Origin of the sequence: Lysinibacillus sp. FSL K6-0057 (genome assembly GCF_038630885.1) — a bacterium.
Lineage (GTDB): Bacteria > Bacillota > Bacilli > Bacillales_A > Planococcaceae > Lysinibacillus > Lysinibacillus fusiformis_F.
The window spans coordinates 2,472,946-2,588,288 of the sequence record NZ_CP152047.1 but is presented as its reverse complement, the minus strand read 5'-3'; the positions used below and the strand labels follow the sequence as shown (position 1 = coordinate 2,588,288).

The following is a 115,343-nucleotide window of genomic DNA, read 5'->3' as shown; positions in this document are numbered from 1 at the left end:
GCATCATCTTCATTATTGATTTTATAAACCTCCATGTCCAGTGGGTTAGTTACATCTACTAAATCAGTAAATAACTCGTCACTGACTACAATCGTATTAAAAACAGTTTTGGCGTTTAATACACTATATTTCTTTAAATCAATAAATGAAATTTTCTGCTCATGATCTTTGAGATTAAATGAAACCTCTGTACCTATATATTTCGGTGAATAACCTTCCATATACATTGCATCTAAGACAGCAGCCTGATTACCTTTTAATGAAAGAGAATCCTTTCGATGCTGCTCTTTTGCTAATTTGTTAAAATCGCTTACAGAAATAAGCGTGTAGGGCATATAGCCATAATCATATAGATTTTTAGTATCTACATCAACTTCAATTGTTGGAATCGTTTCGTGGTATAAGATCTGATGATTTTTATCCTTTGAAATTGTATCCTGTACCTCTTTTGAAACGTTGTTATCAGTCACAGTAAACATAAAACTGTTTGGATTGGCCGTCTCTACATTGTGTCTATTGTTGTAATAAGAGCTGTATGATGTTCCAACTGCAGATAATGTGGTAGCACTTAATATGGCGATAATTGTTAAGGTCCGAGCATTACCCTTAATACGATATAGTAGTTGCGATATCCCAATAATGTTAATGCCATTCCAGTAACTTTTTTTATTTTTCTTAGCTAACTTCAACATATAAACGGTTACTGAACTGAATAAGAGGTATGTACCAAGTATGACTGTTGCTAAGATAATAAGAGGGGTAATTGCCATACCAAGTGTTTTCCAAATATTTGATGTAACTAAATTTTGCAAAGCAATCCAATAGCCTATGCCAATAAGAACAATGGATAATAATGCTAAGAAAAACGATGCTTTAGGCTCTGACTCTCCCTGTTTTTCTGCTTGGAATAAATCAATTAGTTTAAAACGGTAAATAACTCGATATCCTTGAAATGATGTGAGTAAGGTAATAATCATAAATACGATGATTGTGTTGACAATCGCTGCAAATGAAATTAAAAAATTCGTCAATGATTCATGTCCCATAACCCTCATTAAAAGTAATACAAAATACTTTGATAGTATTGATCCAAGAGCAATTCCAATAGCAAGTGCAATAACTCCTAAAATAAAGTTTTCGTAGAACAGCATCTTACCAATTTGTTTCTTACGAACACCTAATAACGAATAAAGTGCAACTTCTTTTTTTCGTTTTCGTGTGAAGAAGGAATTCGAATACCAAATAAAAATAGCTACGAAAATCATTAATACTACAGAGGCAGCACTAAATGCAGCACTGATTTTTGGTGAGCCATCAGATGTAGCTAGGATTGTTTTATCATATTTTAAAGAAACGAATGTAAAATAAATCACGATACTAAAAATCATTGATGCGAAATATAGAAAGTAGTTATTGAAATTATTTTTCATGTTTTTACGAGCAATACTAAATAACGTCATGATGGCCACCTCCAAGTGAAGCGAGTGCATCTAATACGTCTTGGAAAAACGCTTTACGTGTTTTTTCTGCTTTATGCAGTTCCATATAAAGTTTTCCATCATTAATAAATATCACACGTTTGCAAAAACTAGCTGCGTATGCATCATGTGTCACCATCAAGATAGTCGCACTATTTTTTTTATTTAAATTACTGAGGCTTTCAAGTAAAATAGTAGCAGATTTTGAATCCAAGGCTCCTGTTGGTTCGTCCGCTAGAATCAAGCTGGGATTTGCTACAATGGCACGTGATGCAGCAACACGTTGCTTTTGTCCACCAGAAATATGATATGGATATTTATTTAAAATTTCACGTATGCCAAACGAATCAGCAATATTCTCGACACGTTTTTCAATCTCTTTTTCTGGCACTTTTGCGAGCGCAAGAGGAAGTAAAATGTTTTCTTTCACCGTTAATGTATCTAATAAATTATAATCTTGGAAAATAAAACCCAATCTGTCACGGCGGAAGTCTGATAATTGTTCATCGTCCATCATCATAATTTCTTTACCGTCAATAATGATATCTCCTGATGTTGGCCTATCAATAGTTGAAAAAATATTTAATAATGTTGATTTTCCAGCACCAGAAGGGCCCATGATTCCTACAAATTCACCTTCATTAATTTCTATATCGATATCTTGTAGAGCCCTATATATATTACCTTTAGATCCAAATTCTTTCTGAACATTTTTGGCTTGTAAGATTTTTTTCATTATGGCATTTTCTCCTTATAGACTACAGTTTAAATAGCTAATTTTTGTCTTCAGAAGTAAGATTACATTTTTAACATTACATAAAATTTATTTAAACCTTAATACAAACTTAATTTAACCTTAAATATGTAAAGTGACTTAGGAGTGGATTTCAATTACTTATTTGGTAAAGAAACAGGAATAAAGAGTTAAGGTTACTATTTTCTATAAATGCAGAATGAAGAGGGGAGTTAATTATATATTGATAAAAATGATGGAGATCGAATAGAAGGTCTACCATATATTAGAGTGGATGGAAATGCTCCTTACTGCAAAAATCAGCTAACTCTGTGGTTAGAAAACTGTGCAATGTGGTGTTCTGGAAGATGGTTAAAGGGAAGTCCCCAATTATCTGAAATTGAGCGTACTTTCTGTTCATTTTTTTAAAATTCAATTGTTCACCAATTATTGGATTATTTTGTTGAAGAGCTAGATATAGTAAAAGAATATGGTAAATTAATTGCATCGGCAAAAAATGGACAACTGAAAGACTTTTAAGTTACCTCTTTATCTCGACAAATAGGATCTAAAAGCCATTTAAATTTATATACCTTGCATAGTTCTAAGAATTTAGAGTTTAAGTATGTCATAGTGTTTGGCTTGGAACATGGAAGGATACCTTGGTTGAATGTTAATGAAGATAAGATAAATGAGTCAAGGAGATTATTTTACGTAGGGCTAACTAGAGCAAAAGATGAAACTCATTTATATATTCAGGATGGTATAATGATTACTATGATAGATATCAAAAACTTTGTTGTAGAACTTAAAGAGATTGTAGAAAATAATTTGTAAATCAAATACCTGCTTTATGGTGTTGCTTAATATTACAATTCGTCATAAAAAAATTATTTTATAAATGAGTATATAACAGGTTATAGATGGGATTGATCGTTTAAAAAGAAGTTCGAAAATTTAAAATAAAAATTGATTTTTTTAATAAAGTTTGATTAAAAATCCTGTATCAAAGCAGGATTTTTTTTATTCCACAAACGGGCCATATTATTGAATAAATAAAATCGCCTATTTCCGTTATAGGGTCATATAAGATCAGTTTAGTGTAAGAAAGATATTTAACTAACATTGTTAAATGCAGACGGTGTTGATTATCGTATAAGTAAACTAAGATATTAGCTGTAGTGCCATCTTCAAGGGTAATTGTCTGAGTTGATGCTTCTTCTGCTGCTTGAACTGTAAATCTACCGCAAAGAAGCAAAGCGCAAAAGATGCTACTAAGGGCGCGATTGTTGCGTAACATAGATAGAAAATCGAATTTTTATAACCTAAAGTGATAGTTGTAGGTGGTATAAAAAAGGATAGTTTTAGCAAATGTATTTTTGCTAAACTATGCTTCATTTTTTATTAAATAAAATGTCTGATATCAAATAGAAATATATTAATACCAAGCATTAGAAGTAATGTTTTGATTTTTAATAAAACACCGCGTATGCTGCTTTTTCTTTTTGAGTCTTTTTAAGATATGTATTTTATAGCTATAGTTATTTGTTACTACATTCTGATAGAATTCATGAAAAGGTTGATCAAATAATTAACAAATCCAACGCCCACCTATTCTCAGCACTTACACTCGCAATTGTTACAAGTCGGTAACGGATATTTCGGTGTTATTTTTAAAAATTGAACCTTTCTTGAATTGATAATCGTCTAATAGAAGAATTTGGGAGCAGGTTGAGAAGGAGGGAAGTAGATTGGATAGAGAAGAAAATGATTTCATACTAGAAAAATTGATGATTGATTATGGTAATGAGTTGGTACGATTGGCGTTTTCATATGTGAAAGATGCAGAGATTGCGAAGGACATGGTTCAAAATACGTTTATCAAATGTTACAAAAGCCTTGATTCATTTCGCTTTGACGCACAAATTAAAACATGGCTTTATCGTATTACCATTAACGAATGTAAGGACTATTTGAAAAGTTGGAATTACAAAATGGTACACGTAAAAAGTTTTATTAATGAAACGGCGAAGTCAATATTACCTTCAACAGAAAAAACAGTACTTGATAAATACAATAATGAAGAAATTAAAGATACGATTTTTTCTCTTCCAAAAGTATATCGGGAAGTGGTTTATCTATACTACTACGATTCATTGACGACTGATGAAATTGCCAATGTTTTAGATGTTTCGGTAAATACAGTGAAAACTCGATTAAGAAGAGCAAAACAACGATTAGAATCGATGATAAAGGAGGCAGAAGTTAATGAATGAGAAACGTTCAAAAACTCACTTTTCTAATAAGTTGAATCAAGAACTACAATTTACGAAAGAAGATCGTCAAAAAGTATTTGAACAAATCAAGAAAATAGACAGGGATTCTCATATGCAAAAAAAGTCACCTATTTTCCTACAAAAATTCGCACCAGTAACAGTTTCTATATTAATAATAGGTTTATGTTTATTTTTATTTTTGCCATCATTACTCCCTGGAAATCTGACTAAAGAATCTAACATACGTACTGCAGGTAACCAAGCGGTTGAAGAAGAGAAGGTTTCAACTACATTAATTACGGTGAAATCAAAGGAGATGGATAATAGAATTTATCTAAATCTATTACTTACTTATAATAAAGATAAAAAGATGATGAAAGTTGTATCATTCCCTGCTGAGACATATGCACCAGTATCGACTAATAATGATGGGACAACTTTGTACGATAAATTATTGTTTGCATATAAATATGGGGGCGCTGATAATGTAAAAACGACTGTTTCAAAATTATTAGCATTACCAATTGATTATTATTCAGTAATTGATGTGGAAACTATTTCAACGCTCATTGATTCTGTAAATGGATTAGAATACGATTTGCCAGAAGATATTCGAGTGAGAGCAATCACACAAGTAGCATTTGAATTTGAAAAAGGATTACAGAGTTTTAGCGGTGAAGAAGTTATCGCATTATTGATGGCAGCCACAGAAGGTGTAAATCTAAATGAAGAAAATCTCGTAAATCTATTGCAAGCTATAATTAATAAAATGGAAGCTGAAATGCCACCAGTACAATTAAAAGAAATGTTTACTCAAATGGAAACGAATACATCACTTGATTCATTGTTAGAAAATCAGCCAGAAATTCATTCAATAAAATTGGTTTCTTTAAGCAACGGAATGCAAACGGATTCAATAACATTAAGTGAGACAGAGGGTAAATTTTATTATAAATTTGAAAAAGATTTTTTAAGTACTATATCAGATAATTTAACGACCTTTAACTAAGTATAATATAACACATACAAAATAACGTTTCCAAATCAAATTTTGGAAACACTTGAAAAAGCCATGAGCGCTGTTAAATCAGTGTTTTGTGGCTTTATGTATGAACATTATCTATACAAATTTTTATGCAAGGTATATGAGGGATTGTTGTCAATAAGTGTTTTGATTATTTAAGAAAATATAAGCAGCAAGCAAGATCAATAGATATTGATATAGCAGACGGTCGTTATCCAGAAAAAATTCTATTATTACGTGAGAAAAATGAGCAGTTAGAACAACTCCTACAGCAGCTAGATGCGCTCGATCTCATTATAGAGCCATTTACTTGAGTAACACATTTAAACAAAATCGTTATGGAGCAAAGAAATTGTGAAGATTTTCACTTAAACTAAAGTTAGTTTTATAAGGTGTTTGTTTTATCATTAAACAATAAAGATAGATGATCAAAGAAAAGAAGTAAGACAATTTAATATTCGTTTCGATGAACCGCAGCGTAAGATAAGAAAAAGTCATTCCCTCCACAAGCGGAGAGAATGACTTTCCTTCATAAATCGCAAAACTGCTGATTATAGTTTTGCCCAACGTTCCTCTAACCAGTTCATAAATTGTTCACCTTTGTCGCCTTCATACGCATCAAAGACATCTAAACGCATACGTTTTAGTTTATCTGCAAAGTCTGCCACTGTATGGTCCTTCGGCAAGCTCTTTTTAACACGCAGGAAAATTTTGTCTGTTCCTTTGATAATATCAAAACGTGCAGGTGATGGCTTCTCTACGTCCTCGCCAAGCGCCACAAGTGCTTCATAGGCTGCTAATTGCACCTTGTTGACAGTATCATGCTGCATACGATTTTTTAATAAATCTATGATTTTGTCATGTTGATAAGCTGATAATTTTTCGACTGCGTCTAAACGTTCTCGCCAGCTAGACGTATAATTGGCCTGTTTTTTTAATGTTTCATACTGCTCAGGTAATGCTGTTTCAAATTGTTTCAAGTAATTGCACCTCTTTTTTTAACTAGAGGAAAAATGAATTCTTCTTCTGTTTCTCTTATTATACGTTGTTTTGGTGAAAATAGCGAAGAATCGATGGTAAGGATATATAATGGAAATTAACTACACTAAGGTGAAACGTATCATAATTATGTACTATTCTTTATTAGTTTTGCCTTTCTTCTTAAACTAACTCCCAATCGGGCGCTTTTCTGTGATAAGGAAAGCGTCTTTCTTCATGAAAGGGCCATTTAATTGAATAACACTTTTAAATTAAAAATAGGATTTTATGTTAATCTTGGTGTGAGTTTGTAAAACAATGTACTTAAGCTAACGGGGCGGTTTAGTTAGTATTTATTTATTTTTACATATACTGTATAATTTAGAATTGGAATATTTAACTTTGAGTATTTTTAAAGAATTACTTTGGGAGGGGAGTATTTGTTATATTTAGCTTTATTTATTGGTATCGTTTCAATTGTAATTACGGATAAGCTTACGCAAGCTTTTAAATTATCAAGCATTTGGGGGGTGCTTGGTCAAATCAGTGCGTCACTTGTAATCATAATGGTCGGAAACCTTGAGGTTAATCATATTAGTCTAGGTAATAACTTTGAATTAGGATATTTGACGGTTCCATTTACTTTATTACTTCTTGTAAGTTTTACAAATGTAATGAATATAGAAAAAGTACAAAATCCTTCTATATTGCTGTTGCCATTCGTTTCTTTAGTTTTTATCTCAATAGCAGCTTTCGTCATAGGTCATCCATTTGTTTTAATAACGGGGATTTGTTCCAGTTTAACGCTTATGTTTATTCTGCTATACGGCTATTTTACTGGTAAAGCATTTATGGGAAGAACGATTACTACGTCAATAGGTTTCATAATAGCCGTGCTTTCAATATCCCTCATTAAATCATCTATTGTAACAATTTATATTCCGTTATTTACTTTAGCACTACCATTCACTTTATATTATTTAATTCAAGATAAAATTACGAATGTACAATCAATTACAGTTAGCTTTTTAACAGCTATTTTATTTGGTGTATTTATGTACATAGTTCCTTTTAATATAATATGGTATCTCGTTGTTGGGTTAACAAGTATTTTGGTTATCACGCAATTTTCACGGAAATATCGCTTTATTTAGAAACTAAACTTTTTGTTCAACAATCGGGCGCTTTCCTGTGATAAGGAAAGCGTCTTTCTTCATGAAAGGGCGATTATTGAGGTAAAGGTGGGCTGAAAAGAATTGAATTTGTCTGAAACAGAGGTTGAAATATAATTGTAGAATATAAATTTCTAAATAAATTGAAATAATAAGATAGCCGGATTAGGTGTTATGTTACATCTAGTATGGCTGCTTTTTTCTAAGATTGTTTGTAAACAGACCGTCAAAGCATTTATGGACTGAAAAGGCATTAGTTTTAAGGTGCTCGTTTAAGTATAGAAAATTGAGACATAAAATAGAATCCAATTACATACTGAAGTTGGATATGGTCCCTAGGGATACAAAATACAAGAGTTTCCTTATTCAAGATGGATATAGATTTCGTATCCCAATAATCAAAATGACGATGTGTTAGAAGAATAGCATCTACATCTTCGAAAATGTGAAGTGAAACAGTCAATGAAGTCAATGGATTTCTGCGATAATTTCTAGTGAAAGGGACAGGTGAAAGTTAACCGGCTTCACTCAACATAGGATCAATCAGTAATCGATTTCCATTTATCGGAATAATAGATGTAACATGTCGAATATGCTGTACTGAAATGGGCATATAAGCATCTCCTCTAAACAATTTAGTGACTACAAAAATAAATTCGTATGTATCTCCCAAAAAAACATGTTTATTTTCTTTTCAAAAATATATGAACCTAGCGTTAAAACACAAGTAAAGAATTGCAAGCTATCCCAAACAGTTTTGGGGTTCAGTCCAACTTCGTTCAAAATGAGATTAATTTTTAGCAGTAAAGTCAATTAAAGTATAGCTTTTTGATCAATTTTTTTATTAAACTAACAAAAATACTTGCAACACCTATTGTAGTACTGTACAGTACTAATTATGACAAAGGTAAAATTAATGAATCAAAAACGTGTGATTGAAGTAGCTGCAACATTATTTTTAGAAAAAGGGTTTGCTTATACAAGTATGGATGAATTAGTTCGTGTAAGCAAAGTTTCAAAGTCTAATGTGTATTATCACTTCTCTAATAAGGAAGAATTGTTGGAAGGGGTCGTTGATTATTGGATTGAAATGTATCAATCTGCAATTGATGGCTTACTATCTCAAAACCAATTATTAGTTGAAGATCGTATCCAATTGTTTTTAAAGCAATTATCACAAGGAGTTCAGACGAGAGAATATAAGGGGAGCTGTCCATTTATTACGCTATATATTCAAAGCCCTACAAATGCCACAAAAGTAAAAGAAAAAATAGGTCTTTTCTTTATAGGATTACAAACGAAAGTTTCTCTATTACTCAAACAAGGAGTAGAGAATGGTGAATTTAGAAAGACAATTAATATTGACGAGGTTGCATCTCTTTTTATTACAAATCTTGAAGGAGCGCTATTTATTTCAGAAACACTGAAGGATGCAACTGTAATCATGAAAACAGCAGATCATTTTATTAACTTGCTTCGATAAAAGAAGCATTTTTTTTACATCAAATTAGTACTGAATAGTACTAAAAGGAGGATTTATATGAGAACAGTATTTTTAACCGGCGGAACAGGGTTTATTGGAAAGCAAGTAGTGGAGGAATTAGCGAAAGAAGAGCATGTTACAATTCTTCTATTAGTGAGATCGAAAAGTAAAGCAACACGTATTTTTCAAGAAAGAGGTATCTTAAAAGAGGCAGTTATGCACTTTATTGAAGGTGATTTAACGAAATTAGACTTAGGTCTAAGTGCTGAAGATAAGGAGTTGGTATTGAAAACGGATGTGATTATTCACGCAGGTGGTCCCATGGATATTCAAGCGACAAGTAAAGAGGCAGCTTCCGTATTTTTGAATGGTGCCCAACATATTAGTGAATTCGCTAAAAATATTCATCAATTGAAGGGATTGCAACAATTTATTCATGTTGTAGGCTATATGAGTCCCTTTGATGATAAAAATAGCAAGATTGCGATAGATGTGTTTAAAGAAGGAAACAATTTTTTGAAAATAAAAAATCCATATGAGAGAACAAAGTTTTTAGCAGATCTTTATATCCGTCAGCAAGCATCAACAGTAGGTTATCCGCTTTCAGTAATTAATCCACCAACTGTAGTTGGTAGTAGTAAAACAGGGAGTACGGAGCAAACAGGAGGCTTAGGCTTGCTTGTGATGAGTATGCGAAAAGGGCTCATGCCAGTGATTCCTGGAGGTAAGGAATATAGATTACCACTTATTGCAAACGATGAACTAGCAAAGTTTATTGTGCAGGTTTTCAGATTGGAGCAACCAACTATACAAACATATACACTTGTTGAAGATAAACAAAATGATCAGAATATTTCAGAATTACTAGATGCTATGTCAGAAAGTATGAATATGACTGCACCTAAAATTTCTATCCCATTGCCATTTATGAAAGCACTTATGAATAGTGGGATAAGCAAAATAACCCAAATTCCTGCTGATGGGCTAAACTTTATTACAAATCGAACATTTTCAAATGGTTCAACGAAAAAGATAATGGGAGAAGATTGGCTTAAGGAGACAAATGTAATGAAATTTTTACCAGCCGTAATAGCTGATCTGGATTATCGCATGATGTATCAAAATGGCCAGCACAGTCATTTATTTAAACGAACATTATGTAATAATACGACCATTTACCAATCACAAGGAGAGGGTAAGCCGTTTATTTTATTACATGGTTTATTAAGTGATGGAGAGGATTTATTTCCTTTAGGGAAAGAGCTTCATGAAAAAACGGGTCGACCTGTATGGATCATGGACCTTCCAGGTTTGGGACGTTCTCCTTTTAAACGAGAGAAAAATCTTTTAAATATCTATTTGAATGTATTGAAAAAGTTATTGGAGAAAGCTACTAATGGTGCCCATCTAATTGGCCATTCATTTGGTGCGTATATTCTTTTGGAAGCATTAGTACAAAAGTACATAGATAAGAAGTATACAATTACTTTACTTCAGCCACCTGTTGCTAAAAAAAATACTAAATCGATAAATGTTCCTCAATTTATGAACAAATGGACATTGAAATTAGCAACTACTAATTTGATAGAGCGTTATTTATTAAGTAATGGTTTATTTGAAAGTACAGAGAACATTCCTGAACATTATATTGAAAAAATAAGTAAAAGTTTTACTTCTCCTAGAATTTTAAATACTACGGTTCAGCTTAACAGTTTACTATTGAAAAACGATCAAGGTGATTTCAATGAAGTAACAAAGTATAATCTTCACATTATTTGGGGGGATTATGACAGAGGCTATTCTGCTCCTTCGCATCTTGGTAAGGTTGATTTTATTCCATATGGTCATCATTTTCCTCTTAACCATCCAAGTGAAACGGCTAATTTGGTAATAAAAAATAGTAGTACTAGCAGATGAGCGTGTGGGATAAATAAAAAGTGGGTAGTAAGATCGTTGTGTCTTTGAAATAAAGTCGTACTGTTTGAAAAAAAGATTGGCTACATGAACGCTGGATATATTTGCTTAAGAGTCTAACAGCTAATCAATTACAGCGTACATATCAGTATCCTGAGGTAGTAAAATGCGAATTGAACAAAGTTTTGCTCTTCACGCGTGGCATGTAATCACCTTGTGAAGAAATATACTAAGGAACGTAATAATCTTTCATTTTCTGTGGTGTAGTGTTGATTGTACTCGACCTAGATGGCTAAGGGGGAGAATAGTTCGACAAGGGTTTGGATTATTTTGGTATAATCTAATTAAATGAACTGAGGGGATGGAATAAATTTGTATAGCAAATTTACTTCAAGATGGAATTCCACAGAGAGCCTATCTTTTTCTTTTTCAAATTTCCAAATCAACTTGTTCTCAGGTTAATGATACGAGTTCAGATTGTCTTAGACCTGATGTGGCTCACAATTTAAACATTAGCTCATTTTGCATCGAAAAACGTGATTGGTCACGTTCTAAATAGGCGAGCGCTTAAAATCTTAGAAGGATTAATCAAAAAATATTGTTTAGTAAGGTCGCAAAAAGTTATAGCTTATAAATGTGATGTAATAAAGAGTTTTAACAAGGATTATGTTTGGAATGTTCATTGTGCTGTAAAGAAGTATATGAGAAAGGGTTCCTAATTTAATAATTGTGCTAAAAAATATTCAGTGCGGGAAAGAACTTAGGTTCAAAACGGTGGTTGTGAAGAACAACCTATTTACCAATCTTGTATTCAAACATGTTGTTTCATATTTAAGGCACTTGCCTATTTTTTAGATAATTATTTTATTTTTGGGAATAGTTCCTTAAACTACATCCTGTTGTAATGTATAACATATTGCTTAAAAAAGTGTAAAATACCTCCTGAAGTAACCCGTCCTAGATTAGAACGGGTTAACTTTACTGAGATTATAAAATTAAATAGCTATATTGTCGCTTTATATTACTTCATCTGGTGGTTGTGTCTTTCTCCAGCCATAAAACTGCATGACGTCTTTTGATCATATAAAACATTTCAATTCCCACCTTTCATGTTTTTTAATTAACAGATTAATATTGACGAATACGAATATAATCGTCTATTTTTCTTCGGTTCTCTTCAAAGATTTTTTTCACATATTCATCATGAAGTGCTTTCTCAAGAGAGATCTTACGTTTTGTAATGGTTATCGTGAGCGCAAAAAAGTTTAATATCATTTATTATCACCTCCTTAAATTGCCATGAAAAATGGAAAAAACCGTAGAGAGACTCCTCTACGGTAAAAAAAGGCACAAAAATACCGCAGGGGCACACTTCTCCCTGCGGTATGGGTATGCTTATTTACAAAAAAACCTTAAGCGATCCATTCCGATGTGGTCGAATGTGTGATTTTCATTTTTACTGAAGTTGTAGCTACCAATGACATCAATTTAACGATAACGATCATTTCATTCGACCTCCTTAAGAATTTTTTATTTACTTTGTAAGTATATCTAACTTTAAGTTGTTTGTAAACATCTTTTACTAAGCTTTCCTAATTATTGAAGTGTGAAGCGTTATGGATGCTACGGTACCTGGGGGAATCCAAATCCAGCAATTTCTACAGGGATATGGCTGCAAAATGAAAAAGTATTAGCAAATCACATTGAGTATGGTATCCCAGATATAAATACGAAAGAAAATTGCAGTTATTGGTGGTGGCCATTCGGTTATTAATACCTTGTTAGCACTTGCGGAATTACAAGTAGAGAATTATGCAACAAAGCTAGTGTGGATTATGCGTAAAAAGTCTGTAGAAGAAGCCTATGATGACGAAGAAAAAGATGCTTTGGCAGCACATGGCGCACTCGGTGTTCACATTCACAGGTGATTATGCAATTTTTAAGAGAAGTGATTATGGATCTGGCAGGGATTAGCTGGTGGTGGAGAAGAGGGTGAGACTCCTATTGAATCTGCTCAACGAGAAGCATTTGAAGAAGCTGGCATTACAAGAGGTTTTCCATATATTGAATTAGGTTCTATTTCTTCACTACCAGTAGAAGATGTAGTTGGGAATTTCCTTTGGGGACAAGACGTTTATGTATAAAAAGAATTTTCTTTTGGTGTTAAAGTTCCTACAAAAGATATATCATTATCCAAAGATCACCTTAACAATAAATGGTTATGTTTTGAAGAGGCAGTAACACTTTTGAAATGGGATAGCAATAAAACGGCGTTATGGGAATTGAACAAAAGGTTATTAAATCTGATTAACACCAAACATATGAAAGAAAATATTTAAGCTAAAACGGGTGCTTTGCTTGAAGAACACGGAGTTGCATAGGCAGATCATTTTTAGAGATATTGCTCAAATATAGTACTTGTTGTTATTCGATTATTGGGCAAGTACCGTTATAGAATGCTGAAATTGTGGAGGAAAAAAATGAATAAAACTGAGAGGCAGCTTGCAATCACGCTTGAATTACAGCGAAGCAAAACACTGAGAGCAGAAGATTTAGCTTCTCAATTAAACGCAAAATCGAGGCTACTTTGTCGGAGTCAGTTCGTAACGAGTCAAGGCTTGTTCGGGAAACAATGCGACTGTTTCATATAGGTGAGCAGTCAACTGAAGATCGGGTAAAAACGTATCTTAATATTCTTGTCCAAAATGTATGTAGATTCTTGTCCATATACAAATACAGTACACTTGTACAGGTATTGATGGATTCAAACCCTCCCTCACGTCAAATAATTTTAGTTTACATAATATAAATTATAGGAAGTTGTGTTTCATTGAAAAGTATACTAATAATAGTGAGACGAAATGGATATAAAAGTGTAAAAGGTCAGATAGTTTTGGACACTTGAGACAAATACTTTTGGACACCAAAAATTTACATGAGGCAATATTGTATTTATCATTTAATTTCTAGCTTCAATCTACTCTAAGGATTATTAGTTATGTTTAAATATAATATCTATTCTCAAAGTGAATAAAAAACAACAAGCAAGGCTACAAAAACCCTACTTGTTGGTAAATTACTCCTCATTATTTAAAGAATGTACTAATCCAATCATCGAATGATTTTTCTAAGGCTTCTTCTCTGTTTTCCTGTGAAGAATCCAATTCTAATTTATATAAAAAGCAAACCTCATCTTCTACAGTACCTATTTTTTCTTCCACATCAAAAATTCCATCTTGATAATAAAATTCCCATACAGTATCACTTACTTGGTAAGCTATTGCAGCATGAATAATTTCCATACTATCTGTCCATCTTTCTATATGATAGTGGTTATGGAGAAACATAGTATATTCAGCTAGTTCATATTCAAAATGATTTTGAACTCTAGATGCTAAATCTTCAAACATATTCGTTTCCAAACGAATAAAGTAAATAATTTCGCCTTCTGTCATTTGTTTTGACACATCTTTAATAGAGTTCATATCTACAAACTTTTCAATGAATTCTTGAATACGAGTAATATTTACAGAGGAGAATCTCTCTAACAAATATATATGATAATTTAATTCCATTTTCATCCTCCATTTATTTCCAAGGAAATTTAGGTTGATTTTTTCCAAATTGTATTGTAAATAAGTCATAATGTGTTTTCAGGTTTGGTGGAATATGATAGTGTACCCAACCACTATATCCGTTCCATTTAGTATATTTAACTTGCATATCAATTCGTAATAATTATTTATTTTTGTAAAATAAAGTGAATAATGTATGATTGTAGTTATTTGCTGTACTTTTTTTAGCTAATTCTGTGTCATTTCCTCCAGTTTGCGTTGGAAACTTTTTACGAATTGTTGTATCCACCATTTTTGAGTTTCCTTGGATGCGTACAATTGTTGGATCAATGACGATCAGATATTATCGTTATATGTAAAAAGGTCAATTAGTTTTGGGATGGATCTACGTCAAGATTTTAGATACACTTATAAGTTAATTTTTATATGTTGTGCAACGTCCTAGTTTGGAGTATTAACGTACATTGTTTCTTACTTTCTAGTTCTTCTTACTTCAAATATGGACTTTCTCGCCTTCAAATTTAAACTCCAATCGCCTAACAAATTCATTAAAACCTACCTAAGAATTTTTTTGTCAGTAGGTTCTTGTCCACGTACATAAAAACAACAAGCAAGGTTACCCCAAACCCTGCTTGCAACAGTAAGCAGCATTATTTTATAAAATAATTGACTTATTTATACTGTCCATCTATTTTTTTAATTAATCTGTTTACAATAAATAATGCTATCATTGTTAATATGAATGGAATAACTAGATGGTATATCCAATTATCACCTAAAAAGCCGAGGATTAATTGGAATAAATCAAATAGTAATGCAACACCTGCATAGATCAGTACTACAATGAATGGATATAGACTTCTTTTTATTATGGCAATTATGATTCCTACTATTAATAAGCCTGTACTAAAAAATATCAAAAAGCTTGCCTCATTTCTATAGATTTCCTAATTTGCTAATAGTTTTTTGAGTGCTTGTTTTGCTCCATCATCTAGCTCCAAGGTTACTAGCAAGCTCCCCATCTGGATCAACCTTTATCACTGGATTATTATATGTATAACGATAGCCATTCAGCGATAAAGGTTTCATTGTATCATGATACATTCATGAAGTCTAAAACTAATTGACTTTTTACAGCTATCGCCAATAGCCTTATTAGCAATTGAGTTAGCCATCCAGATAAAATTACTTTAATAAAATAAGTTTCCTTTACAATACAAAAACTCCATTTTGATCATAATTAATCAAAATGGAGTTTATTTATCGGAACTTTTATAGTCCCTAGCTGTTATTCAAACAATGGCATCATATGTTTTCTAATCAATTCAATTCGATCCTTGGCACGTGGCATAAAGCGTGAAGCAATCGAAATGACCATTTTCTTTTTAGGATTTATGAAGATTGCATTTCCGCCATCTCCCAAAGCTGCATAGCAATCATCAACTATCCACCACAAGTAACCATAGGCTAATTTTCCCCATCGACTCTTTTCTGTTGTGCTGTTTTCTATCCATTTGGAAGAAATGATGCGTTGGCTGTTCCATACACCCCCATTTAAATAGAGCTGTCCTATTTTGGCCATCTCCCGGGGCGTTAAGGTAAGCCCCCAACCAGCTGTGTTTACTCCTTTAGGGTCTACAATCCAGCCAGTGACATATTTATCCTTAAGAAAAGCCATATAAGCTTCTTTATTTTGTATAAATGTATTTATGGGAGCTTTGATTTCAAGAGGTTTAAACAAGTTTTCTGTAGCGAAATCAAGGACAGATTGGCCAGTGGCATTTGTAAGAACACCTGATAAAATATGTGTGCCAACGGTAGAATAGTTAAATTCCCCAATACTACCTTTGCCCCCTAACAAATCCAATGCAGCTTTTACCCAGTCATCACTTGTATATACTTTCGTATATGGCTCTGATTTGTATTTATAAGGTGCAGTCATTGACAATAAATTGGCTATAGTGATATTTTGAATGGTTTTTTCGCCACGCTTCACTGTGTAATTCGGAAAAAAATCTAATACATGCTGTTCTATATTTTTCATATATCCTTTATCGATTGCCATACCAATTAGAATTGAAATGATGCTTTTTGTTACAGATGCTATATGCAAAGCATCATCTTCGGTGTACCCATCAAAATATTTTTCGTAAATTAGATGATTATCTTTTCTAATAGCAATGCCTGCTATATTGGAATACTCTTTTTTTATGAAATCTTCAAAGCTATTCATCATTCTGACTGTTTGGAATTGACACATTGACGTCAACTATATCAATCCATTCCTTTCGCTAAAATGATTGATCAATATTGATGAATAAAGAATAATTTATTATAAAAAATTATTCAATTCTTTTCTTTAATCTAGCTAGTGTGATTGCATCGTAACAAAAAACGTTAATCCTTGTTCGATTAACGTTACAGTTTCTTTTTATCTATCTTCATTTTCATAATAGGCTTCATCCGCATATTTCTGATCTGTTCCTTTAAGATAAGCTAGGATCATTTTAGGACGTTTAAGCAAAACCCAGTCGCCATGCTTATCAAATTTTCTGCTTGAAGTGATCATTCCATTTTGAATCGTTCCGTATTTTTTCCCGTTCTTTTTTCCAAAATCTTTTAATCGTCTAGCGAAATCGGCATCTTCTGCCATCAGCATATTTTCATTAAATCCCTTAATCGCTTGAAAATCCTTTTTGTAGCACCAAAAGATTCCCACAGAAATTGCGCCATATTTAAAGAAGAGTGGCCCAATCAATAATAAAGCTGAAACAAAAATTCCTAAGGACATTCTTTCAAACTTCCCTGTAACGCCACCGCCAATATATTTTCCTGTGATTAAGTTCTCCTTTGCCTTTGACAGCACATGCTCGTTCATCTGCGTATCTGCATCGATTGTAACGATGATTTCCCCTCTTGCTATGTCAACGCCAGCGTTCCTAATCTTAGAAAGATTTTTATCGCTATTCTTTAATAGGATACAATTATACGATTTTGCAATTTCCTCCGTTTTGTCTGTACATCGATTTAAGACAACAATAATTTCCATTTGATTTTCAAATGATGTGGAAGCTTTTAAAATAGATTCTAAGCATTTTCCAATGTATTTTTCTTCATTATGGGCTGGTATGACAATTGAAATTTTTATATCCTCTTTCTTTTGCACTTCTAAAGAGTTCTCCATTTCGTACATACAGCTCCTCCCTTTTAAATGGGAAAAATTTTTGACGCTTTTTTAAATCATTAGAATGGCTTGTCTTCTGCGTTTATAAAATAAACTAATTGGTCAGTCCACTTGTCGTCCTCGTATATGAATGCTTTCCTCGTGCATTCATAAAGCATTCCAACACTTTCTGCTAATTTTATAGATGCCGTATTGTCGAGGTTTATATGAGCTTCTATTCGATGATAATTTAATTTTTCAAATGCTAGATCAATCGCTGCTTTTACAGCCTCTTTACCATAACCTTTTCTCCAAAAATGGTTATGAATTGTATACCCGAACCTAGCCCATTGAAATTCTTCCCTCATAATTGTTGAAAAGTCGACGAAACCAATGTGTGTATTATCTGTTTTTCTGAATACGCCAAATACATATACCTTGTCATCCTCAGCCATCTGATGATGTTTCGTAACTAAATCACAAAACCATTCTTTCGTACAGATGCTCATATCTAATTTACCCTCATCGTATTTATGCTGAGAAGGTAAACGGTTTTCATATTGCGTAAGCCAAGAAGAATAATCTCCCACCTCCATTAATCGAATAATTAAGCGTTCTGTCTTCGTCATTATCTTATTCAATCGAACACCTCACATATCAATACTTTATTTCCAAATGATAAACAATTGTTTTCACCCTTGTTTCTATCGATTCGTGGATGTAGGTTACTAGGCTTCCTCGTCTGCAGAGGGGCCGTAGATGCCTGGAACTGGAATATCGAGAAGTCGCAAGTATACCCCAAGCTGCGCTCGATGATGGATCATGTGGCTTAATCCGAAGGTGCGGAACGCAATTGCTCGGTGCTCACGGCGAATGATATGGTCACCATGACGGAGCGTCCATTCTTCGCCTAGCATTTTTTCATCACATTCGGCAAGTATCTTTTCCAACTTGCCGACATTTGCTTCAAACTCTCCCAGAATATCAGCGCATTTTTCTAATGGCTCCCGTCGCAACGGCACAGTCGAAAGATCAAACTCCTGGTATTGTAAAATCGCAATTTGCCAGTTGAGCAGATTGATTAGGTGTGTGGCCAGACCTCCGAGTGTCATCGATTTCTCATGTGGTCTCCATGTCATATGCTCGTCCGGCAAGCGTTCCAGCATACGACGCGTAGAAGCCCATTCTTGTGTTGTGTCACCAATCATTAATTGTTTAACCATAAAATCCCTCTCCTCTCTTTTAATCAGCATACTATAAATTCCAGTCAAGGGGAAAGCTCTCAGATGAATAGACTATGATTTTGGGCTATTTTTATCTAAATACAAAAATCCAATCATTTAGAAACAATGATTGGATGTTGAAAAACAGCAACGAATAGTTCTCTTACTTCTTACTTTGGCTTGAATCAATGACTAAAAAATAATGGCATTCCTCATTCAAAACATTAATAAATCGATGTTCTGTATTGGCTTCAAAAAAGAATGAATCCCCCTCATATAATTCTTCGTTATAAAGACCTTTGCCTAGTTCAACCTTTAAAGTCCCTTTTTCTACATATATGTATTCTTTCACGCCTGATTGATGTGCCGGAAAAATGCCTGATTCTGAAAGAGGTGGCATCACGTTTTTCACAAATTCAATCCCTCTTGACGGAAAAGAAGGTGACAATAAATGTCTTTGAAAACCAGAGTTTTCATCATGGTACACAGGTCTATTTTCTTTTCTTATAACGATGGTTTCTCTCTTCTCTTGCTGATCTAATAGGGCTGATAAAGTAGTATTTAAAGCTTCTGCAATCTGACAAGCTACTGAAATAGTTGGGTTTTTTTCACCACGTTCTATTTGGGATAGCATGGACGTACTTACGTTACTCAACGCAGAAAGCTCCTGCAAACTCAGGTCTTTTTCTTTTCTTATTAAATTTACTTGTTTTCCAAATTCCATTTGTATTTCTCCATTCTTCTATTAGGAATTATAAAAAAATTCAAAAAAAGCTTCCCTTTTAAGGTTTTTAACGTAAAATAATACACTATAGAATAATTGTTTACACTATGGTGTAAAATTTGTTATTCAGTAGGAGTGATTTAATTGTTGAAAGTGTTACTTGCTTTGCTACCTTTAATCAGTATTATGTTTATGATTTTCGTTTTAAAAAAATCTTCCATCTTCACTGGAATAGTTGCCTGTATGTTAACGGCAGCAATTGCTCTATCCCCTATTTTTAATAGTAACATAATGAATTTAACCGAACCTATTATAAAAAGCTTTCTTACTACGTCAATTATTGCTTATATTTTATTTTTCGGTATTTTTTTATTTCATTTAATGGATAAAGCAGGTGCAATTAATGGCATAGCTTCTACTATTACGAAAGCGACTAATGATAAAATTTATCAAATTCTCATTTTAGCATTGGGATTATCGCCTTTAATTGAATCTGTTAGTGGCTTTGGTTTAGCAGTCATTGTCATAGCTCCTTTACTAATTGCATTAGGGTTTAGTCCTATTCAGTCTTCCCTTATTGCGTTAGTTAGTCTATGTATCATCCCCTGGGGAACGCTTGCCATGGGAACAATAATTGGCGCAACCTTAGGTAATGTAGAGCTTGACAAGATGGGAATGGGAAGTGCCTTGATGTGTATTCCCATTTATATTTATTATGCATTAGTAGTGGTTTACATAGGTGTAGGGCTAAGTGCTTTGAAAAAAAGACTATTCACAATCCTATTTGTGGGATTTCTATTAGGGGCTTCAGTTTGGTTATGTAATCGATTTATTAGTGTGGAGCTTGCTGGATTGTTTGGATCTTTAGCAGTCATTTCCGTTCTATTTTTTATAATTAAACAGCAAAATAAAAAAACGTCTAGCACGTCTAAATTAGAAAAAGAATCGAATAGCATTAAAAATATAATGCCGTATCTGCTTTTAATAGTACTTTTATTTATATCAAGAATTGTCATACCTCTTAAAGAGTATTTATCCGATACATGGACATTAACTATTGAAAAATATAATTTCGAATTATCAATTTTATATTCGCCTGGTTTTTTTCTATTTATCGTTTGTATTTTCACGATCTTCTTTTATCGACTACAAGCATTCGAAATAAGAGAAAGTAGTATTTCAACTTTTAGAAAATGTTATCCGGTTATACTGACAACCTTTTTGTATGTAGTTGTTTCAGAAATCATGTCTGAGGCAAAAATGATTCAGTTACTATCTTTACTAGCTGCACAATCCTTTGGGCAATTTTATGTATTTATTTCTCCATTAGTCGGTGCAATTGGTGGCTTTTTAACTGGAAGTAACACGGCTTCCAATACAATGTTTATTAGATTACAAACAGAAACAGCCCTTCATATAGGTATGTCACCTATCCTAGTAGCGTGTGCTCAAAATGTAAGTTCTTCTTTGATGACTATGGTCAATCCATCACGCGTAGCCTTAAGCTGTTCGGTTTGTAAAATAAGGTCACACGAAAATGAAATTCAAAAAAAGATGCTTTTTGTTGGTATAGGTACTCTAGCTATTATTTTAATTGAATTATTACTTCTCTTTATATTCCAATACATTAATGGCTTTGGTGTTTGAAGAAGTGTTCATATGGGAATATGCTAGATTGAATAAAAAGGGGTGAAGATAAAAACAATTTTGTTGTTAATGATTTGTTCTTTAGGGGTAGTTGCTTGTAACGATCAGAAAGAAGCATCAAAGGTTATTGAAATTCAAGAATTAATGAATTTCGATGACGTACAACCCCATACCTTACAACAAATCTCTGATGTGAAGGATATGAAAGTTATAGAGAAAACATTTAAAAAAGCTAGAGAATTTGGTGAATTCGATAACGAAATTGCTCCGCAGGATAAGATTAAACTCTATGATGATGAATACTATTTATGGATAGACAATACAGTCACTGCGACAATAGCAAATGTAAACAGTAGAATATTTTTTACAATATCCTAGCTACCGATGAATTTAAATTATCAAGAACAAAATAAATGATTTCTATTAAATCTTCTTCCTAAAAAACAACAATCTGTTTTTCGTACAGATTGTTGTTTTTTAAGAGCCTTAGGCTACGTAATAAGCGCTAATTTTTAACAACATGAATTAGTAAGATCAAGTCCACATACGCCTGTTTTGGGTAACTCTAATTCCACACGCTTTGAAGCCTCTTCATCCCCTGATAAAAAGGCTATTACTGAACGCACTTGCTCATAGCCAGTTGCCATTAAAAAGGTTGGTGCACGTCCATAGCTTTTTGCACCGACTATATAAAAGTCCTTTTCAGGTTGCCTTAGTATTTCTTCGCCATGCGCTCTAACTGTGCCACAACTATGCACATTCGGATCGATTAGTGGTGCTAATAGATTATCCCTTCTCCTCTTTAAATTAGTATATAATTATTTTCTTATATTAAGTATGTTTTTTTCGCCTAGCAATAAGCTAGACATAATGATTTTTTGGATACTACAGTGAATTTTTCTATACGTTTGCCAATCTGATCACGTACGTTTTGGAAGAGAGTCCACCTTTCTTGATCAGTACCTGTCGCTTTCGCTGGATCTTCAAAGCCCCAATGTTCATGACGAACGTGAGGTGGTGTCGTTGGGCATTTATCAGCTGCATCACCGCATAGCGTGACAACGAATGTTGCGTTGTTTAATAGCTCTACATCAATTAAATCTGATGTGTGGTCCGAAATATCGATCCCTAACTCTGCCATTGCTTGAATGGCATTCGGATTGACGCCATGCGCTTCTATTCCTGCACTTTTAACTATCCAATCAATAGGCAGTAATTTTTTTGCCCAGCCTTCAGCCATCTGACTACGGCATGAGTTCCCCGTACACAAGAAATATAGTGTGTTTTTCATCATACTAGCTCCTTCAGTTAATGGTTTTAAAGTATTTTTTCTGCCAACGTAACGCAACCCATACAAGTCCTATAAGTACAGGTACTTCTACAAGTGGACCAATAACAGCGGCAAATGCCACGCCACTATGCAGGCCAAACACACCAACTGCCACCGCAATGGCTAGCTCAAAGTTGTTACTTGCAGCTGTAAAAGAAAGAGCTGCTGTGACAGGATAAGATGCACCTGCTTTACGTGAAGAGAAGAATGAAACAGCAAACATCACTACAAAATAAATAAATAAAGGAATAGCTATTCGTACTACATCGAGTGGTAATTCAACTATTTGCTCACCTTTTAAGGCAAACATCATCACAATCGTAAATAACAGTGCAATTAAAGTCAGTGGTGAAATCTTCGGCAAGAACTTTTCCTCATACCACTGTTTCCCTTTTGCTTTAATCCCTATCCAACGTGTGAGGAACCCTGCAGCAAAAGGTATACCTAAGAAAATAAGTACGCTTTTAGTAATTTCCCACATGGAAATAGATACTTCGAAATTCTCTAAACCAAACCATCCAGGTAATATATTTAAGAAAAAGTAAGCAAAGATCGAATATGTCACGATTTGAAAGATAGAGTTAAAGGCAACTAAACCAGCTACATATTCACGGTCCCCACGTGCTAAATCATTCCATACAATGACCATCGCAATACAGCGAGCTAAACCAATCATAATAAGTCCAGCCATATATTCTGGATAATCGTGTAGGAAGATGATGGCTAAAAAGAACATTAAGAACGGTCCGAGTAACCAGTTTTGAAAAAGGGATAGCAAAAGTACTTTCCAATCCTTAAAGACTCGCCACATTTCCTCATACTTTACTTTCGCTAATGGTGGGTACATCATGACAATTAATCCGATTGCAATTGGTATAGAAGTTGTACCAACAGACATGGATTCTAATGCTTCACCAATATTGGGTAGTGTGATACTTAATAAAACGCCTATTCCCATCGCAACAAATATCCAAAGGGTGAGGTAACGATCTAGAAAAGAAAGCTGCTTGGTTAAAGAATCATTACTCATGATCAGTTCCCCTTACATCGCAACAATCTGTGCCACAGCTACACCCGTTTAAAGGTTTAATTTGTGCTAAAATGCCCTTCATCAATGGCGTTTGCCCCTCTACTAAACGGTAATGTTTCCAAGTCCCTACTTTTCGTTCCGTAATAATGCCAGCCTCCTTTAATTTTCGTAGATGTTGACTAACTGCTGGTTGTGATATGCCTAACACATCCACAAAATCACATACACATACCTCCCCATTTTTCATGCATGCAAGTAATTTAATGCGATTTAAATCAGCTGCTGCTTTTAATTGTTTTTCAATTAGTGTGTTTTCCATTTATTTGCACTCCTTATATAATTATTTGCTTATATTTTGTTTATAATAAAATCACCTAGATAAAAGGGTAAATTAATCACTATATAACTATATTCTTATATTATGATTTTATGTTCTGAATTACAACACTTTTATCCATTTCAAAAAAATTAGTAAAGCCAGGCAGACGATACAAATACAAAAATTTCAAGCCAGTCAACGGCAAAATACCGTCAACTAGCTACAAATTAATTGTTTCTTGGTGTATCGAATGGGATCAACGGATATAGAGCCCTTCAGTATTAGCTATCTTTTCTAATAAATCAAGATTATGTTGGCTATAGATCAAAAAGGCTAATCCGTTCCCACTAAAGACAATATTCTCCTCAGGTATAATGAAATGTATATAGAGATGGTCCGAAACAGCTAATTTAATGAGCGAAATTAACATAGAGTACTCATCAATGTTTAATAAAATTCCTTCTGTAAGATCTTTAGGTATAATTTTATTCCACTCATTCTCGTAGACTTTATAATACAATTGATCCTTATATAAGGGTTCTGGTAAATAATAAAATGCATAAAATTCAAATGATTTTAACCAGATCAATTCAAAAAATCTTTCAAATTTTTCTAGGCTTTTTTGATATGAATGATAATTCTGCGTTTTTTGTTGGAAATCGATCATCTCTAATTTATCGAAGAATATTTCTACTTGACTATATTTTTCATTACTTTTTATCTGATATGGGTAGATATCAAGTATGTTGGGACTCTCATAATCATACAGTTGTTCTAGTAATTCCTCTAATTTTTTACTGTCTCTATTTGTTACTTCCTTGCAAATACAATCGATTATATTTCCTAATGACATACCTTTTGTCTCCTTCAATTACTACTTCAGCGCGGTAAAAGAAAAACGTAACGAATTAAGTAGTAATCCGTTACGTTTTTCTTCTTATCGTTCAGTATACCATTCATCCAATACTGGTTCTAGCCATTCTGTTTCACCAGGTGTCATGGCTAAATGAACAAACCAGCTTTCTTTTGTCGCACCATGCCAGCGTTTTACATTCGGTGGAATATTCACGACATCTCCCGTTTTTAAAAGCTGTGCCGACTTCCCTTCTTCTTGATACCAGCCCTCCCCACCTGTCACTAATAAAATTTGTCCAACTTTATGGGAGTGCCAAACCGAGTTTTCTTCATAGTTATGCTTCTAGTTTAAATAATTTAAAATAGATAGAATATTTAGATTTTTGTTGATGGAATGGAAATAATTAATTATACTTAAATGATTAACGCTCGTTTAGAAACAGATAATACTAGAGTATTGGGGAGAGCAAAATGGAAGAATTAAGCGTAGAAAAAGCAATTCAAGATATTTATCCGGATGACATCGCTTGGTGTTATGGGTGTGGCCGACTGAATGATGATGGTCATCATCTGCGCACGGGTTGGCTAGAAGAAAAGACAATCACCATCTATACACCTGAATCAAAATATATGGGGATTCCGGGATTTATTTATGGTGGTTTAATTGCTTCATTAATTGATTGCCATGGAACAGGGTCAGCGGCGCTTGCTTTGCATCGTAAAAATGGACATGAAATTGGTGATGGAGCGGAGCCACCTCGATTTGTAACGGCTAACCTTAATGTAGATTTCCTGAAGCCAACACCACAACATGTTCCATTAAAAGCAATTGGGACTGTTGAAGAAATTCATCCGAAAAAATGGAAGGTTGAAACCGAAGTTTACGCTCAGGATACGCTTTGTGCTCGCGGTACAGTAGTTCTTGTCGTAATGCCTAGTACTTTTCTAAATAAGAATGATTAGCCCTTCTCAAAATCAAAACAAGTTAGCCCTTAACAAAGGTTAACTTGTTTTTAAACTTACTACTATCTTTCTTCCTGCACTTAGGTCTCAATAGACAGAACGAATTAATCTTTTCTTCTCCATAACTTACAAATTCAACTGTTTAAGCAAGATTGAATTGGCTTTGTTTCTCATAAACCCAAGCTGCCATTACATTTATATCGTCGAATCCGAATTGACCCATTCCCCAAAAAGGTGTCATGACGGCTAATTGTCTGTGACCATCATCTCGTGTTCTTTGACCTATACTAAAAGGCTTAGGCTTCTGGCTAGGGTCCATTCGTGTAGAAAAACTAGCAGGCACTAAGCCTGTATTATAAGGAGCAAACTGGAACCCTAACACATCTTCAAAATGCTTTTGTAATTTAAATTTTCCCCTTTGTATGCCTACATAAACGAAACTAATATTTAATGGCAACGTATCATACATATTTTTAATAATATTTATTCGAGTTGTGTCTTGAGTATCATAATATTTATAATAGGATTTCAAATCGTCAAACTTTCCAGAAACTATATAGGGAAAATCATTTTTACTTCTTTTTGGTAGAGGGTACCAATCAAACATTGCGGTTGCTCCGTCTTTAGTATGTAAGGGATACGAAGAATAGTCTGTATTACTTTGAAATAAATCCAGAGTAGAGAAATCCATATTTGTTTCCAGTAGCTTAGCTAAACGAATTTGCATTCTCATGGTTGGGTAAATTTTTCTATCAACTTCCCAGCTTATAGGGATACCTCTATTTTCTAAACTACTATTGATGGCTGTCAGGAGCGCAGGTGAAGCTTCATTATCTGTTACATACCATCCGTTTCTATAATCCTGTTCAGCATCGATGTAATGTACATAATGATTGTGCTTCGTTAAAAAATTTAGTCTGCCCTCTAGGTTTTCTTGATAACCAAAACGCCCTAATCCTTCCTCCATCCCAACAAAAACATAATTAGCATTCTTTAAATTCCCATACTGAAAAGAGGTTTCAAATACCTCCAGCTCATCTTCTGTTAAATAGTATTTTTCATTCTTCCTATTCATTTTTTATCCTCACTATCTTAATAGAATAAACTCTTCTCCTTAAATAACAAAATAAAGAAGAGCACATATCATTCGTACTAATATATGTGCTCTTCTATTCATTCATTAAAGCGTTTTTAATGGATTTACAAAATCATGGAACGGTATTACTAATAACTGTCACAAAGCCATTTCTCGCAGCAGTTCCCATTAACGAAAAAATGGCATCACTAGCTGTTTTGTTAAACACATGCCATTGGTCAACCGTTGCATCATAAATCAAAACGTCTGGCTTTCCAGTCAAAGGTTTGTCTGAGGATTGTACCAATGAATAGAGATCAAAATGAGCTATGCTGCTGCCTTCTTGATTGAAGAAATCATATTGGTCCATTTTATAATAACCTCCAATCACGGTGCTGTGGACAGACCATGTGAAGTTTGCCGGCTGTTTGACCTTACTGCCTTTGTTTTTTATAAAAGTATGGTGCATTTCTTCCATATGAACCCTATCATTTCCTTCTGCTATTATAAATGACAACAAAAAAATCCTGCATCTTCGCAGGATTTTTAAGTAAACTTTATGAAATTTCTATTTGTATATAGCCAAGCTATTTCGTACCACTTGCTCCAAATCCAGATGCCCCACGGACCGTTTGAGATAATTCATCTACTTCCACTAATTGAATGGATGGAACAAATTGAATAACCATTTGGGCAATACGCATGGATTTTTCTACGATAAATGGTTCTTGACCATGGTTGATTAAAATAACGCCGATTTCGCCTCGATAGCCTTCATCTATTGTGCCTGGGCTATTGAGTACAGTTACACTATGCTTTAATGCTAGTCCACTTCTAGGTCGAATTTGTGCTTCTGTTCCCTTAGGTAATTCAATCTGAATACCTGTTTTAACGAGTTTGGCTACGCCTGCTGGAATCTCTATGGCTTCGATGGAATAGAGATCCATGCCCGCATCACCAGGGTTGGCTTGTATTGGTAGCATGGCATCATCGTGAATTTTTTTGATTTTTACTTCTAGATTCATTGTGCTTCATCCTTAACGATTAAAATTGAATGTGTCATCTGTGATCGGCGCAACTTTTGCCTTGGCATAGGTAGCACCCTTTTGTGAAAAGAAATCATATGTGGAGCCTTCATTACGAATACCATTCATCACAATCGGATTGACTTCCTCTTCTGGGAACATGGCTTCAAAGCCGACATTCATTAGTGCTTTATTAGCATTATAACGTACATACGCTCTCACTTCAGGCGATAATCCTGTTTCCGCATAAATATCATCGGTATATTTCATTTCATTTTGATATAAATCTAATAATAGCTCATAGCCCCATAAATGTAGCTCTTCTTGTTTTTCCTTTGAAAATTGCTTGAATAGATTTTGAGCAAAAAATCCAACTGCTACACCATGGATAGATTCGTCGCGCAAAATAAGTGAAATGATTTCAGCACTGTTTCGTAGGAAGCCTTGTCCCCCTAAGTACAATGGATAGAAAAAGCCAGAATAGAAAAGGAAGGATTCGAGCATGACGGATGAGAACATTGCTTTCCATAAACTCTCTGGATTGCCTTCTTCAATACTATTATAAATATCTGCAATTTTATTTGCCTTATACTGTAGGAATTCATTTTTCTTGACCCACTCAAATAGCTCGTCTATTTCTTCATTTGTACAAAGCGTTGTGAAAATATAAGAGTAAGATTTGGCATGGATGGCCTCAAATGCATCAAAAACAGTTAGGACAGCCTTCTCCTGTAAATCGTCTGTATAAGCGGCAACACGATTCATCCCTATATTTGTTTGTACAGTATCTAGTAAGGTTAATCCTGCAAATACTTTTTTATATGTGTCTTGATGCTCAAAGCTTTTCCATTGCTTAATATCTTTACTGACCGCAATTTATTGCGATAGGTAAGCCTTTGAAGTTATCTCCAGCTTTTCCCCCGCACCAAACCGTACGTGATAGTTTCCTATCATACGGCTTTCCATCAAAACTTTTTGATGTAGTAATTTATTTATATTTTGTTATTTCCGACTAAAACTCTTAATTCATTTAATTTATCAAGTTGTTTTTTATCTAACTTACTTTTATTCATGTAGTTTGAAATTGTTTCTTCTTTTGTTGAGTGTATAAGTTTATGAATATCCTTACTTACCCAAACAAGATTTTGATATGAATCATCTCCACCAACACTTTTCATAATCTTATGATGTAGTTCCATATTGTTTATTTGTAATGATTCGTTAGCGACAAAACATTTACCCTTTTGGGCTGCCATTAACGATATACAATTGTCATATAGTTCTACACTCATAGTATTAATTTTTACCTTTATCAGATATTCAATTAAACTTGTTTCAGAAAGTTTCTGATGAATCAGGTTTCTTCCTTTTTCAGTGTAATTACATATATCTGGATTAAATCTTAAAGGTATTTTATTCGTGCAACCATATACAGGGAAAATTGTTACTTTTCCAACTGTTATTAGTTTGTGTTTGTATTGACCATATCTTTGAAGATAAAATTTACTTCTACAATCTTCATTAGTTAAATGATGTTTCAATCTATTATACATGACCTTTCTAAGCAAGAAGTCGATTTCTCTCATATCTTTAGTGATATGAGAAGCCACTCTATAGTAATTGTGAATTCCAAGTATCATAGAATTCAATTTTTGAACTTCTTTACCCGTAGGTATTTTTTGTATAACTTTTACTTGATGCACTAAATTTTCATATACATTAGCTTTTGCTTTATTTGACATTCTACTATAACAAACATATTTAGATTTCTTCTTGATAGCTTTCATTTTAATTCCTAAAAACACCGTATAATTCTTTCTAAGATTAGTTATTTTAGATTTCTCAGGACTAATATCTAGTTTGAGTCTTATTTTTAACCATTCTTTAACAGCTATAAATACTTTTTGTGCTGTTTCGTAATCTCTGCAAAATACTTTAAAATCATCTGCATATCTTACGAAGAAGAATTCTTTAAGGTTGGTTTTTTTTTTTAGTGCTTGTTGTTGATTGCCGATTTTAGTATATGGAAACTTTGCTTCGAAAGTTTCCCATTGACTACTTAACCACCAATCTAATTCATTTAGAACTACATTTGATAATAGAGGACTAATTATTCCACCTTGAGGTGTCCCTTTAGTCATTTTACCTTGTCCTTCAACTTCTGAATTTAGTATTTTTTTAATAATACTAAGCACTTTTTTATCTTGAATACCTATAGTCCATAGTTGTTTCATGAGCTTATTGTGATTGACATTATCAAAGAATCCTTTAATATCAATGTCCACCACATAATTCATGTATGCATTGTTTATTAACGCTTGTGCCCGAGCTATAGCATGTTCAGTACCTCTATTGGGTCTAAAACCATAACTATGCTTATGAAATTTTGCTTCACAAATCGGTTCAAGAATTTGTTTAATGCATTGTTGTATGATTCTATCGTGCATACAAGGAATACCTAGTGGTCTTAAACCTCCACCATTCTTAGGAATTTCAACACGTCTAACACTTTTAGGTTGATAGTTTTCAAAACGTTTTCGAATATCATGAACGAATAATTTTTCATCCATTTTGTGAATATCCGATAAAACTAAACCATCAGTTCCTGCTGTATTTGAGCCTTTGTTGTTTTTAATGTTTCTGTAAGCTAACATGATATTTTGTTCACTTATGATTAAATCATAAAAGTTTTTGAAATATCTTCCATCTTTAGATTGTTCGTATAGTAAGTCTAAAGCGTCTTGTATATTGTAATATTCGTTGTTTCTAAGCAACTGTCTTTTCTTCTTTTTAGTCGTCAGGTCTACTAATCCCCCTTCTAATATAAATATTAGAGTGGTTTCGTATCTTCTTGTCTTACTCGAATCCTGTATAAATGAATTTACAAAATATCTACTTCATACTTGTTTTGACTAGAGGCTATCCCTAATATGTCATTACAACATATTTCAAACGGTTCGTGCCTCCGCTTTCACTTGCATTAAGAATAGTTATACAATTTAATGTTTTCCTATTCAACGTTTCATAGAAAGCAAATTCTCAACGTTGCAAGCTTCCCTTGTTCCGTTATCACTATCTTTACATATATCCTTAGGTTGTTGGTATAAGCCTGTAAGCTTGATAGTGCCTGTAACACTATATGGATTTTCATACGGAAGAATCTTACTAATCCACACTTACACCGCAACTTCGGCGGCAAATGCATTTCTACATTCAGTTCCTATAGACTCGTACATTCCCAACTTCGTCAGTTCTTTTGAACATCCTAACCATAGATATTTTATAGACCTCCGACCTATCTGATACAACCTTTACCTCTAAAGGTCTTTCCTTGTCTATTATTTAACCAACATTAGGGTATCATTCAGCCGACTTCACCGAGCTTTTAACAATCAATTATTTGCTTAATATCATGCTAATCGGAGTATTAAGGGAAGCATTTCAAGGCGTTATCCAATCATTCTACTTCTCGTGATAACAGTTATGAATTGATAAATCAATTCACTCTAACCTTGTGAATTTCGGTTAGAAACAAGTCGCACCTTCAGGAAACCAAATTTGCTTCCATTGCTGATCCCAAAATATTTGGGCAAGCTCACTTGTTGCTTTATTCCAATTGACGGCCTCATAGATTATATTTGACATGCTACACACTCCTCTAAGCTTTGTAATCGTTGACGAACATAGTAAACAGACTTAATGCCCTTTACCCATGCATAAATGTATACTTTAGCCAATTGTTCGGTTGTCCAATTGTCTGTTACATAAAGTGTCATGGAAATACCTTGGTCAACGTGTTTTTGAGAAGCTGCGTATAAATCAATTAAATCATACGGATTTACATCATATGCCTCCACATATAAATGGCTGTTGTCATTTGTTAGATGAGGCATTGGATAAATCGTTCTACTATCAGCATAATCACGAACCTCTACGCGCTCTGTACATGGTGCGATTGAAGCCGTACAGCTACGAATATATGAGATACTGCCAGTTGGGGCAATAGCCAAACGATAGGAATGGAATAGACCGTATTGCATTACATCCTGCTTTAACGTTTCCCACATCTTGTTCGTAATGATTGGAATATTGCCAAGTGCTTTCAACACAACAGGTGAAAGTTCTTCTTCAGTCTTAGTTATATATTGGTCAAAATAGCTACCTGATGCATAATCACTGTCCTCAAATCGGTAGAAGGTTGCAGCTTTTTCTTTCGCCATTTCCATCGAAGATTTCAGTGAGTAATAGTTCATCGCTTCCATAAAGTGATCCATGAAATCAATCGAATCTTTTGAGCCGTACAAGATGCCCTCCGTCACGAGATGCCCATGGAGGTTCATACAGCCAAGCCCTACAGAATGCATTAATTGATTGGCTTTTGCAACTGACGGTACATTCTTGATATGTGTCATTTGTGACACATTCGTTAATAAGTGCATGGCTGTATCGACTAATGCGCCGAAATCATTGACTTTACTTGCTGCATGGATATCAATAGACCCTAAGTTACACGATACATCGAGTCCATAGTCATTTGGTTGATCTTGGTCCGTAATAATACTTGTCTCTTGCACTTGCAGAATTTCGGTACAGAGATTGGACATTTTTACGCGACCAATGTTTTTTAAAGGATGTACCTTATTGACATTATCATCAAAGATTTCAAACGGATAGCCCGATTCAAATTGTGCTTTTTTCACCTCTGTGTAAAGCTTACGTGCATTCAAACGTTTAATTTTACGAATTTTAGGGTTATCAAGTAGCTCGTAATACATTTCTGAGATGGAGATCTCAGACATACGTTTGCCATATTCTTTATATATATCATATGGGCTAAACAAAACAATATCTTTATCGCGTTTCATCAGTTCGAAGAAAATACTAGGTATAATAATTCCTGTTGAAAGGGTTGCGAGGCGAATTTTATCATCGGCATTCGGTTTTTTAGATGAAATGAAATTTTCTATATCTGCATGGAAAATATTTAAATAAACAACACCAGAGCCATTTCGTTGCCCTAGCTGATTCGAATAACTGAAAGAATTTTCTAACAGTTTCGCAACTGGGATGACACCACTTGCACGATTCAGTATCTCTTTAATTGGATCCCCTAAAGGGCGTAAATCTGTTAAGTTGACCCCAACCCCACCACCAAGGCGTGATAGCTCTAAACAATAGCCAATGTTTTCGGCAATACTATTCATGGAGTCATCCATTGATAATTTAAAGCAGCTTACTAATTCACCACGTGCTTTCTTGCCACTATTCAATGCAGTTGGTGTGGCAGGTTGATAGGCTTCCATCATCGCTTCGACAGAACGTTCTGCTAAAGCTGTGTTGCCTTGAGCCAAATACAAAGCAATAATAACAATACGATCCTCATATTTTTCTAAAATCTCTTCGCCGTCACGACTTTTCATAGCATAGCTATCATAAAACTTGCTGGCGCTCATAAAGGATGGGAATCGGAAATTATAATCATAGGCTTTTTTATACAACTTCTTAATAAATTCCATTTCGTACATGTCGATAAATGCTTTCTCATAGTAGCCCTCATCAACTAAATAGCGGATTTTTTCCTCAATATCTATAAAATAACGCAAACGTACGTTGACATACTCTAAAAAGTAGCGGCGCGTAGCTTCACGATCTTTTTCTAACTCAAGTAATCCAGTTGTACTATAACGATTCAGTACGTCATTATTAAGCTTTAAATAGGTTTTCATCTCATTACCCTCGTTTCATAAAACGTTTGTATTGCTTCATAATCTGTTTGATTGCCTCGTAAATCTAATTTCCTTACTAAGGGTACATGATAGGTAGTAGCAATTTTCTCACCAGCAGCGCCAAATACATGATGGCCAAAGTTACTATTGCCACTGGCAACTACTCCTTTACAAAAATCTCTGTTTTTTTCTAAAAAGCGTTGCACCTTCGCTGGAATGTCACCTAAACCATCTGTGTAGGTAATTAAAAGATACGGCTTATTCAGTCGCAATTCTTCAGAGAGCTCGATAGCTTCTGCCTTTAATTTGGATACAACATTTCGGACATTGCCTGTACGACTTGCATAAACGATCATAGGGTAATCAACTCAATTTGAGAAACAATTTCCTGAACATCTCCTATAAAGGTTTCATTCATTTCTAAAACAGGCACACTTAAAAAACCTGCATCTATAATGGTTTGCTTAGCTTGTTCATCGTGATCAATGTTAACAATTTCTGCTTCAAGTCCTGCACGTTGTAATTCAGATTTTACCCACAGGCATTTTGGACAAATTGTTTTCGTATAAAGTTTCATAGAAATCCCTCTTTTCATAAAATAAAAAGGCTATCTCTTTAAGAGAGATAGCTAAAATGGAAACGTTAACATACTAAAAATACCGACGTTCCCATCTCTTAATCCCCGAAGAAATGATTAATTTGTTTTAGAAAGGCAGGTCTCCTGGCTTTGCTTCATTCTCTGATTTCCTTCCCATGCGCATGCACAGTGGATGCTATCATCGTCAGCTTAACAGTTGCGGGGACAGCGTCGGAATTGTACCGAACTTCCCTTTTAAACTACATATAGTAGTACCTTAGTAAAACGAACACAATATATTGTTGTTGTTCAATAGTTTTAAGTTTACCATCCTTCAAATGAAAAGTAAATCTAGATTCTAAACTTCTTTATTTTTGGATTATTCAGTATTTTTTATTATGTAGTTCGAAATAGATTATCACTAATTACTTATACCTAAACAAAATATATATTTTAAACGATGTACGAGATTTTCTATTAAAATCTATCTACAGTAAATCTATTCATTTATAGAATGCCTAAAATAATCTTGAATAGCTATGGAAACAGTCTATATTCTGAAGAAAAATAGACTGTTTGACACTAGGAACATCTATTAGTGCTTTTCAATAAACAGGGCCAATTCCTTATAAAATTCCGGCGTTGCTGCAGAATTTGTATGAAATTGAGGATTATATTTGGATAAAAGCTTATATAATTTAGTTGCAGTTAATAGATTCTGTTCTCTATCGTAAGCCCTAAAACGATCATAGACCTCTTTCACTTTCCCATTTACTGAATGAGAAAAGTAATATTGCACTTCTTTATCCTCTAAGTAGTCTAGTTGCCACTTGTAACATATTAAATTTGTGAGGAAAAACATTTCTAATGCTGGCATTTCCCCACCTTTCATTAGCAATGTCATGCCATAATCAAAGGCATTTTCTAACCATTTCACTCCATGACGGTCCCTGTAAAAACGAATTAATTTTTGTAGACCATGCCCTTGTTCTTTCACAAGATACGAGTGAATATTCGTATTTCCAGCATTTCTTTCCCATTCATCAAGAGAAAATTTATATTTTCTTATCAGTTTCATCCAAAGCTTTTGAAGTTTTTCTTCAGAAATAGCGTGTGTTTGTTTATTCCATTTTAACAGTATCTCTAAATATTCTAATACAAAGCATCTCTCTAGCTCAAAATGATCCAAATTTCTAAATAGAGTATCTTGATCAATATCAATGCTATCTTCTAAAATTTTTTCATCTATCAGCATTCTATTGCCCCGACTAACTCACGTTTTATATTTAGATAGGCATAATTAATATTTTTGTAATCATCAGGATTTTCTTGTATTAATATTTTGATATAAACTTGTAGGGAAATCATGTGCTCACTAGAAAGGTTGTTCATTATTTGCTGCTTTAATTGATTTTCATAAAATAAAATTGAATGTGATGTCATCTTGTTCACTCCTATTCGTTCATAAAAAAAACATCTTTCCCCTTAGGTAAGATGCTAGCTATGACTTAAATACTACATAGTTCTTCAACCAATATAAAATAAGTCGTCTATACTGAATAGAGACCCTTTTCTTGGTTGTCGCACTATGAGTATGATGAAGGTAATTCGTCACACTCAACACCCCCTATCCTCGTAGGTTTTTTGGCTGTACTAGACAAAGGCAGGTCTCCTGGCTTATGATCATCACACATTTTCCCTTCCCATTACATGACATAACAGTGGCTTTGAAAATGTACTCCGAATTACAGTTGCGGGACAGCGCCGGATTTTCACCGAACTTCCCTTTTAAACAAACTCATTATGAATTTGTACCTTTATCCTGTTATTCCGTTTTTTATAGTATAACATATCAATCTCTTTGCTAACTTACTTCGCATATCACTACAAACAAGAAACCATCTACCTTTTAAATAGTAGATGGTTTCAACGTTTATCAATAGAAAATCCACTTGTTTTTACTTTTTTACTGTCGCATTACGATCTTGAAAGAAATTTTCTAGGTCTTTATCTGTAAATTCATTGAATGTTTGATAGGTATATTGTGGATTTCGGTCCTTATCAATGACAACAGAGCGTACACCTTCAAAGAAATCCTCATGTCTTAAAAAGTTTTTAGCCAAGATTAAATCTGTCGCAAAGCATTCCTCTAATGTCTTATCTTGAGCATCTATCAGTTGCTTTAACGTAATCTTTAACGATGATGGAGATTTAGATAGAAGGAACTGCTTTGTTTCTTGCGCAAATTTACTTGGATCATTGTCTAAGGATTCAACTATCTCTTCCACAGTATATTTTGAAAAATGCTGATCGATCTTATGTTGGAGGTGAGCAAGATCACTGTTTGTTAAAGGTGTACTTGAATAGTCCTCCATTAATTGGCCTAGAGCTGTGCTGGTCTCCAATGTATGCCAGTCTAATTGTTCAATGCGCGCTAGGAAAGTGTCTAACTGATCGCTTGTCATGTAGCAATCTGCGCCATTGGCAAAGAGAACATCCGCAGCTCGGATGACCGATGCAGTTAAGGCTAAGTAGTATCCTACATAGCCTGGTGCTTGATTTAAGAAATAGCCAGCTCCAACATCCGGAAAGAAGCCAATATTCATTTCTGGCATAGCCCATTTCGTTCGTTCAGTGACGATTCGGTGGCTTGCCCCATAGGTTAATCCGACCCCACCTCCCATGACAATGCCATCAAGGCAGGCAATAATGGGTTTAGGGTAGTGGTAGATCGCCATATCTACTTGATATTCTTCTTCAAAAAAGATTTCAGCATTTTTGAAAGCTTCCTGACTGGAGCGAGCTTTATAAAGTGTTTTAATGTCACCACCTGCGCAAAATCCCTTCTCACCAGCTCCTTTTAGGATGATTAGCTGAATTTGGTCATTTGCTCGCCATTCTTTCAGTTTCTCTCCGATGGGCTTTAGCATTTCAGTAGAAAGTGAATTTAAGGCTTTAGGACGATTCAGTGTAATGGTTGCTGCGCCGCCGTCACTGACAGAAAATAGTACTTCGTTCGTCATATCGATTCCCTCCTTTAAGAATGTTTAAAGTCTGGCTGTCTTTTTTCAATAAATGCCTGAACCCCTTCTTTAGCATCCTCTGTTAAAAACAACTCTGCAAAACGTGTTCGTTCAAGTTCTAGCCCATTTTGGAGATGATCTTTGCCGCCCTGTATGACACATTCAATTGTACGGGACACACTTGTCATACTTTTACCCTCAACAAAGGACTGCGCAATCGCTTTTGCAGTTGACAGAAGCTCCTCTGGTTCTGTCACCAGTTGAATAATGCCTAATCGTAGTGCTTCGTCGGCACTTAGTTGTTTACTTGTTAAAATCAATTGTAGTGCCTTTGCTTGCCCCGTGATTCTGCTCAATCGTTGAGTCCCCCCGAATGTCGGCAATAAGCCAAGCTTTAATTCTGGTAAACCAACAATGGCATTATTTGATGCAATTCTGAAATGACAGCCTAATGCTAACTCTAATCCTCCTCCAAGAGCTGGACCATTAATAGCAGCAATAACAGGCTTTTTCATGGATTCAATTTCATCACATAGTGCTTGACCTCTCTCAGCCATCTGCAATGCTTTTTCCTGTTGCCCAAAGGCAGAAACAAATTCCTTAATATCTGCACCAGCGGCAAAAAATCGTCCAGAGCCTGTCATAATGATAGCATTCGTTTGTTCGTCCACAGCTAACTCTTTGAGAATGAGTCGAAGATTTTCAATCGATGCGGATGATAAAGTATTTGCTGGTGGATGATCTAAATGAATGATCGTGATGGCACCTTCCTTGCTTACATTGGCAAAAGTATCGACCATTATCGTTTCCCTCCTATTTAATAACAATTAACTTATCGATTTTGGATTGTTAATAATACTTCTAGCAATCTCTCGCTTTTTCATAAAGAGATTTTGATGAAGCGGGATGTTTAGTTGTTGAATAGCATCTAGCCAGATTTTTCGCTTTTGTTCATTTGTTTCAGCAGCACAAATAATATCAATTGTACTTTTTTCTATTTTACGGTAGCCCTCCTGACAGATGATATCAGTCATCAAGTGCTTCGTTTTTTCATTTGCGTTTTTTTCAGTTCTTAGTAAAGAAGCTTCCATAACATAAAGATCCTTCGCTATATCAGCCAACAGACGCATGTATTCCTGCTCTTGTTCCAAATGGATCTGTGCGTCTGTAATGACAGTAAGAGCTATTTGCCTTAAATAGTTGGAAAGCTGGATGTATTGCTGATTTATTTCAGCTGGCTTATAGGCTTCAGGCGCATTATACGTAGAAGGTGCGAGTGTATATTTTTTATATAACATTTTCGCAATGGTTAAACGATTGATTTCGTTTGTCCCTTCAAAAATACGGCTAATCCTCGCATCACGATACAATCGTTCTACCTCATAATCTTGCATATAGCCATAGCCACCATGTATTTGTACAGCTTCATCTACAATTTTGCCAAGGGCTTCTGAGCAATTGACTTTATTAAGGGCGCATTCCAAAGCGAAATCGGCTATTTTATGAACCATCGACTCTTTACTAGCTAACTCAATCGCATCATCCATTTCTCCAGCTGTCCGATAGGCAGCACTTTCTGCCCCATATATCGAAATGGCCATGTCCGCAAGCTTTTCCTGTATCATAGTAAAATCAACAATTGGCTTGTGAAATTGCTTCCGTTCCTTCCCGTAACTCACAGCTAATTGTAGAGCCTGTTTGGCAGTGCCGATGTTGGAGAAAGCTAGCTTTAGACGTGCCATATTCAATATATTCATCGCCACTTTATGGCCTTTTCCAACTTCGCCAAGTACATTCTCCCTCGGTACGCTAACATCCTCTAATATAAGGGTAGCCGTCGAAGATCCCTTAATGCCCATCTTCTCTTCTTCCTGTCCCACAGATACCCCTGTAAAGGTACGCTCTACAATGAAAGCAGTCATGCCTTCACTTGTTTTGGCAAAAACAACAAAGATATCTGCTAGCTGCGCATTGGTAATCCATTGCTTTTCACCGTTTAAGATCCATGCAGAGCCATCTCCATTTAAAATCGCATTTGTTTTGGGATGTAATGCATCTGAACCTGCGTCTGGCTCAGTCAATGCGTAGGCTCCAATCCATTCACCTGAGGCCAACTTTGGTAAGTATCTGTGCTTTTGTGACGCATCTCCAAAATAGACATAGGGCAATGTGCCGACTCCTGCATGAATATTGTAAGAGACACTAAATGAGCCGCCATAGCCCATTTTTTCTGCAACGAGCCCTGAAATTTTTTTATTGAGTGCCAGCCCCCCATAGTCTTCGGGTATCTCAATGGCTAGTAAACCAAGGTCACCTGCTTTTTGAAATAACTGACGAGTAACTTCATATTGATGCTTTTCAATAGCTGTAGTATTAGGTGAGACATCCTGTTTAATGAAGAGCTCTGCCGTTTTTGCGATGAGCTCTTCCTCATCTTGAAAGTCCTCTGGTGTAAAGATGGTCATTTTGTCCTCTAGTTTATCCATACTAGCCCTCCTTGAAAGAAAAGGAGAAAAACAACTTTTCTCCTACTTTATTTCCTCTTTCGGTAAGATGGTTTTCGCCAACTCACTATCTAAATCTTCAAATTTGTAATAGGAAATGGTTTCATATAATTCACTTCTCGTTTGCATATCCTCAATAGCATCTTTCTGAGTTCCTGTGTTTTTTATTAAGGTAAACACTTGCTCATAGGCTTTGGCTGCAACTCTCATGGATGTAACGGGATAAATCACCATCGAATAGCCCATTTTTTCAAACTCCTTAGCGGTATAATAAGGCGTTTGTCCAAATTCAGTCATATTAGCTAATAAGGGAGCATCCAGCTCATGGGCAAATTGTTTAAACTCTTTTTCTGTTTGTAACGCCTCTGGAAAAATAGCATCTGCCCCAGCTGCTACATAGGCTTTAGCTCTTAAGATAGCCTGTTCTAAGCCTTCTACAGACCTCGCATCTGTGCGGGCAACAATCACTAAAGTAGGAGCTATTTGCTTAATCATCTTTATTTTTTGTATCATTTCCTCTTGGGAAACAAGCGTTTTTCCATTCAAGTGACCACATTTTTTTGGAAGATTTTGATCTTCTAGCTGTACAGCAGCAACCCCTGCCTCTATCATTTCACGCGCTGTACGGGCAACGTTTAGTACACCGCCGAAGCCAGTATCGATATCCACGAGCATTGGTAAATTCGTAGCACGAATAATATCGTTCGCTCGTTGCGCCACTTCATTGGAATAAATCATTCCTAAATCAGGTAAGCCTCTGCTGGCCGTGTAGGCAGCTCCAGAAAGATACAATGCCTCAAAGCCAACTTTTTTAGCCATTAAACCTGCCATTGCATCATGTGCGCCTGGTATTTGCAAAATCGTTGAACGATTAATGAGCGCTTTAAATTGCTCAGCCAGTTGTTTTTGTGTTATCGCTTCATTTACAATCCACGCCATCTATAAAAACCCCCTAATAATCAATGATGCCTCGCCATAAGTACGTCCAGAATCGCCTAGAAAGTTAAACAAATAAATTAACAAATTCATGGACGGCACTATTCTCAAGAAGCTCTTGATTAGCACAAACCTCATTAATTTTACGTAATTGTTTTTGTGAATAATGGGTACTGATGTTTTGCTGGAATTTATCAATGATTTGAGGGAATGCTTCCTCACGACGGAAACGGTGTCCTAAAGGATATTCACACTCAATAAGCTCAGATGATGTGCCGTCGTTGTAATAAACTTGAACAGCATTGGCAATCGAACGTTTTTCAGGATCTAGGTAATCGATTGTATATTGAGCGTTTTCCACAACCACCATTTTATTTCTTAACTCATCGATACGAGGATCTGCTGCCACATCATCTTCATAGTGATCTGCAATGATATCACCAAAGATAAGACCAATAGCTGTAATATATTGAAGGCAGTGATCGCGATCAGCTGGATTCAGAAGAGGTCCTTCCTTATCAATAATTCGTATTGCTGATTCATGTGTCGTAATTTGAATGCGTTCAATGTCCTGTAAACGATTTTTCACTTCATGGTGTAAATGAACGGCACATTCTGCAGCTGTTTGTGCATGGAATTCAGCTGGATAAGAAACCTTGAATAGTACATTTTCCATCACATAGGATGTCAGTGGTCTAGCAAGCTTTAATTCTTGTTTATTAAATAGAACGTCTTGGAATCCCCAGCCTGGTGCAGATAAGGCCGTTGCGTAGCCCATTTCGCCTTTCACAGCCATCATCGCTAATTGCACTGCTCTACTTGTTGCATCACCAGCAGCCCATGATTTTCTAGAACCTGTATTCGGTGCATGGCGATATGTTCGTAGGCTTGAATTATCAATCCAGGCATTGGACAATGCATTGACAATTTCCTGATGCGTGCCTCCTAATGCCTTTGTCACAACAGCTGTTGTTGCAATTTTGACAAACAGAACATGATCTAGCCCAACACGATTTAAGCTATTTTCGAGTGCTAAAATCCCTTGTATTTCATGTGCTTGAATCATCATTTCTAAAACATCTTTCACTTTAAGAGGCGCCTTACCCTCTGCCACACGCACGCGACTTAAATAATCTGCCACAGCTAATATGCCACCTAAATTATCAGATGGATGCCCCCATTCAGCCGCAAGCCAAGTATCGTTGTAATCTAACCAACGAATCATACACCCGATATTAAAAGCGCCTTTTACTGGATCAAGAACATAGGAAGTTCCAGGAACACGTGTACCATTAGGAACGACTGTGCCTGGTACTACTGGACCAAGAAGCTTCGTGCATTCAGGATATTGTAAGGCCAAAATGCCACAGCCTAAAGTATCCAATAGAACATAGCGTGCCGTTTCGTATGCCTCTTCACTTGTAATCTTTGTATTTAGTACATAATCCGCAATATCTGTAAGTAATTGATCTGTCTTTGTTATGTCATTTGTTTTAATCATCTATATCTTCCTTTCAAGGCTTAAGTTTGATATACTAGTTTGCTGATGGGCATTGGTCAGAATGCCCATTAGCTTTATGGCGAGTTGTTAAAACTTGATTATACCGACAGTTTTTCAAGGTTATGACGCTCGCCAATATAATTGACACGAGGTCTGAATAATCGATTATTGTCATGCTGCTCAATCACATGGGCACATAAGCCAATTGTTCGTGAGCCAAAGAAGATTGGCGTATAGATTTCAATCGGCAAACCAAGCATGTAGTACACGGGTGCTGCATAATAATCTAAATTTGGATACAACCCTTTCTCCTGTACCATCACTTTTTCACCAGCTTCACACATGTGATATAAGCGATCATCCCCTTGCTCTAAACATAATTTGTGCAAGGCTTCTTTCATAATTTGCGCTCTTGGGTCCATCTTTTTCATATAGACACGGTGGCCAAAGCCCATAATCTTTTCTTTATTTTGTAGCTTGTTTTTCAACAATGCTTCAAAGCCTTCTACTGTTTTGGCTTCAAGAAGCATGTACATGACTGCCTCGTTAGCCCCTCCATGTAAATTCCCTTTCAACGATGCGACAGCTCCCGTTAAAGCGCCATACAAATCAGATTGTGTAGAAGCAATGACACGAGCCGCAAATGTTGAATTTGGCATCTCATGCTCACTATATAAAACGAGTGACTGATCAAAAATTTCTTCTTCTAACGCAGTTGGCTTTCTGCCCGTAATCATGTAATAAAAATTGGCACTATAGGAAAGTTGACTATCCGGCTCGACAACCTCTTGTCCATTTAATACACGATAGCTATTTGCTACGATGTTGGGCATACCTCCTAAAAGTCTATATGCTCGCGATAAATTCATTTCAGTCGAACGATCATTGATGTGCTGATCAAAGCCTGCTAAAGCGGAAATTCCTGTTCTAAGCCCATCCATCGCATGTGTTTCATTGGGCAATAGCTTGAAAATTTGAAATAGCTCTTGAGGAACCTGATAATGAGCTTTCAATTTGTCCTGTAGATCAGCCTGTTGCTCGGTAGTTGGTATTTCTCCATGCAGCAATAAGTAAACAATATCTAAATACGAATATCGCTGAGATAATTCAATCAAGTCATAGCCTCGAATAACTATTTGACTTCCTACAGTGTCTAAAAAAGATAGCTTTGTTTCAGCGGCAATGATTCCATCAAGACCTGGTGAATAATTTAACTCCATTTAATGACAGCCCCTTTGTTTAATTATTCTTGTAAGCGTTACCATTCAAACACGACAGAACAACAAAAAAACAACTCCTATCCCTTTCTAGAAGTTGTTAATCTACAAAAGCATGACAGACCAAAAAAACAGTGAATTTACATGAATTCACAATCATGCAGTAGCTAACACCTCCCTATCCTCGTAGGTCAATTGATGCTTTTTTTCGTGGCAGGTCTCCTGACTTATGATCAACGCTCCCATAACACCTTCCCATTTTGACAAACAAAACAGTGGCTTTGTTTTCGAGCTCCTAAATACAGTTGCGGGACAGTGTTGGACTCTCACCAACTTCCCTTTTAATCAAATAGAATCAGCTCCCATTTGAACCACCAAAATTTAGCATATTCAATTTGTCTTTTTACCTTAACATAGAGTTTTCAAAACAATCAATATAGGTAAAATTCAGAAAAGACTGATTATAAAAAGCTATTTTTCATCTTTGATGAACTATTCTGCGTTTTTTAGCAATATTTTGTACAAAAAAAGATTGTGCATCTATCCCAATACATCCAATTTTAAGCATTACAAGGAAAATAGAGGTTTTTAAAGGAAGAAAGGCGAATCGTTTCTTATGATCTATAGGAGGGACCAATATGGGATATATTACAGAGTTAAGGAAATACATCGGTAGTAGACCAATTATCAGTATTGGGGCGACCATTCTTGTGGGTAACGATGACAAGCAAATTCTCTTTCAACATCGATCAGATACGTTGGATTGGGGATTACCTGGCGGTGCATTGGAACTAAAAGAAACGTTAGAGGAAGCTGCTGCTCGTGAGCTTCATGAAGAAACAGGACTTGTAGCGAATGAATTTGACTTGGTGGGTGTTTTTTCAGGGCCAGATTATTATTTCCAATATCCAAATGGGGATGAGGTCTATACAGTTATTCATCTTTATATTGCGAAAAATGTAAGGGGTATATTGGAGATGAAGGATGATGAGAGCTTGAAACTTACCTATTTCAGTAAAAATGAGCTACCAGATCAACTTGAGAAAAGAACGAAACTGCTATTAAACAATCTGGAAGATACATTGTGGGATTTAGGTAGTTCTTTTGCAAAGGATATTCTTTAAATAACAAAGAGCATGCTTTTTATTCAAACATGCTCTAATCATTCTTTCTTGGGTATTATAGTCTAACCTTAACCTCAGTACCGTCCTGAGCTTTGACATCGACTAGCACGAGCCCTTTATAATTTTGTAGCTCCTTGATAATCGGCTTGAGCATTTCTTTGTCGATGAGCGGAAAGGTAAAGTCTATTTTCTTTTGATCGAAGTATGCCTTTGTCCACTTATTAACTTGTTGCTGAATCCATTTGGAAGTTAAAATGGAGAGGACAATGGTTAACACAGCATAGGGAACAGGGACAGTAAAGCGAACGTCTTTTGCTTTCACTTTTACATGCATCATTCGTCGCCTCTATTCAATGAAGACTGCAACGGTATCTCCGTTTGCCGATTTTATATCTACAATTTGTCCATCTAGTTCATTTTCGATCGCTTCAAGAAGAAGATTGATGTCGATATCTTTCACGTATTTTTCCGATTGTGGAATACTCGCTGCGATGCTGTGTCCAGCCATGAGTACGGCTTTGACAAGTTTAATCGGCAAATTCACCGTGACATTATCATTTTCGGTGGATACAACACGGACCTTTAATGTTTTATCTAAATACTTTGTTTTTTCCACAAATTTGTTTCCTGATTCCTCTTTCTGTTGTAACACTTGAATCAGCTCTGAACCTTTATCCGCATCAATTTTCCCCTCTTGAATCATGGTTAACACTTTCGTAATTTCCTCTTTCATGGTCTATTCCTCCCTATTCGTCTTTTAAAAGCTTTATGGCTTCATCCGTTGTGATTTCACCATTTTCCAACATGCTTACAATTTTTTTCTCGTCTACTTCATTTTTCTTCTTTTGAGCATAGCCAAGGGATGAAATAATGTCGTTTAGCTTGCCTCGAACTGTTGGATACGAAACCCCCAGTTCCTTTTCAACCTCTTTAATGTTTCCTCGACAGGTTAAAAATACTTCCACAAAATGAAGCTGATCGTTTGATAAAGATGCGAGCTTAGATAATTCAAATTCATTTTCAATCGTCGTGTGACAATGAGAACACTGTAACTTGGTAATTTTCAAAGTTTTACTGCAGACAGGGCAATTTGTGATTACTTGATAAGCCATAGTGAACTCCTTCCTTTAAGTTAAGTTGATTATATAACAAAGAATTTAAAGAAGTAAATAATAAAAATTAATTATTTTAATTAAAACATAAATAAAGTTAATTTTACAATTGATATTATTAATTTTATTTCTAAATTACTTTAATAATTAAGAAAACCCCATTTTGAATTTTTCAAAATGGAGTTTCTGTTCAATTTGGTCTATCCTTCTTTTTTCTTTCTCGCGGGTGTGATGGCAAAATAGCATTGTATAATTCTTGTGAAGCGGGATGCTGATATACTCCATCCTTCCCAATCTCCTCCACGAGCTGACCATGCTGCATCACTAGGATGCGATCTGACATAAAACGTGTGGCTTGTAAATCATGTGAAATGAATATATAAGCAAGCTGTAGCTCTTTTTGCAGTGATTGTAATAGTTCTATAATCGTCTTTTGCAAAATCATATCAAGACTACTAATGGCCTCATCTAAAACAATCAGTTTCGGCTTTAATGCAAGAGCTCTAGCGATGTTGACTCGTTGCTGCTGTCCCCCACTTAGCTGTGAGGGATAGTTTTGAGCCATTGCCCACTCTAACTCTACACAGTCTAGTAATTCCCTTACCTTCTGTTGTCGCTCTGCTTTGCTAAAATGCTCGAAATTCAAAAACGGTTCTTCGAGTATTTCGAAAATCGTCTGTTTTGGATTAAATGAATGATAGCTATTTTGAAAAACAGCCTGTAAATTTCTTCGTATCATTTTTTTCTCTTTGCTGGGTGCTTCGTATAAATTGATACCTTGAAAGAGCAGCTCTCCGTTTGTTGGTCGTTCAATCCCTAAAATAATGCGTCCTAATGTGCTTTTTCCAGAACCACTTTGACCGACGATTCCGAGACATTCTCCCTCCTGAAGTGAAAATGACATCTTTTGTAATACAGGAATTTTTTGTCCTCGTTGAAATAGGGCTGGTCTTTGAGCATAATGCATGTCTATATTTTTCACGTCTAGCAACGTCATTTTTTTCACCTCTAAAATAGCATTCTTGCTTGTAAAAGCTTCTTTGTATAGGGATGCTGAGGCGCATCAAAAAAATCAAAAACATTCGTTTGCCCAATGATTTCTCCTTGATACATCACAGCCACATCGTCAGCAAGTTCAGCAATGACACCTAAATCATGCGTGACAAGGAGTATGGCAGCATCTGTTTCTGAGCGAATACGATCAAAAAGTGTTAATACTTGTTTTTGATTGATAGTATCAAGAGCAGTCGTAGGTTCATCTGCAATGTAGAGAGAGGCTTGTATCGCCAATGACAGGGCAATCATCACTCGCTGTAGCATGCCTCCACTTAACTGAAAAGGATAGTAGGACAAAAGCTGCTCTGGATGAGGTAAATGGACTTTATTCAAAGCATCAAGGGCAATCTGTCTCATTTCCTTTTTGGTCAGCTTAAAGTGTGCTTTTAATGTTTCTCGAAAATGACTTTCAATCGTTTGAATACGATCGAATACAGTAGATGGGTTTTGCAAAATCATCGAAAGATGCCGGCCACGGTAAGCTCTCAATTTAGCAGCTGAAACGTTCAGTAAATTTTCTTGCTGATAGAGTACTTCACCTTGGGTGACTTGTGCTAAGGACGGTAATGTTTGCATGATGGCATGGCAAAGCATGGTCTTTCCACTGCCACTTTCTCCTATAATTCCTAAGACTCTCCCTTTATAAGCTGTCAGATTGATAGAGGTTAATATATTTTTCTCCCCCATTTTGACTGTGAGGTCTTTCACTTCTAAAACTTTCTCCATAACTTCCCCTTTACTAGTCAAGCTTTTTTAAACGATTTGCTAACTGATTAAACAATAACACAACAAGGATGATGGCAAGTCCAGGATAAAGCATTAATTCAGGATGCTGCCGCATGTATTGCTTTCCTTCATTGATCATCATGCCCCATTCTGGAATCGGTGCCTGCACGCCAAGTCCGATAAAGGAAAAGCCCGCAATTTCTAAAATCACCTTCCCGATATCTAATGCAACAATCGTGACAATAGATGGCAGTATATTGGGTATATAATGGCGTCTAATTAATTGGATACCTGTAGTGCCTGAAATCCTTGCAGCTTGAACAAAGTCTTTCTCATTCATGCCGATACACAAACTTCGGACCATTCTTGCATAATAAATAAGCTGTGTAAAAATGAGTGCTATTATAACATTTTTTAAGCTAGGGCCTAATATACCTAATAGCCCAAATGCAAGTACCAGTGTTGGAAAGGCTAATAAAATATCACATAGTCGAATAAAAAGAAAATCGATTAAGCCCCTTTTCAACGCTACAAAAGCACCTAGTAGGATAGCTAAAACAATGGCAACTAGCTGAATGACGAGCGCTGATCCTAATGAATAACGAATACCTAAAAGGAGGCGTGACAAGATACACCTTCCTAAATGATCTGTACCTAATGGATAGTCCCAAGATGGAACCGAAAATTTCTTAGCTATATCGACAGCTAAAGGATCATGTGGCATTAAAATTGGCGCAAATAGCCCCGACAAGCCAATGATAACAAGGAGCGATAGACTAATGAATCCTGTCAAATTGCTACTTTTTGTTCGTACGAAGTTCATTTTTAATCTCTCCTGCCCTTCATCATTAGATGAGGGTCCAATAAACGATGCAATATATCTGTGCATAAATTGGCAAGCACATAGATAACAGCGATAATTAATACATAGCATTGTACAACTGGGTAATCCCTGTTCATAATGGATTCGATTAAGTACCTGCCGAGTCCTGGCCAGCTAAAAACCTGCTCCACAATGACGGCTCCACCTAGTAGATTCCCGAGGGTCATGCCTAACAGGGATGTCAATGGAATAGCAGCATTTCGCAACACATGACGGATAAGAATCACAGAGCTTTTTAATCCTCTTAACTGTGCATATTGAACATATTGCTGCTGTAATTCTTCTAGGATGGTTGAACGGATAAATTGAACGAACAAGCCAATTGTTGGTAAAGCCAGTGTGAATGCGGGTAAAACTAAATGAGATAGTGTGCCCTTCCCATTTGTCGGAAAGAATCCTAATTTCAAGCTAAATAAATAGAGTAGTAGGAAACCTAGCCAAAAGGTTGGAATCGACACACTCAGGATGGTAAAGAATCGAATGATTTTATCGATGATGGTGTGCTTATACAATGCGCTTATCACCCCGAATGGGATACTTAGCCCTAAAATGAGGACAAACGCAGCAATCGCTAATTCAATGGTTGCGGGTAATTTCGCAAATAGCTCATGTGCCACGGGTAATTTACTAACAAAAGATGTTCCAAAATCCAGCTGTAATACGCCTTTTCCCCATAGTAAATATTGAAGAAGAAACGACTTGTCCGTCCCTAGTTCTTCACGTAATGCCTGAATGGCTTCCTCTGTTGGCGCAACTCTTGCCAAACGTAGTATGACTTCAGCAGGCTCTACTGGAACGAAACGAATAAATACAAAGGTTAGGATGGAAACGCCTAATAAGACAAAGGGCAATGTCAAAATTCTTTTTAAACAAAACATCCATGTCGACTCATACATGCTGTCACTTCCTACTCAATCCTATGATAAAGAGAGAGCTGTCTCTGCTAGACATACTCTCTCTTCCACTTTTATTTTTCTGTAGCCATTTGTGCATAAGGTATATCGTATTCAGATGCACGTGGGGCAAAATCCTTTAGATATGGTTGATAAATCACATTATTTGTTTCGTAAGATATTGGATAGAATAGTGCTTGGTCATGGAACATCGTTAAAATATCCGTATAAAGCTGCACGCGTTCCTCTTCATCCGTGCCTATTAATAATTGGTGGATTTTCGTATCGATTTCTTTGGCGTTTGGTAAGCCTAATTTCGCCTCATACACACCACTAGCATTTGGTGTAGCTGATTCATTTGCAAAGCTATGAGGGTCTGTTGGCGGTCCATTGGTACGCCAGAAATTAATATCTACCTGGTCATCCATCAATTTTTGTAGACCGACCATCACATCTGCACCTTCTAAATTCAACTGTACGCCAATTTTTGCTAATTCACCTTGCATTAATTCTGCCATTGGTTTTTGAATCGCATCGGATGCAATGTAAATTAAATCTAATGATAATGCTTGTCCGTTTTTCGAACGAATTTTTTCTCCATTCTGTAACGTCCACCCTGCCTCATCTAGCAATTGTTGCGCTTTTTCTGGATTGTATAAAATAGGCGCTAAATCTATATTGGCATAAGGAATTGCATCCCAGAACAATGTGTTTGCCACTTTTTCTGTACCATGTGTAATACTGTCTACCATTTGCTCCTTATTAATAGCATATTGAATGGCTTGACGCACCTTTAATTCAGCTAACGGGCCAGATTGTGTATTGAACAGCAGTGCTTTTGTAGACAAAGGCTCAGAGGTAGCTGTTTTATATTTCCCACTGTCTTTTAAATACGTATAGTTATCTAAACTAATAATGCCACGACCATAAATTAAATCTAATTCTTCGTTTTCAAATGCTAATGAAATAGATTCTGAATCAGGGATAATTTTTACTTTTATTTGTTCTACTAGTGGTTTTTCTCCCCAATAGTTTTCATTGCGACTAAATAATGCATATTCGTCCTTTTTGTATTCAGTTAACACCCATGGACCAGTCCCGATCGGTTCCTTGATAGAATCTTGCGTCGTATCGCCTTCTGGGAATCCGTTATCCCCTAAAAAGCGGAAAGGTCTGACAAAGGCAAGTTCGTTTAAGACAGGATAATAGGGTTCATCCAATTGCAGACGAATGGTAAAATCATCTACTTTTACAACCTCTTTCATATGGTTGACCATGCCCATCCAAGAATGCATGTCTCGATTCGCTAATACGGCATCAAAATTACGAATGACATTATCGGCATTAAAAGCAGTTCCATCTGAATACTTCACATCTTTTCTTAAATGGAAAGTATACGAAGTTTTGTCCTCTGAGATGTCCCAGCTTTCTGCTAGCTTTGGCGTAACCGTGCCATCATCATTGTATTCCACCAAGGATTCATAGACCATGGCTTGGGCAGTCATTTGATTCGGTAAATATGTATGAGGATTCAATGGACCGACATCTAATGGCCAGCCAATTGTTATCATTTTTTCATTTGTTTGCGGTGTCGCTGTCTTCCCCTTTTCTTCATCCGTGCTTGTACAGCCAGCAAGTAAACTGAACGTCAGCACAAGCAGTAAAGGAAGTAAATACTTAGTCAATCTCATTTTCTGTCTCCTATCTCTATTCGTAGTGCAAATAAATCTACTTGTTAAAGAAGAGAGGGCATAAAAAAACCTTATTCTAAAAAAGAATAAGGACAGAAAAACTCACGATGAGCAAGTCTCCATCCATCTCCCTATCTTTCGTAGATCATCAATGAATCTTCTTACAAGCAGGCATTCTGGCTCATGAATCATAATTTTGCTTCACCTTCCCAAGTACTTACTCAGTGGTATTTGAAACAAAACTCCTCATTTACAGCTGCGGGACAGCATGGGATTTTCACCCATTTTCCTTTTAATTGAATGAAAGACGAATTCATTCAAACTTGTAATGATTGCTATGAAATTAGTAATAAACATAACATGCTCCCATGTTCACGTCAATTTTATTTTCTGAATATAATAAATTTCTCCAAACAACATAAAAAGACCAGGTAACTTACCCTGGCCTTTGTTATCTTTTGGAGAGTAGATGTAGTAGATTAAATAAATCATTTCATTATCTTGATGTAGATTGTTGTACGGCTTGACGCAATGTTTTAGTAGCAGCAACCATATTGGCTAAAGCTGCAACGGTTTCGGTTTCTTTTCTTGTCTTTAAGCCACAATCTGGATTCACCCAAAATTGTTGGCGATCAAGAACCTGTAAACTATCTTTCATAATAGTGAGCATTTCTTCCTCACTTGGTACACGTGGGCTATGAATATCATAGACACCTAAACCTATTCCTTTTTTATAGGGTTGCACTTGTAGTGACGTGATGAGTTCCCCATGGCTTCGAGATGTTTCAATGGAAATCACATCTGCATCTAGTGCGCTAATCGGTTCGATGAAATCATTAAATTCGCAGTAACACATATGTGTATGGATTTGTGTTTCATCTTTGACACTAGATGTAGCAAGCTTGAAGGAATTGACAGCCCAATCTAAGTAAGCCCCCCACTCTTCTTTTCGAAGCGGTAAGCCTTCTCTTAGTGCTGGTTCATCCACTTGAATAATCGAAATACCTGCGTTTTCTAGTGCTTCCACCTCTTTGCGAAGTGCTAATGCAATTTGATAAGCGACATCTTGACGGGAAAGATCATCGCGTACAAACGACCAATTTAATATCGTCACAGGCCCTGTCAGCATGCCTTTTACAAATCGCTTTGTTAGGCTTTGAGCATAGGCTGATTCTTTTACGGTAATGGGTGAGGCCCACGCAACATCTCCATAAATGATCGGAGGCTTCACACAGCGTGACCCGTATGAAACGACCCATGCTTTTTCTGTAAAGGCAAAGCCAGTCAGTTTTTCACCAAAATATTCTACCATGTCTGTACGCTCAAATTCACCATGAACGAGTACATCGATATCTAGGTCCTCTTGTATAGTGATCCAGCGCTTAGTTTCCTCTTCTATAAATGCCTCGTAGTCTTCATTTGCTAGTTGTTTCTTTCGCCAAGCATTACGATTTCTTTTCACCTCATCAGATTGTGGGAAGCTACCGATTGTAGTCGTTGGAAATAGCGGTAACGCTAAGGCCTGTTGTTGCATATTTTGACGTTGCGTAAAATCACTTTGTCGTTCAAAATCTTGCGTTGTCACAGTTTGAACAGCTTGATGAATCAACTTGTTTTGGCGGATTGGATGATTTTTTAGAGCCTCAATCGCCTTCATACTTTCTGAAAAATTATGTTGTAAGGAACCATCTTTATCTCGTCTAAATTTAGTCAGCCCCGTGATTTCTACGATTTTTTCATCTGCGAAGGCCAAAGCCTGCTTTAAAACAGGGTCAAGTTCATTTTCAAGAGAGGTTGTGATTGGAACGTGCTGTAGGTTACTTGATGGTTGAATCCATAGCTCTTCGGCATGACTTAGCTGTTCAATGGCTTGAATCGTTGCGTTGACCTCTGCAAGGTTTGAACGCCAAATATCACGGCCATTTACAACCCCAATTGCCAATACTTTGTCCTGAGGGAAACCAAATTGACGCAGTGACTCCATATTCCCTTTATAGCCATGAACAAAGTCTAGGCCAAAACCTTGAACAGGCAGCGTAATCAATGTTTCATAGGCACATAATGCTTCAAAATAAGTCTGTAGCATAATCTTAGCCCCTGGAACGGCAACGGCTAACTGGTCGTAAATTTCTTGCACCAGCTTTATCTCTGCTGGATCAAGAGTTGTAACAAGGGATGGCTCTTCTAGCTGAATCCAAGTGGCACCTGCATCCACTAACTCTTTTAATACCTGCGTATAGAGCGGTAATAAGGCTAATAAGTATTCAACCTGTGTTAATTTGTTGTAGCCTTTTGTTAACTTGCAAAATGTATAGGGACCAATCAATGTCGGCTTCGTGATGATCCCGAATGCTTCTTTCGTCTCTAAAAAGTCAGCTAACACTTTATTTTCTGTTAGTTGTAAGGTTTGTCCCTCATACTCAGGAACAATATAGTGATAATTGGTATTAAACCATTTTGTCATTTCACTCGCTACGGCTGTTTTATTCCCTCTTGCTACACTGTAGTAGGTATGTAAATCGACTTTACCACCTTGCCAGTTAAAGCGTTTTGGTACTAGACCAAACATCAAAGCCATATCTAACATTCTATCGTAATACGTAAAATCACCAACTGTCACCATTTCGATACCCAATTGTAGCTGCTTGTCGATTCTAGCTAAACGAATCTTCTTTAATCTTTCCTCAAAGTCCTCTTCAGAAAGTTCATTACGCCAAAATAATTCTAATGCTTTTTTCCATTCGCGATCTTCCCCTATATAAGGGTAACCAATGAGTGTGCTTGTATAGGTCATGTTTTAATCTCCTTTTTAGAAAAAATAAAAAGCCATTCTCCTATTTGGAAAATGGCTGCATGTTAAAATTATGAATGCTAAAACAATACGAAAAAGTATCTACTTTTGCATAAACATTATCGCACAGTGCCTATTTGGTCACTTTTCACCACCTATTTCCACGTAGGTATTTGGTGTGTACTAGAAATTGGCAGGTCTCCTGGCTTTTCATCAACACGCCTCACAGCCTTCCCAGTTTCCCCAGTGGCATTTGTGATTTGCTCCGAATTACAGTTGCGGGACAGCGTCGGATTTGCACCGACTTCCCTTTTAAGCCAAACTTTCATTTGGCACCAAGTCTTACACATTATTCAATTATGCTCCTACTATAGCATACATTTCAGAATAGTAGAAATTATTTTTAAACAATTATATAAATTATTTCTATAAATATTCTAGGAATTATTAAATATCTCCGCTAAGATAAGGCTACATTGTATTCTGTTAAAAAATTTGTTACTATAAATAGACAATTATGAGAGGACTGATGAATGGACGATGATGAACTAAACTATATTTTTATTTGAATTGAATGATTTCAAACCAAAATATAGGGTTAGTCTATCCATTTTTAACAATCAGTTTGCATTTTATTTGTCATGATACGAGTGGCAAATCGACTTTATTCAGTGAAAGACTAATCCTTCCAATGCACGATTGGAGGGATTTTTTTCTTGCTCTCATCGTTGAATCTGTACCTTTCATCTACTCGTAAAGGAGAGAGATAATATGAGCGATTCAGATACTATTGTGACGCATGTAATACTCCGTATAAGTCGTTAATATCCATCTACTTATACGGAGCAATGGAGCATAGATGGGTAGACCGACTTTGTATGAAAAGGAAAACTATTGCAATACAAAGGAGGAATTATCATGTCCATGATACAAGTACAAAACCTAACTTTTTCTTATCCAAGTAGCTTTGACAATATTTTTGAAGGGGTAAACTTCCAAATCGATACCGATTGGAAACTTGGATTTATCGGGAGAAACGGACGAGGTAAAACAACATTCTTTCAGTTGCTATTAGGCAATTATGAGTATAGCGGAAAAATCATCTCTTCCGTAGACTTTACTTATTTCCCCTACCCCGTTTCGGATCCAAATAAATATACACACGAAATTTTTGAAGAAATTTGCCCTCAGGCAGAGGATTGGGAATGTTTACGTGAAATAGCTTATCTACATGTAGATGCGGAGGTTATGTATCGTCCTTTTAAAACATTATCCAACGGTGAGCAAACAAAGGTGTTGCTTGCGGCGTTATTTTTGACAGAGGGTCAATTTTTATTAATTGATGAACCTACCAATCATCTCGATACGGATGCACGAAAGACGGTCTCAGATTATCTTCGTAGGAAAAAAGGATTTATTTTAATTTCGCATGACAGAGGCTTTTTAGATGGCTGCGTTGACCATATTTTATCGATCAATAGAGCCAATATTGATGTTCAAAGTGGTAATTACTCATCTTGGAAGCTCAATTTTGATCGACAGCAGGAACATGAAGAAGCAACCAATCAACGACTGCAAAAAGATATCGACCGATTAAAACAGTCCTCAAAGCGTTCGGTAGGTTGGTCTAATCAAGTGGAAGCCTCCAAAAACGGGACAACCAATTCAGGTTCCAAGCTGGACAAAGGCTTTGTTGGACATAAAGCAGCCAAGATGATGAAACGAGCAAAGAACCTGGAATCCAGACAACAAAGAGCTATTGAGGAAAAATCAAAACTGCTAAAAAATGTTGAAAAAACCGAGTCATTGAAAGTAGAGCCATTGGCATGTCCATCAAAAGAAATGGTTGTTGTCACGGATGTATCGATTCAATACGATGACCATATCGTGAATAAGCCCATTAGCTTTCAAGTGGCACAAGGTGATCGCATTGTTATAGATGGCAAAAATGGAAGCGGAAAAAGTAGTATTCTAAAACTTATTCTAGGCAAGCCCATCCAACATACAGGCGCCATTAAATTAGCTTCAGGTCTGGTCATTTCCTATGTTCAACAGGATACATCCCATTTGAAGGGGTTATTATCGGCATTTATTGAAGAGCATGGTATTGATGAGACGTTATTTAAATCAATCCTGCGCAAGATGGATTTTGAGCGAATTCAATTTGAGAAAGACATCTCTCATTATTCTGGTGGGCAAAAGAAAAAACTGCTGATTGCTAAAAGCTTGTGTGAGAAAGCTCATTTATATATTTGGGATGAACCACTCAATTTTATTGATATCTATTCACGTATGCAGATTGAAGAGCTTATTCAAAGCGCTCATCTCACAATGGTGATAGTTGAGCATGATCAGGCATTTCAACAAGCCGTGGCAACGAAAACGATAGCTTTGTAGTGAAGAGAAGAATCCAATTTATGGATTCTTCTTTTTTAATGATATTGGAACCAAGGGACCCATTTATTATTTGTTTCTTTCACAATATATAGCTCCCCAAGAGATGCACTTTGCGCTGGGAGTAATCTTGGAAACCTTAGTCGAACAAACCAGGAGTGATTCGCCACATTTTCTCCACAGAAGTTCATCGCCATTTTATAGTAATTCTCCTCCATGCCAGTTAATAATGGCATAGGCTTTATCACCTCAATTTGCCACTCCTGATACTCAGGGCTTGAGCCATATACTCTTGGAATGATGTCAGCCAATGATTGAATAAGCTCATCTTTGTCTTTCTCCATGGTTTTCATCAATACATCTGGATTGGGACATACTAAGCCTTCAGGTTCTGACGCCAAAGAAGCTGTTGGAAATAACAAAAGCATACATATAAAGGGCATCATAATTTTCTGCAACGTATCCCCTCCCTTTCGTAAAAATGCTCGATAATTTACTGTGATTGGCGCATCCTATAAAGTATCATCCTACAGAAAGGCTCCTATTCCATGAAAAAAATCACTTATGTTTTAATGGCTATCTTAACTATTTTGATGCTGCCCAGTAAGATGTATGCACAAAGTGAACAAACTGATGAGAAACTGATTGCTGACACATTGATCACAATCCTTAATCCTTATATAGAAAAGGAAATTGATCATTACTACGGCTATCCTAAGCAGTATGGCTTATATGATGTGAAAATTTTAAAGATTGTCAGAGAAAGTCAATTTGGCTTTAAAGTTAACCTTGAAGTCACCACCTTTGAACATGCACATTCCCCACCCAATAGTAAGGAAATCATTACGTTTGAAGTCAGTCCAACGGGTGTCAGCACACTTCGCTATAAACATGAGGCGGATGATGTAGAAAAAGCAATAGATGCATTCTATCGCGCAACACTTTCAGATATACAGCAAAGCTTTAATCTGGACTTGTCATCGTATATTTCCTATAGATACGATCAATTGCAATACCAAGCTGAAATCAATAATGACATGAAACCCCTTGCTGCAATTGCAGAGGAAATAGCCACCAATATTTTATTTCCTGAGCGAAAGATACCCTACAAAAATGTCATAGACCCTGTCACCTTTATCAAAGGTAATACAGGCTATATGCTTTTTAAAAGGGCGGATGGAACAAATGTAAAATATGAACTGCAAAAGAAAGATGGCACATGGATCGTAACAGATAAAGCAAGTAAGCCAGGTAAGAAGATGGAGGATTTGTTGCCTTGGTATATGTAAAGGATTGGGAATTTAATTTTTCCCAATCCTTTTCGCTTGCCTCTTTTATTTCAAATTGTTTGTATAACGGATCTTTCATCCATTATAGATTGAGTAAGTAATCGTTATATGTTCTATTAATCTTTTCTGGCACAGAGAGATCAATTTCAGCTAATTTAGCCTCTATAGTTTTATAGAATTTTAAACATTCCTGTTTCCTATTTTGCTGAATTAAGAATTCCAACAATTGAAACATATAATGTTCATTGTATTCATCAAGCTCTAATAGCTTTTGTAAGCAATTATATTTTAATAGAGCATGGTCAGCGTTTGTACGAGCAGTATACTGTTCAAGCACATGTAAGACAGCTTGCTTTAAGCGAAGCCTGATTTGATTAACCCATAAATACTCTTCATCCACTAAAAAATCCCCTTCATAGCAATTCAATAACTGCTGAATGGATTTCTCATCATGTTGATCCTGCTCTAATAATTGATTGAGCTCGTCATAATCCGTTTTAATGACTGCATTTAATTTATAATGATTATTGACTAATAGGATGGGATCCTGTAAGCCATTGTCCTTTAATATCTTTCTTAAATGATAAATAGTTGTATGTAAGTTACTTGCTGCCTTTTCAAAGTTCAAATCTGGCCACAATTCCTCTAAAAGGACGGCATTTAACATGGGCCTTTTTTGGTGAAATAATAAATATAAAAAAAGTTCACGTACTTTTCTTGTACGCCATTTCATCACATTATGTTGAACATCCAATAAATAAAAACTGCCTAAAGTATGCGCATATAATGAGTTTTCCTGCTCTTTCCTTGGTGCCGCCGTAACGACCATTTTTTTCTGTGCTTTTGTTAACGCTATAATAAGTCGTTTTTCATGTACAGGCTTTAATAAATAATCTGTTGCCTCTACTTCAAAGGCCTCCACTGCAAATTGGGTATGAGCCGTCACAAAAATGATTTGTAAGGATGGTTGCTTGTGTAGTAGTTGCTTCGCAAGTTGCATACCGTGTGTGTCAATCATTTCAATATCTAAAAACACTACATCAATCTTTTCTTTTTCAAGAAAATGGAGGGCTTCAGTTGAATTTGTAAATGTCCCCTTAATGTTAATCTGAAATTGAGTAAGTTGTTTAACCATGATCGTTAAAATATCAATGGCTAATTTTTCATCATCAACGATCATTATATTCATGTGCCACCACCCTCTGGTAATAAAACGACAATTGTTGTTCCCTTTCCTTCTTCGCTGTATATTCGTAAACTAGCATTTATTATTAATTTAAATTTCTTTAATTGATTCATAAAGCCGATTCTTGTACTTTCTTCATTCCCATCCGTCATAGTTGAACGCATCCTTTTACCTGAATCTTTTCATCCACTATGAATAGTATACTTTTTTACCTACTTTTTTTCAAACGGAAGTACTGCTAATTTCATATTCATCAACACTCATCTTTGAATAATTTTCCTGAATATAGTCTTCAACAACTACTAATTTCACCTTTTTGAAAAGAATTTTCATGAAGTAGCTTCTTTTATCCTCCACATCCACCAGCCTCATATTTCAGCTATAAAAAGTTTGAAGATTGAATGAAAACCTTTCACACAATTCGAGGATAGGATAGTGACCTTCTTCAAACAATTGAAGGACTTGTAGTTTTAGTTCGATTGGATACTTGCTTTGCCACATAAAAACGCCCATTAGATAAACAGATTTTATTTCTTAATCTGTCTACCTAATGGGGAGCATAGCACGAATTTTCTGGTAACTTTTAAAACCTCTTTTATGTATGATTTGTGGCTGGTTATTGAATGAAAAACTATCACTAATAGCATGGCTATAATTACAATAATCATATTTTTTCATTACCAAGCTCCCATTCAGATGAATCTTTACATCATATTGTTCACCCTTTGAGATAGTAGCATATTAAGTTTGAACAAAATCTGAACAAAGAATCATAACGCCTTATAGGAGTTTTAGTTTGTTATTATTTTGAAAAATTAATTTCAAGAGGTATCTAGAAATTTTTATTAGTACTAAACAGTCCTTCCACATTATTGAAGGAAAATATTAATCATTAAAATTTTTCTAAAAAAATGTTATTATCAGAAAGGATTTAAGATTGATGGAGGATTTAAATGAATGAAGGTTGATTTTGAAGAGCTATTAAATGGTGTTTTTTCATCTATACAGGCTATTGAAGGAGTAAAATCCGTGGATTCCATTCTTGAAGTATTAAAGGATCGAATTGTTTTCCCTGAGATTACCACCTTAATAGTGAACGCTAGATTTGAATTGGTTTATTTATTTAATGAGCAAAAAGTAGTATTTAAAACATTAAGAGAAGTTTTGATTGATTCAATTTATATAGAAGAAATTAATTTAATCAATCAACATTGTAGTTCAATTGAAAGTATTCTAAATGACTTTGTTAACACAGATACACTGAAGAATTATTCTTTAAGTCTCCTTTCCTTTAAGTATAAAGAGAAAATTCCGAATAGTTAATATGGTGATGGAACTAGCGAACTAAAAATGGAGTGTGGCAAGTGTCCTTTCTCCAAACTCCATTTTTCTCACGCTAAAACCTATTATTTCTGTTGGTATAAAATGGTTTGAGCAATTCCGATAAAATATTCGGATTCTACAATGATATGATTTAATACAACTTTAGCTGTCGGATTGGCGCTTATCGGTTGACTTTCTTCCATTAGAGTTCGACAAAACTGGATAAATTGATCACTCTGTTGTAGACAGAAGGAAGTTAGCTGTAAAATATCCTGAAACAGGGCTGGGGAAACTTGTCCCTGTGAACGATTGACTGTTTCTATATATCTTACAACTTGCTGATGTGTTTGAGCGAAAGCTTTTTCCCATTCCTTTAACGCATCGACATATGGCTGCTCCAAATCTTTTACAAGCTCTCTTATTACTACTGTATGCTCCTCTTCTTGATGCTTCCAAAATTCAGCTTCATCTAATACACGTAATGGCATTTGATTGCCATAATAAAATTGCATGAAAATCCCCCTCCCACCTATCTCTACTATGTATATACAAGAAATGTGGAAATAGAACTTTGAAAGATTCACAACATATGACACCTATCAAACCAAGCATTGTTTAATAGCTTAATGCCCGTGTCAATCTCATCTTCCGCTAGGTTAGCAAATCCAAGTAATACCTTTGCAGGCTGTAAGATCGAGGGGTTTGCATAAAAAATGGATGTTGGGTAGACCTTAACGCCAGCTATTTCTGCTGTATCAATCAATTCCTCTTCAGACATCTTATTATTTGGTTCTAGTAAAATATGTAAGCCACTGCTAGCCCCATATATTTTCACATTTTCCCCAAAAGTTTGATGAATGGCCTTAAGTAAAGCCTCATATCTTCGCTTATAGCTATTGCGTGTTTTATTTAAGTGTCTCTCCCAATGCCCACTCTCCATAAATAGTTGTAACGTATGCTGATGGAGTCTCGACACAGTTTGAACATAGTAATTGTTGTAATGAAATATATTGATTAATTTTCTTGGTAATATCATGTAGCTTAGTTTGATAGAGGGAATCAAAGATTTTGAAAAGGTGCCCATATAGATGACCCGATCATTTGAATCTAATCCTTGTAGAGCAGGTATCGGTTTTCCAGCATATCGAAATTCCCCATCATAATCATCCTCGATGATATAAGCATTTTCTTCCTTTGCCCACTCTAGTAATGCTAATCTTCTTGAGATAGGCATAACCGTTCCAAGGGGAAATTGATGGGAGGGTGTGACATAAACAGCCTTTATTTTGTTTTTCCTTAATTGGTCGATATGAATCCCGTGATTGTCAAGAGAGATTGGTTTCACCTTTATAGCATTATCTTTAAAAAAATGGCGAACGCGATAATAACCTGGATCTTCCATAGCAAAAAGCTCATTTCGCCCAATTAAGTTACATACGATGCCCATAAGAAACTGCAGGCCTGCCCCAATAACAATTTGGTCTGCACTGCATTGCACCCCTCTAGCTTCATAAAGATAAGTTGCCATATAATTCCTTAATTCAAGCTCGCCCTGTGGATCTCCGTATAAAAGCAGCTGAGCCTGTTCTTCATCAAGGCTTTGCATCGTTAATTTACGCCATATTTTAAAGGGAAAATCTTTTAAATTAATATCCCCATAATTAAAATCGTACTTAATAGCTAGTCGTTCTTGTTTGTGCTGAGTTGTTAATTGAGGTTCAAAATGATGGGAGTTTGCTTGGAAATAACCTTTTTCAAGATCGACCACAAATAGTCCCTCTCGTTCTTTACTAACCACATAGCCCTCTGCAAGGAGCTGTTGGTAAGCTGCATCTACCGTGTTGCGACTAATCTGTAAATGTTGAGCTAGACTACGCTGAGACGGCAATTTGCTTTGAGCGGAGATATTGCCATTTTGGATTTCAGCTTTTATATAGTTATATAATTGAAGATAAAGCGGTTCTTCACTATTCAGGTTTGGTGTCATTTCGAGCATGGTTTCTTGGCTCCTTTAGAAATAGCGTTATTGGCACTTTTAAGAGGTGCCAGTAATTGATTATAATAAAATCTACATTGTTGAGTAGAAAATGTAAAGACGTCCACACACAATTATTTGTTTATTCCAAAAACTCGCGATGATTTTATGTATAAGGAGAGATTTCCATGTATGTTCCTAAGTATTACAAAGTAACGGATTTAGAAGAAATCAAAGAATTTATTCAGCATAATGCCTTTGCAACAATTGTTTCAATTAGAAAAGGTAAGCCAATAGCAGCTCATATTCCCGTACTCCTGAAAAAAATCGAGGATGACTATTATCTGACAGGTCACTTAGCCTATGGCAACCCATTATGGAAGACCTTTGAGGAGGTGCATGACATTCTGGTGATATTTAATGGTCCACATGCCTATATCTCTTCCTCTTGGTATGAGCATGAAAATGTGCCAACCTGGAATTATCAAGCTGTCCATGTTTATGGAAAAGCAAGTATCATGGAAGGAAAAGACTTAGAACAAGATTTGTCTAGCTTACTTGAAAAATATGAGTCATTCCGTGAAAATCCTGTCTTGTGGGATAAACTATCTCCGGAACTTCTGCAGCAAGAAATGAAAGGAATAAAAGGGTTTAAAATAAAGGTAGAAGAAGTGCAAGCTGCCTATAAATTAAGTCAAAATCGTAATGCGAGTGATTACGCCAATATTATAAATGAGCTCTATAAAGAGGAAGATCCACATGCTGATGCGGTGGCTGCGGCCATGAAGAAAAATAGAAGCAATTAAAAGAGAAGGCAGAAATGTTGTGAATCAACGTTTCTGCCATAATAATTTTAGGCAAGTATTTTGGTCATGATAAGATCGATTTGTTCCTCGTCACCCATAGAAAAGGAGTGGGCTCCTGTTTGGACAAAACCTATTTTCTGATAAAATCCGATGGCACTGTCATTTTTCTCCCAAACCCCCAGCCAAATGCTCTTTTTGTTTTGAGCCACAGCCTCCTCTATTGCTTTATTCATAAGGTATTTGCCAAGCCCTTTTCCTTGATATTGATGTCGAACATAAATTCTCTCCACCTCAAGTGACTCATCCCCCATTAGTTCGGATTGCGCCTCATGAACATTTACTTTTAAATAGCCAGCTATTTCTTCGTCATAATAGATAAAATAGAACGCCGAATCCATATTGGCCAATTCCTTCTCTAGCTGCTGATCATGAAAGGCACACTCTAAATAAGCCTTCATATTTTCAGGAGAGTTCTGATCTTTAAATGTATCATGGAATGTTTCAATACTTATTGCTTGTAGCTTTTTTAAATCTGCTTGTTCACATTTCTCTAATTTAATAGTCATTGATTCCACTCCTTTGTCGTAAACTCTTTTTAGATTTTATATTGCAAATGCAATAAAAAGAGTATATAGTCAATTTAACGTAATTTTATTGTATTTGCAATAAAATTAATAGGAGGAGGTCTTTTATTTGAAATATGTCTTTTATGTAGTGGGCATTTTAATTTTAACGCTAGGCATTTCGCTCACGATTCAATCTAACCTCGGCACGTCACCTTTTGATGCACTTCTCGTAGGATTATCTAAAAATGTGGGGCTAACTGTAGGAAGTTGGGAAATCATCTTAGCGCTCCTATTAATATGTAGTAATTCCCTGTTAGCTAGACAAAGGCCAGAAATTTTAGGCTTGATCACCGCATTTATCACGGGTATAGGGATCGATATGTGGTTATTTTTATTCCACGATGTTGTAACCCCTGATATTTGGTATAGCCAAGCCGTTTGTTTTGTCATAGGATTGGTTGTAGTTGGTTTAGGAACGGCAACCTATTTACATACAAATTTTGCGCCAATTCCTGTAGATCGACTAACTTTAATTATTAAAGAATTAACGAAAAAAACGATTTTTTTCTCAAGAACAGTTATTTACCTCTTATTCTTAGTGTTGGCGATCATTTGTAAAGGCCCAATCGGTATCGGTACATTATTAACGGTTTGTTTAGGTGGCTTTATCCTGCATTTCTTTATGCCCATTACTGGGAGAATACTAGATAATATATTGAATAAGTCTTAAAATAGAAAACCAGATACTCGCTCAAGAATGAGTTCTGGTTTTGTGATGCCTAATCTTCCTCAAGTTCTACTCCGTATTGATTGAAAATGGACCATCGCTTCAAAAGCTTTGGCATAACTAATCTCTAAAAATACAAAGCGGTCGACGATTACAGGAATTAATCGTGTCATAAAACAATCCAAATAATTGCATAATACACCTCTGTGATACAATTTTAACTAACATCTTGCCAACTTTATTTTCCCATTTTGAAAAAAGGTTTCTATTAACGTAGATGCTTTCACATTATAACTATTAGTAAATATCATTCCACAAATTTTACGGTTCACAGAATTGGATAAAATATAAAAAAAGCACTTACGTCCCTATAAATCCATTAATTTCATATATTTTTAGTAAAATTGCCCATTATTATTGCAAAAGTTTTACACAATTAAAATTAAGGTTTCAAATTTGGTGTTTAGGGGTAATCGGTAATATTATTGAAAAATAACTCTACCCTATTTCATGCTATTCTTACTTTAGTTCAAAGGCGATAGCTTTTTGAAAGGAGTAAGATAGAATTGAAGAAGAAATGGTTACTACCCATTTTCGCATCGTTTATGTTCTTTACAGGTATGGGTATTCATGATGCGAAAGCGGCAACAATAGCAGATATAACTACTACAGCAAAAGCATATATTGGTGCTCCTTATAAATATGGAGGAACAGATATTAAGACAGGTGTGGATTGCTCAGCCTATACGCAATTAGTCTTTTCTAAGCTAGGCATGTCATTAGAGCGCACATCTAAAGCTCAATACCAGCAAGGTACGTCAATCTCAAAAGACAATTTAAAAACGGGTGATCTCGTATTTTTTAATACTTCTGGAAGCGGTGTTTCACACGTTGGCATATACATAGGTGACAATAATTTTATCTCAGCTACTACAAGTTCTGGGGTTAAGGTAGATACAGTGAATGACCCATATTATTGGGGTTCACGTTATGTAGGGGCAAAACGCATTGCGAACTTCTCTGATTATGGAGAAGTAAAAGATACGGAAATTGACTTTAGCATTTATGCATCGCGTGGAGAGGTAGCTCTTCGATTAGCCAATAAATTACATTTAGATACGAGTAATACAAATTCAAGTTTCCCAGATATTAAGCCATCATCTAAATATGCAGGTGCTGCAGAGGCACTTAAAAAAATGGGTGTTTTTACGGGTGATGATAATGGGAAATTCAATCCTGGTTCTCCAATGACACGTGGGCAACTATCTAAAGTTTTAGTGGAAGCATTTCATTTAACACAGCAAGGCACAGCTGAACAATTCATGGATGTTCCAGGCTCACATTGGGCAAATAATTATGTAGCGATCCTCGCTTCGAATAAAGTAACTGTAGGTAAAGGTGACGGCACATTCGGTGTGAACGACAATGTCACATTGGCCCAATTAGAAGCCTTTATCCAACGATTAGCTCAATAACTACTAGAAAAGGTGTTTCATCTTTGGATGAAATGCCTTTTTTATACTTTCTAGACTCCCCATCTCTATATAACATCCCTTAATAAAAAACGGGCGTTGCTTCAGTTGAGCAACACCCGTTTTGCATTTATTCCTCTACTTGCTTTCCGGCAACTTCCCCATCTGTATGATTTTCATAATTAGGCTTAACTCGCTTAATAAAGAAGGCTAGTATGAGTGCGATCGCCGCAATCAATGTAGATAGGAAGAACGTATAATTGATGCCATGTAGCATGGCTTCGTTTAAGATTTGCTGCTTTAATTCGCTGGCAGATTGTGTCGTAGCCTGTGCTGCATTGGCACTCATATTGTTCATTGCACTTGCAGCCAATTCCTCTGCCTTGGCCGTTGTTTTATTGTTCATGATCGTGATCAATACTGCTGAACCAATCGCACCCGAAACCTGCTGTAATGTGTTGTTCATGGCTGTGCCGTGTGGGTTATTGTGCGCTGGTAGCTGATTTAAACCATTTGTCATCACAGGCATCATTACCATAGACATCCCAAACATACGTAATGTATACAGCAGCACCAATGTAGAATAAGCTGTATCCATACTAATTTTGCTGAAGTAATACGACGTTACAATGGTGATGATTAAACCAAATACAGCCAAGCTTCTTGCCCCGTATTTATCAAAGAGCTTCCCTGTAATCGGCGACATAATGCCCATCACAATGGCACCAGGTAGCATGAGTAGACCTGAATCCATTGGTGAAATACCACGAATGGTTTGTACGTAAATAGGCATTAAAATCATAGCCGAGAACATCGCCACCGAAATGACGATGGAGATGGCTGAGGATAAAGCAAACATTGGATATTTGAAAATACGAAACTCAAGCATTGGCTCATCCATTCGTAGCTGACGAAGGGTAAAGGTAATTAAAGCAAGTGTTCCAATAATAATTGTTCCATATACAAGGATATGATCCCATCCTTTTTCACCAGCGGAACTAAAGCCATAAAGCAAGCCGCCAAATCCAATGCTTGAAAGAATAAGAGAAATCACATCGAGCTTAATGGCACGTTGTGGTGTCACATCCTTTAATTTAAAGGCCGCAAAAATTAAAGTTAAAATAGCAATTGGTAGCACAAGATCAAATAACATTCTCCAGCTGTAATGCTCGATTAACCAACCAGAAAGCGTCGGGCCGATTGCTGGAGCCGTAATCATGACAAGACCAAACATCCCCATTGCGGCTCCTCGTTTTTCAACTGGAAATGCAGTCAGCATAACATTCATTAATAAAGGCATCATGATCGCTGAGCCTGCAGCTTGAATCATACGTGCTGCTAATAACACACCAAATGTAGGCGCAATACTAGCTAGAAATGTACCTAAAGTAAACAGAGCCATCGCTGTAATAAATAACTTTTTATCCGTAAAACGTTGAATGAAGAACGCGCTGGCGGGAATTAAAATACCGTTAATTAGCATATAGCCTGTTGAAAGCCATTGTACCGCAGTAGCATTCACATCGAATTCGTCCATAATGGCTGGTAGTGCAATGTTGAGTAAGGTCTCATTTAAAATAGCAACAAAGGCCCCGATAAATAATATGGCAATCATGCCGTATGGCGCTTTTGTCTCAACTGAAATGGTTTTCTCTGACATATAGTATCCGTCCTACTTTCTTTATCTTTTTCAATTTCATTCACATGTTTAGGAAGCCTTTGATTGTCTCAAAGAATTGAGCTGCTTCGTTTATTTTTCCCCCAATCTGCTGTTGTGCCCCTGCTGATTTCATCGCAACCACCCCTCAAAAAAATTAAAATTAAAAGTGTTGACGAAAGAATAGATTGTATTGTATAATTAAGATAGGGGTAATGCGCGATGTATTAATTATACAATGTCTATCTATATAAACTTATCATAAGATTACTCATATTTCAATGCGTTTTACATAAATTCTTTTCACAAAAAGTCGATTCCTGAATTACAGGAATGCGACTTTTTTGTTGTCATTATTTTTTAATTAATCCTTCCCCTGTTAATTCGTAAATGGTCGTGGCGACTTCTTGTAAGTAGCGGCGATCATGCGAAATACTAATGATGGCCCCACCAAATTGTGCTAAAGCATGGCAAAGGACAGGCGTCGTCAAAGGACTAAAATTTCTGGTTGGTTCATCCAAAATTAAAATCTCGCAACGCTCTAACATCATTTTGACTATAAGTAGCTTTGCTTTTTGTCCCCCACTCAATTGCCCAATCGTTTGCTGCATTTCATCAGGTGTAAATTTCATGCTACCTAAAAGGGTAAAAGCCTTTGTCATAGCCTCTTTATCACCATTCGTCACTAGAAATTGAATCGGTGATTGATTTGCGTCCAATACATCCTCATAATTTTGTGGCATATATCCAATTTTTAACGAGGATTGTTTCTTTAATGAAGCCACTATACATTTTAATAAAGTTGATTTTCCTATCCCATTTTCCCCAATAATCGCCACTTTTTCAGCGCCACTGATGGATAACTTTATATTTTGGGCCAATTGTTTATCGGCAATTTGCAGTTTATCTAATGTCAGCTCTAGAATTTTTTTGTGGCGATGCACATGGATCGAGGGGTCAAAATGAAATTCGCTTGCCTCTTCTACATTGGGTATCTCTAGGAAATTTTCTTTTTCTTTATCTAGTCGTTTCTTTTGATTTTTTAATGACTTGACTTTCTTTTGTAGTCTAGGGTCTGACCGTGCGACATTTCGATGCTGATGCTCTGCCTTGTGCCAAACATCATGCCATTTCTTCATTTGCTTTTTATAATCTGCTGCTTGCTTTCTCGCTATTTGCTCCTGCTTATGCAAATTGTTTTCTCGATGGGAAAGATAGGTTTCATATGGCTCTCTCGTCAACGTATAGTTAGGTAGCTGCTTGCGATGGGTTAGTTCAATATGAAGGATCGCGTTAGCTGTATGCTTGATAAAGGTTTCATCATGGGATACAAAAATGACAGGTCTCGTCGTTTTTTGAATAAATTTTTCCAGCCATTCGATTGTCCCAATATCCAAATCATTTGTTGGTTCGTCTAATAAAAGAACATCTGGATTCATGGCGAGTAACTTTAAAATGCGATATTTAAATCGTTCCCCTCCTGAAAAATCAGCTATCTTTTTGTCTGAAACAAAGGATTCAATCCGAAATTCATCCATTGCCTTCAACATTTCTTTAGGCCAATTGTTTTCTGAAAATAATTCAGTAATGGTCAACTTTTTTTCATGTTCCGATAGCTCCTGTGAAAGATAGCCCAGTGAACAATCATTTTTAATTATTTTCCCTTCATAAGTACAATAATCAGCAATTAATTGTTCATTGTAAATACACTTTAGTAAGGTGCTTTTGCCGTTCCCCTCTTCCCCTATGATGACCATCTTGTCTTCTTTTTGAATACTGAGCTGAAGATGATCGATTAACGTCCGACTTTCTTTCATCGCCTTAATGGTGAGGTTTTGAATTTCTATAATGATAGATGCTCCTTTCGTTGTTCTTGATTACTCTTTCATTGTTAGTTGTTCATATGCATCACCCTTAAATTTGATCAAAACAAAAAAGATGCCTCTGTTTATAAACAGAAGCATCTTTACGCAATAAAACTATACACTCTAGTTAGAGAACATCATAGAGTGGTGGATTTACTATATAATAGGTGAAAATTAGCTTCTTGTTTATTTATTATGAGGTTTGCGTTTCTAATAAATAAACAATGGCTCAAATTCTTCACCCTCCGTTTCTAATAAGTAGCTTTAATTTACCATATAATTCTATCAATAGTCAATTTCATTGTAGCCTATTTATTATGAACTAAGGATTGGTACTCAAAAGCTGTGATGCCAAAAGTTCGTTTAAATTGCTTATTGAGATGAGTGAGATCCACATAGCCACATTGTGCAACTGCCGCATAAATATCGGCTGTATGCTCGATAATCGATTTTGCACGTTCTACTTTGCAATTTAAAAAGTATTGGTAAGGTGTGATCCCTGTGTGCTTTTTAAAAAAGCGAATGAATTGGAATGTCGTCAATTGTAGCTCCTCGCATATATCTTCAAGCTTCAATATGTTATCAGCATAGGAATGGATAATTTCTTTAGCTTTGTTCATTACAAAACTATCCTTTTTTAATGAAGCACTAAAATCTTGTTCTACTAAGCTGTCAGATAACTGTAAAAATAATTCGTTGCATAATAGGGAATTTTTTTCTGTTAAAATGGCGTCCGACAGATTTAGTAGATGTTGCTTGAGATGATGATTATAGATAATGGGCTTCTCAAAACGGATAAAATCTTTCTTTTGAATTGCTTCTAAAAAGAAATTTGGATCAATATAAAGCATGACATATTCCAGTCCCTCATGATTATAGGCCATCCCATCATGAACTTGTTCTGGATTAAAAAACATCACACCGTTTTGATGTGAGAGCTGTAGATTTCCATCTAGATAATAGTGCTGAATACCTTTTAGCGTGACACCAAATGCATATTCTTGATGGGCATGCTTTTTGTATTTAAAATCCGTAAAACTAGCCTTTAATGCGGTAATGCCCACCATTTTTTTATATGTAAAACTTTGCATTGTTTTCACCTCTTTTAAATCCAAATCATGATGGCTGCATAAACCAAGCACATGGCCATAAAAGCATTGACTACTTTTTTATGGTTTTGTAAAAATTGTTTAAAGATTGCGCCAAATAATACCCATAATAAGAAAGCAATGAAACCAATAAAGGTAATCCCTAGTACACTTAAGGATAACGCGACAGTCGAATCATAATAAGGTAAAACGAAGCTTGGAATAACTGTCATTGTAAATAATACGACTTTCGGGTTTAAAAACTGCATCAAAAACCCTGAGGAGAAATTGCCTGCTTTATTTTCGCTCGCATCAGTCGTATCCATAGTATATATTTGGTAAGCAAGATAGAGCATATAGGCTGTACCAACAACTTGCATGATGAACAAAACATTTGGAACCCATGTTGAAAACAATGTATTGAGAAAAGCTGATAATACGAGTAGCATGAAAAATGCAATCGTAGAACCATAAGAAAAATGTAAACCTTTTTTCATACCATAATTCTGTGTTGTTGCTAGAATGACAATATTAGTTGGTCCTGGTGTAACCGTAATAATAAAACAGTACATTAAAAAAGATGTAATATTCAAGAAGCAAACTCCCTTTCAAGTTTATCTCTTTGAATTATTACATCTATTATTTAAAACATTATAGTACAAAATTGCACAGTTACTTTGTCCAAATACTTGGTTTCCAATCCTCATCTATCCATTTTGGATCTGGTGCTTCATATGGTGCGGTCGCCATTAATTTATCGTGATGCCAGATGGCTGCTTTAGAGCGGATCATTTCATCTAATAAAGGCTGGACAAATTCTATAGGATTTAAGCGGAAGGAATGAACAGCAAAATCGTGAAACCAGCCACAGCTTAGTAGATAAGGCGTGACCTCCTTGCTTGTTAACCCATTTTTCAACATCAGTGTAAAAGAAAAGATTCGCTTACATGCATGCCAGGCCATTTTTTCAGGAGCCTCCATCCACTTTTCAAGTCGTTCTCTCGCTTTGTCCATCATTTTTAATGGGTCTTCGATAGCTCGTCCATGACCAGGATAGGCAATTTTTATAGATAGTTGTGCGAGCCGTTCTAAACTTTCATAAGAACGCCTTATGCTATTTGTACCTTCGCGGAAACTATTTAACCATCCCACATCATTGTATTGAAATAAATCACCACAAATTAAAATCTGCTGTTTTGGTTCGTATAAAGCAATATGTCCTAATGTATGCCCAGGTGTATGTAAAACCTGAAGAGCACTATTCCCCGTTGTCATTTCTTGTTCATCTACAAGGAGCTGTTGAACGACATATTGTTCGACAGGCTGATCTAAATATTGAGCACCACAAGACTCTAAATCACAGCGATTCACCATTTCTCCTTCCCAAAGATGGGCAGCAATCGGTAGGTCATAGTGCTGTTGAAAATAATGATTTCCCCCAACATGGTCGCTATGATAATGTGTATTAATGATGCCATTTAACTGCTTTGGTAAAATACCAGCATCAGATAACAGTTTCTCCGTTCGTATCACATCACTACCAAAGCCTGTATCAATTAAAAATGTTTGTTGGTCTTGAATCACGATGCTGTTGGCACTTGGAAATGGTCGTTCAAAAAAACTAATTTCAGCAGTTTTCATACGCTAACCCCCACTAAAAGTTTATAAAATAATCCCTGAAAAGTTCCCTTTTAACACCTCTTTGCCGAGTTGATTGATGCAGGTAAAGGTGGTGCTGATAGTTGTTCGATTTTTTTCATCTGGTTCAAATTGTTCGATGATGACATCACAACGAATGGTGTCGTCACTATAAACCGGCCGTAAAAATTCGAAATTCATGGTGCGAGCCAATACGTTATAGTCACCACCAACTTTCGTAGGGAGTGTGGCTGTTAAAAGACCCTGCACAACAAAACGACCTTGTTCATCTGGTGTAATATGATGAGCCCCTTCATCCTTAGATACCTTCGTAAATAATTCAACATCTTCCCTTGTAAACGTGCGTTCAAACGTAATTTTTTCGCCTACTTGTAATACCATCCATATCCCTCCTACAGAGCCAAAAATAAACTATTATAATCTGAATATTAAAACTTATTAGCGCATTTCTCAACTCTTAAACTGTATTATCTTATTGAGATGAATATTTATGTATACAAATCCAGCCACCTAGCAACGATTGAATATCGAGACTAAGTGGCTGGATGGTGTTTCTAACTAAGATTTAAGTGTCCGTATAGAAGAGGTGCCTATTTCCCTCCTATACCTTTGTGGGAATTAAAATATAATAAGGTGTGACTGCCTTGATGTTTTCTCATCAGCAGCCAAAAGCTAACGATTGAGACTGTTTGGACAGGTAAAACTGAGAAAATCAACGATACTTGTTGTGAATTTTTATAACCTCTTTATTAGAAGTGGGTTCTTATTGTAATCAACCTTTTCATAGCAAATCGAGTGAACTACCTCTTCACCTGTGCCTTTCTCTTGCTACCAACAGGTTTGTCCTATCACCTTCTAGATCATTAATAGATTTCATTACTTGTGTGAATAATTGTGAATCCATCCACACTTCCATGATAGTAGTTAGCCTTGATGGATAGTTGTTATCCATGACTCTATCTTAAATTCTTTCCCTCGATTTTAAACCATCCACTTGAGCGCTTTTTCAGTCATCCACTTGTCTATAATTTACAAAATTTCTAGAAGCTATTAAGAGCTTGAGCAAACCTTTTAATCCCTTCATTGATTGAATGGACATCTTCCCTTGCGTAAGTAAAGCGGACAAAACCCTTTTTGGAGCCCATCGTAGATCCAGGAACATAAATAACGCCTCGTTTTATGGATTCCTCAAGTAATTGCGTTTCGTTATATTCCTTCAAAACGTGACACCATAAATGAATCCCACCTTGAGGAATGGAATAAACTACTTGGTCTTTTAAATACATATCGAGGCTTTGGACAATGGTATCTCGTCGTGTTTCTAATTCCTTCACTAAATGCTTCATATGCAAATTGAAATTAGGTGACTCTAAAAAATCATTGGCGATCCATTGCGTGAAACTAGAATGACCAAAGTCAATTTGTTGCTTGGCATCAGATAGTCGTTCAATAACAGATGTAGGACCAACAATCCACCCGATTCGTAGGCCTGAGGCTACAATTTTGGACAAAGAGCTAATATATAAGACGTTCCCATTCTTATCGAGGGATTTAAGCGTAGGCATTTTATCCCCTGAAAAGGCTGTTAGGCTATAGGGATCATCCTCTACTACGGGAATGCCTAGCTTAGAGGATATGTCTAAAACAGCTTCTCTTTTCTTCAAATCTAAGGAAGACCCCGTTGGATTATGAAAATCTGGATTGAGAAAAATCATTTTAATTCGATATTTTTTATATAATACTTGCAAATCATCTGGGTTAATGCCATCCTTACTGACAGGAAGATAATGGATTTGTAAGCCTGCTGTTTTAAATATAGGTAGATTGAAATTGTAGGAGGGGTCTTCTATCGCGACTGCATCTCCAGGCTTTAACAGGCATTGGACAATCAAATGTAGGGCTTGCTGGGCTCCTGATGTAATCAGTATGGAAGAAGGCTTTGTCTCAATTCCTCTGCTGTTTTTGATATGCCGTGTAAGGGTTGTCCGTAATATTTCACTCCCTAAAGGATGATCATACCCAAGGCTACCGATAAATGAACGAGTTGCCGTGATTTGTCTCAAGGCGCTTTTTGGAAAAAGATCCTCTGACAATTCCCCCGTAGCGAGATTAATTAATTTATGTTCAATAGCCTCTTTTCTAATTTTTTGCGTAACAGGAAGGTTCGGTAAAAAGGACCCAGCCTCAATATAGCGATTCCAGCTAGGAATTCGTTTCCTTGTGATACCCCAGATGTCCTTGCTAATGGTTGTGCCACTCCCACGATTCCGTTCAATCAGCCCCATTGCTTCCAATTCGTCGTATGCATTAACTACCGTACTTCTGTTTACATTCAAAGCGTTTGCTAAATAACGCTCAGATGGTAAAGGTTTATCGGGCGGAAATGTTCCGTCTGCAATCCCCTTTTCAATATATTCTGCGAGCTGTTTATAGATCGCTTTTTTTGCTGTTCGATCAGGTTTCCAATCCATATTTACTCACCTCAGTTATGCCTTATCCTTTCTTAGCTCTCGTAAATAAGCTAAAAAGGCAATCATACTATAACAATATTTGAAACTAACCATCCATTTCCTTATTACTTTCACCATCCACTTTCGATTTCAATCCATTGCAGTTGATAAAATCCCTTACTTGAAGCGTATTTCCCTCTATAAAATTATACTGAAATTATTTTTCTCGTTTGAGAACATTCTGTGTAATCTGGCAAAACGCCTTGTCTTTCAAATGAAGTGCCCCTATTATAAAAATCAATTGTGAATCGAATTCCATACAAACCCATAGTAGCCTATAGCACTTCAATGAATCAGTTAAAGGGGTTTGTTTATGAAAAAAAGTTGGCTCAGATTAATTGGTCTTTCCACTATTGTCACTATGCTAACTGGTTGTGACCCATTGTTAGTATTAGATCCAAAAGGACCTCAAGCTCAAGTGCAAGCCAAAGATATTATGCTATCGATAGGGATTATGTCCTTTATCGTACTCATTGTTTTTGTGTTGTTAGCTTATATGTTAGTGAAGTTTCGTGCATCTAAGCAAAGCCCTGACTATAAGCCTCCCCACATTAAAGGGAGTACAAAGGTGGAAATCATTTGTGTAGGTATACCCGTTTTAATTGTAGCGTACCTATCCTTTATTTCTGTTGAAAGTAACTATAAGGTGGAATCCACACCAGAGAAATACAAACAGGAAGAGCCGTTAATCATTTATGCTTCAACATCGAACTGGAAATGGCATTTTAGTTATCCAGAGGAAGATATTGAAACCGTGAATTATTTGTATATTCCTGCAGAGCGTCCCATTGAATTTAAACTTTATTCTTACGGACCGATTACAAGTTTCTGGATTCCTCAACTAGGTGGTCAAAAATATGCAATGGCCGATATGGTGAATACATTGCATCTGGCTGCTGATCTACCTGGGGAGTATATGGGGAGAAATGCAAACTTTAATGGTAAAGGGTTCGCTGAAAATACGTTTAACGTAACAGCGGTGACTCAGGATGAGTTTGCTGATTGGGTGAAGGAAGTAAAAGCAACAGCAGAACCATTAACGGAAGAAAAATTTAATACGTTGCTAGAACCAGGACACGTTGGCCAATCAACCTATATTGGCACACATTTAACGTTTTTGCCAGCACCTGAGGGTGAAAATGGTGGACATCAACATGGCACATCACACACGAAAGATCATGCTTCTCAACAAAATGATCATTAATGAAAAGGAGACATAGTCATATGGAGTACTTCGAACGATTTGCTATACCCCATCCAAGCCCAGCTATCTATGCATCGATGGTTGCGATTGGGCTGACGGTGATAGCGATAATAGTTGGATTAACCTACTTTAAAAAATGGGGCTACCTTTGGCATGAATGGTTAACAACCGTTGATCATAAGCGCATTGGTATTATGTATTTAATTTCAGCCCTACTGATGCTTTTCCGTGGTGGAGCAGATGCGATTATGATGCGTGCACAAATGGCTGTACCTGACAATACATTACTTGATGCGCAGCATTATAATGAAATCTTCACAACACATGGAACAGTGATGATTATTTTTATGGCCATGCCTTTTATTATGGCCTTTATGAATTATATTGTGCCCTTACAAATCGGTGCAAGAGACGTTGCTTTCCCACGGTTGAATGCTTTAAGCTTTTGGCTATTTTTCATGGGGGCTATGCTATTAAATATTTCCTTTGTTATAGGTGGCTCTCCTGATGCTGGCTGGACGAATTATTTCCCTCTTGCAAATAATGAATTTAGTCAATCTGTAGGTACAAATTATTATTTATTTGCTTTACAGATTTCAGGTCTTGGCACATTAATTACTGGTATTAATATGATTGTGACGATCCTCAAAATGAGAGCACCAGGCATGACACTCATGAAAATGCCCATGTTTACATGGTCTTCGTTAGTGGCAAACGTGATTATCGTTTTCGCCTTTCCCGTTTTAACGGTAGCCCTAACGATGGGAACCTTTGACCGACTATTTGCTACTAATTTTTTCACAACGTCCGATGGCGGTATGGATATGCTGTGGGCAAACTTCTTCTGGGTCTGGGGGCATCCTGAGGTTTATATCCTGATTTTACCGGCCTTTGGGATCTACAGTGAGATTATCTCTACTTTTTCTGGACGAAATCTCTATGGCTATAAGTCAATGGTTGGCTCCATGGTGATTATTTCCTTCCTATCGTTTTTAGTGTGGACACATCATTTCTTTACGATGGGACAAGGTGCTTTAACAAACAGCATTTTCTCAATTACAACGATGGCCATTGCGGTACCAACTGGCGTGAAAATTTTTAACTGGTTATTCACCCTTTGGAAAGGAAAAATTGTTTTTACAACACCAATGCTTTACTCCATGTTATTTATTCCTACCTTTACAATAGGTGGCGTAACGGGTGTAATGCTCGGCATGTCAGCAGCTGACTATCAATACCATAACACAATGTTCTTGGTTGCCCACTTCCATATGGTCATTATTCCTGGTGTTGTCTTTGCTATGTTAGCTGGATTACATTACTATTGGCCAAAAATGTTTGGCTTTATGCTGAATGAAAAAATCGGCAAATGGACGGCTTGGATAATTGCGATGAGCACCCTGCTAGCCTTTATGCCCATGTTCTTCTCTGGCTTAGATGGACAAGCACGTCGTATGTATACTTATTCTGCCTCTACAGGTTTTGGGTTGTGGAATATGCTTTCGTTTATCGGCGCAATTGGCCTGACAATTGGCTTTATCTTAATTGTTTACAATGTTATCTACAGTATTCGCTATTCACCAAGAAATATTGGTTCAGATCCATGGGATGCACGTACATTAGAATGGGCTACACCAAGTCCAGTGCCGTACTATAATTTTGCCAAGGTACCACACGTGATTTCGACAGAAGCGTTATGGGATGCAAAATATCGTCAGCATGATTTGTTCCCAGAGCCATATGAAAAGATTCATATGCCGAATAATAGTGGTGTGCCTTTCATATTAGGCTGTATTTTCTTTGCATGGGGCTTCTCCTTTGTTTTTGGTATGTGGATACCGACGATTCTCACAACCATTGGTATTTTTATATGCATGGCTCACCGTTCATTGGAAAAAGATCCAGGACACTATGTACCTGACGAAAAAGTGAAAGCAACGGAATCGAAATTGCGAGGTAGTCAATTATGAAAATCGATCAATCACTTCCTTTAGAATATAGTACTCAGCAAAATCAATTGAATATATTAGGCTTCTGGGTGTTTATCGGTGCTGAAATTATGCTCTTTGGCACATTATTCGCAGGTTATTTTGTCTTAGTGGACCGTACTGGAAATGGACCGACAGGAGCGGATATTTTTGAAATTACACCTGTTTTATTTGAAACGTTTATTCTTTTAACAAGTAGCTTTACCATTGGCTTAGGTATACACGCTATGCGTAAGGGCTATACAAAAGCGATGATAGGGTTCTATATTTTGACACTAGTACTCGGTGTCGTATTTATTGGTTTTGAAGTTTACGAGTTTATGCACTATATTCATGTTGGTGCGGGCTTACAGACGAGTGCCTTTACTGCTGCCCTTTTAACAACATTAGGAACACATGGTGCACACGTTACCTTTGGGGTATTCTGGGGAATGTTTATCGTCTATCAACTTATCCAACGTGGCCTGACACCAGAAACTGCCAATAAATCGTTCATCTTCTCCTTATACTGGCACTTTTTAGATGTGGTCTGGATTTTTATTTTCAGCTTCATTTACTTGAAAGGAATGGTGTAACATGAGTGATTTATTCCCACTGAAACAGGTCATGGGGTTTGGCATGTCGATTATCCTTACGATAATCGCAGCATGTGTATATTTTTTCGATCTACCTTTTGCTATTACCATGACCATTTTATTAGTCACAGCATTTATTCAGGCTGGTTTACAATTAGTGGTCTTTATGCACGCTAGTGAAACAAAGGATAAGCCTGCGATTTATACCAACATCTATTATGCATTAATCATCGCTCTCGTGACGATTTTCGGAACATTATTGTGCATGATTTGGGGTTATATCTAAAAATAAATAATAAAAAATCGTCCTTTACTATTCAAAGTAAGGACGATTTTTGTGTGAAATCACTGCTGAATGATGTGGCTTTCATCGTCATGACTTGTAGTTTTTAATTTTAAAGCTGATAGAAGAATCAAGAAGATACTAACGACGCCAATCCAGACAAGAACAACTACAGAGGAATTCCAAGATAGTTCTTTTCCAAAGAAAAACAGTTCTCGTAAACCTTCAACCATAAAACGCATTGGTAGCCAAGAATAAATCCACTCTCGATAAAAGGCTGACATCATTTCAGGAGCTAATGCAAGCAGTGGACCCCCAAAGAACAGCATTAAAGCAAAAATAGCTATGCCTTTGATCCCTAACCAAGAAAGAACGGCTGATATTAATAAAAAGAAACTAAAAGTCGTAATGGATAAAAATAAGGCTGTATCCAAAAAGTCTGGAATATGAATTCCTACCATTCCATCGACAATCCAAGTAAGACCAAATCCCACCACAAGAGCAACAATACCCCCAATCATAATCTGACTGAGCTTTGCCATAAAATTGTCTTTACGAGAATGGCTTGCTAATTTGTTGATTGATATAAAAACAATGGCTGCACCTGCCATTGTCGCCATCCATAATGGCTGGAAGAGCGATACAGGCGCATTCCCATTAGCGCTGTTTTCGCCTACCGCATGAACATTTGTGACCGTTTTTGAAATCGGTGTTACCAAAAGAGCTACCTGTTCAACTGTTAATGTTGCGTTTTGTGCATCTAGCTCTGCCAGTAGCTGTGTGCGTACATTCTGGTTCATAGTATCCACTACACCATTTAGAATTTGGCCTGCTATCGTGGAAGCTGCCATATTCATTCCTTGGTTAATGAATAGCTGAACCTCTGGAGCAGTGGGGTTGGGCGTCCGTAAAGAAGCTTGTTTGACACTGAAATCCTTAGGTATAACGAATGCAGCATAGTATTCTTGGTTATTGAGCCCCTTTTGCATTTCTTCGGTATTCTTTACTACTACCCATTTCACAGCAGGCTCTTCTTCTTTTGCTGATTTAGCTGTAGTTTGGATCATTTCTACCATATTTTTGCCTAAATTAATACTTGGTTGATTCGGCAATTCTACTCCTTGATCCTCATTCACAAGGGCTATCGGCAAATTTTTTGGTTTTGGCTGCACTGAAGGGAATAATGTAAGTGAAAAAATGAAAATAACAACGAACGCTAGAATTGGTGCAGACCATGCAAATTTATGTTTGACCATTTCATATACCTCTCCTTTTAAGTTATAATAACGAACAACCTGTTGTTTATTACAATTCAAATTATAGTTGTCAAGAAATCACTGTTCAATAATCAAAACTCTAGTTAGTGTTGCTTATCGAACACATCCATTACTTCTGTTGCTTAAAATTAGGAGGGGTTAAATGAAAGAGTCTTTTACAGATCTCCGTGTCATTCGAACAGTAGAGAGTATTAAAGGCGCATTAGTTGATTTGATTGAGGAAAAAGGCTTTGAATCCATTACGGTTAAGGATATTACAACAAAAGCAAGAATCAATAGAGGGACTTTTTATGCACATTATCAGGATAAATTTGATTTAATGAATAGCTATCAAGAAGAAATAATGCGTGAAATGTCAACCATTACGAAAGAAAACCTACCAAATTTAATAGCTGATCTTCATACGAATGATAAAAAGGTGCAAACCATTGAAATAGCTGTTTTAATTTTTAAATTTTTAGATCAAAATCGGCGGTTTATGAAAGCGGTATTAGGTCCAAACGGAGATTTATCTTTTCAGACGAAATTGAAGGAATTTATCTATAAAACATTATTTGAAAGTACTGATACCCCACTTAAATTGGAAAATTTACTTGTACCAGGAGAATATCTTGTCTCTTATATTGCTTCAGCACATATCGGCGTTGTACAGCAATGGCTACTTGGCGAAGGCAAAGAATCTCCCGAAGAAATGGCTCGTATACTATCGACCATCACATTAAATGGCCCATTTTTTGCTGCAGGCTTAAAAAATAATTGAATAAGTGTGCGTTTGTCGCATGAGCAAGGCAGAAACGAGTGTCATGTTTCTGCCTTGTATTTTGTGAGAAGTACTCATTTATGGCGTTGTATACGTTAACGACAACATCAAATGTACTTTTTCATTGGAGCGATTGATGTACGTGTGCAGTTCTTCGCCTTTAAATTTAATGACATCCCATTGGTTCAACTGATGACTTTTCTCCCCTACTTTCATGTCCAATTGTCCATTTAACACAAGCACAATTTCTTCCGATCCTGCTAGGTGACACTCACTATATTCACTATGTGGCTCGATACAGCCTCTATACCACTCTGTTCCATGTGTTTTAAATAATGGTTCAACAAACCAGTCGTTATTATGCCCTGCAAATTGATAGTCAGAGCCAAAACGATGGACTTCTGTATGTTCCTCGAATGTTAATAATGAAACGAGTGGAATATTAAGTCCTCTACATATTTTCCAAAGAATATTAACGGTTGGATTCGTTTCCCCGCGTTCAATTTTTCCTAACGTCAATTTACTGACATTACTGATAGTCGCCAGGTCCTCTAAACTCATTCTTTTGCTTTTTCGAATTTCTCTTAGATTAACGCCAACTTGACCAGATAAGTCAATATTTTCTTCAAGCATTTTGCGCACCCCTTCCATTGACTTCACACAATAAGTATATTATAGTATACAAGTCGATTAATTATAGTTTATTTTTTGTATAAAAAGTTAACTATAGTATATCAAATAATCATTCATATTTATACAAAGAGGTGTGCTTTCTATGATGGCAAAATCAAAAAATCTATCTATTATTTGGAGCGTTTTTTCTTTATTCATACTCTCTATGAATCTACGAGCTTCTATCACGTCCATTTCACCAGTGCTGAAAAATATACAGACTGATTTACAAATGTCGAGTGTAGTGGTCAGTCTACTAACGGCCCTCCCTGTGTTCTGTATGGGTCTCTTTGCACCTTTGGCTGGTAAGCTAAGCGAACGTTGGGGCCTAGAGTTGACGATTGCATTATCGGTTTTATTAATTGGCGTCTCAACAGCATTACGTCTAGTGGCAACAACTCCCTTGCTGTTATTATTAACAGCGATTCTTAGTGGGATAGGCATTGCCATTACAGGACCACTCATTTCTGGTTATATTAAAAAGCATTTTCCTAAATCTTCTTCCTCAATGATTGGTGTTTATTCAGCAGGGATGGGGATTGGCGCGTCTCTAAGTGCTGGCTTAGTTGTGCCCGTTATGCATGCTTTTCATCAATCTTGGAACGCAGCTTTAGCGATATGGTCTGTGTTTGCACTAGTGGGGATCATTGTATGGATTCCTATTATCAAAAAATCAAATCAATCACAAGCTGCAAAGGAAAAAACTATCAGTCAAAAAAGCCGTTTACCTTGGGGAAATCGATATGTTTGGCTGCTGATGGTGATGTTTGGTTTGCAATCGGGTGTCTACTATTCGCTAGCGACATGGTTTGCGCCAAAAGTTCAGGACATCGGCTATAGCGATGGCTATGCCGCAACGACAGCTACCATTTTTTCTGTTATGCAAATGATTTGTAGCTTTATAATTCCGGTTATCATTAATAATAGTGTGAAGAGAAAGCCTTGGCTGCTACTATGTGCGTTAAGCTCCTTTATCGGCATTCTGTTATTAATAACTGGTGGCGTTTCCCCTATTTTCTGTGCCACATTAATGGGGATTGGTGCAGGTGGATTATTCCCATTAGCGATGATCCTACCTTTAGATGCAACGACTACCCCAAAGGATGCAAGTGAATGGACAGCCATGATTCAATTTGGTGGCTATATTATTAGTGGTATTATTCCGATGCTTGTTGGGGTCATAAAAGATGTAACCAATACATTTGACGTTGCCCTTTTTGCACTATTATTTATTATAATCGTCCTCATGCTCCTAACATTAAAGGTAAAAACAAAAAACGAAACAACTATTCGCATTCTTTCCTAACAGAAAAAGTGGGCGTCATCCGTGTGACGCCCACTTTTTGTCCCAAAGCTATTAGCACATGGACCAAAAAAATAGAATACCAAAACATATACCTATCAAAAATAGTACAGCGTAAAGGAATTTTATTTTCATACTTTGCTCATTAAATACCATCCCTGAATAACGGTATATCCAGTAAATAATAGGAAGCAATAGGATAAAACTAAAAATACCTTCCTTTGAAACAGTAGGTTGAAAGGTCATGCTCGTTTCTGTTATCAAAAAGGTAAAGCCACCTAATACAAAGCCAATGGTATAGCTGCTAAATAATAAATGCGTGAGTGTTTTATTTTTTCTTTGTTCCATCAGGACTCCATTCATTAGACCTTATCAAAAGGTATTTCATTTTAATTTTCTTTTTGAAAAAATTTCGAGCTGTTCAAAATTTTTATCGTAGGCGTTTCTTCTATGAAAGTTCTCAAACCAATAGGCTGCTCTTTCTAAATCATTGTTCTTATAGAAGATACTCAGTATTTTCTTGAAATTAGGGCTGTAATAAAATGCTTGATGTTCTACAAGACTCAGCCCATTATGAAAATGATCGGAAGCCTTTTCATATTCTCTTAGCTCTCCGTATAAAAGTCCCATGTAAATCATTGCACTTGATTTCTCATGATCTGTTAATGGCTCCTTTAATGCAGCAGACATGATTTTTATAGCTGTCCTTTTCATAAAAATCATATCGTACAGATTCGCTCTTTTTACAAATCGTTTATATCGTTTAGAAGCCTTCAATTATCGTCAATTCCTCCTCAAGATTGTTGAAACATTATCTATTATAGTTAGACAATCACTGTGAAGATGGTGCTAAAGGATTTATTTTCAGTAGCACTATTTGGTAATAAAAGTGCGCATGGGCCTGTGCTTTCAATGGCAAAATAGAATATGAAAAGACTTAGGAAGAAATCATCCTAAGCCTTTTGTCATTAGTAAATGCATGTCCTCTAGAATGGTTAGAAGTGCGCTGACAACACCACCATCAGTAACTCGTATTGCAACAATGTATGGATATGAGCAATACTATAGAAGCTATTAAAAAGGCTGTTATGGTATGTGACAGGAGTCGCTCATACTTTATCCAAAAGCGCTCTCATTCTTGCTAAAAGCGCTCACTCTTTATTCAAAAACGCTCCCTTTTCAGCTAAAAGCGCTCATTCTTTAATCAACAGCGCTCCGATTTCAACTTGAAGTGATCAAACAGCCTTCAGAAACGCTTCCTAACAATGGGATGTTAAAGGAAACATAAAATGCCCCTGTAGTAATGGTTTTTTCGTTAGGATAAAAAGTGCGTCGTCATCATTCGGCGTGATAGTGGCTGTCATGCCTGCGATTGTAAAGTCCGGTGTAAAATAGAATACTACTTTTTTGGTTGTATCCTTAATAATGCTTGTTAATACAGCCTCTATATTAATTGCCTGTAAAGAGATGATATCGAAAATATGTAACACCCCTTCTTCCTCTTCCATTAATACAATGGCTGCTACGTCTTCTAAATAGTAAATGGTATGCTGAAATACTAAAGTGAAATAAAACATTAATAAGCTTTCATTGTGTTCAACAGCTAAAATACTAGAATTTATATGTCGATTTTTCGCATAGTTTTCTAACAGTGCGAGATCTTGTTCGATTGTCAGCTGACGTACCTTGGCCCCCTTCTTCGGTTGAATAGGATTTTTAGTAAGATCTAAGCTAAATTCGCTTTCGTGAACGCGTGTAAAGCCAAACTTCGGATAAAAATCCAAAACGGTGTCATTGGCGAAAAGATAGATGAAATCACAGGCACTCTCATATTCCTTGAGAATATGTTGCATCAACTGTTTCGCTAAGCCTTGATGGCGATACTGTTCAGCAGTCATCACTGTTCCAATTTGAATGCCGTTTAATCGCTCTCCATTTATTCGTACTGACATTTTATTTATAGAAGCATTTGCGATGACTTTTTCATCCTGTACAAATGAATAGGGAATGTATTGGTCATTCCAATAGCCTTTGTTGTACCAGTCTCGAAAATCTAAACCGAATGTTTGGATTGCTAAATCATTAAAACTTGCCTTTAATTTTTCATTGTGACGATAATCACTAACTAACTCGTATTTTTCCACGTCTATTCCCTCCAAATTTATGTTTCAATCGCTCATTTATATGGGAATTATCACCTCCTAAAAACAGAAAAAGACTCTATGAGAACAAGCTCATAAAGTCCGTTGTTATACACAATATAACTGTGGATTAGACATCGTTATGCTTCTCTTCTTTATCGCAAAAGGGCAATAGTAAATAAACCCTATAATTTTCAAAAAAATTATAGAATGGCCCCTCTATTAAATTCATTGGAATTTAATTTGCGATAATTAGTTTTAGCATAAACGGCTAATCTCCCTTCTGTTTTTAAGAATACTATTATTTTACCATTATTTGTTAGATGTGTCTACTTGATGAAAATACATGAAATAAGTATAGAATACCCCTTTAAAGCTAATTCTAGAAACAAAGTTAGCAATGAAGGGAGCCTACCATTCAAGATGAACTTTAAACTACCTTTCAGCAAAAAACAACCACCACCAATCAAAGAGGCACCTAAAGAAAACCTTGTGAGAGTGGCTCATGCCACAGATCATTTTATTCAATCGATTAAAAATGCTACGAATCATCCAGCAGATTTAATCATTAAATCTCTTCCACCAAACGTAACCCTTATTTACATCGATAATCTCATTGATGATCAGACTTTAAATAATGATATTATTGCTAATTTACAGAGCAAACCGCATGAAACACCAGAGGCGATGGAGATGGTTCTTTCTGTAGCTGAAGTCAATCAATCCAGTCTACTAAGGGAAACAGTAGAATCGATGGTCAATGGTTTTGTGGTAATTCACATAGATGGTTACCCACAAGCTATTTTAGCCAATATTGCTAGCAGAGAGTCTAGAGCATTGTCAGCCCCCGAAAATGAATCGCAAGTAATTGGTACACAGGTTGGTTTTAATGAGAGTCTATCAACCAATATTTCGTTGATTCGTCGCTACATAGTGAGTCCCAATCTTTGTAATGAAAAAGTAAAAATCGGCACACGGACAAGTACTTCCGTCTCTCTTTTATATATGCGTGGCATTGCTAATGAACAAATGGTCCAAACATTGCGGCAACGAATCACAGATCTTAATATCGATGAGCTGCTTGATAGTGCCGTATTAGCTGAGATGATTGATGATAATTCATTATCTGTTTTCCCTCAAATGCTTTTGACGGAAAGACCTGACAGATTTTGTGATGGCCTTTTAGATGGAAAAGTGGGCGTTCTCGTAGATGGAAGCTCGATGGCTATCGTTGGCCCTCAAACATTTACCGAGTTTTTCCAAAGCCAAGAAGATCAAAATTTAAGGTGGCAAATTGCTACCTTTGTGCGTTTGTTACGACTGGCTGCGTTCTTTTTATCCGTTTATTTAACACCTTTTTATGTAGCTGCTCTAACCTTTCATTATGAAGTGATTCCGCAAGCCTTTCTCGTCCCATTAAGTGAATCGAGGGCCTTGGTTCCTTTCCCGCCCATATTTGAGGCATTGCTCCTTGAATTTATTATTGAATTGCTAAGAGAAGCAGGAGCTAGATTGCCTACTAAAATTGGACAAACGATCGGTATCGTTGGTGGTATCGTAATTGGAACCGCAGCTGTACAGGCAGGGATTACAAGTAATATATTACTGATTATCATTGCGTTAAGTGCGCTAGCATCTTTCACATCGCCAAGCTATATGATGGGCAATGTGATTCGTCTTATTCGCTTCCCTATTATTATACTTGCCGGATTTTGGGGTTTTTATGGTATCATGCTGGCTTTTTGTTTTATTCTTATTCATCTGTTACGTCAGTCAAGCTTGGGAGCCCCGTATATGTCTCCTTTCTACCCACCAAGGTTGAAGGAAATGCGAGATAGTATTATTCGAATGCCTGTCCCATTAACATCGAAAAGGCCTGCTTTGACAAGACCAAAAGATGAACATAAATTTGCCCCTGAGCCAGTGAAACCAGAAAAAAGTTGAACTGAAGGTGAAATAAATGGCAAAATCTATACAACTTAGCCCTAAAGATATGATCAATGCTTATTTGCTTTTTTTTGTGGTACACGGCGCTCAAGTCGGGGTGGGTATACAGGGGTTTCAACGCATTATCTATCAGGATGCAAGGCAGGATGCATGGATTTCTGTTCTACTGGCTGGGATTGCCACACATATCGTTACATTTTGTATGATTAAAACGTTAGAAATCTACGGCTCTGATGACCTATACGGAATCCAAATTGATATTTTTGGTAAATGGATTGGTAATTTTTTAAATGCGATCTATGTCATCTATTGCTCTATAGCGTTCTTTTCTGTTTTACGAAATTATATTGAGGTTATCCAGGCGTGGATCTTTCCAAGTATCCAGACCTGGTTTTTGTCAGCAACTTTACTAATCATTATTATCTATGCCTTTACGGGAGGACTTCGAGTCATTGTGGGGGTGTCCTTTTTTAGTGTCGTACTCTCCTTATGGATTTTCCCAATGTTGGCCTTTCCAATGAAGTTTGCTACAGCAGAAAGTCTATTCCCTATTTTAGAAAATGATATTCGCTCCATTTTAAAAGGAGCACAATCGATGACCTTTACCATTATCGGCTTTGAAATCCTAAACGTGATTTACCCCTTTGTAAAAGACAAGAAAAAAATTAGGAAACCTGTTCATTTAGGACTATTAGCTACAACCATCATCTATTTAGCGGTGATGATGGTGTCAATTGCTTATTATAGCGAGGGCAAGCTCTTGAAAACCATATGGGCAACCTTGACATTATTTAGTTTTATCAGCTTCCCTTTTATGGAACGCTTTGAATTTGTGGCCGTGTGTTTTTGGATGTTGATTATTTTACCAAATCTATGTCTTTACTTGTGGGCTGCATCCCGTGGAGCCATTCGTTTATTTCCGATAAGTGAAAAAATGTTTGTTTGGCTATTTTCATGCATTGTGTTGATTGCAACATTACTGATTCAAACCCGTACGCAGATTAATACGATTAATACTATATTTGGACAAATTGCATTTTACGTGATCTTTGTCTACCCTATTTTACTATGGCCTATTGCACGACTAAAGAAGAACTTCACATCAAAGAAGGTGAAAGAGAATGAAGAAACTTAGAGGGAGGTGGATGATTCTTCTATCCTTTGTTTTTTTATATGGATGTGCGCAAACCAATATTTTAGATAAAGTCGGATTAACTACTTTAGTCGGCTATGATGTAGGAACAGAGGATAAAATAAAGACAACGGCCGTCATTCGTGAAGTAAATCCTGAATTCCAAAGTAATGTGGAAATTCTGACTACCGAAAACGATACGAGTAAAGGAAATCGGATGGAAGCCAATCGAAAACTTTCGAAAAAAATCATGGTTGGTCAAATGAGGGTCATCCTGTTTGGTGAGGAACTGGCGAAAAATGACCTTCGTTACTATATTGATACAAACCTAGAAAACGCTAGTGTTAGCAATGGGATCTTTATGGCAATTGTGGAAGGTGAAACTGAACCATTATTGAAATACGAATATCAAAATATCGAGGATATTGGGCAGCATATTTTCAGGTTAATCGAACAAAATGTCAAGCAGGAATATATGATTTCCTCTACACTCCATCAAATTGCGCATGATTATTATTCATCTGGAAAAGATTTCGCTATGCCGATTATTAAAAGAGATGAAGAGTTGATTGAATTAAGTGGAATAGCTCTTTTTAAAGGTAGTAAGATGGTCAGTTCCCTACCAGCAAGAGATAGCTTTTACGTAAAGATTGTCAGAGATACGTTTAAAGTGGGCTTATATGAAACCGTACTTGAAAAAGAAGATGTTCCATCCCAAATTCTTCAAAAGCCTGCAAATAAAATAACGGTAGCCTTTGATGCGATCCATTCGAAAAGAGAAATGAAGTTAGTCGATGCGGATACGCCAACATTTGACCTGAACATTAAAATCAAATCAAGAGTATTAGAGGTGTACCCTGATATTAACCAAGGTGATCCAAAAACGGTGGCAGCCATGGAAAAGGCAATTGAGAAAAAATTATCGAAGGAAGTACGTAGAGTGATTGCCCATAGTCAAGAAGTCGAGTCTGATATTTTTGGCTTTGGTGAGAAATATAGAAGCGAAGTAAGACATGCTAAGCTAACAAAGGAAAAATGGCATAAGATATATAAAGACATGAAGGTAAATGTCAATGTTGATTTTACAATCTTACGAGATGGTGTTTTTGAATAAGCTAATGCAATGGTTGCCCTGTCATGATCGATAAAAAGTTATGGAAAAATTTGTCGTATTGAATATCAAAGGCAATTCGATGTTTTTTTTCGCCGTTGTTTTTTTCATAAGGTCTTGTTTCAGCAATACTTTGTCCTCTTGCAGGGCCTTCTAATTTGTCGACAACGGATACTGGATAGGACTCATAAATGAACATGTCGGGATAAATGATGGCCATTAGGGTTAATGCATCATGCACGGGGCTTCCTAGAAGTGAGGGGTCCCGTTCTTGATAAAAACGCGTATAGTATTCCATTAAGGGTTTCAGGATTTTTGTTTTCCCAAAGGAGTCAATATAGTCTACCATCCCAGGTGTGACAATGGCCTTTTGCGTCGCATTTAATGGTATGATTGTCACATTTGTTGCATAGGTAAGCACAATATTAACGGCAAAGGGATCGCCATGAAAATTCGCCTCTGCCACCGTCGTCACATTACCAGGCACCCAAAATGCTCCACCCATAATATAAAATTCCTTCACGCTTTTCATAAGCTCTTTGTAAAGGATGAACATTGTGGCAAGCGAGGTTAATCGCCCAATATTAACAATAATCAGCTCATCATCCTTATACCTTTCAATAATGTTGACGATTTCAAAAAAGTTCTCAATTTTTAATTCGTGATCATCATTCGGTATGATGGGTCCAAGTCCTCGTTCACCATGAATTTCTGGATAATAGGTGGGCTGCTCGCCAGTTAAAGGTACTTCTGCTCCTAAAACTACGGGAATCCCGCGTGGAAAGTCAAACAACTTCATGACATAATAAATATTGGACACCGCATCTTCTCGTGATACATTGCCGTAATCTGCAACAAGTCCCACAATTTCTATTGCTTGATTGAGCCGTGCATAGATTAGTGCCACCGTATCATCAATGCCAATATCCCCAAATAACAGCACTTTTTTCACCAAAGAATATCCTCCCTTTTACTTCCATTACTGTTATCCTTATAGTAATCAAAGATGACATTGATTATGATTTTTTTTGGAAAAATTAGTGTATCATTCTAGTCCAATGAAAGAAAACCCATTTGCCGAAGCACATGGGTTTGATGAATTAGTTATTTGATTGAAGGAACTGATAGACTGCCATCATTTCCTGTTTATTCAATTCGCGAATACGATTAAAAATAGGAATATTGGCAACGGCCTCAAGATTGGAGCCTTCTGTTACCACATCGCTCACAGTACCGGTTAGCCATGTTTCCACATCAACGCCATCCACGATTTCCTTGCGCCCCTCCTCATTAATGCCACTTGCACCACAGCTTACACATGGCACGGTTAATTTATGGACACCATCATGCAGCCCATCTTCAGAAAGCACTTTTTTGCCTTTACAGAATGGACAGGAATGACTAGCTTTTACTTTATTGATTTGGGTGACGATTTTCTTGTAGCCAAATGCTTCATAGACATATGTTAGTTTTTTGTATTTACCATTCGTAAAATATTGGTCAATAATATGTTCTCTTGTCTCCTGTATAGTAGCAAAATCACAGATGGTTACTTGATTTTTACGGCTGATGTTCTCTAGATTATCCTTGATTTTGTCCCAGAACGGAAAAGCGTTTTGTAGCACGATTTCATAGCCGACAAAACTTGCTAGCTCTAATTCCAGCATTTTCAGTGATACCTGTGTTTCCCTTGGCAATAAGGACACATCTTGTAGCAGTGACATATCTCCGCCAACGATGGCTTTGATTTTTTCTAGTTGTGGTAAGTTGCCTACTGTTTTAATGACTTCATCAAGCGGCTGGTGAATCAAGTCGCGAATATCTGTGTCCCCAAATCGCAATTTCTTGTGGTGGTTGAGCACAGTGCCATGACAAATTGGGCAAGGCACCATTTCTCTTGTTTCCTTCATTTGCTCTTTTATAATGGATTTCGAAATCACGATATAACGACCAATGATAAAATTAAAGCCCTCCCACTTTTTCGAGGATTTCGTTGCTTTATCGTAAAAGGATTTTTCCCAATAACCATATAAAAATGTATGCTTTTCTTCCTCAGTCATGTCATGATAGCTTTTACTGATATCCTGACCAAGCTCATTTTTTATTTGCTCAAAGAGAAACACTATTTTGGCATGTTGATAGTATTTCAAGACCTCCATGATGTCTGGATGTAAGAGACCGTCCCAAAATGGCACGTTTTTGTCTTTTACGACAAGATCAAAATCGAATTTTTCAATTTCCAATCGACCAGAGCAGCTAGGACAATGATTTTCTTGGCTGTAAAAATCAAAGCTTCTCGTATCCTTATTCGTTGGATGTGCAGCCACAATATGATTGATCAGACCACCTATTTCATAGAGAAAACTATATTGGCTATATAAATGTCTTTCCAAATCAATGGCAACAACAGGGGCAATCTTATTGGATTCGTATTCACCGTAAATAAGACGAGCCATGGAAGATAAGCTTTTTAAGATGCCACCCTTATAAATATTTTCCGCATTTTTAAAATAGCTAATATGGTTGTCTTCTAAGTATTGAATGCCATTCCGTGTTGCGAGTGTAGAGGCAATTTGTAATGGAGCTGTATCCGTTGAATGGTTATCCTGCTTAAAATAATCGTCATGACTGGTCACATCAAGATGTGTTACAGGCTCCTGCTGTCTTCTACCGAAGTCCACAACAAAATCTGAGCTTTCCAACATATAGGCATTATGCTCAATCATCATGATGGAGATGGTTTCATCCTCTAGGATGTCCCTTACACTATCAATGAACTGGTTTAAAATATTTTGAGATAGCCCTTTAGAAGGCTCGTCAAAAATAAATAATGTATGTGGATTACGCGAGTTGGCAAATAACTCTGAGACTAAATGCACACATTGGAATTCACCAGTCGACAGGGATTGCGTTTTTCTTTCAAGTGTTAAATAGCCTAGTCCAAGCTTAATCAACAAGCTTAAACGTTTATGGGCGATGTCTTCATTAGGTAGTTCATCAATAATATCTTCAATCGAGCGCTGGAAAATATCATCAATGTCCTCACTATATTTTGTTAGTTTCTTTTTAATATCAAGGAATGTTGCCACAGTAGATCGACTCGTAATCGATTGGTTTCGATCTTGCCCAACCATCACGAGTTTGTCCTTTGGATAGCGTTTGACAAAATCTTTAGCGATACACTCATTGACAAGCGTTGATTTTCCACAGCCAGACTCCCCCGTAAAGGTAACAAGTCGGTTTTGAGGAATGTCTATCTCGTCTATTTGGATATTACGGCAATGGAGGTCTCGGAATTGATAATAGGATATTGGCGCTGCTAGGTTTCGCTCCCAATACATAGGCTTTGGTCGTGGAGATTCTTCAACGATTTTCCCACCGTATTTTCCACTACCTGGTCCAAAGAATAGATGCTTGTCTGCTGTGTCTAACACCGTATCAGAATGATCAATCAACCAAATTTGATTTTTAGCACCGAGTTGTTGAATTTGCTCTAAAATTTTCAGTAAAGTGTTATGGTCAAGGCCCACAGATATTTCATCGACAATAATCACTGTGTTTTCGCTTGTTGCCATGAATTCTGCTAAGTAAAGTCTTGTTAATTCTCCACCTGACAATGTCCCCATAATGCGATTTAATGTTAAGTAGCCAATATTCATTTGCATAATATTGTGAAGAATATGCTGTTTTTCTTCACTGATATTTAATTCTTCTGATAAGGAATAGATAGCCTCGATACTTAAATTGTGAATATCAGAAACACTATAGGGTTCATTCCATAAAGTGATTTTATGTTGCTCCACTTCTGGGCTATAGCGTTTTCCTAAACATTTTTTACATTCTACATTTTTTGTTGTACCTCGTCCTTTACACGCAGGACACCAGCCTAACGCATTGTTAAAGGAAAACATCTCTGGCGAAAGATGAAACTCATCTGCCAGTCGATGACGAATTTCTTTAAAAACACCTGTATGCGTGCCAATTGTGGAGCGTGGATTGCTGGAGATTGAGGATTTTCCTAGAAAAAGTACAAGGGGCATATCCTCCATTTTGATGGCACTGAAGTTCGTTTCCATAATGTTTGGAAACAAATATTGATATTCAGCCTTTGGCAATAAGGAAACGAGACGTTTTTTAGATTCTTCCCCAATCGTCTGACAAAAGGTCGTTTTCCCTGAACCAGACAAACCTGCTATCGCTAACGATTGATCTTCGGGTAAAACGACATCTAAACGGCTGATATTATTGGCAATTAGTTCATTAATCTTCATTTAGTTATCCTTCCATTTAAGAAAATTAAAAGATTTGACTGAAAATGAAAGAACACAATTCTTGCTACGGAATTGCGCTCTCCTTGTTGTCATTTAATTTACACTAAGCTAATACTTTTTCAAGCTGGGCACTCATATTTGTCCAAGCATATGTTGCGCCCTCGATTGCTCCTTGACGTGCCTTTGTTTCTTCGCTGAAGCCACCTTGATCTAGATGAAGCTGAGTCGAGCCATCTGCTTCCTGTGTTAATGTCCATGTAACTGTCGTTGTCTCGCCAGCACTTGTCCAAGTATAAGATAATTTGTGAGGCTCTTCTATTTCCAGCACCTCACAGTCTACAATGCCGTCCCACCATTCATTTGGTTCAGCACGGAATTGGAATTTATGCCCTACAACTGGTTGGAAGTCATTGCTCCATATCCATTTTGCTAGCGTATCTGAATCAGTTAAAGCATGCCATACCTGTTCGATGGAGCTTGTAAATTTAAAATCTAATGATACATCTGGTTTCATTTTTTTTCCTCCAATAAAAGATGTAATTTTGCGATTCTTTCTTTCCAAAATCCTTCATAAAACGATACCCAATCTTGTATTTCTTTCAATGGAGCTGCATTCAAACGATACCTCGTCTCTCTCCCTTCCTTACGAGCAATGACAAGGCCTGCATCTTTCAGGATGGCTAAATGTTTCGAAACAGCGGTACGCCCCATGTCAAATTGAGCGGTTAATTCGTGAAGCGGTAACTCATCTACTTCGGCTAATAAACGGATCAACTTTCGTCTAGTTGGGTCAGCAATGGCTACATAAACGTCACGCTCTTGATGATTGTTATTCAAAACCACCACCCTTTCTAATAGGACACTGATTGGTGTCTTAATTATATGACACCAAATAGTGTCCAGTCAATTTTTATTTTGGACAAAGCGATAGGGATTCTATACATACAAGGTAGAATTAGCTGAAATACAAAAAAGTACAGAGGTAAGAACCTTTGTACTTTCAGGTAATTATTCATTTGTATCTTGATTTAAGCCAGTTCTAAAGGTAAGAATGCGTAGTCTCCATCTCTTATAATGGAACATTTGCGCACCGCAATTGGCTGCCGGAAAAGTGGCCCATCAATGACGGTTGTATGGAATTCTCCCCCTTCACCGCAAGGATCGATATTCCGGGCTTCAAGCTCCTTTACATATTCAGGGGTAAGCACACGTCCTAAATCGTCCTCCGTCATGCCTAAGGATATGTTGACCGTGACAATCATTGTGACAAAGCCTAGGTTCATAAATTCATCGACAGCCTCTCGATGGTTCATCTCCCATAATGGCATGCCTAGTTTTAAACCAACCCTTTTAGTGACTTCATCATGCCAGCAGCCATGCGCAGGCATATCTAAGTCTCCTGTCACTAATACCTCTGCCCCTTGCTGCTTTGCATTTTCTAAGAGTCCTACAAATACTTCTTCATAATCGGCCCAACTTGCCGCAGCTGTATAGACTGGCAGCCCAATAGAGTCAGCTTGTGCCTGGATAAGCTCAGGTGGCATCCCATGGGACCTTGAACGTTTCCCTTCTTCTTCCAACATCACAATGAGTCCCATTGCTTGGCCCACCAGTGATGCTTTATATAAAGCTAAAACACTATCCTTGCCACCACTAAACGAAGCAATAAATGTATGATTTTGTGCATTCTGTTTCCAGTCGGTTGTGTTGGTCATTTCCTTGTCTCCTTGTACTGTTCATCTTCTATTAGAGCGTCATCCATTTGAATAGCTGGCAATCCTTGATTGATTTTAATATTGAGGTAGTGATCGACTAATCATGGTAATGTTGTCATATATACTCCTATTTCTTTAGGAAATTTTCAGGAACAAACACCCCTTCATTTTATCACAATCATGATGAGAATTTGGCGAAATATATGTTAAGGTTTAGATAGATTGCAAGAAACGGAGGGTGCACTATGAGTGATTATGTAACCAAATTAAGACAATTAGTTGGATCAATGCCTATTATATTAGTAGGTTCTACCGTCATTGTATTAAATGAGGAAAGAGAAGTCCTCCTGCAATTTCGTTCTGATAATAAAATGTGGGGGCTACCTGGAGGAGCTATGGAGCCAGGGGAAACGCTTGAAGAAACAGCGAAACGAGAATTATACGAAGAGACAGGATTACGTGCAAGTAATCTTCAGCTTTTAACCATATTATCAGGTCATCAGGATTATTTTAAATATCCAAATGGGGATGAAGTCTTTGGCGTAACAGCGGTCTTTTTAGCTGAACAGGTAGATGGGCAACTATCCGCGTTAGATGGTGAAAGCTTAGCGTTAAACTATTTTTCTTTAGATGCATTACCTTCTCATCTTGTTAAGAAAGCACAGGATATTATTGTTCACCATCTAAACATGAAAAACCCGAACTAATTACATCATTGTTCGGGCTTTCTGTTCATATAGCTTTGTTCATTAATAAGCTTGTGCAAACCAAACTGTATGTTTTGCTTCGTTTCCACAGCCAATACATGTTGTTTTCGTTGTTGGTGGATTAAATGGAATATTGCGAGATGTGTATTTTGTTTCTTCCTTCACTTTTTCCTCGCACGCATCCTCTCCACACCATCCAGCAAGTACCCAGCCTGGGATTGTGCCATTGTCTTTGGCTGTGTCAATATGCTGTTGTAATTGTGGAAGTGTGTCAATCGTCGTATGAGCGTTTGCTTCACGGAATTGACGAGCTTTTTCTAGTAAGCGTGTTTGCATAGTCGTTAGCTCTTCTTCAATAGCTGTGATAATTGTAGCTAAATCGACTGTTCGTTTTTCCTCTTCATCACGTGCTTTCAGTAAAGCTTGCTTGTTTTCTAGGTCACGTGGCCCTAATTCAACACGTACAGGTACCCCTTTTAGCTCCCATTCATTGAATTTGAAGCCTGGTGATTGGTCCGAGTCATCCAGACGTACGCGAATCCCCTTCGCTTTTAAGGCAGCGAAAATCTCATCTAAATGCTCCATGATTTGAGGGTTCTTTTTCCATGGTCCTACTGGAATTAAAACGACTTGCGTTGGTGCGATGCGTGGAGGTAAAACAAGTCCCTGCTCATCACCATGCACCATAATAACTGAACCAATTAAGCGTGTAGATGTACCCCAAGATGTTGTGTGAACATATTCGTGCTGGTTCGCTTTAGTTAAATACTTGATGTTAAAGGCTTCTGCAAATTTTGTTCCTAAATAATGCGATGTTCCTGCTTGCACAGCCTTGCCGTTTTTCATCATCGCCTCAATAGAGTACGTATCGACAGCCCCTGCGAAACGCTCAGAAGGGGTTTTTTGTCCATCATAGACAGGAATTGCTAGCACTTGTTCCACCACTTCTTTATAAATTTCGAGCATTTGCATGGTTTCCTGACGAGCATCTGCTTCATCTACGTGTGCTGTATGTCCCTCTTGCCATAAAAATTCAGAGGTACGAATAAAAGGCAGTGTTTTCTTTTCCCAACGGAAGACATTTGCCCATTGATTGATCAGCACTGGTAGGTCCCGATAGCTTTTAATCCAATTAGAGTAAAGATGGCCAATCATCGTCTCAGATGTTGGACGAAGGGCTAGCCGTTCTTCTAGTTGTTCTCCTGCTGCCTCAGTTACCCAAGGAAGCTCAGGTGAGAATCCTTCAATATGATCCTTTTCCTTTTGGAAGAAGGATTCAGGAATAAGCATTGGGAAATAGGCATTACGATGTCCTGTCTCTTTAAAGCGACGATCCATTTCCTCCTGAATATGCTCCCAAATTTCGTAGCCATCTGGCTTAAACGCAATACAACCACGAACAGGTGTATAATCCATTAAATCGGCTTTTTGGATGGTCTCAATATACCATTTCGAAAAATCTTCTAGTTGTTTTGACATGTGTTCTCCTCCTATTTTGTTAAATGAATACTTGTTTAAACCGTATGAAGATTTAGCTGAAGCAAGAAAAAAAGCACAAAGCTGTCCTCTGAATAAGGACGTCTTTGTGCTGGAATGACGTGGTACCACCTTGATTTAGCTTTAAGCAGAACTTAAAGCCCTCTCACGTTTGGTAACGAAAACGACTCGGTTATGTTTGCATAACATCTCCGTGGTAGGTGTTCAGTCAAGAAGCGGTGATATAGCTCTCAGCAGTTGCTATATTTTCTGTTTCACAATTCTTACTTACTTGGCCACATCATCAAATGGTCTATCATGTTAACAGTTTTACTTTATCCCACTTTAGCAAAATCATTCAGGAATAGCAATTAATAACTGGATTTATTTGTGACAGAATTAACAATGAGATTCGTAAAATCTCCTACCGATAAAGGCTTACTGAAATAATAGCCCTGCACATATTCACAGCCGTGCTCACGCAGTACGTTTAATTCAGCTTCCTCCTCCACACCCTCAGCTACTACTTGTAGGTTTAAGGCATGGGCTAATGAAATCATGGCCGAAATCATGGCGATTCCCGATTTTTCAGGCACGATATCACGGACAAAGGCACGATCTATTTTAAGCACATCCACCGGGAATTTTTTTAAGTAGTTTAGCGATGAATAGCCCGTCCCGAAATCATCTAATGAAATAGTAATACCCAGTGCTCGTAATTGCTTGATTGTATCAATTAAATCTTCCGTATAATCAAGCATACTCATCTCGGTAATTTCAATTTCTAATAAATTAGGGTCAATGCCTGTTTCTGCAATGACACCACGCACCATATCAACAAAGCCGCCTATGCTAATATGAATGGGTGAAATATTCACGGCTACTCGCAAGGATAATTCATGTGATTCATTCCAAAGACGAGCTTGTGCACATGCTTTACGTAAAACCCAGACACCGATATCATTAATCAGTCCGCAATCCTCCGCAAATGGAATAAAACGATCTGGTGGAATATGCCCTAATTCAGGGTCGTACCAGCGTAGCAATGCCTCCATACCAATGACAGAATCTGTTTTTAGGTCTATTTTAGGCTGATAATGTAATTCTAGACGATCCTGTTTTAATGCTTGATGTAATTTCGTTTCTAATAAAAGCCATTTATCATTGGCCTCATCCATATTGTCACGATACAGGCGATATTGATTGCCTCGTGTAGATTTTGCTGCATACATAGCAATATCTGCGTTTTTCAATAATTCTTCTACTGAGTTTGCATGATCTGGGAATATACTGATGCCGATGCTGATACTTGCATAAAATTCATAGGTGTCGACAATAAAGCTTTCATTGAAGACGCTAATAATTTCCTTAGCCATTTCCTCAATGCGACTGACGTCATTTAAAATCATGACAAATTCATCGCTATTGTGGCGATAGAAAGAATTTGATGTATGATCAATATTACGCAGACGATTCGACATTTCCACTAAAAACATATCGCCGATAATATGACCAAGTCCGTCGTTAATGTGTTTGAAACGATTCACATCAATGAAAAATAACGCAAACTTCTCTCCTGTACGTCGAGATTGATGAAATTCATTTTCTAAACGCTGTTCTAATTTGCGACGATTTGGTAGCCCTGTTAGTTCATCATGATAGGCAATGTGAGTAATTTTTTTAATGTCCTTTTGCGCTGTAATATCTACGCGAATGGCAATATATTGATAAGGCTTTCCCTTTTCATCTAGGAACGGGATAATCGTTGTTTTCACCCAATATAAACTGCCGTCTTTCGCACGATTGCACACCTCGCCATTCCACATATCGCCATTACCGATTGTTTTCCACATCTCTCTAAAGAAAGATTTAGGATGAAAGCCTGAATTTAGTAAACGGTGATCTTGGCCAACTAATTCTTCACGCGTATACTTGGAAATTTTACAAAAATGATCATTAACAAAAGTAATTTTTCCGGTGCGATCTGTAATCGCTACAATGATGGAACTATTCATGGCGGAAAAGATATCTTGTAATTCTTTTAGACTGTAGTTCATTTGATTAATACTACTAGGCGTGATATTCATCATTTTCATTCTCCATTCATTAAAATATGAAGGGTTTGGTACTTTTGCTTTATCTTACAGCGAGGTATAAAGTTGTGGTATATCGCCCTTTTTTATGTAATTATATTATAGTCTTAGAAAAGCAGTTAATTCAACCCAAATCTCAAAAACATTCAAAGCTACATTTGATAGTTTTTAATAAAACAGACAAAATTTAGTGGATATTAACACCTTGAAATTGTCTAAAAATATAGTTTTTTGATACTTTTGAACTAATGTAAATAGTTTATTTAGGCTATTTATCTTTTTAATACAAAACATTAAAGTTTTATATTTTGCGTTTTGATGTTATGTAAAATTTTTGTTAAAGTAAAATGCCTTACTGTCCCACATAGGAAGTAAGGCATTTTAGATGTTAAGAGACCTCATATTCTATTGAACCCCCTGTTGATTTCGCCTGCTTGTTGTAGGCATCTAACTGCTCTTGCGATAAATTTAAAATATAATAGTGAAAATTAATAGGCTCTAGCCCATGCTCCTCACATACTTGGCGATAAAATTCATAACCTTCTCGATAATCTGTCATCCTCATAACTTCCTTTCACATTCGTTACTATACGTCTAGTTTATTTTGTTATATAACAGAAATATTATTTGTTTAAAAATATATAACAGACTGCGATACTTGTCAATGAATTATCTGAAATTTCTTACTGAAATCACGAAAGCCCAGACCATTTTATTTAGTATGGCTGGGCTTTTCATAAAATATTCACGGCGGCTTCCGTCATAATCACATCCTTTTAAATTCCTAATTGTTTTGCTTGCATATTGTAAGCTGAAAGTTGTTGCTGTGATAATTGTAGTACATAGTAACGAAAAGAAATTGCTTCTAATCCATAGCGCTCACACATTTCACAATAAAATTCATAACCATCACGATACTTTGACATTTAAAATTCCTCCTCTAACGAATCTGTTTTATAACAGTTGTTATTATTTTTATTTAATATATAACAGATTATGTGACACGTCAAGAGATTATAACAGAAAAATTGAATAACAATAAAAGGAATTTAGCTCACCCCTTGTGGCCAAATTCCCTTGATACTTGCTATTCTCTAACGATTTCTTGTAATTGCTCGATATGACGTTGCTCGTGCAAATAGACCATTTCAATCCATTGATCCAGTGGTAATTCCCCCAAAGCTGGGTGCTGGACAGCGCGCTTAGCTAATACTTCAGGTTCCTCGATTGTTTGTAAAAAGGCGAGGAGGTTCTTTCTTGTTGTGGCGAGTAAATCCTGCATGACTTGAACGGTAAAAGGTTGTTCTGTCGGCTCTACAATCGATGGAGCCTGGATTTTTTTTGTCCGATCTAAAATGAGCTGAACATTTTTTCGAGCAGGCGTTGAATTTTCCTTGGCTTTTAATCCCCAAGCAATGGCTTTTCTCGTTGCTTCCTCTACTAATACAAGATGATGACAGATTTGTGCTACACTCCAGCTTTGTGCATCTGGTTTCCTATTAAAGGCTGTATCATCTAATGTGTCAATCTTCTGAAGCAATTGTGTTCTTGTGGCATCGAGATGATCTTTGACGTTTGACATCCTAAGCTACCCCTTTCATTAGGCGTTCTTCTATATATTCGATACAGGTAAGCAAAATCATCTTTCTCGAACAATATTAAAAGGATTATTTTCTAAGACATGCTGCAGCTGCTCATCTTCAATATGCGTATAAATTTGCGTGGTTGCGACACTAGAATGCCCTAAAATATGTTGTAAACTGCGGATATCTGCCCCTGCTTTATACATCATCGTCGCGGATGTATGACGTAGCTTGTGTGGCGTAAGTCGTTCTTTTTGAAGACCTGACTGCTGATTAATGCGTTTAACGATTTTGGCAACGGTTTGACGTGTAAAGCGTGTTCCCTTTTGTGATACAAAAAGGGGCTCCTCGCCTTCTCCTTTATAGGGTGTCTTCCCACAGTTTTCATAGTCAGCAAGTGCCTGCATACAGCTATCATTTAAATAGACAGTGCGCTCTTTGTTGCCCTTCCCAATTACGGTTAAATAACGTCCTTGAATGGATGTCTTATTGAGCTGACATAGCTCAGTGACGCGAATGCCTAAATTCAAGAAAAACATCATCATGCAATAATTTCTTGGGGATGCCTGATTGCTCTTAATTCCATCTATAAACTGTGTCGCTTCCTGGAGGTTCATATAGATAGGTCTTTTTTTGCCTATCTTCGGTGTCTCTAATTCATCTGCCGGATTTTCCTCAATGAGTCGACGTTTGCCTTTTAGATATTTAAAAAAGGATTTTAAAGTCGCCACTTTTCGTGCTCTTGCAGCGGCAGAATTGCCTCGCTGTACCTCACAATATTCCATGAATAAATAAAGATCCTCTAATGTCATTTCACGGATTTCTTCTATTGTAATAGTGCTAATATCAATGGCAGCTAAATTCTCTATATTCAAATCTTCTTGAACAGCTTTGTGGAAGCGAAAAAATAAGGTCAGGTCATATTCATATTCTTTTCTTGTACGCTGAGACTTTCCTTTAATGGTCGTTAAATAGACAAGAAAATCCTTCATGAATTTTGGTTGCTTCGTTTTTTGCATGCTTATCACCTCTATTTGCTCTATTTTACCATGAAAAAACGTTCCCAAATATAAATTTGGGAACTTTATTGAAAAAAAATGCCCTTTTTCGCAATGCAGAACAAATGTTCTGTATGAGCGCAATAAAAAAACCTCTTTTTATAAAAGAGGGTTTTGTTTCAACTATTTTGTGACAGTTATAGGATTTTAGGCATAAAGTTCACGGTAAATGAATATTAAAATCTAGTAGACTTTATTTGTTTTATGAGACGCTTTGAAAAAACAGTAGATGGGTAACTGTCCATGTCAATTCGTCTCATAACGAACATGGTATTATTTTACAAAAACTGAATAATTCCCATCCTCTTGTTTTGTGAGTGACCAGTTTGTCGATAACATTTGCTGAAGTCTTGTGACTGTCTCCTCATCACACGTTAAATGCTGGATACCTGTTTCTAATAGTTGGTAATCCTTCCCTTCTTCTAATTGAAAGCGTAGCTGCAATAAACGTTGGATGCCTGGTAATGTTACATACTTGATTCGATAATGGCCATGATATGCATCTAAGAACTGCTGTTCCCCTTCCTGATAAAGAGCCATTGTCTCACTAAATTCATAGTTTGGTACTTGTTCTTGCCAAGCTGATACATCCCCCGAACGTAAAGCTCGTAAAATCTCCTCGTCTGATAAATTTAATTTGGATAGTTTATCTAATTCATACGCTTGCATTAAATTAATGATGGTCATGGTTGTTAGCTCCTTTTATGTATTTATTCACAGTGTAACATGTTTTCACTACTACTTGAATTCGGAGGCGATCCATATGATGAATTTATATGATTCTAGTCTGTTTTTCGATGAAATGTTTGACGGCAATAAGCCAAAGCCTCACTACCGATCTTTTCATCATAAGCTATCCTTTTTTTCGCAGGAGCAACTTGAAGAAAAATACCGACAAGCACAAGCGAGCTTTCTTAGACAAGGAATTACCTTTACGGTGTATGGTGCACAAGACGGAACGGAGCGTACCATGCCCTTTGATTGTGTACCTATCATTATTCCTCAAACGAAATGGGCTATGATTGAAGCAGGTGTTAATCAACGTGTGGAAGCTCTGAACTTATTTTTACAGGATGTCTACGGGCAGCAAATGATCATTCAAGACGGTCTTATTCCGAAACAGCTTGTCGAAAATAATCCGTATTTCACACCAACCATGAAGGGGCTTCATGTACCAATTGGGAATCATATATTTTTAGCAGGGATTGATTTAATTCGGGATGAAAAAGGAGATTATCATGTGCTTGAAGATAATTTACGCAACCCTTCTGGTATTTCCTATGTCTTTGAAAATCGGGATGTGATGAAGGAAGTATACCCAGAATTTTTCTCCAAGCATACGATCCGACCACTTGATAAACATATGGCTTGCATGAAAAAAGCACTTCTTGCGCATCGTCCACCTTCCATGCAAGCGGAGCGAGAGCCTAAAGCTGTGCTACTGACAGCAGGCATGTACAATTCAGCGTATTACGATCATGTCTTTTTAGCCCAGCATTTAAACATCCAGCTTGTCGAAGGCCGGGATTTAGTTGTACAGGATTTGAAAGTCTATATGAAAACCATCTATGGCCTACAGCAAATCGATATTATTTATCGTCGAATTGATGATGATTTTTTAGATCCTACCGTATTTCGTGAGGATTCTTTATTAGGTGTTCCGCATTTAATGACAGCCTATCAAGCAGGTCATGTGGCAATCTTGAATGCCGTGGGAAATGGTGTGGCAGATGATAAAGCGATGTATGCCTATGTACCTGAGATGATTCGCTATTATTTACAGGAAGAGCCTATTCTACCGAATGTGAAAACCTACCATCTAGGAGATGACAGTCAGCGTGAATGGGTGCTAGAGCATCTTGACGAGCTGGTCATTAAAAATGTGGGAGCCTCTGGTGGCTATGATATGCTAATTGGTCCACATGCTAGTAAGGAAGAGATTGCCTTGTTTAAGCAAAAAATTATAGAGCATCCCTATCAGTACATTGCACAACCAACGATTAAATTATCCAGAGCGCCTGCCTTCCAGAATGGACGATTTTATCCTTGCCATGTTGATTTACGTGTCTATGTTATGAAGGGTGAGGATTGCTATGTGTTGCCTGGTGGTTTATCCAGAGTGGCACTACAAGAAGGGTCCCTTGTTGTGAATTCATCTCAAGGTGGCGGTGCAAAGGATACGTGGATTTTAAAGGAGGAATGGCAGCATGCTAAGTCGAGTAGCCGACGCGTTGTACTGGATGGCACGTTATAGTGAACGCACACAAACAAATGCACATATATTACAGGTACAGCTGTTGAATATGTTGGAGCAATCAGGGCAAGAACATGATTATATTGATCATTGGGAGGCTGTTTTAAATATTTGCGCCTCTAAGGAGGAGTATTTAGCAAATTATTCAACGATACGTGTCAATCCTTTGATTGACTATCTTCTGTTTTCTGAGAAAAACGGTAATGCCCTTCATGCCACATTACGTGCGATTCGGGAAAATGCACGGGTTACACGTGATAGTATGCCAACTGAACTATGGGAAATTCAAAATGCCTTTTATTTAACGAAGCAACAGTCCATACTAAAAAGAGAACGACCAATTCCACTCATTGAGCTCCAAGGTTTTTTACAGGACGTACGAAAGACTTTATGGATGGAGACAGGGTTGATTGAAGGCACGATGGATCGCGATCTTCCCTTCTATTTTATGCAGGTCGGCAAATGGCTTGAACGAGCAGAAAAAACCATGCGGATGATTGTTATTATCGTAGAACAACAAAAGCTGACATGTATGTCGCAGTTAGAGGATGATGGTACCTTTTTATTGGAACTTACCGCAGCGAGAGAATCTTTCATGCGGAAGCATCGGCACACCGATTTATTGACGGTCATTCGCTATTTAGTCCAAGATGAGCATTTCCCATGTTCTGTGAAGTTTTGTGTAAAGAAAATAGAAGAAGCTATAACGGCTATTGAACATGATTCTTTATCCTCACGATTATTAACGCTTCAATCGGATATTAGTAGCCTAGTTCTTGCAATCGATCATATTGATTTTTGGCAAATGACTATTGAGGAAACCATAACAATGATGGAGGAAAGATTGTCTCAATGTATGGCGTTTAGTGATGCCTTTTCGACAATCTATCATTTATATGAACCCAGCGTACAACCTTGAAAGGAATTCACCACAGCTCCCTTTCAACAGGCAAGTCAGTAAGCAGAAGGAAGCGGACACGATGAAATTTGAAATTCAGCATACAAATATTTTTCAATATGAGTCTGAAGTCGATCAAAGCTTAAATACCATTCGTTTAAAGCCGCGTAGTGATGAGCGTCAGCGATTATTATCCTATCGAATTGCCATTACGCCGTCCTCCCTGACCCGTGAGCATACGGATATTTGGGGCAATACAGTTGGTTCTTTTTATATACCAGAGCAGCATCAAATACTAGAAATTCATACATCTTCGATTGTGAGTATTCAGCGTGCGCCATTTATCCATCGTATTCAATATTCACCCGAAATGCAGACCATTTTTCACTCGCAGCTATTCTATGAGCATTATTTACCGTATTTAAAAGCAACACATTTTACATTTATGACAGAGCAGCAGCTAGAGGAAGTTTATCATGCAATCGGTCATGCTGAAAATCCTGTGCTCTTTTCGCTTAATTTAATGCAATATTTATATTCGAGCTTTGAGTATGATCCGACAGCGACAAATGTAACGACAACAGCAAGTGAGGCATTTGCATTAAAACGGGGTGTTTGTCAGGATTTCACCCATGTTATGCTGGCTGTTTTACGGGCTAAAGGAATTCCAGCTCGCTATGTCAGTGGTTATCTATATGTCGATGAAAACTCAGCCCTCATTGGTGATATTGCAACACATGCTTGGGTAGAAGTCATGATTCCAGGTATTGGCTGGATTGGTCTTGATCCCACGAATAATGTGGAAGTATTGGAAAATCATATTATTTTATGTATTGGTCGCGATTATAGTGACATTAGCCCTGTGGAAGGTGTATATTCTGGAGGCAAGCATGATTTAACAGTCAAAGTGAATGTCAAAGCATTGAATCATTTATAAAAGGCGTGCAGTAATGGTGATAGATCGCGATTACTGCACGCTTTTATTCGAGGCGCTGCTGTCTTTCTGTTAGTACCCATTTCCGTACATAGCCCATTTCTTGTTGAATATGCTCCAGCGTTTTTTCCTGCTGAAATGCCCGTTGCATGACAGTATAACGCAAATCAGTTGCTCTTATATTCTTCCCTATATCTTGAGCCATCGTTTGGAAAATGCGTTCAATTGTCTTCGTCGTAATCGGCTTCGCTAAACTCGCCTCGCTTACCCAAACCCATTCCCCTACCTCTTGCTCATGTAAATGGGTCGTCTCTTTTTTATACTGTGTTAGCATGTCCATGAGGATGGGCGAACACTTAATTTCTCGACGGCCATTTCGATTGGCTATAAAAAGGGTCGCTTTCTCTTCATTCAAGTGAGCCCATTTCATGCGCACGAGCTCAGCGGGCTTACAACCAGTTTCCATCAACACTTGAACGATACAGCCATTGCGTCTTGCCAGCCATGCATGCTCCTGCGTTTTAGCATATTGAAAATAGGTTGGCCATACGTTGGCAATTTGCATGACCTGTTTATTTGTCAGTACTTGCAGTGCCTCTTTTTGTCTTTTTTTCGGCTGCAAAATATGCTGATAATCAAAAGGCTCCACCCATTCTCGTAAAAAAATAAACTCTACAAAGCCTCGCAATGTCGCTATTTTATGATTAAACGTGTTGATATTACTATAGGTTTCCTTTAAATAGTCGCAATAGAGCTGTAATAAATTTTTCAATTGATGGTCCACATACAAGTAGTTTTGCTCATGGGCGAATGTTAAAAACTGCTGCCCATCCATATTGTATTGTTTTTTTGTGGCAGCACTTTTTTTCAATGATTGTAGCAGCAATGCGTAGCTATTCCATGCTTCCTTGAGTGTGACCATATTGCCCCTCCTTGATTGCTTTGCGTGTGTTGTTTCTATTTTACTATATTTTGGGTGCGTAGGTTCAAATTCATTTTATATTATTGTAATGTCGGATAATCTGTATTTTCACAACATGAACCCGCTTCTACCATTCAAATGCCCCTTACGTAATGAAGAAACATATGTTCCTAAAGTAGTTTCTCATAATTTTTACTTTCTTACAATAGTAAATTCCGCTCCCCTGTTGTAGTACAATAAATGCTTACTATTCCCTACATTCTTGTATAACAACGCAATTTTATGTGAAAATTCGTATCATTTCGTGTTTATCGTTGATTGTGTTATATAATAAAGATAGACACTAACATGTAGGAGGCTTTCCGATATGCAAGTAAAAACGACTCGACTGGAAGCAGAAGATGCGAAAATTATTTATCAAGAAACAGCTGGGCTAGCGATTATTACGATTCATCGACCACAGGCAAAAAATGCATTAACGGCAAACATGTGGGATCAATTAGCCAAGATTGCCCTACAAGTATTAGATAATCCGAAAAATAAAGTACTGATTTTACGAGGCTCTGGCCAAAGCTTTACAGCCGGCTCTGATATTAAAGAGTTCAATGCCATCTCTCTTGAGCAAGCTGAAGAAGCGTTTGTACATATGGAAAAGACCATTTCAACCATTGAGCGCCTACCGATTCCAACGATTGGCGTCATCAACGGCCCGGCAATGGGTGCTGGCTTGGAATTAGCCTTAGCCTGCGATATCCGCATTGGCTCCGACAAGGCCAAGCTCGGCATTCCTGTCGGTAAATTAGGGATTACTTTAAATAACAAATTTGCGCAGCGTTTAGTTCAGCTCGTCGGCCCTGCCACAACCAAGGATTTAGTCTTTACGGGACGAATGTTTAAAGCAGAGGAAGCTTTTAAGCTTGGGCTGCTTAACTACTTAGTAGCTGAAAAGGATTTAAATAAATACATGATTCGAATGGGCAAGCTTGTTGCAGGGATGTCCCCTGAATCCTTACTTGCCGTGAAGCAATCCGTTCAGGAATGTCTCGATAGTGTGCCGACCTTATGGCAAGGCTCTTCGCCATTTGTAGGCAGTGATTTCGCAGAGGGTTGTCGTGCCTTTGTGGAAAAACGCCAGCCTCAATTTACCCGTCAGCCAAAATAAAAAACAGGTACTCTTAACGCCAATGTGCGAGCGGAGTACCTGTTTTTTACGCCTTTTTCTTTTGTATAGCTGTTTTAACATGCACATGAATAGCATCTAATTCATAGCCAAAATGTAGATAAAAATCTTCCTGCACGGCTTGTTGTAATGCCAATAAACGGGCTGCTAATGGATAATTGATTGGAAGCTTCACCTGAATAGTGAGGATAGCTTGAACCTGATCCCCTAACACAAATTGTGCCTGCTCTACCTTTTGTACAATCGCCTGTTGGCTACAGCAGTATGTCAGTAGCTGTACATAAACAGGCTTGCTGATTTCTATATATTCCCGCTGAAAATCAGGACGCACAATCGTCGTTTCCCCGATTTTTTCTCGTTTCGATGAAAAAATCTCCATGCCCTTTTGCACCAATCGTTTAAAGAAATTTTGCTCCACTTGTCTATAGGGGATCGGCATCACATGCTTACCCTGTGTTTGACGGATAAAGCGGGCTTTTTGAATTTCCTTAAAAGAACGGACATCCTCCACATCATAATAATGCTCAATCGGTCCTAGCTCTAGCTGCTTGGCAATACTATTCGTCATTTTAGTCGATGTGCCAATAAGTAAAATAGACTGTACCTGATGATGAGCTAGCGCTTTTTGGACAGCCTCACGATGGGCTGGATCTGTAAAAATGGCACGCCGTACAGCGGTAATTGTATTTTTTTCAAATTTAGCAGAAAGGCCTGCAACTCTTACGCCATTCACAATGAGTAATCCATCATCAACAATGGCCTCCACCCCTAATTTATGGGCAAAGGCAAGCGCACTTGTACTTTTGCCTGTGCCGCTTGGTCCGCTTAATGAATATACCTTCACTGCCCTCTTCCCCCTTACAAAATCGTTTTCGCATCTGGTGATAACATGCATATTTGCTTCAAATAGGCTGACATATGGGCATCCTTTGCCATGCTTCGAAACAGTGTGCATGCCGTAAATAAGGCATTCCACATGTTAGCATAGTCAGCGTCCGCATAGGTTTTTACATACAACGCCCAATAATTAGCTGACACATAGGTTTTCAAATACTTCCCCATTTTGCCCGTAGATAATTGAAAATGATGATGCTGACCAATCCACCAATTGAGCATTTGATGTCAGGATTGTCTTGTGGTTTCTTCAAGCATTTGCTTGGCATACGGTAGCTCGTCTCGCATAAGACTCACCCCACCTAAAAAACTTTATACTCAGTATAATACAATTTCCTTTGTGAAGGAATTTATAGTAGCTTCTCCCAACAGTAGACAATCTATTTTCGCTAGCCTACGCACGCATCCTCTCCATTATATAAATATTTTCTTTTTTCAGAATATCTGTCCCTTTCTGTGCTTCAGTATGATAAAATGTGAACTACTATTCTGTTATACAACTACAAGGAGTGTACTAGTTTTGAAAATCGTACCATCTAAAAAAATGTCATTATTTACACCAGCAATTTTCGGAGATTTGAAAAATTTTGCGCGCGAGCAGCAAGCAAAGGGCATGACCTTAATTGACTTAAGCTTAGGAAGTCCTGATCTTCCCCCACATGCTAAAATCCGTGAGCATCTTTCCTATCGCGCAGGTTTAGCTGAATCTTACGGCTATACACTGACAGGCACACAGCGTTTTTATGATGCGGTGAGTCGCTACTATAAGCGCCGTAGTAACGTCAATCTAGATCCCGCAACAGAAATTATTCAAACAATTGGCTCGCAAGAAGGCTTAGTGCATTTACCCATCGCCTTTTGTGATCCAGGAGACATCGTCTTATCCACAAACCCAGCTTATGTTGCATATGACGCAGGCATTCACTTAGCTGGCGCAACACCTTATTACATGCCTCAAACAGCTGACAACGATTATTTACCTGATTTAGACGCTGTACCAGAAGAAATTGCCCAGAAAGCAAAGCTATTGATTTTAAACTTGCCAGGAAATCCTGTACCGGCGATGCCTTCATTAGCGTATTTTGAAAAAGTCATTGCCTTTGCCAAAAAATATAATATTATTGTTCTCCATGATGCGGCCTATTCAGAGTTCTATTTTACGGGAGATGGCCCCATTAGCTTCCTAGCTGCACCAGGAGCAAAAGAAGTCGGCATGGAGATTAACTCCCTCTCGAAAAGCTTTAGTCTTGCTGGCACACGTATTGCCTATATCGCAGGAAATGCAGAAATGATCGCTGTTATCAAGCAATTAAAATCAAATTTAGACTTCGGTATTTTCGAGCCTATCCAGGATGCGGCTGTCGTTGCACTGGATAACGCAGAGGAAATTACGGAAAGCTTACGTGCCACTTTCTCACAACGTCATAAAACACTGATGAATGGCTTACAAGCTTTAGGATGGGAGGCAGCACCATCAGATGGTGGAATGTTCGTTTGGGCAAAATATCCCTATGCTATCGATTGTACAGAACTAGCCTTCCAATTGATTGAACAAGCAGGCGTTGTCACAGTGCCCGGAACCGTATTTGGTACTGCAGGACAAGGCTATTTACGTTTAGCATTAGTCCAACCAAAGGAACTTCTGCAAGAAGCTGTGGATCGCTTAGCAAAAGTACAATTATTGGCCCAAAGCAAAAATTAGGCAATTTAAAAACCCTTCTAACGTTTTGTTGGAAGGGTTTTTCTATGAAGGTTAAATCCACACATCGTTTTCTGCGGTAAGCTCTGATTGTTCCTCACCCGTATTCACGACACCAACAGGCTCTACAAGCAAAATTTTACACTCTGATGCCGCATAGGGTTTATGTTCCACATTGCGCGGAACCACAAACATTTCCCCTGCTTGCAAGCTTACTTCACCATCTCGGAATTCGATGATTAACTGCCCCTCAAGGACGATAAACACTTCATCCGTATCATCATGCTTATGCCAGACAAAATCCCCCTGAACTTTGACGAGCTTAAATTGATAATCATTCATTTCAGCAATGACCTTTGGTGACCAATGCTCTTGGAATTTAGCTAATTTCTCTTGAAAATTAATCGGTATGTATGCCATTTCCATTCCCCCTTGCTTTGAGTCTATTCATAGCATACCATAATGCTATTTTCCACAGCAAAAAACAGCTACTGCCATAAGAACAGTAGCTGTTTTATTAGATATCATATTTTTGATGAACATCATCCTCGTAACGGTTATAGCGCTGCTTAAAGAGCTTGAATAAATGCGTGACAAGCACCTTAAAGATTGCATAGCCTGGAATCCCTAAAATAACACCTGGGACACCAAATAACGAGCCTGCCGTTAATAACACAAAGATAATCGTAATCGGATGAATACTGAGTGATTTCCCCATAATTTGTGGCGAGATAAATTTCCCTTCAATCAACTGAACGATTGTCCATACAATGGCTAGCTTAATTAGCATTAATGGGGACGTGACAAGGGCAATAATGACAGCTGGTGTGATCGCAATAACGGGACCTAAATAAGGCACCACACTGGTAATCATCGCAAGGAAGCCGAGCAATAAAGCATACTTCATGCCAATAATTAAAAAGCCAATCGTCACCATTGCGCCAATACACATGGATACTAAAATTTGCCCCTGTATGTACGAACTAATTTGCTTGTCCATGTCATGGAAAATGTCAGTTACTTCTTTACGCATACGCGGTGGGCACACTTTCAGCATAAATTTCGGTAATTTTTCGCCCTCTTTTAGTAAATAAAATAAGATGAATGGCACCGTTACAAGTGATAGCACAATACCTGTTAACGTTGATAGGAAGCCCGTAATCCCAGATGCCACACCCTGTGCTACATTGGTCGCCATATCCTTCACTGTTTTTACCATATCCGTTGTGAAGTTATTCAACACTTCATCAAAATTAAAGCTAATTTTATCTAAGTACTCATTAAAACGTGAATGATTCAGAAATTCTACAATGTTTTGCGTAAATGCCATGAAGTACTCTGGGAATTCCTGTGCTAAATTGGTGAACTGGTCGCGTAAAAACGGATAGACTAGCACCACGAGTAACGTAATGACACCAATGACCGCAATGTAGAGGATTAAAATACCCCATATTCTTGGGATGCGCCATCGTACTAGCATCGCCAGCAATGGGCGTAATAAATAGTAGCCAATGACGGCTAGTACCCCTGGTAAAATCACTACTTCAAATAATACTTGAAGCGGGGTAAAGATAAAGGAAACTTGATTAAACATAAAAATAACACATGCCACTAGTAATAAAATCACCAGTGTAAATAATAGGTTTCTACCACCTAAAAAACGAATAAACTTAGTTGCTAACAGGTTTGAACGCTCTTTTGGTCTCTCTTTTTCCATAGATCCACCCCAATCCAAATGCTCTACCTTTATATTACAGGATAATGTTGGTTTTTGCGAAAAATCACTCTAGTGAAATACCTAAAAAATCGCTTAAAAATGCCTTGTTTTGCTCCACATCGATGACAATGGAATCGCCTGCATGGCTAAAGTTTTGGAATTGATAGCTCCCCTCAATAGGAATGGTTGCTTTCTCAATGTTGACCTTGCCCTTTGATAGCAATTTAAGCACTTGCTGCATTTCCTCAGAGGATGAATAATCTGTTGTGATATAGCCCTGTGCCGCTCCGACGAATTTTGGTAAATGCAACATATTGGTAGGCGTTAATAGCTCCGATTTCAACGCTTCAATGACTTTTTGCTGACGCGCAACACGACCAAAATCTCCTTCCGCATCATGACGGAAACGAGCATAGCCCAGTAGCTCCTGTCCATTTAAACGATGAACACCTTGCTTTAACTCTACGCCAATGTTTTCAGACATGTCCTTTTCAACATCCATTTCCACACCATTTGGCGCTAAAATATCCACTAAGGATTCAAAGTTTTTAAAATCAATTAGTGCATAATGATGAATCGGTAGGCCAAACATATTTGTCAATGTTTCCTTCAATAGCTGGACGCCGTCTAGATAGTAGGCTGTATTAAGCTTATAGGATTGATAGCCTGGGATATCCGCGTAAATATCGCGCATAAAGGATACGAGTTTAATATCGTTGTTTGCTTTATTCCAGGATAATACCATCATTGTATCGGTACGTGATTTTTCCTCCCCACGTGTATCGACCCCTAAAATCAAATAGTTTTCGATATCCCCTTTGATACTATCACCCGTAAAATCTTCCTGTGCTACTTTCGTGTCATTGGCTAGCTCTAGTCCACTGCGATATTGCATGACCGAATAGCCGACAATCACAATGATACACAGTAGTAATAGTGTGAAAATTGCTCTCCCTTTACGTAATCTACGCTTTTTTGGACGTTGGGAGCGTCTCGTATAATCTTGCTCTTCCATAACAACTAACTCCTCTATTTTGATATAGTTAATGTAACGATTGATTAGCTAGAAAGTTTCATTTTGAAAAGGATCTATTCCATGATTTTCTATCTAATCGTTATTTTACACCCATTTGCGCAGTTTGGAGCAAAACAATGCTATAATATTTTCACAAAAGAAAGGATGATTCAAATGATAGAAAAAGCGACATTTGCTGGCGGATGTTTTTGGTGTATGGTCAAGCCATTCGTCGAGTGGGACGGTATACATAAAGTGACTTCTGGCTATATGGGTGGCCATTTAGAAAACCCAACCTATGAAGATGTCAAAAAAGGAACGTCAGGCCATTTAGAAGTCGTCGAAATCGAATTCGACCCTGCTATTTTTAGTTATGAGCAGCTCCTTGATATTTATTGGATGCAAATTGACCCGACAGATGCGTATGGACAGTTCCATGACCGTGGCGAATCCTATACAACCGCTATCTTTACCTATACAGATGAGCAAAAGCATATCGCAGAGGTCTCGAAAGAAAAACTTGCCAATAGCGGACGCTTTGATAAACCTATTGTAACCAAAATTCGCGATGCTGAACGCTTCTATCCAGCAGAAGACTATCACCAAGATTATTATAAAAAAGAAACGGAACACTATCAGCAAGACCGTTCCGTTTCTGGCCGTGATACATTTATTGCAAAGCATTGGGAAAATGAATAAGCTAGAGAACATGAAAAACACGTATTATTTGATAGGTAATCAAAAATACGTGTTTTTCTATTGGAAAGCCAATATTTTTCAAGTGATTCCTTGCCTATCAAAATAACAAGAACGAAAGATACAGAAAGATAATCAAAATCAGCAGAGAAAAAAGACTAGAAATCATATAAATACAACGATTGGAAGGATAAAATCGTCCATCCTGAATTTCTTTTCTTTTTCTTGCATATTGAAAGGTTGCCAAAACACCTATGATAAACCCAATGATGCAGGCAAAAATGCCAAGGCAGATAGCTAAGATATGAATAGAATCATTCGAATTCATTTTAATCGTAAAATGCAAGGAGGTGGTCAAAAATCCGACTCCGACAATCGAAATGCTAGTCCGTATCCAAGCTAAGTACGTTCTTTCGTTCGCTAAATGCTGCTGGGCATACTGTACACTATTGTTCGCTCCTTCGTTCCATGTATTGAATCCCTCCATAAACGGTAACCCTTCCCTATCCCATTTTAAACTGCTTTCACATTATTCGTTTTTAGCTAAATAGGCTATAATGGCCTGACATGCTTGCACTCCTTCTGGCTGAGGTGAGTAATTGGAAGATAGTTTGACAATGACGGTCTCGGTTTTCGGTGCAATGTGGATTTGTTGATCAAACTTTCCTCGTGCTGAATACCCTCCGTATTGATCATGACTAATCCACCATTGATTATGATAGGAAAACCCTGGAAGATAATGATGATTACTTTCCTCAAGTAATTGTGGATTTCCGCCTTTTTGGATTTCCCTTATGATTGGCACGGGAATAATTTGCTGACCATTATAAAAACCATTGTTACACATCATGCTACCAAAACGTCCTAAATCACGTAAGGTTGCGCGCATACCACCACTAGCTATATCTGTGCCAATGCCATCCAAATGCATGCAAGCATTTTCTTCTGCCCCTAATTTAGACCATATATATTGCTGAATTAATTCAGCTAGATTTTTACCTGTTAATCGTTTAATGATCCAGCCTAATGTTTCTGTTTGGCCATTTTCATACTTAAATACCGTACCAGGGGGAATAGCTCGTTTACTTGCTACCATAAATTCATATAGATTTTCCGGTCCATGATAGTTTTCAGGTTTTGGTATCGAACCAGATGCGATAAAAATAGGGGTGCCCCGCCCTATTCCCATAGGCGTATCCGCTTCCATATACTTCACAGGAACTTGCATATCAAGCAATTGCTGAACAGTACCCTCGCCTAGTCCTGTTCCTTCTAATTCAGGAATGTAATAGAAAGCTTTTTTAGTTAGATCTAGTACCCCTTCATCAGCTAGTAAACCCACAATTAACCCGACAAATGACTTTGATGCAGAGTTCAATGCATGAGGCTGATAGAATGGATAGCCATTAAAATAGTTTTCATATAAAATTTTCCCTTTATGCAACACAAGAAAGGCATCTGTATTGGTCCTTTCAAGATAGGCTAAAACACTTTCATGCTTATGAACGTATATAGTGGCCAAATCTAATGAATCATCGGCATATGATAATAAGCTTGGCTTTTGGCTTCCTTTC

General features: G+C 36.9%; 110 protein-coding genes, 4 pseudogenes and 5 riboswitches (2 of these 119 only partly in view). Of the genes and pseudogenes, 34 read left to right on the top strand and 80 right to left on the bottom strand.

Features of this window, described 5'->3' with window-relative positions; translation table 11 throughout:
• A protein-coding gene (locus MHB40_RS12670) for an ABC transporter permease (protein WP_342532422.1) crosses the window boundary here: on the bottom strand, positions 1 to 1,460 show its 5' portion. 463 nt of this gene lie to the left of the window's left edge; the window shows 1,460 of its 1,923 coding nt (coding positions 1–1,460); its start codon is at positions 1,458 to 1,460; its stop codon lies beyond the left edge, outside the window.
• On the bottom strand, positions 1,447 to 2,214 hold the full coding sequence (locus tag MHB40_RS12665; RefSeq protein WP_342532421.1) for an ABC transporter ATP-binding protein: 768 nt from the start codon (positions 2,212 to 2,214) through the stop codon (positions 1,447 to 1,449). The genes MHB40_RS12670 and MHB40_RS12665 overlap by 14 nt, the downstream gene beginning before the upstream one ends.
• Before the next feature lie 558 nt (positions 2,215 to 2,772).
• Here MHB40_RS12665 and MHB40_RS12660 point away from each other — a divergent pair.
• Positions 2,773 to 3,048, top strand: coding sequence for a 3'-5' exonuclease (locus tag MHB40_RS12660; RefSeq protein WP_342534778.1), 276 nt, complete (start codon positions 2,773 to 2,775; stop codon positions 3,046 to 3,048).
• A 169-nt stretch (positions 3,049 to 3,217) separates the two neighbouring features.
• Here MHB40_RS12660 and MHB40_RS12655 read toward each other — a convergent pair whose 3' ends face one another.
• Complete coding sequence (locus MHB40_RS12655) at positions 3,218 to 3,511, bottom strand: hypothetical protein (RefSeq protein ID WP_342532420.1); 294 nt, start codon at positions 3,509 to 3,511, stop codon at positions 3,218 to 3,220.
• Between the two features lie 451 nt (positions 3,512 to 3,962).
• Here MHB40_RS12655 and MHB40_RS12650 point away from each other — a divergent pair, with 451 nt between their 5' ends.
• Together MHB40_RS12650 and MHB40_RS12645 are read left to right on the top strand one after the other, a co-directional pair.
• Positions 3,963 to 4,487, top strand: a complete 525-nt coding sequence (locus MHB40_RS12650; RefSeq protein ID WP_205443638.1) for a sigma-70 family RNA polymerase sigma factor — start codon at positions 3,963 to 3,965, stop codon at positions 4,485 to 4,487.
• Positions 4,480 to 5,496 carry an LCP family protein gene (locus MHB40_RS12645; protein ID WP_342532419.1) on the top strand — a complete coding sequence of 339 codons (1,017 nt, stop codon included), beginning with the start codon at positions 4,480 to 4,482 and terminating at the stop codon, positions 5,494 to 5,496. The genes MHB40_RS12650 and MHB40_RS12645 overlap by 8 nt, the downstream gene beginning before the upstream one ends.
• A gap of 566 nt (positions 5,497 to 6,062) precedes the next feature.
• Here the strand turns inward: MHB40_RS12645 and MHB40_RS12640 are convergent.
• Entirely contained in the window at positions 6,063 to 6,491 is a 429-nt protein-coding gene (locus MHB40_RS12640; protein WP_205443636.1) for a HEAT repeat domain-containing protein, read from the bottom strand.
• A gap of 438 nt (positions 6,492 to 6,929) precedes the next feature.
• Between MHB40_RS12640 and MHB40_RS12635 the strand changes: the two genes are divergently transcribed.
• From MHB40_RS12635 to MHB40_RS12625, 3 genes are all read left to right on the top strand, one after another.
• A complete protein-coding gene (locus tag MHB40_RS12635) occupies positions 6,930 to 7,643 on the top strand; it encodes a UDP-N-acetylmuramyl pentapeptide phosphotransferase (RefSeq protein WP_342532418.1) in 714 nt (237 codons plus the stop codon).
• A 934-nt stretch (positions 7,644 to 8,577) separates the two neighbouring features.
• Positions 8,578 to 9,144, top strand: a complete 567-nt coding sequence (locus MHB40_RS12630; protein WP_342534777.1) for a TetR/AcrR family transcriptional regulator — start codon at positions 8,578 to 8,580, stop codon at positions 9,142 to 9,144.
• A 57-nt stretch (positions 9,145 to 9,201) separates the two neighbouring features.
• Positions 9,202 to 11,061: an alpha/beta fold hydrolase gene (locus MHB40_RS12625; protein WP_342532417.1), complete on the top strand. Its 1,860-nt coding sequence runs from the start codon at positions 9,202 to 9,204 to the stop codon at positions 11,059 to 11,061.
• A 1,125-nt stretch (positions 11,062 to 12,186) separates the two neighbouring features.
• Here the strand turns inward: MHB40_RS12625 and MHB40_RS12620 are convergent.
• Positions 12,187 to 12,333 (bottom strand): YrzI family small protein, encoded by a 147-nt coding sequence (locus MHB40_RS12620; protein ID WP_342440545.1) that lies wholly within the window; start codon positions 12,331 to 12,333, stop codon positions 12,187 to 12,189.
• A gap of 320 nt (positions 12,334 to 12,653) precedes the next feature.
• Between MHB40_RS12620 and MHB40_RS12615 the strand changes: the two are divergent.
• Positions 12,654 to 12,980, top strand: a pseudogene (locus MHB40_RS12615) (flavoprotein); the annotation flags it as partial.
• Positions 12,940 to 13,397: pseudogene (locus MHB40_RS12610) on the top strand (NUDIX domain-containing protein). The pseudogenes MHB40_RS12615 and MHB40_RS12610, both read left to right, overlap by 41 nt.
• 747 nt (positions 13,398 to 14,144) lie before the next feature.
• Here the strand turns inward: MHB40_RS12610 and MHB40_RS12605 are convergent.
• The 7 genes from MHB40_RS12605 to MHB40_RS12575 form a co-directional block, all read right to left on the bottom strand.
• Complete coding sequence (locus tag MHB40_RS12605) at positions 14,145 to 14,633, bottom strand: hypothetical protein (RefSeq protein WP_342532416.1); 489 nt, start codon at positions 14,631 to 14,633, stop codon at positions 14,145 to 14,147.
• Between the two features lie 163 nt (positions 14,634 to 14,796).
• A complete protein-coding gene (locus tag MHB40_RS12600) occupies positions 14,797 to 14,925 on the bottom strand; it encodes a hypothetical protein (RefSeq protein ID WP_342532415.1) in 129 nt (42 codons plus the stop codon).
• A gap of 996 nt (positions 14,926 to 15,921) precedes the next feature.
• Positions 15,922 to 16,893 (bottom strand): serine hydrolase, encoded by a 972-nt coding sequence (locus tag MHB40_RS12595; RefSeq protein ID WP_342534776.1) that lies wholly within the window; start codon positions 16,891 to 16,893, stop codon positions 15,922 to 15,924.
• Between the two features lie 171 nt (positions 16,894 to 17,064).
• Positions 17,065 to 17,826: a glycosyltransferase gene (locus MHB40_RS12590; protein ID WP_342532413.1), complete on the bottom strand. Its 762-nt coding sequence runs from the start codon at positions 17,824 to 17,826 to the stop codon at positions 17,065 to 17,067.
• A gap of 50 nt (positions 17,827 to 17,876) precedes the next feature.
• Entirely contained in the window at positions 17,877 to 18,437 is a 561-nt protein-coding gene (locus MHB40_RS12585) for a GNAT family N-acetyltransferase (RefSeq protein WP_342532412.1), read from the bottom strand.
• Positions 18,438 to 18,524: 87 nt separating this feature from the next.
• Positions 18,525 to 19,019 carry a DinB family protein gene (locus MHB40_RS12580; protein ID WP_342532410.1) on the bottom strand — a complete coding sequence of 165 codons (495 nt, stop codon included), beginning with the start codon at positions 19,017 to 19,019 and terminating at the stop codon, positions 18,525 to 18,527.
• Positions 19,020 to 19,182: 163 nt separating this feature from the next.
• The gene (locus MHB40_RS12575) at positions 19,183 to 19,743 is read right to left on the bottom strand and encodes an XRE family transcriptional regulator (RefSeq protein ID WP_342532409.1); all 561 of its coding nucleotides are present in this window, start codon (positions 19,741 to 19,743) and stop codon (positions 19,183 to 19,185) included.
• A 153-nt stretch (positions 19,744 to 19,896) separates the two neighbouring features.
• Here MHB40_RS12575 and MHB40_RS12570 point away from each other — a divergent pair, with 153 nt between their 5' ends.
• Both MHB40_RS12570 and MHB40_RS12565 read left to right on the top strand, forming a co-directional pair.
• Positions 19,897 to 21,390: an L-lactate permease gene (locus MHB40_RS12570; RefSeq protein WP_342534775.1), complete on the top strand. Its 1,494-nt coding sequence runs from the start codon at positions 19,897 to 19,899 to the stop codon at positions 21,388 to 21,390.
• Between the two features lie 42 nt (positions 21,391 to 21,432).
• The gene (locus tag MHB40_RS12565) at positions 21,433 to 21,768 is read left to right on the top strand and encodes a hypothetical protein (RefSeq protein ID WP_342440540.1); all 336 of its coding nucleotides are present in this window, start codon (positions 21,433 to 21,435) and stop codon (positions 21,766 to 21,768) included.
• A 134-nt stretch (positions 21,769 to 21,902) separates the two neighbouring features.
• Here the strand turns inward: MHB40_RS12565 and MHB40_RS12560 are convergent.
• The 6 genes and pseudogenes from MHB40_RS12560 to MHB40_RS12535 all read right to left on the bottom strand — a co-directional run.
• Positions 21,903 to 22,172 (bottom strand): annotated as a pseudogene (locus tag MHB40_RS12560) (flavoprotein); the annotation flags it as partial.
• 68 nt (positions 22,173 to 22,240) lie between these two features.
• A complete protein-coding gene (gene arsC, locus MHB40_RS12555) occupies positions 22,241 to 22,684 on the bottom strand; it encodes an arsenate reductase (thioredoxin) (protein ID WP_342440539.1) in 444 nt (147 codons plus the stop codon).
• 10 nt (positions 22,685 to 22,694) lie between these two features.
• On the bottom strand, positions 22,695 to 23,750 hold the full coding sequence (gene arsB / locus MHB40_RS12550) for an ACR3 family arsenite efflux transporter (protein WP_342440538.1): 1,056 nt from the start codon (positions 23,748 to 23,750) through the stop codon (positions 22,695 to 22,697).
• On the bottom strand, positions 23,743 to 24,069 hold the full coding sequence (locus tag MHB40_RS12545; protein ID WP_342440537.1) for a metalloregulator ArsR/SmtB family transcription factor: 327 nt from the start codon (positions 24,067 to 24,069) through the stop codon (positions 23,743 to 23,745). The genes arsB and MHB40_RS12545 overlap by 8 nt, the downstream gene beginning before the upstream one ends.
• Before the next feature lie 256 nt (positions 24,070 to 24,325).
• On the bottom strand, positions 24,326 to 24,940 hold the full coding sequence (locus MHB40_RS12540) for a hypothetical protein (RefSeq protein ID WP_342532406.1): 615 nt from the start codon (positions 24,938 to 24,940) through the stop codon (positions 24,326 to 24,328).
• Between the two features lie 66 nt (positions 24,941 to 25,006).
• A pseudogene (locus MHB40_RS12535) lies at positions 25,007 to 25,222 on the bottom strand (cupin domain-containing protein); the annotation flags it as partial.
• Between the two features lie 173 nt (positions 25,223 to 25,395).
• Between MHB40_RS12535 and MHB40_RS12530 the strand changes: the two are divergent.
• A complete protein-coding gene (locus MHB40_RS12530) occupies positions 25,396 to 25,887 on the top strand; it encodes a PaaI family thioesterase (RefSeq protein WP_342440535.1) in 492 nt (163 codons plus the stop codon).
• A 142-nt stretch (positions 25,888 to 26,029) separates the two neighbouring features.
• Here MHB40_RS12530 and MHB40_RS12525 read toward each other — a convergent pair whose 3' ends face one another.
• The 16 genes from MHB40_RS12525 to mmgD all read right to left on the bottom strand — a co-directional run bounded on the left by MHB40_RS12525 (position 26,030) and on the right by mmgD (position 43,474).
• Positions 26,030 to 26,962, bottom strand: coding sequence for a hypothetical protein (locus tag MHB40_RS12525; protein WP_342440534.1), 933 nt, complete (start codon positions 26,960 to 26,962; stop codon positions 26,030 to 26,032).
• A gap of 133 nt (positions 26,963 to 27,095) precedes the next feature.
• Positions 27,096 to 27,440 (bottom strand): hypothetical protein, encoded by a 345-nt coding sequence (locus MHB40_RS12520; RefSeq protein WP_342532405.1) that lies wholly within the window; start codon positions 27,438 to 27,440, stop codon positions 27,096 to 27,098.
• 109 nt (positions 27,441 to 27,549) lie between these two features.
• On the bottom strand, positions 27,550 to 27,987 hold the full coding sequence (gene dut / locus MHB40_RS12515) for a dUTP diphosphatase (protein ID WP_342440532.1): 438 nt from the start codon (positions 27,985 to 27,987) through the stop codon (positions 27,550 to 27,552).
• 12 nt (positions 27,988 to 27,999) lie between these two features.
• Positions 28,000 to 28,863 carry a class 1b ribonucleoside-diphosphate reductase subunit beta gene (nrdF, locus tag MHB40_RS12510; RefSeq protein WP_342534774.1) on the bottom strand — a complete coding sequence of 288 codons (864 nt, stop codon included), beginning with the start codon at positions 28,861 to 28,863 and terminating at the stop codon, positions 28,000 to 28,002.
• Positions 28,864 to 28,979: 116 nt separating this feature from the next.
• Positions 28,980 to 30,761 (bottom strand): group II intron reverse transcriptase/maturase, encoded by a 1,782-nt coding sequence (gene ltrA, locus MHB40_RS12505; RefSeq protein WP_342532403.1) that lies wholly within the window; start codon positions 30,759 to 30,761, stop codon positions 28,980 to 28,982.
• 858 nt (positions 30,762 to 31,619) lie between these two features.
• Positions 31,620 to 33,713, bottom strand: a complete 2,094-nt coding sequence (gene nrdE / locus MHB40_RS12500; protein WP_205443574.1) for a class 1b ribonucleoside-diphosphate reductase subunit alpha — start codon at positions 33,711 to 33,713, stop codon at positions 31,620 to 31,622.
• Positions 33,710 to 34,069, bottom strand: a complete 360-nt coding sequence (nrdI, locus tag MHB40_RS12495) for a class Ib ribonucleoside-diphosphate reductase assembly flavoprotein NrdI (protein ID WP_205443573.1) — start codon at positions 34,067 to 34,069, stop codon at positions 33,710 to 33,712. Before nrdI ends, nrdE begins: the two co-directional genes overlap by 4 nt.
• Entirely contained in the window at positions 34,066 to 34,290 is a 225-nt protein-coding gene (locus tag MHB40_RS12490) for a glutaredoxin (RefSeq protein ID WP_205443572.1), read from the bottom strand. Before MHB40_RS12490 ends, nrdI begins: the two co-directional genes overlap by 4 nt.
• A gap of 116 nt (positions 34,291 to 34,406) precedes the next feature.
• Positions 34,407 to 34,585: riboswitch (cobalamin riboswitch) on the bottom strand.
• 300 nt (positions 34,586 to 34,885) lie between these two features.
• Positions 34,886 to 35,545: a hypothetical protein gene (locus MHB40_RS12485; RefSeq protein ID WP_342440531.1), complete on the bottom strand. Its 660-nt coding sequence runs from the start codon at positions 35,543 to 35,545 to the stop codon at positions 34,886 to 34,888.
• A complete protein-coding gene (locus MHB40_RS12480; protein ID WP_205443570.1) occupies positions 35,539 to 35,733 on the bottom strand; it encodes a hypothetical protein in 195 nt (64 codons plus the stop codon). The genes MHB40_RS12485 and MHB40_RS12480 overlap by 7 nt, the downstream gene beginning before the upstream one ends.
• A gap of 201 nt (positions 35,734 to 35,934) precedes the next feature.
• A riboswitch (cobalamin riboswitch) is annotated at positions 35,935 to 36,124 on the bottom strand.
• 124 nt (positions 36,125 to 36,248) lie between these two features.
• Positions 36,249 to 37,313 carry an enoyl-CoA hydratase/isomerase family protein gene (locus MHB40_RS12475; protein WP_342440530.1) on the bottom strand — a complete coding sequence of 355 codons (1,065 nt, stop codon included), beginning with the start codon at positions 37,311 to 37,313 and terminating at the stop codon, positions 36,249 to 36,251.
• Between the two features lie 14 nt (positions 37,314 to 37,327).
• Positions 37,328 to 38,113, bottom strand: a complete 786-nt coding sequence (locus MHB40_RS12470) for an enoyl-CoA hydratase-related protein (protein WP_342440529.1) — start codon at positions 38,111 to 38,113, stop codon at positions 37,328 to 37,330.
• Between the two features lie 27 nt (positions 38,114 to 38,140).
• A complete protein-coding gene (locus MHB40_RS12465) occupies positions 38,141 to 39,799 on the bottom strand; it encodes an acyl-CoA dehydrogenase family protein (RefSeq protein ID WP_342440528.1) in 1,659 nt (552 codons plus the stop codon).
• 42 nt (positions 39,800 to 39,841) lie between these two features.
• A complete protein-coding gene (gene prpB, locus MHB40_RS12460) occupies positions 39,842 to 40,756 on the bottom strand; it encodes a methylisocitrate lyase (RefSeq protein WP_342440527.1) in 915 nt (304 codons plus the stop codon).
• Between the two features lie 64 nt (positions 40,757 to 40,820).
• Positions 40,821 to 42,254, bottom strand: coding sequence for a 2-methylcitrate dehydratase (gene prpD, locus MHB40_RS12455; protein ID WP_342440526.1), 1,434 nt, complete (start codon positions 42,252 to 42,254; stop codon positions 40,821 to 40,823).
• Positions 42,255 to 42,352: 98 nt separating this feature from the next.
• A complete protein-coding gene (gene mmgD, locus MHB40_RS12450) occupies positions 42,353 to 43,474 on the bottom strand; it encodes a citrate synthase (RefSeq protein WP_342440525.1) in 1,122 nt (373 codons plus the stop codon).
• 191 nt (positions 43,475 to 43,665) lie between these two features.
• A riboswitch (cobalamin riboswitch) is annotated at positions 43,666 to 43,862 on the bottom strand.
• 247 nt (positions 43,863 to 44,109) lie between these two features.
• Between mmgD and MHB40_RS12445 the strand changes: the two genes are divergently transcribed.
• Positions 44,110 to 44,595 (top strand): NUDIX hydrolase, encoded by a 486-nt coding sequence (locus tag MHB40_RS12445; RefSeq protein WP_342440524.1) that lies wholly within the window; start codon positions 44,110 to 44,112, stop codon positions 44,593 to 44,595.
• Between the two features lie 55 nt (positions 44,596 to 44,650).
• Here MHB40_RS12445 and MHB40_RS12440 read toward each other — a convergent pair whose 3' ends face one another.
• The 9 genes from MHB40_RS12440 to metE form a co-directional block, all read right to left on the bottom strand.
• Complete coding sequence (locus MHB40_RS12440; RefSeq protein WP_342440523.1) at positions 44,651 to 44,932, bottom strand: hypothetical protein; 282 nt, start codon at positions 44,930 to 44,932, stop codon at positions 44,651 to 44,653.
• A gap of 9 nt (positions 44,933 to 44,941) precedes the next feature.
• Positions 44,942 to 45,328, bottom strand: coding sequence for a hypothetical protein (locus MHB40_RS12435; RefSeq protein WP_205443560.1), 387 nt, complete (start codon positions 45,326 to 45,328; stop codon positions 44,942 to 44,944).
• A 13-nt stretch (positions 45,329 to 45,341) separates the two neighbouring features.
• Entirely contained in the window at positions 45,342 to 45,707 is a 366-nt protein-coding gene (locus tag MHB40_RS12430) for a DUF2089 domain-containing protein (protein WP_342440522.1), read from the bottom strand.
• A 190-nt stretch (positions 45,708 to 45,897) separates the two neighbouring features.
• Positions 45,898 to 46,704: an ATP-binding cassette domain-containing protein gene (locus tag MHB40_RS12425; protein ID WP_342440521.1), complete on the bottom strand. Its 807-nt coding sequence runs from the start codon at positions 46,702 to 46,704 to the stop codon at positions 45,898 to 45,900.
• A gap of 11 nt (positions 46,705 to 46,715) precedes the next feature.
• Positions 46,716 to 47,489 carry an ABC transporter ATP-binding protein gene (locus MHB40_RS12420; protein WP_342440520.1) on the bottom strand — a complete coding sequence of 258 codons (774 nt, stop codon included), beginning with the start codon at positions 47,487 to 47,489 and terminating at the stop codon, positions 46,716 to 46,718.
• Between the two features lie 13 nt (positions 47,490 to 47,502).
• Positions 47,503 to 48,312, bottom strand: coding sequence for an ABC transporter permease subunit (locus MHB40_RS12415; RefSeq protein WP_342440519.1), 810 nt, complete (start codon positions 48,310 to 48,312; stop codon positions 47,503 to 47,505).
• Between the two features lie 2 nt (positions 48,313 to 48,314).
• Entirely contained in the window at positions 48,315 to 49,268 is a 954-nt protein-coding gene (gene nikB, locus MHB40_RS12410; RefSeq protein WP_342440518.1) for a nickel ABC transporter permease, read from the bottom strand.
• A 71-nt stretch (positions 49,269 to 49,339) separates the two neighbouring features.
• Complete coding sequence (nikA, locus tag MHB40_RS12405) at positions 49,340 to 50,956, bottom strand: nickel ABC transporter substrate-binding protein (protein ID WP_342532402.1); 1,617 nt, start codon at positions 50,954 to 50,956, stop codon at positions 49,340 to 49,342.
• A 148-nt stretch (positions 50,957 to 51,104) separates the two neighbouring features.
• Positions 51,105 to 51,298, bottom strand: a riboswitch (cobalamin riboswitch).
• 154 nt (positions 51,299 to 51,452) lie between these two features.
• Positions 51,453 to 53,750, bottom strand: a complete 2,298-nt coding sequence (metE, locus tag MHB40_RS12400) for a 5-methyltetrahydropteroyltriglutamate--homocysteine S-methyltransferase (RefSeq protein ID WP_342532401.1) — start codon at positions 53,748 to 53,750, stop codon at positions 51,453 to 51,455.
• Between the two features lie 171 nt (positions 53,751 to 53,921).
• Positions 53,922 to 54,102: riboswitch (cobalamin riboswitch) on the bottom strand.
• A 563-nt stretch (positions 54,103 to 54,665) separates the two neighbouring features.
• Between metE and MHB40_RS12395 the strand changes: the two genes are divergently transcribed.
• Positions 54,666 to 56,144, top strand: coding sequence for an Lsa family ABC-F type ribosomal protection protein (locus MHB40_RS12395; RefSeq protein WP_342532400.1), 1,479 nt, complete (start codon positions 54,666 to 54,668; stop codon positions 56,142 to 56,144).
• A 35-nt stretch (positions 56,145 to 56,179) separates the two neighbouring features.
• On the opposite strand, the gene MHB40_RS12390 is transcribed toward MHB40_RS12395, so the two are convergent.
• Complete coding sequence (locus MHB40_RS12390) at positions 56,180 to 56,599, bottom strand: hypothetical protein (RefSeq protein ID WP_342532399.1); 420 nt, start codon at positions 56,597 to 56,599, stop codon at positions 56,180 to 56,182.
• Between the two features lie 90 nt (positions 56,600 to 56,689).
• On the opposite strand from MHB40_RS12390, the gene MHB40_RS12385 reads away from it, so the two are divergent.
• Entirely contained in the window at positions 56,690 to 57,430 is a 741-nt protein-coding gene (locus MHB40_RS12385) for a DUF3888 domain-containing protein (RefSeq protein WP_342532398.1), read from the top strand.
• Positions 57,431 to 57,512: 82 nt separating this feature from the next.
• Here the strand turns inward: MHB40_RS12385 and MHB40_RS12380 are convergent, their stop codons facing one another.
• Both MHB40_RS12380 and MHB40_RS12375 read right to left on the bottom strand, forming a co-directional pair.
• Positions 57,513 to 58,619, bottom strand: coding sequence for a response regulator (locus MHB40_RS12380; RefSeq protein WP_342440512.1), 1,107 nt, complete (start codon positions 58,617 to 58,619; stop codon positions 57,513 to 57,515).
• A complete protein-coding gene (locus tag MHB40_RS12375) occupies positions 58,616 to 58,768 on the bottom strand; it encodes a hypothetical protein (protein ID WP_342440511.1) in 153 nt (50 codons plus the stop codon). Before MHB40_RS12375 ends, MHB40_RS12380 begins: the two co-directional genes overlap by 4 nt.
• 805 nt (positions 58,769 to 59,573) lie before the next feature.
• Between MHB40_RS12375 and MHB40_RS12370 the strand changes: the two genes are divergently transcribed.
• On the top strand, positions 59,574 to 59,939 hold the full coding sequence (locus tag MHB40_RS12370) for a hypothetical protein (protein WP_342440510.1): 366 nt from the start codon (positions 59,574 to 59,576) through the stop codon (positions 59,937 to 59,939).
• A gap of 83 nt (positions 59,940 to 60,022) precedes the next feature.
• On the opposite strand, the gene MHB40_RS12365 is transcribed toward MHB40_RS12370, so the two are convergent.
• Positions 60,023 to 60,451 (bottom strand): DUF2935 domain-containing protein, encoded by a 429-nt coding sequence (locus MHB40_RS12365; RefSeq protein WP_205443544.1) that lies wholly within the window; start codon positions 60,449 to 60,451, stop codon positions 60,023 to 60,025.
• 68 nt (positions 60,452 to 60,519) lie between these two features.
• Positions 60,520 to 61,935: a PLP-dependent aminotransferase family protein gene (locus MHB40_RS12360; RefSeq protein ID WP_342534738.1), complete on the bottom strand. Its 1,416-nt coding sequence runs from the start codon at positions 61,933 to 61,935 to the stop codon at positions 60,520 to 60,522.
• A 167-nt stretch (positions 61,936 to 62,102) separates the two neighbouring features.
• Between MHB40_RS12360 and MHB40_RS12355 the strand changes: the two genes are divergently transcribed.
• Positions 62,103 to 62,720: an FMN-binding negative transcriptional regulator gene (locus MHB40_RS12355; RefSeq protein ID WP_342534737.1), complete on the top strand. Its 618-nt coding sequence runs from the start codon at positions 62,103 to 62,105 to the stop codon at positions 62,718 to 62,720.
• A gap of 47 nt (positions 62,721 to 62,767) precedes the next feature.
• Here MHB40_RS12355 and MHB40_RS12350 read toward each other — a convergent pair whose 3' ends face one another.
• Positions 62,768 to 63,286, bottom strand: a complete 519-nt coding sequence (locus MHB40_RS12350; protein ID WP_342534736.1) for a GNAT family N-acetyltransferase — start codon at positions 63,284 to 63,286, stop codon at positions 62,768 to 62,770.
• Positions 63,287 to 63,413: 127 nt separating this feature from the next.
• On the opposite strand from MHB40_RS12350, the gene MHB40_RS12345 reads away from it, so the two are divergent.
• Both MHB40_RS12345 and MHB40_RS12340 read left to right on the top strand, forming a co-directional pair.
• A complete protein-coding gene (locus MHB40_RS12345; protein ID WP_342534735.1) occupies positions 63,414 to 64,016 on the top strand; it encodes a YitT family protein in 603 nt (200 codons plus the stop codon).
• 563 nt (positions 64,017 to 64,579) lie between these two features.
• A complete protein-coding gene (locus MHB40_RS12340; protein ID WP_342534734.1) occupies positions 64,580 to 65,488 on the top strand; it encodes a C40 family peptidase in 909 nt (302 codons plus the stop codon).
• A gap of 127 nt (positions 65,489 to 65,615) precedes the next feature.
• Here the strand turns inward: MHB40_RS12340 and MHB40_RS12335 are convergent, their stop codons facing one another.
• From MHB40_RS12335 to MHB40_RS12305, 7 genes are all read right to left on the bottom strand, one after another.
• A complete protein-coding gene (locus MHB40_RS12335) occupies positions 65,616 to 67,145 on the bottom strand; it encodes a DHA2 family efflux MFS transporter permease subunit (protein WP_342534733.1) in 1,530 nt (509 codons plus the stop codon).
• Between the two features lie 350 nt (positions 67,146 to 67,495).
• Positions 67,496 to 68,959, bottom strand: coding sequence for an ATP-binding cassette domain-containing protein (locus tag MHB40_RS12330; protein ID WP_342534732.1), 1,464 nt, complete (start codon positions 68,957 to 68,959; stop codon positions 67,496 to 67,498).
• A 356-nt stretch (positions 68,960 to 69,315) separates the two neighbouring features.
• Complete coding sequence (locus MHB40_RS12325) at positions 69,316 to 70,098, bottom strand: AraC family transcriptional regulator (protein ID WP_342534731.1); 783 nt, start codon at positions 70,096 to 70,098, stop codon at positions 69,316 to 69,318.
• A gap of 14 nt (positions 70,099 to 70,112) precedes the next feature.
• Positions 70,113 to 70,688 (bottom strand): LysE family transporter, encoded by a 576-nt coding sequence (locus MHB40_RS12320; protein WP_342534730.1) that lies wholly within the window; start codon positions 70,686 to 70,688, stop codon positions 70,113 to 70,115.
• 79 nt (positions 70,689 to 70,767) lie between these two features.
• Complete coding sequence (locus MHB40_RS12315; protein ID WP_342534729.1) at positions 70,768 to 71,736, bottom strand: MBL fold metallo-hydrolase; 969 nt, start codon at positions 71,734 to 71,736, stop codon at positions 70,768 to 70,770.
• 21 nt (positions 71,737 to 71,757) lie between these two features.
• Complete coding sequence (locus tag MHB40_RS12310; protein ID WP_342534728.1) at positions 71,758 to 72,135, bottom strand: enoyl-CoA hydratase; 378 nt, start codon at positions 72,133 to 72,135, stop codon at positions 71,758 to 71,760.
• 659 nt (positions 72,136 to 72,794) lie between these two features.
• The gene (locus MHB40_RS12305) at positions 72,795 to 74,225 is read right to left on the bottom strand and encodes a PLP-dependent aminotransferase family protein (RefSeq protein ID WP_342534727.1); all 1,431 of its coding nucleotides are present in this window, start codon (positions 74,223 to 74,225) and stop codon (positions 72,795 to 72,797) included.
• 352 nt (positions 74,226 to 74,577) lie between these two features.
• On the opposite strand from MHB40_RS12305, the gene qoxA reads away from it, so the two are divergent.
• The 4 genes from qoxA to qoxD are packed head-to-tail and all read left to right on the top strand — an operon-like array spanning position 74,578 to position 78,317.
• Entirely contained in the window at positions 74,578 to 75,468 is an 891-nt protein-coding gene (gene qoxA, locus MHB40_RS12300) for a cytochrome aa3 quinol oxidase subunit II (RefSeq protein ID WP_342534726.1), read from the top strand.
• A gap of 20 nt (positions 75,469 to 75,488) precedes the next feature.
• Positions 75,489 to 77,438, top strand: coding sequence for a cytochrome aa3 quinol oxidase subunit I (gene qoxB, locus MHB40_RS12295; protein WP_342534725.1), 1,950 nt, complete (start codon positions 75,489 to 75,491; stop codon positions 77,436 to 77,438).
• Entirely contained in the window at positions 77,435 to 78,031 is a 597-nt protein-coding gene (qoxC, locus tag MHB40_RS12290) for a cytochrome aa3 quinol oxidase subunit III (protein ID WP_342443681.1), read from the top strand. The genes qoxB and qoxC overlap by 4 nt, the downstream gene beginning before the upstream one ends.
• 1 nt (position 78,032) lies before the next feature.
• Positions 78,033 to 78,317 carry a cytochrome aa3 quinol oxidase subunit IV gene (gene qoxD / locus MHB40_RS12285; protein ID WP_205443527.1) on the top strand — a complete coding sequence of 95 codons (285 nt, stop codon included), beginning with the start codon at positions 78,033 to 78,035 and terminating at the stop codon, positions 78,315 to 78,317.
• A gap of 59 nt (positions 78,318 to 78,376) precedes the next feature.
• On the opposite strand, the gene MHB40_RS12280 is transcribed toward qoxD, so the two are convergent.
• Entirely contained in the window at positions 78,377 to 79,570 is a 1,194-nt protein-coding gene (locus MHB40_RS12280) for an ABC transporter permease (protein WP_342534773.1), read from the bottom strand.
• Positions 79,571 to 79,733: 163 nt separating this feature from the next.
• Here MHB40_RS12280 and MHB40_RS12275 point away from each other — a divergent pair, with 163 nt between their 5' ends.
• Positions 79,734 to 80,351 carry a TetR/AcrR family transcriptional regulator gene (locus tag MHB40_RS12275; protein WP_342534724.1) on the top strand — a complete coding sequence of 206 codons (618 nt, stop codon included), beginning with the start codon at positions 79,734 to 79,736 and terminating at the stop codon, positions 80,349 to 80,351.
• Positions 80,352 to 80,429: 78 nt separating this feature from the next.
• Here the strand turns inward: MHB40_RS12275 and MHB40_RS12270 are convergent, their stop codons facing one another.
• Complete coding sequence (locus MHB40_RS12270) at positions 80,430 to 80,984, bottom strand: XRE family transcriptional regulator (RefSeq protein ID WP_205443522.1); 555 nt, start codon at positions 80,982 to 80,984, stop codon at positions 80,430 to 80,432.
• Between the two features lie 142 nt (positions 80,985 to 81,126).
• On the opposite strand from MHB40_RS12270, the gene MHB40_RS12265 reads away from it, so the two are divergent.
• The gene (locus MHB40_RS12265) at positions 81,127 to 82,329 is read left to right on the top strand and encodes an MFS transporter (protein ID WP_342534723.1); all 1,203 of its coding nucleotides are present in this window, start codon (positions 81,127 to 81,129) and stop codon (positions 82,327 to 82,329) included.
• 381 nt (positions 82,330 to 82,710) lie between these two features.
• Here MHB40_RS12265 and MHB40_RS12260 read toward each other — a convergent pair whose 3' ends face one another.
• Together MHB40_RS12260 and MHB40_RS12255 are read right to left on the bottom strand one after the other, a co-directional pair.
• Positions 82,711 to 83,103: a hypothetical protein gene (locus MHB40_RS12260; protein WP_342534722.1), complete on the bottom strand. Its 393-nt coding sequence runs from the start codon at positions 83,101 to 83,103 to the stop codon at positions 82,711 to 82,713.
• Positions 83,104 to 83,585: 482 nt separating this feature from the next.
• On the bottom strand, positions 83,586 to 84,470 hold the full coding sequence (locus MHB40_RS12255; protein ID WP_342534721.1) for a GNAT family N-acetyltransferase: 885 nt from the start codon (positions 84,468 to 84,470) through the stop codon (positions 83,586 to 83,588).
• A 420-nt stretch (positions 84,471 to 84,890) separates the two neighbouring features.
• Here MHB40_RS12255 and MHB40_RS12250 point away from each other — a divergent pair, with 420 nt between their 5' ends.
• From MHB40_RS12250 to MHB40_RS12240, 3 genes are read left to right on the top strand one after another with little or no spacing between them, the layout of a single operon-like run.
• Complete coding sequence (locus tag MHB40_RS12250; protein ID WP_342534720.1) at positions 84,891 to 86,411, top strand: spore germination protein; 1,521 nt, start codon at positions 84,891 to 84,893, stop codon at positions 86,409 to 86,411.
• 16 nt (positions 86,412 to 86,427) lie between these two features.
• Positions 86,428 to 87,549, top strand: a complete 1,122-nt coding sequence (locus MHB40_RS12245) for a GerAB/ArcD/ProY family transporter (protein ID WP_342534719.1) — start codon at positions 86,428 to 86,430, stop codon at positions 87,547 to 87,549.
• The gene (locus MHB40_RS12240) at positions 87,536 to 88,660 is read left to right on the top strand and encodes a Ger(x)C family spore germination protein (protein WP_342534718.1); all 1,125 of its coding nucleotides are present in this window, start codon (positions 87,536 to 87,538) and stop codon (positions 88,658 to 88,660) included. Before MHB40_RS12245 ends, MHB40_RS12240 begins: the two co-directional genes overlap by 14 nt.
• A 1-nt stretch (position 88,661) precedes the next feature.
• Here the strand turns inward: MHB40_RS12240 and MHB40_RS12235 are convergent, their stop codons facing one another.
• From MHB40_RS12235 to MHB40_RS12215, 5 genes are all read right to left on the bottom strand, one after another.
• Positions 88,662 to 89,612, bottom strand: a complete 951-nt coding sequence (locus tag MHB40_RS12235) for a nucleoside hydrolase (RefSeq protein ID WP_342534717.1) — start codon at positions 89,610 to 89,612, stop codon at positions 88,662 to 88,664.
• 145 nt (positions 89,613 to 89,757) lie between these two features.
• Complete coding sequence (locus MHB40_RS12230; RefSeq protein ID WP_342443671.1) at positions 89,758 to 92,928, bottom strand: ATP-binding cassette domain-containing protein; 3,171 nt, start codon at positions 92,926 to 92,928, stop codon at positions 89,758 to 89,760.
• Between the two features lie 103 nt (positions 92,929 to 93,031).
• Positions 93,032 to 93,442 (bottom strand): SRPBCC domain-containing protein, encoded by a 411-nt coding sequence (locus tag MHB40_RS12225; protein WP_205443510.1) that lies wholly within the window; start codon positions 93,440 to 93,442, stop codon positions 93,032 to 93,034.
• Positions 93,439 to 93,765, bottom strand: a complete 327-nt coding sequence (locus tag MHB40_RS12220) for a metalloregulator ArsR/SmtB family transcription factor (protein WP_205443508.1) — start codon at positions 93,763 to 93,765, stop codon at positions 93,439 to 93,441. The genes MHB40_RS12225 and MHB40_RS12220 overlap by 4 nt, the downstream gene beginning before the upstream one ends.
• A gap of 191 nt (positions 93,766 to 93,956) precedes the next feature.
• Positions 93,957 to 94,643 (bottom strand): diphthine--ammonia ligase, encoded by a 687-nt coding sequence (locus tag MHB40_RS12215; protein ID WP_342443670.1) that lies wholly within the window; start codon positions 94,641 to 94,643, stop codon positions 93,957 to 93,959.
• A gap of 245 nt (positions 94,644 to 94,888) precedes the next feature.
• Between MHB40_RS12215 and MHB40_RS12210 the strand changes: the two genes are divergently transcribed.
• A complete protein-coding gene (locus MHB40_RS12210) occupies positions 94,889 to 95,350 on the top strand; it encodes an NUDIX hydrolase (protein WP_342534716.1) in 462 nt (153 codons plus the stop codon).
• Positions 95,351 to 95,392: 42 nt separating this feature from the next.
• Here MHB40_RS12210 and proS read toward each other — a convergent pair whose 3' ends face one another.
• The 7 genes from proS to MHB40_RS12175 all read right to left on the bottom strand — a co-directional run bounded on the left by proS (position 95,393) and on the right by MHB40_RS12175 (position 102,247).
• Positions 95,393 to 96,829 carry a proline--tRNA ligase gene (gene proS / locus MHB40_RS12205; protein ID WP_342534715.1) on the bottom strand — a complete coding sequence of 479 codons (1,437 nt, stop codon included), beginning with the start codon at positions 96,827 to 96,829 and terminating at the stop codon, positions 95,393 to 95,395.
• A gap of 368 nt (positions 96,830 to 97,197) precedes the next feature.
• Positions 97,198 to 98,916: a GGDEF domain-containing phosphodiesterase gene (locus MHB40_RS12200; RefSeq protein WP_243456169.1), complete on the bottom strand. Its 1,719-nt coding sequence runs from the start codon at positions 98,914 to 98,916 to the stop codon at positions 97,198 to 97,200.
• A 391-nt stretch (positions 98,917 to 99,307) separates the two neighbouring features.
• Entirely contained in the window at positions 99,308 to 99,478 is a 171-nt protein-coding gene (locus MHB40_RS12195; RefSeq protein ID WP_016992674.1) for a hypothetical protein, read from the bottom strand.
• A gap of 217 nt (positions 99,479 to 99,695) precedes the next feature.
• Positions 99,696 to 99,845: a transcriptional regulator gene (locus MHB40_RS12190; RefSeq protein ID WP_155591126.1), complete on the bottom strand. Its 150-nt coding sequence runs from the start codon at positions 99,843 to 99,845 to the stop codon at positions 99,696 to 99,698.
• 161 nt (positions 99,846 to 100,006) lie between these two features.
• Positions 100,007 to 100,501: a DinB family protein gene (locus tag MHB40_RS12185; protein ID WP_342443666.1), complete on the bottom strand. Its 495-nt coding sequence runs from the start codon at positions 100,499 to 100,501 to the stop codon at positions 100,007 to 100,009.
• A gap of 57 nt (positions 100,502 to 100,558) precedes the next feature.
• Positions 100,559 to 101,521 carry a tyrosine recombinase XerC gene (locus MHB40_RS12180; RefSeq protein WP_205443500.1) on the bottom strand — a complete coding sequence of 321 codons (963 nt, stop codon included), beginning with the start codon at positions 101,519 to 101,521 and terminating at the stop codon, positions 100,559 to 100,561.
• Positions 101,522 to 101,833: 312 nt separating this feature from the next.
• Entirely contained in the window at positions 101,834 to 102,247 is a 414-nt protein-coding gene (locus MHB40_RS12175) for a hypothetical protein (RefSeq protein WP_205443499.1), read from the bottom strand.
• Between the two features lie 76 nt (positions 102,248 to 102,323).
• On the opposite strand from MHB40_RS12175, the gene MHB40_RS12170 reads away from it, so the two are divergent.
• The 3 genes from MHB40_RS12170 to MHB40_RS12160 all read left to right on the top strand — a co-directional run bounded on the left by MHB40_RS12170 (position 102,324) and on the right by MHB40_RS12160 (position 105,649).
• Positions 102,324 to 103,814 (top strand): circularly permuted type 2 ATP-grasp protein, encoded by a 1,491-nt coding sequence (locus MHB40_RS12170; protein WP_342534714.1) that lies wholly within the window; start codon positions 102,324 to 102,326, stop codon positions 103,812 to 103,814.
• Entirely contained in the window at positions 103,768 to 104,733 is a 966-nt protein-coding gene (locus MHB40_RS12165) for an alpha-E domain-containing protein (protein ID WP_342534713.1), read from the top strand. Before MHB40_RS12170 ends, MHB40_RS12165 begins: the two co-directional genes overlap by 47 nt.
• 61 nt (positions 104,734 to 104,794) lie before the next feature.
• A complete protein-coding gene (locus tag MHB40_RS12160) occupies positions 104,795 to 105,649 on the top strand; it encodes a transglutaminase family protein (protein WP_205443496.1) in 855 nt (284 codons plus the stop codon).
• 43 nt (positions 105,650 to 105,692) lie between these two features.
• On the opposite strand, the gene MHB40_RS12155 is transcribed toward MHB40_RS12160, so the two are convergent.
• On the bottom strand, positions 105,693 to 106,568 hold the full coding sequence (locus tag MHB40_RS12155) for a site-specific integrase (protein WP_342534712.1): 876 nt from the start codon (positions 106,566 to 106,568) through the stop codon (positions 105,693 to 105,695).
• A gap of 367 nt (positions 106,569 to 106,935) precedes the next feature.
• Between MHB40_RS12155 and MHB40_RS12150 the strand changes: the two genes are divergently transcribed.
• Positions 106,936 to 107,730 (top strand): enoyl-CoA hydratase/isomerase family protein, encoded by a 795-nt coding sequence (locus MHB40_RS12150; RefSeq protein ID WP_066036778.1) that lies wholly within the window; start codon positions 106,936 to 106,938, stop codon positions 107,728 to 107,730.
• A gap of 46 nt (positions 107,731 to 107,776) precedes the next feature.
• Here the strand turns inward: MHB40_RS12150 and MHB40_RS12145 are convergent, their stop codons facing one another.
• Both MHB40_RS12145 and MHB40_RS12140 read right to left on the bottom strand, forming a co-directional pair.
• Positions 107,777 to 108,592 (bottom strand): ATP-binding protein, encoded by an 816-nt coding sequence (locus MHB40_RS12145; RefSeq protein WP_342534711.1) that lies wholly within the window; start codon positions 108,590 to 108,592, stop codon positions 107,777 to 107,779.
• A gap of 14 nt (positions 108,593 to 108,606) precedes the next feature.
• Positions 108,607 to 108,864, bottom strand: a complete 258-nt coding sequence (locus MHB40_RS12140) for an aminoglycoside 6-adenylyltransferase (protein WP_342534710.1) — start codon at positions 108,862 to 108,864, stop codon at positions 108,607 to 108,609.
• 298 nt (positions 108,865 to 109,162) lie between these two features.
• On the opposite strand from MHB40_RS12140, the gene MHB40_RS12135 reads away from it, so the two are divergent.
• Positions 109,163 to 110,344: an aminotransferase class I/II-fold pyridoxal phosphate-dependent enzyme gene (locus tag MHB40_RS12135; protein WP_342534709.1), complete on the top strand. Its 1,182-nt coding sequence runs from the start codon at positions 109,163 to 109,165 to the stop codon at positions 110,342 to 110,344.
• Positions 110,345 to 110,395: 51 nt separating this feature from the next.
• On the opposite strand, the gene MHB40_RS12130 is transcribed toward MHB40_RS12135, so the two are convergent.
• The 3 genes from MHB40_RS12130 to MHB40_RS12120 all read right to left on the bottom strand — a co-directional run bounded on the left by MHB40_RS12130 (position 110,396) and on the right by MHB40_RS12120 (position 113,073).
• Entirely contained in the window at positions 110,396 to 110,761 is a 366-nt protein-coding gene (locus tag MHB40_RS12130) for a cupin domain-containing protein (RefSeq protein ID WP_205443492.1), read from the bottom strand.
• Positions 110,762 to 110,858: 97 nt separating this feature from the next.
• Positions 110,859 to 112,058 (bottom strand): AI-2E family transporter, encoded by a 1,200-nt coding sequence (locus MHB40_RS12125; protein WP_342534708.1) that lies wholly within the window; start codon positions 112,056 to 112,058, stop codon positions 110,859 to 110,861.
• 64 nt (positions 112,059 to 112,122) lie between these two features.
• Positions 112,123 to 113,073 carry an LCP family protein gene (locus tag MHB40_RS12120; protein WP_342534707.1) on the bottom strand — a complete coding sequence of 317 codons (951 nt, stop codon included), beginning with the start codon at positions 113,071 to 113,073 and terminating at the stop codon, positions 112,123 to 112,125.
• Between the two features lie 174 nt (positions 113,074 to 113,247).
• On the opposite strand from MHB40_RS12120, the gene msrA reads away from it, so the two are divergent.
• The gene (msrA, locus tag MHB40_RS12115; RefSeq protein WP_342534772.1) at positions 113,248 to 113,772 is read left to right on the top strand and encodes a peptide-methionine (S)-S-oxide reductase MsrA; all 525 of its coding nucleotides are present in this window, start codon (positions 113,248 to 113,250) and stop codon (positions 113,770 to 113,772) included.
• Positions 113,773 to 113,869: 97 nt separating this feature from the next.
• Here msrA and MHB40_RS12110 read toward each other — a convergent pair whose 3' ends face one another.
• Positions 113,870 to 114,256 (bottom strand): DUF202 domain-containing protein, encoded by a 387-nt coding sequence (locus tag MHB40_RS12110; RefSeq protein WP_342534706.1) that lies wholly within the window; start codon positions 114,254 to 114,256, stop codon positions 113,870 to 113,872.
• A 42-nt stretch (positions 114,257 to 114,298) separates the two neighbouring features.
• Positions 114,299 to 115,343, bottom strand: the 3' portion of a protein-coding gene (locus MHB40_RS12105; RefSeq protein ID WP_342534705.1) for a serine hydrolase. Its footprint extends 143 nt past the window's final position; the window shows 1,045 of its 1,188 coding nt (coding positions 144–1,188); its start codon lies beyond the right edge, outside the window — the gene reads right to left on this strand; its stop codon occupies positions 114,299 to 114,301.

Bases quoted from the DNA above. Each gene is read 5' to 3' on its own strand.
- MHB40_RS12665 (WP_342532421.1), bottom strand. From the start codon at position 2,214: ATGAAAAAAATCTTACAAGCCAAAAATGTTCAGAAAGAATTTGGATCT.
- MHB40_RS12655 (WP_342532420.1), bottom strand. From the start codon at position 3,511: ATGTTACGCAACAATCGCGCCCTTAGTAGCATCTTTTGCGCTTTGCTT.
- MHB40_RS12645 (WP_342532419.1), top strand. From the start codon at position 4,480: ATGAATGAGAAACGTTCAAAAACTCACTTTTCTAATAAGTTGAATCAA.
- MHB40_RS12630 (WP_342534777.1), top strand. From the start codon at position 8,578: ATGAATCAAAAACGTGTGATTGAAGTAGCTGCAACATTATTTTTAGAA.
- MHB40_RS12625 (WP_342532417.1), top strand. From the start codon at position 9,202: ATGAGAACAGTATTTTTAACCGGCGGAACAGGGTTTATTGGAAAGCAA.
- MHB40_RS12620 (WP_342440545.1), bottom strand. From the start codon at position 12,333: ATGATATTAAACTTTTTTGCGCTCACGATAACCATTACAAAACGTAAG.
- MHB40_RS12605 (WP_342532416.1), bottom strand. From the start codon at position 14,633: ATGGAATTAAATTATCATATATATTTGTTAGAGAGATTCTCCTCTGTA.
- MHB40_RS12600 (WP_342532415.1), bottom strand. From the start codon at position 14,925: ATGGTGGATACAACAATTCGTAAAAAGTTTCCAACGCAAACTGGAGGA.
- MHB40_RS12595 (WP_342534776.1), bottom strand. From the start codon at position 16,893: ATGTGTCAATTCCAAACAGTCAGAATGATGAATAGCTTTGAAGATTTC.
- MHB40_RS12590 (WP_342532413.1), bottom strand. From the start codon at position 17,826: ATGTACGAAATGGAGAACTCTTTAGAAGTGCAAAAGAAAGAGGATATA.
- MHB40_RS12580 (WP_342532410.1), bottom strand. From the start codon at position 19,019: ATGGTTAAACAATTAATGATTGGTGACACAACACAAGAATGGGCTTCT.
- MHB40_RS12575 (WP_342532409.1), bottom strand. From the start codon at position 19,743: ATGGAATTTGGAAAACAAGTAAATTTAATAAGAAAAGAAAAAGACCTG.
- arsC (WP_342440539.1), bottom strand. From the start codon at position 22,684: ATGATGAAAAACACACTATATTTCTTGTGTACGGGGAACTCATGCCGT.
- arsB (WP_342440538.1), bottom strand. From the start codon at position 23,750: ATGAGTAATGATTCTTTAACCAAGCAGCTTTCTTTTCTAGATCGTTAC.
- MHB40_RS12545 (WP_342440537.1), bottom strand. From the start codon at position 24,069: ATGGAAAACACACTAATTGAAAAACAATTAAAAGCAGCAGCTGATTTA.
- MHB40_RS12530 (WP_342440535.1), top strand. From the start codon at position 25,396: ATGGAAGAATTAAGCGTAGAAAAAGCAATTCAAGATATTTATCCGGAT.
- MHB40_RS12525 (WP_342440534.1), bottom strand. From the start codon at position 26,962: ATGAATAGGAAGAATGAAAAATACTATTTAACAGAAGATGAGCTGGAG.
- MHB40_RS12520 (WP_342532405.1), bottom strand. From the start codon at position 27,440: ATGGAAGAAATGCACCATACTTTTATAAAAAACAAAGGCAGTAAGGTC.
- dut (WP_342440532.1), bottom strand. From the start codon at position 27,987: ATGAATCTAGAAGTAAAAATCAAAAAAATTCACGATGATGCCATGCTA.
- nrdE (WP_205443574.1), bottom strand. From the start codon at position 33,713: ATGAAAACCTATTTAAAGCTTAATAATGACGTACTGAATCGTTATAGT.
- nrdI (WP_205443573.1), bottom strand. From the start codon at position 34,069: ATGATCGTTTATGCAAGTCGTACAGGCAATGTCCGAAATGTTGTATCC.
- MHB40_RS12490 (WP_205443572.1), bottom strand. From the start codon at position 34,290: ATGAAACTTTATACGAAAACAATTTGTCCAAAATGCCTGTGGGTAAAA.
- MHB40_RS12485 (WP_342440531.1), bottom strand. From the start codon at position 35,545: ATGCTGATAGATGAAAAAATTTTAGAAGATAGCATTGATATTGATCAA.
- MHB40_RS12480 (WP_205443570.1), bottom strand. From the start codon at position 35,733: ATGACATCACATTCAATTTTATTTTATGAAAATCAATTAAAGCAGCAA.
- MHB40_RS12475 (WP_342440530.1), bottom strand. From the start codon at position 37,313: ATGACGAACGAAGTACTATTTTCTGTCAGTGACGGCGGCGCAGCAACC.
- MHB40_RS12470 (WP_342440529.1), bottom strand. From the start codon at position 38,113: ATGGTCGATACTTTTGCCAATGTAAGCAAGGAAGGTGCCATCACGATC.
- MHB40_RS12465 (WP_342440528.1), bottom strand. From the start codon at position 39,799: ATGGATAAACTAGAGGACAAAATGACCATCTTTACACCAGAGGACTTT.
- prpB (WP_342440527.1), bottom strand. From the start codon at position 40,756: ATGGCGTGGATTGTAAATGAAGCGATAACACAAAAACAACTGGCTGAG.
- prpD (WP_342440526.1), bottom strand. From the start codon at position 42,254: ATGATTAAAACAAATGACATAACAAAGACAGATCAATTACTTACAGAT.
- mmgD (WP_342440525.1), bottom strand. From the start codon at position 43,474: ATGGAGTTAAATTATTCACCAGGTCTTGATGGAATCATTGCCGCTGAA.
- MHB40_RS12445 (WP_342440524.1), top strand. From the start codon at position 44,110: ATGGGATATATTACAGAGTTAAGGAAATACATCGGTAGTAGACCAATT.
- MHB40_RS12440 (WP_342440523.1), bottom strand. From the start codon at position 44,932: ATGATGCATGTAAAAGTGAAAGCAAAAGACGTTCGCTTTACTGTCCCT.
- MHB40_RS12435 (WP_205443560.1), bottom strand. From the start codon at position 45,328: ATGAAAGAGGAAATTACGAAAGTGTTAACCATGATTCAAGAGGGGAAA.
- MHB40_RS12430 (WP_342440522.1), bottom strand. From the start codon at position 45,707: ATGGCTTATCAAGTAATCACAAATTGCCCTGTCTGCAGTAAAACTTTG.
- MHB40_RS12425 (WP_342440521.1), bottom strand. From the start codon at position 46,704: ATGACGTTGCTAGACGTGAAAAATATAGACATGCATTATGCTCAAAGA.
- MHB40_RS12420 (WP_342440520.1), bottom strand. From the start codon at position 47,489: ATGGAGAAAGTTTTAGAAGTGAAAGACCTCACAGTCAAAATGGGGGAG.
- MHB40_RS12415 (WP_342440519.1), bottom strand. From the start codon at position 48,312: ATGAACTTCGTACGAACAAAAAGTAGCAATTTGACAGGATTCATTAGT.
- nikB (WP_342440518.1), bottom strand. From the start codon at position 49,268: ATGTATGAGTCGACATGGATGTTTTGTTTAAAAAGAATTTTGACATTG.
- nikA (WP_342532402.1), bottom strand. From the start codon at position 50,956: ATGAGATTGACTAAGTATTTACTTCCTTTACTGCTTGTGCTGACGTTC.
- metE (WP_342532401.1), bottom strand. From the start codon at position 53,750: ATGACCTATACAAGCACACTCATTGGTTACCCTTATATAGGGGAAGAT.
- MHB40_RS12395 (WP_342532400.1), top strand. From the start codon at position 54,666: ATGTCCATGATACAAGTACAAAACCTAACTTTTTCTTATCCAAGTAGC.
- MHB40_RS12385 (WP_342532398.1), top strand. From the start codon at position 56,690: ATGAAAAAAATCACTTATGTTTTAATGGCTATCTTAACTATTTTGATG.
- MHB40_RS12380 (WP_342440512.1), bottom strand. From the start codon at position 58,619: ATGAATATAATGATCGTTGATGATGAAAAATTAGCCATTGATATTTTA.
- MHB40_RS12375 (WP_342440511.1), bottom strand. From the start codon at position 58,768: ATGACGGATGGGAATGAAGAAAGTACAAGAATCGGCTTTATGAATCAA.
- MHB40_RS12370 (WP_342440510.1), top strand. From the start codon at position 59,574: ATGAAGGTTGATTTTGAAGAGCTATTAAATGGTGTTTTTTCATCTATA.
- MHB40_RS12365 (WP_205443544.1), bottom strand. From the start codon at position 60,451: ATGCAATTTTATTATGGCAATCAAATGCCATTACGTGTATTAGATGAA.
- MHB40_RS12360 (WP_342534738.1), bottom strand. From the start codon at position 61,935: ATGCTCGAAATGACACCAAACCTGAATAGTGAAGAACCGCTTTATCTT.
- MHB40_RS12355 (WP_342534737.1), top strand. From the start codon at position 62,103: ATGTATGTTCCTAAGTATTACAAAGTAACGGATTTAGAAGAAATCAAA.
- MHB40_RS12350 (WP_342534736.1), bottom strand. From the start codon at position 63,286: ATGACTATTAAATTAGAGAAATGTGAACAAGCAGATTTAAAAAAGCTA.
- MHB40_RS12335 (WP_342534733.1), bottom strand. From the start codon at position 67,145: ATGTCAGAGAAAACCATTTCAGTTGAGACAAAAGCGCCATACGGCATG.
- MHB40_RS12330 (WP_342534732.1), bottom strand. From the start codon at position 68,959: ATGAAAGAAAGTCGGACGTTAATCGATCATCTTCAGCTCAGTATTCAA.
- MHB40_RS12325 (WP_342534731.1), bottom strand. From the start codon at position 70,098: ATGCAAAGTTTTACATATAAAAAAATGGTGGGCATTACCGCATTAAAG.
- MHB40_RS12315 (WP_342534729.1), bottom strand. From the start codon at position 71,736: ATGAAAACTGCTGAAATTAGTTTTTTTGAACGACCATTTCCAAGTGCC.
- MHB40_RS12310 (WP_342534728.1), bottom strand. From the start codon at position 72,135: ATGGTATTACAAGTAGGCGAAAAAATTACGTTTGAACGCACGTTTACA.
- MHB40_RS12305 (WP_342534727.1), bottom strand. From the start codon at position 74,225: ATGGATTGGAAACCTGATCGAACAGCAAAAAAAGCGATCTATAAACAG.
- qoxA (WP_342534726.1), top strand. From the start codon at position 74,578: ATGAAAAAAAGTTGGCTCAGATTAATTGGTCTTTCCACTATTGTCACT.
- qoxB (WP_342534725.1), top strand. From the start codon at position 75,489: ATGGAGTACTTCGAACGATTTGCTATACCCCATCCAAGCCCAGCTATC.
- qoxC (WP_342443681.1), top strand. From the start codon at position 77,435: ATGAAAATCGATCAATCACTTCCTTTAGAATATAGTACTCAGCAAAAT.
- qoxD (WP_205443527.1), top strand. From the start codon at position 78,033: ATGAGTGATTTATTCCCACTGAAACAGGTCATGGGGTTTGGCATGTCG.
- MHB40_RS12280 (WP_342534773.1), bottom strand. From the start codon at position 79,570: ATGGTCAAACATAAATTTGCATGGTCTGCACCAATTCTAGCGTTCGTT.
- MHB40_RS12275 (WP_342534724.1), top strand. From the start codon at position 79,734: ATGAAAGAGTCTTTTACAGATCTCCGTGTCATTCGAACAGTAGAGAGT.
- MHB40_RS12270 (WP_205443522.1), bottom strand. From the start codon at position 80,984: ATGCTTGAAGAAAATATTGACTTATCTGGTCAAGTTGGCGTTAATCTA.
- MHB40_RS12265 (WP_342534723.1), top strand. From the start codon at position 81,127: ATGATGGCAAAATCAAAAAATCTATCTATTATTTGGAGCGTTTTTTCT.
- MHB40_RS12250 (WP_342534720.1), top strand. From the start codon at position 84,891: ATGAACTTTAAACTACCTTTCAGCAAAAAACAACCACCACCAATCAAA.
- MHB40_RS12245 (WP_342534719.1), top strand. From the start codon at position 86,428: ATGGCAAAATCTATACAACTTAGCCCTAAAGATATGATCAATGCTTAT.
- MHB40_RS12240 (WP_342534718.1), top strand. From the start codon at position 87,536: ATGAAGAAACTTAGAGGGAGGTGGATGATTCTTCTATCCTTTGTTTTT.
- MHB40_RS12230 (WP_342443671.1), bottom strand. From the start codon at position 92,928: ATGAAGATTAATGAACTAATTGCCAATAATATCAGCCGTTTAGATGTC.
- MHB40_RS12225 (WP_205443510.1), bottom strand. From the start codon at position 93,442: ATGAAACCAGATGTATCATTAGATTTTAAATTTACAAGCTCCATCGAA.
- MHB40_RS12215 (WP_342443670.1), bottom strand. From the start codon at position 94,643: ATGACCAACACAACCGACTGGAAACAGAATGCACAAAATCATACATTT.
- MHB40_RS12210 (WP_342534716.1), top strand. From the start codon at position 94,889: ATGAGTGATTATGTAACCAAATTAAGACAATTAGTTGGATCAATGCCT.
- proS (WP_342534715.1), bottom strand. From the start codon at position 96,829: ATGTCAAAACAACTAGAAGATTTTTCGAAATGGTATATTGAGACCATC.
- MHB40_RS12200 (WP_243456169.1), bottom strand. From the start codon at position 98,916: ATGATGAATATCACGCCTAGTAGTATTAATCAAATGAACTACAGTCTA.
- MHB40_RS12195 (WP_016992674.1), bottom strand. From the start codon at position 99,478: ATGACAGATTATCGAGAAGGTTATGAATTTTATCGCCAAGTATGTGAG.
- MHB40_RS12190 (WP_155591126.1), bottom strand. From the start codon at position 99,845: ATGTCAAAGTATCGTGATGGTTATGAATTTTATTGTGAAATGTGTGAG.
- MHB40_RS12185 (WP_342443666.1), bottom strand. From the start codon at position 100,501: ATGTCAAACGTCAAAGATCATCTCGATGCCACAAGAACACAATTGCTT.
- MHB40_RS12180 (WP_205443500.1), bottom strand. From the start codon at position 101,521: ATGCAAAAAACGAAGCAACCAAAATTCATGAAGGATTTTCTTGTCTAT.
- MHB40_RS12175 (WP_205443499.1), bottom strand. From the start codon at position 102,247: ATGACCATCATTAATTTAATGCAAGCGTATGAATTAGATAAACTATCC.
- MHB40_RS12170 (WP_342534714.1), top strand. From the start codon at position 102,324: ATGATGAATTTATATGATTCTAGTCTGTTTTTCGATGAAATGTTTGAC.
- MHB40_RS12165 (WP_342534713.1), top strand. From the start codon at position 103,768: ATGCTAAGTCGAGTAGCCGACGCGTTGTACTGGATGGCACGTTATAGT.
- MHB40_RS12160 (WP_205443496.1), top strand. From the start codon at position 104,795: ATGAAATTTGAAATTCAGCATACAAATATTTTTCAATATGAGTCTGAA.
- MHB40_RS12155 (WP_342534712.1), bottom strand. From the start codon at position 106,568: ATGGTCACACTCAAGGAAGCATGGAATAGCTACGCATTGCTGCTACAA.
- MHB40_RS12150 (WP_066036778.1), top strand. From the start codon at position 106,936: ATGCAAGTAAAAACGACTCGACTGGAAGCAGAAGATGCGAAAATTATT.
- MHB40_RS12140 (WP_342534710.1), bottom strand. From the start codon at position 108,864: ATGCTCAATTGGTGGATTGGTCAGCATCATCATTTTCAATTATCTACG.
- MHB40_RS12130 (WP_205443492.1), bottom strand. From the start codon at position 110,761: ATGGCATACATACCGATTAATTTTCAAGAGAAATTAGCTAAATTCCAA.
- MHB40_RS12125 (WP_342534708.1), bottom strand. From the start codon at position 112,058: ATGGAAAAAGAGAGACCAAAAGAGCGTTCAAACCTGTTAGCAACTAAG.
- MHB40_RS12120 (WP_342534707.1), bottom strand. From the start codon at position 113,073: ATGGAAGAGCAAGATTATACGAGACGCTCCCAACGTCCAAAAAAGCGT.
- msrA (WP_342534772.1), top strand. From the start codon at position 113,248: ATGATAGAAAAAGCGACATTTGCTGGCGGATGTTTTTGGTGTATGGTC.
- MHB40_RS12110 (WP_342534706.1), bottom strand. From the start codon at position 114,256: ATGGAGGGATTCAATACATGGAACGAAGGAGCGAACAATAGTGTACAG.